Origin of the sequence: Kineococcus mangrovi, from assembly GCF_041320705.1 — a bacterium.
GTDB classification, from domain to species: domain Bacteria; phylum Actinomycetota; class Actinomycetes; order Actinomycetales; family Kineococcaceae; genus Kineococcus; species Kineococcus mangrovi.
Genome location: NZ_JBGGTQ010000004.1, coordinates 342,133 through 456,291 on the forward strand (window position 1 = coordinate 342,133; position 114,159 = coordinate 456,291).

At 74.1% G+C, this 114,159-nt stretch carries 109 protein-coding genes and 2 riboswitches (2 of these 111 cut by a window edge); of the genes, 61 read left to right on the forward strand and 48 right to left on the reverse strand.

Annotation, left to right across the window (positions count from 1 at the left end):
- The 4 genes from AB2L28_RS10540 to AB2L28_RS10555 form a co-directional block, all read right to left on the reverse strand.
- Positions 1-568, reverse strand: the start of a protein-coding gene (locus AB2L28_RS10540) for a KGGVGR-motif variant AAA ATPase (RefSeq protein ID WP_370718688.1). The gene continues 2,147 nt to the left of window position 1, outside the view; only the first 568 of its 2,715 coding nucleotides appear in the window; its start codon is at positions 566-568; the stop codon falls past the left edge of the window.
- Positions 565-987 carry a hypothetical protein gene (locus AB2L28_RS10545; RefSeq protein ID WP_370718689.1) on the reverse strand — a complete coding sequence of 141 codons (423 nt, stop codon included), beginning with the start codon at positions 985-987 and terminating at the stop codon, positions 565-567. The genes AB2L28_RS10540 and AB2L28_RS10545 overlap by 4 nt, the downstream gene beginning before the upstream one ends.
- A gap of 92 nt (positions 988-1,079) precedes the next feature.
- Positions 1,080-2,846: an ABC transporter ATP-binding protein gene (locus AB2L28_RS10550; protein ID WP_370718690.1), complete on the reverse strand. Its 1,767-nt coding sequence runs from the start codon at positions 2,844-2,846 to the stop codon at positions 1,080-1,082.
- A gap of 10 nt (positions 2,847-2,856) precedes the next feature.
- Positions 2,857-4,635, reverse strand: a complete 1,779-nt coding sequence (locus AB2L28_RS10555; RefSeq protein WP_370718691.1) for an ABC transporter transmembrane domain-containing protein — start codon at positions 4,633-4,635, stop codon at positions 2,857-2,859.
- Between the two features lie 137 nt (positions 4,636-4,772).
- Here AB2L28_RS10555 and guaA point away from each other — a divergent pair, with 137 nt between their 5' ends.
- Complete coding sequence (gene guaA, locus AB2L28_RS10560) at positions 4,773-6,353, forward strand: glutamine-hydrolyzing GMP synthase (protein ID WP_370718845.1); 1,581 nt, start codon at positions 4,773-4,775, stop codon at positions 6,351-6,353.
- A gap of 32 nt (positions 6,354-6,385) precedes the next feature.
- Here guaA and AB2L28_RS10565 read toward each other — a convergent pair whose 3' ends face one another.
- Positions 6,386-6,844 carry an Lrp/AsnC family transcriptional regulator gene (locus AB2L28_RS10565; RefSeq protein WP_370718692.1) on the reverse strand — a complete coding sequence of 153 codons (459 nt, stop codon included), beginning with the start codon at positions 6,842-6,844 and terminating at the stop codon, positions 6,386-6,388.
- 93 nt (positions 6,845-6,937) lie between these two features.
- Here AB2L28_RS10565 and AB2L28_RS10570 point away from each other — a divergent pair, with 93 nt between their 5' ends.
- Entirely contained in the window at positions 6,938-7,363 is a 426-nt protein-coding gene (locus tag AB2L28_RS10570) for a rhodanese-like domain-containing protein (RefSeq protein WP_370718693.1), read from the forward strand.
- Positions 7,364-7,456: 93 nt separating this feature from the next.
- Here AB2L28_RS10570 and AB2L28_RS10575 read toward each other — a convergent pair whose 3' ends face one another.
- A complete protein-coding gene (locus AB2L28_RS10575) occupies positions 7,457-7,942 on the reverse strand; it encodes a DUF1801 domain-containing protein (protein WP_370718847.1) in 486 nt (161 codons plus the stop codon).
- Positions 7,943-8,067: 125 nt separating this feature from the next.
- Between AB2L28_RS10575 and AB2L28_RS10580 the strand changes: the two genes are divergently transcribed.
- A complete protein-coding gene (locus AB2L28_RS10580; protein ID WP_370718694.1) occupies positions 8,068-9,300 on the forward strand; it encodes an ATP-binding protein in 1,233 nt (410 codons plus the stop codon).
- A gap of 338 nt (positions 9,301-9,638) precedes the next feature.
- Here the strand turns inward: AB2L28_RS10580 and AB2L28_RS10585 are convergent, their stop codons facing one another.
- Positions 9,639-11,012: an aminotransferase-like domain-containing protein gene (locus AB2L28_RS10585; protein WP_370718695.1), complete on the reverse strand. Its 1,374-nt coding sequence runs from the start codon at positions 11,010-11,012 to the stop codon at positions 9,639-9,641.
- A gap of 66 nt (positions 11,013-11,078) precedes the next feature.
- Here AB2L28_RS10585 and AB2L28_RS10590 point away from each other — a divergent pair, with 66 nt between their 5' ends.
- The 6 genes from AB2L28_RS10590 to AB2L28_RS10615 all read left to right on the forward strand — a co-directional run bounded on the left by AB2L28_RS10590 (position 11,079) and on the right by AB2L28_RS10615 (position 16,792).
- Entirely contained in the window at positions 11,079-11,276 is a 198-nt protein-coding gene (locus AB2L28_RS10590) for a hypothetical protein (protein WP_370718696.1), read from the forward strand.
- A 34-nt stretch (positions 11,277-11,310) separates the two neighbouring features.
- The gene (locus AB2L28_RS10595) at positions 11,311-12,126 is read left to right on the forward strand and encodes an SURF1 family protein (RefSeq protein WP_370718697.1); all 816 of its coding nucleotides are present in this window, start codon (positions 11,311-11,313) and stop codon (positions 12,124-12,126) included.
- Positions 12,123-12,500, forward strand: coding sequence for a DUF3817 domain-containing protein (locus tag AB2L28_RS10600; RefSeq protein WP_370718698.1), 378 nt, complete (start codon positions 12,123-12,125; stop codon positions 12,498-12,500). The genes AB2L28_RS10595 and AB2L28_RS10600 overlap by 4 nt, the downstream gene beginning before the upstream one ends.
- Positions 12,497-13,327 (forward strand): NUDIX domain-containing protein, encoded by an 831-nt coding sequence (locus tag AB2L28_RS10605; RefSeq protein WP_370718699.1) that lies wholly within the window; start codon positions 12,497-12,499, stop codon positions 13,325-13,327. Before AB2L28_RS10600 ends, AB2L28_RS10605 begins: the two co-directional genes overlap by 4 nt.
- A 66-nt stretch (positions 13,328-13,393) precedes the next feature.
- Entirely contained in the window at positions 13,394-15,400 is a 2,007-nt protein-coding gene (locus AB2L28_RS10610; RefSeq protein ID WP_370718700.1) for a 5'-nucleotidase C-terminal domain-containing protein, read from the forward strand.
- 516 nt (positions 15,401-15,916) lie between these two features.
- A complete protein-coding gene (locus AB2L28_RS10615) occupies positions 15,917-16,792 on the forward strand; it encodes a hypothetical protein (RefSeq protein ID WP_370718701.1) in 876 nt (291 codons plus the stop codon).
- A gap of 25 nt (positions 16,793-16,817) precedes the next feature.
- Here the strand turns inward: AB2L28_RS10615 and AB2L28_RS10620 are convergent, their stop codons facing one another.
- The 3 genes from AB2L28_RS10620 to AB2L28_RS10630 form a co-directional block, all read right to left on the reverse strand.
- Positions 16,818-19,025: an MMPL family transporter gene (locus tag AB2L28_RS10620; RefSeq protein ID WP_370718702.1), complete on the reverse strand. Its 2,208-nt coding sequence runs from the start codon at positions 19,023-19,025 to the stop codon at positions 16,818-16,820.
- A gap of 2 nt (positions 19,026-19,027) precedes the next feature.
- The gene (locus AB2L28_RS10625; protein ID WP_370718703.1) at positions 19,028-19,636 is read right to left on the reverse strand and encodes a TetR/AcrR family transcriptional regulator; all 609 of its coding nucleotides are present in this window, start codon (positions 19,634-19,636) and stop codon (positions 19,028-19,030) included.
- A 407-nt stretch (positions 19,637-20,043) separates the two neighbouring features.
- Positions 20,044-21,180: a sensor histidine kinase gene (locus AB2L28_RS10630; RefSeq protein ID WP_370718704.1), complete on the reverse strand. Its 1,137-nt coding sequence runs from the start codon at positions 21,178-21,180 to the stop codon at positions 20,044-20,046.
- Positions 21,181-21,573: 393 nt separating this feature from the next.
- Here AB2L28_RS10630 and AB2L28_RS10635 point away from each other — a divergent pair, with 393 nt between their 5' ends.
- The 5 genes from AB2L28_RS10635 to AB2L28_RS10655 all read left to right on the forward strand — a co-directional run bounded on the left by AB2L28_RS10635 (position 21,574) and on the right by AB2L28_RS10655 (position 23,936).
- A complete protein-coding gene (locus AB2L28_RS10635) occupies positions 21,574-21,810 on the forward strand; it encodes a helix-turn-helix domain-containing protein (protein WP_370718705.1) in 237 nt (78 codons plus the stop codon).
- Positions 21,797-22,402: a Clp protease N-terminal domain-containing protein gene (locus AB2L28_RS10640; protein ID WP_370718706.1), complete on the forward strand. Its 606-nt coding sequence runs from the start codon at positions 21,797-21,799 to the stop codon at positions 22,400-22,402. Before AB2L28_RS10635 ends, AB2L28_RS10640 begins: the two co-directional genes overlap by 14 nt.
- Positions 22,399-22,563 (forward strand): hypothetical protein, encoded by a 165-nt coding sequence (locus tag AB2L28_RS10645; protein WP_370718707.1) that lies wholly within the window; start codon positions 22,399-22,401, stop codon positions 22,561-22,563. Before AB2L28_RS10640 ends, AB2L28_RS10645 begins: the two co-directional genes overlap by 4 nt.
- A 137-nt stretch (positions 22,564-22,700) precedes the next feature.
- A complete protein-coding gene (locus tag AB2L28_RS10650; RefSeq protein WP_370718708.1) occupies positions 22,701-23,090 on the forward strand; it encodes a helix-turn-helix domain-containing protein in 390 nt (129 codons plus the stop codon).
- Between the two features lie 6 nt (positions 23,091-23,096).
- Entirely contained in the window at positions 23,097-23,936 is an 840-nt protein-coding gene (locus AB2L28_RS10655; RefSeq protein ID WP_370718848.1) for a transposase, read from the forward strand.
- Between the two features lie 441 nt (positions 23,937-24,377).
- Here the strand turns inward: AB2L28_RS10655 and AB2L28_RS10660 are convergent, their stop codons facing one another.
- Positions 24,378-25,742 (reverse strand): purine-cytosine permease family protein, encoded by a 1,365-nt coding sequence (locus AB2L28_RS10660; protein ID WP_370718709.1) that lies wholly within the window; start codon positions 25,740-25,742, stop codon positions 24,378-24,380.
- Positions 25,739-26,203, reverse strand: a complete 465-nt coding sequence (locus tag AB2L28_RS10665) for a nucleoside deaminase (protein ID WP_370718850.1) — start codon at positions 26,201-26,203, stop codon at positions 25,739-25,741. Before AB2L28_RS10665 ends, AB2L28_RS10660 begins: the two co-directional genes overlap by 4 nt.
- A gap of 102 nt (positions 26,204-26,305) precedes the next feature.
- Here AB2L28_RS10665 and AB2L28_RS10670 point away from each other — a divergent pair, with 102 nt between their 5' ends.
- Positions 26,306-27,850, forward strand: a complete 1,545-nt coding sequence (locus AB2L28_RS10670; protein WP_370718710.1) for a PucR family transcriptional regulator — start codon at positions 26,306-26,308, stop codon at positions 27,848-27,850.
- A 24-nt stretch (positions 27,851-27,874) separates the two neighbouring features.
- Here the strand turns inward: AB2L28_RS10670 and AB2L28_RS10675 are convergent, their stop codons facing one another.
- Positions 27,875-28,450: a helix-turn-helix domain-containing protein gene (locus AB2L28_RS10675; protein WP_370718711.1), complete on the reverse strand. Its 576-nt coding sequence runs from the start codon at positions 28,448-28,450 to the stop codon at positions 27,875-27,877.
- 64 nt (positions 28,451-28,514) lie between these two features.
- Between AB2L28_RS10675 and AB2L28_RS10680 the strand changes: the two genes are divergently transcribed.
- Both AB2L28_RS10680 and pcrA read left to right on the forward strand, forming a co-directional pair.
- The gene (locus AB2L28_RS10680; RefSeq protein WP_370718712.1) at positions 28,515-29,882 is read left to right on the forward strand and encodes an NtaA/DmoA family FMN-dependent monooxygenase; all 1,368 of its coding nucleotides are present in this window, start codon (positions 28,515-28,517) and stop codon (positions 29,880-29,882) included.
- 111 nt (positions 29,883-29,993) lie between these two features.
- Positions 29,994-32,351 (forward strand): DNA helicase PcrA, encoded by a 2,358-nt coding sequence (pcrA, locus tag AB2L28_RS10685; protein WP_370718713.1) that lies wholly within the window; start codon positions 29,994-29,996, stop codon positions 32,349-32,351.
- On the opposite strand, the gene AB2L28_RS10690 is transcribed toward pcrA, so the two are convergent.
- Positions 32,327-33,067 (reverse strand): alpha/beta fold hydrolase, encoded by a 741-nt coding sequence (locus tag AB2L28_RS10690; RefSeq protein ID WP_370718714.1) that lies wholly within the window; start codon positions 33,065-33,067, stop codon positions 32,327-32,329. The genes pcrA and AB2L28_RS10690 overlap by 25 nt on opposite strands.
- Positions 33,068-33,181: 114 nt before the next feature.
- Here AB2L28_RS10690 and AB2L28_RS10695 point away from each other — a divergent pair, with 114 nt between their 5' ends.
- The gene (locus AB2L28_RS10695) at positions 33,182-34,036 is read left to right on the forward strand and encodes a nitrilase-related carbon-nitrogen hydrolase (RefSeq protein WP_370718715.1); all 855 of its coding nucleotides are present in this window, start codon (positions 33,182-33,184) and stop codon (positions 34,034-34,036) included.
- Here AB2L28_RS10695 and AB2L28_RS10700 read toward each other — a convergent pair.
- Positions 34,026-35,447 carry an alpha-L-fucosidase gene (locus AB2L28_RS10700; RefSeq protein WP_370718716.1) on the reverse strand — a complete coding sequence of 474 codons (1,422 nt, stop codon included), beginning with the start codon at positions 35,445-35,447 and terminating at the stop codon, positions 34,026-34,028. The genes AB2L28_RS10695 and AB2L28_RS10700 overlap by 11 nt on opposite strands.
- On the reverse strand, positions 35,444-36,358 hold the full coding sequence (locus tag AB2L28_RS10705; RefSeq protein ID WP_370718717.1) for a MurR/RpiR family transcriptional regulator: 915 nt from the start codon (positions 36,356-36,358) through the stop codon (positions 35,444-35,446). Before AB2L28_RS10705 ends, AB2L28_RS10700 begins: the two co-directional genes overlap by 4 nt.
- Positions 36,359-36,582: 224 nt before the next feature.
- Between AB2L28_RS10705 and AB2L28_RS10710 the strand changes: the two genes are divergently transcribed.
- Genes AB2L28_RS10710 through AB2L28_RS10730 form a run of 5 tightly spaced genes read left to right on the forward strand, consistent with a single transcriptional unit; the run spans position 36,583 to position 41,695 of the window.
- Positions 36,583-37,362 (forward strand): sugar isomerase domain-containing protein, encoded by a 780-nt coding sequence (locus tag AB2L28_RS10710; protein WP_370718718.1) that lies wholly within the window; start codon positions 36,583-36,585, stop codon positions 37,360-37,362.
- A gap of 55 nt (positions 37,363-37,417) precedes the next feature.
- A complete protein-coding gene (ngcE, locus tag AB2L28_RS10715) occupies positions 37,418-38,824 on the forward strand; it encodes an N-acetylglucosamine/diacetylchitobiose ABC transporter substrate-binding protein (RefSeq protein WP_370718719.1) in 1,407 nt (468 codons plus the stop codon).
- A complete protein-coding gene (locus tag AB2L28_RS10720) occupies positions 38,821-39,828 on the forward strand; it encodes a carbohydrate ABC transporter permease (RefSeq protein WP_370718720.1) in 1,008 nt (335 codons plus the stop codon). Before ngcE ends, AB2L28_RS10720 begins: the two co-directional genes overlap by 4 nt.
- Positions 39,825-40,715 carry a carbohydrate ABC transporter permease gene (locus AB2L28_RS10725; protein ID WP_370718721.1) on the forward strand — a complete coding sequence of 297 codons (891 nt, stop codon included), beginning with the start codon at positions 39,825-39,827 and terminating at the stop codon, positions 40,713-40,715. Before AB2L28_RS10720 ends, AB2L28_RS10725 begins: the two co-directional genes overlap by 4 nt.
- Positions 40,712-41,695 carry an N-acetylglucosamine kinase gene (locus AB2L28_RS10730; RefSeq protein ID WP_370718722.1) on the forward strand — a complete coding sequence of 328 codons (984 nt, stop codon included), beginning with the start codon at positions 40,712-40,714 and terminating at the stop codon, positions 41,693-41,695. Before AB2L28_RS10725 ends, AB2L28_RS10730 begins: the two co-directional genes overlap by 4 nt.
- Here AB2L28_RS10730 and AB2L28_RS10735 read toward each other — a convergent pair whose 3' ends face one another.
- Positions 41,696-42,298 carry a LysE/ArgO family amino acid transporter gene (locus AB2L28_RS10735; protein ID WP_370718723.1) on the reverse strand — a complete coding sequence of 201 codons (603 nt, stop codon included), beginning with the start codon at positions 42,296-42,298 and terminating at the stop codon, positions 41,696-41,698. It abuts the gene before it with no gap.
- Positions 42,299-42,368: 70 nt separating this feature from the next.
- Between AB2L28_RS10735 and AB2L28_RS10740 the strand changes: the two genes are divergently transcribed.
- Together AB2L28_RS10740 and AB2L28_RS10745 are read left to right on the forward strand one after the other, a co-directional pair.
- Complete coding sequence (locus AB2L28_RS10740; RefSeq protein ID WP_370718724.1) at positions 42,369-43,292, forward strand: LysR family transcriptional regulator ArgP; 924 nt, start codon at positions 42,369-42,371, stop codon at positions 43,290-43,292.
- A 5-nt stretch (positions 43,293-43,297) separates the two neighbouring features.
- Positions 43,298-43,786, forward strand: coding sequence for a DUF427 domain-containing protein (locus AB2L28_RS10745; protein ID WP_370718725.1), 489 nt, complete (start codon positions 43,298-43,300; stop codon positions 43,784-43,786).
- 54 nt (positions 43,787-43,840) lie between these two features.
- On the opposite strand, the gene AB2L28_RS10750 is transcribed toward AB2L28_RS10745, so the two are convergent.
- The 5 genes from AB2L28_RS10750 to AB2L28_RS10770 form a co-directional block, all read right to left on the reverse strand.
- Positions 43,841-44,110: a GlsB/YeaQ/YmgE family stress response membrane protein gene (locus AB2L28_RS10750; protein WP_370718726.1), complete on the reverse strand. Its 270-nt coding sequence runs from the start codon at positions 44,108-44,110 to the stop codon at positions 43,841-43,843.
- Positions 44,111-44,312: 202 nt separating this feature from the next.
- Positions 44,313-45,635: an extracellular solute-binding protein gene (locus AB2L28_RS10755; protein WP_370718727.1), complete on the reverse strand. Its 1,323-nt coding sequence runs from the start codon at positions 45,633-45,635 to the stop codon at positions 44,313-44,315.
- A gap of 114 nt (positions 45,636-45,749) precedes the next feature.
- A complete protein-coding gene (locus AB2L28_RS10760; RefSeq protein WP_370718851.1) occupies positions 45,750-46,757 on the reverse strand; it encodes a LacI family DNA-binding transcriptional regulator in 1,008 nt (335 codons plus the stop codon).
- Positions 46,758-46,906: 149 nt separating this feature from the next.
- A complete protein-coding gene (locus tag AB2L28_RS10765; RefSeq protein WP_370718728.1) occupies positions 46,907-47,746 on the reverse strand; it encodes an SDR family oxidoreductase in 840 nt (279 codons plus the stop codon).
- Positions 47,747-47,814: 68 nt separating this feature from the next.
- On the reverse strand, positions 47,815-48,435 hold the full coding sequence (locus tag AB2L28_RS10770; protein ID WP_370718729.1) for an L-threonylcarbamoyladenylate synthase: 621 nt from the start codon (positions 48,433-48,435) through the stop codon (positions 47,815-47,817).
- Between the two features lie 178 nt (positions 48,436-48,613).
- On the opposite strand from AB2L28_RS10770, the gene AB2L28_RS10775 reads away from it, so the two are divergent.
- Positions 48,614-49,180 carry a manganese efflux pump MntP gene (locus AB2L28_RS10775; RefSeq protein ID WP_370718730.1) on the forward strand — a complete coding sequence of 189 codons (567 nt, stop codon included), beginning with the start codon at positions 48,614-48,616 and terminating at the stop codon, positions 49,178-49,180.
- 138 nt (positions 49,181-49,318) lie between these two features.
- Here AB2L28_RS10775 and AB2L28_RS10780 read toward each other — a convergent pair whose 3' ends face one another.
- Positions 49,319-50,035, reverse strand: coding sequence for a GNAT family N-acetyltransferase (locus tag AB2L28_RS10780; RefSeq protein ID WP_370718731.1), 717 nt, complete (start codon positions 50,033-50,035; stop codon positions 49,319-49,321).
- A gap of 141 nt (positions 50,036-50,176) precedes the next feature.
- Between AB2L28_RS10780 and AB2L28_RS10785 the strand changes: the two genes are divergently transcribed.
- Positions 50,177-51,760, forward strand: a complete 1,584-nt coding sequence (locus AB2L28_RS10785; protein ID WP_370718732.1) for a methyl-accepting chemotaxis protein — start codon at positions 50,177-50,179, stop codon at positions 51,758-51,760.
- A 24-nt stretch (positions 51,761-51,784) separates the two neighbouring features.
- Here the strand turns inward: AB2L28_RS10785 and AB2L28_RS10790 are convergent, their stop codons facing one another.
- Together AB2L28_RS10790 and AB2L28_RS10795 are read right to left on the reverse strand one after the other, a co-directional pair.
- Positions 51,785-52,744 carry an NAD-dependent epimerase/dehydratase family protein gene (locus tag AB2L28_RS10790; RefSeq protein WP_370718733.1) on the reverse strand — a complete coding sequence of 320 codons (960 nt, stop codon included), beginning with the start codon at positions 52,742-52,744 and terminating at the stop codon, positions 51,785-51,787.
- Positions 52,741-54,186: an aldehyde dehydrogenase (NADP(+)) gene (locus AB2L28_RS10795; protein WP_370718734.1), complete on the reverse strand. Its 1,446-nt coding sequence runs from the start codon at positions 54,184-54,186 to the stop codon at positions 52,741-52,743. Before AB2L28_RS10795 ends, AB2L28_RS10790 begins: the two co-directional genes overlap by 4 nt.
- 179 nt (positions 54,187-54,365) lie before the next feature.
- On the opposite strand from AB2L28_RS10795, the gene sucC reads away from it, so the two are divergent.
- The 3 genes from sucC (at position 54,366) to AB2L28_RS10810 (ending at position 57,830) form a co-directional block, all read left to right on the forward strand.
- Positions 54,366-55,544 (forward strand): ADP-forming succinate--CoA ligase subunit beta, encoded by a 1,179-nt coding sequence (sucC, locus tag AB2L28_RS10800; RefSeq protein WP_370718735.1) that lies wholly within the window; start codon positions 54,366-54,368, stop codon positions 55,542-55,544.
- Between the two features lie 3 nt (positions 55,545-55,547).
- On the forward strand, positions 55,548-56,447 hold the full coding sequence (gene sucD, locus AB2L28_RS10805; protein ID WP_370718736.1) for a succinate--CoA ligase subunit alpha: 900 nt from the start codon (positions 55,548-55,550) through the stop codon (positions 56,445-56,447).
- 138 nt (positions 56,448-56,585) lie between these two features.
- The gene (locus AB2L28_RS10810) at positions 56,586-57,830 is read left to right on the forward strand and encodes a cell division protein PerM (RefSeq protein ID WP_370718737.1); all 1,245 of its coding nucleotides are present in this window, start codon (positions 56,586-56,588) and stop codon (positions 57,828-57,830) included.
- Between the two features lie 24 nt (positions 57,831-57,854).
- On the opposite strand, the gene AB2L28_RS10815 is transcribed toward AB2L28_RS10810, so the two are convergent.
- Together AB2L28_RS10815 and AB2L28_RS10820 are read right to left on the reverse strand one after the other, a co-directional pair.
- Positions 57,855-58,283 (reverse strand): hypothetical protein, encoded by a 429-nt coding sequence (locus AB2L28_RS10815; protein ID WP_370718738.1) that lies wholly within the window; start codon positions 58,281-58,283, stop codon positions 57,855-57,857.
- Between the two features lie 38 nt (positions 58,284-58,321).
- Positions 58,322-58,846, reverse strand: coding sequence for a VanZ family protein (locus AB2L28_RS10820; protein WP_370718739.1), 525 nt, complete (start codon positions 58,844-58,846; stop codon positions 58,322-58,324).
- A gap of 227 nt (positions 58,847-59,073) precedes the next feature.
- Here AB2L28_RS10820 and purN point away from each other — a divergent pair, with 227 nt between their 5' ends.
- Genes purN through AB2L28_RS10835 form a run of 3 tightly spaced genes read left to right on the forward strand, consistent with a single transcriptional unit; the run spans position 59,074 to position 61,599 of the window.
- Positions 59,074-59,733, forward strand: a complete 660-nt coding sequence (gene purN, locus AB2L28_RS10825) for a phosphoribosylglycinamide formyltransferase (protein ID WP_370718740.1) — start codon at positions 59,074-59,076, stop codon at positions 59,731-59,733.
- The gene (purH, locus tag AB2L28_RS10830; protein WP_370718741.1) at positions 59,733-61,304 is read left to right on the forward strand and encodes a bifunctional phosphoribosylaminoimidazolecarboxamide formyltransferase/IMP cyclohydrolase; all 1,572 of its coding nucleotides are present in this window, start codon (positions 59,733-59,735) and stop codon (positions 61,302-61,304) included. Before purN ends, purH begins: the two co-directional genes overlap by 1 nt.
- A gap of 13 nt (positions 61,305-61,317) precedes the next feature.
- Complete coding sequence (locus AB2L28_RS10835) at positions 61,318-61,599, forward strand: DUF3017 domain-containing protein (protein WP_370718742.1); 282 nt, start codon at positions 61,318-61,320, stop codon at positions 61,597-61,599.
- Between the two features lie 58 nt (positions 61,600-61,657).
- Here the strand turns inward: AB2L28_RS10835 and AB2L28_RS10840 are convergent, their stop codons facing one another.
- The 3 genes from AB2L28_RS10840 to AB2L28_RS10850 are packed head-to-tail and all read right to left on the reverse strand — an operon-like array spanning position 61,658 to position 64,288.
- Positions 61,658-62,566: a MetQ/NlpA family ABC transporter substrate-binding protein gene (locus tag AB2L28_RS10840; protein WP_370718743.1), complete on the reverse strand. Its 909-nt coding sequence runs from the start codon at positions 62,564-62,566 to the stop codon at positions 61,658-61,660.
- A complete protein-coding gene (locus AB2L28_RS10845) occupies positions 62,556-63,287 on the reverse strand; it encodes a methionine ABC transporter permease (protein ID WP_370718744.1) in 732 nt (243 codons plus the stop codon). The genes AB2L28_RS10840 and AB2L28_RS10845 overlap by 11 nt, the downstream gene beginning before the upstream one ends.
- Positions 63,284-64,288, reverse strand: coding sequence for a methionine ABC transporter ATP-binding protein (locus tag AB2L28_RS10850; RefSeq protein WP_370718745.1), 1,005 nt, complete (start codon positions 64,286-64,288; stop codon positions 63,284-63,286). Before AB2L28_RS10850 ends, AB2L28_RS10845 begins: the two co-directional genes overlap by 4 nt.
- Positions 64,289-64,415: 127 nt before the next feature.
- Positions 64,416-64,525, reverse strand: a riboswitch (SAM riboswitch).
- Between the two features lie 156 nt (positions 64,526-64,681).
- Positions 64,682-64,763, forward strand: a riboswitch (SAM riboswitch).
- A 10-nt stretch (positions 64,764-64,773) separates the two neighbouring features.
- Between AB2L28_RS10850 and sfnG the strand changes: the two genes are divergently transcribed.
- Positions 64,774-65,919, forward strand: a complete 1,146-nt coding sequence (sfnG, locus tag AB2L28_RS10855) for a dimethylsulfone monooxygenase SfnG (protein WP_370718746.1) — start codon at positions 64,774-64,776, stop codon at positions 65,917-65,919.
- A gap of 180 nt (positions 65,920-66,099) precedes the next feature.
- A complete protein-coding gene (gene idi, locus AB2L28_RS10860) occupies positions 66,100-66,630 on the forward strand; it encodes an isopentenyl-diphosphate Delta-isomerase (protein ID WP_370718747.1) in 531 nt (176 codons plus the stop codon).
- 27 nt (positions 66,631-66,657) lie between these two features.
- On the opposite strand, the gene AB2L28_RS10865 is transcribed toward idi, so the two are convergent.
- The 4 genes from AB2L28_RS10865 to AB2L28_RS10880 form a co-directional block, all read right to left on the reverse strand.
- Positions 66,658-70,362, reverse strand: coding sequence for an AAA family ATPase (locus tag AB2L28_RS10865; RefSeq protein ID WP_370718748.1), 3,705 nt, complete (start codon positions 70,360-70,362; stop codon positions 66,658-66,660).
- 11 nt (positions 70,363-70,373) lie between these two features.
- Positions 70,374-71,630, reverse strand: coding sequence for a metallophosphoesterase family protein (locus AB2L28_RS10870; protein WP_370718749.1), 1,257 nt, complete (start codon positions 71,628-71,630; stop codon positions 70,374-70,376).
- A gap of 85 nt (positions 71,631-71,715) precedes the next feature.
- Positions 71,716-71,961 (reverse strand): acyl-CoA carboxylase subunit epsilon, encoded by a 246-nt coding sequence (locus AB2L28_RS10875; RefSeq protein WP_370718750.1) that lies wholly within the window; start codon positions 71,959-71,961, stop codon positions 71,716-71,718.
- Positions 71,958-73,580, reverse strand: coding sequence for an acyl-CoA carboxylase subunit beta (locus tag AB2L28_RS10880; RefSeq protein WP_370718751.1), 1,623 nt, complete (start codon positions 73,578-73,580; stop codon positions 71,958-71,960). Before AB2L28_RS10880 ends, AB2L28_RS10875 begins: the two co-directional genes overlap by 4 nt.
- Before the next feature lie 111 nt (positions 73,581-73,691).
- Here AB2L28_RS10880 and AB2L28_RS10885 point away from each other — a divergent pair, with 111 nt between their 5' ends.
- Positions 73,692-74,906, forward strand: coding sequence for an NADP-dependent isocitrate dehydrogenase (locus AB2L28_RS10885; protein WP_370718752.1), 1,215 nt, complete (start codon positions 73,692-73,694; stop codon positions 74,904-74,906).
- Between the two features lie 90 nt (positions 74,907-74,996).
- Here AB2L28_RS10885 and ypfJ read toward each other — a convergent pair whose 3' ends face one another.
- Positions 74,997-75,899, reverse strand: coding sequence for a KPN_02809 family neutral zinc metallopeptidase (gene ypfJ / locus AB2L28_RS10890; protein ID WP_370718753.1), 903 nt, complete (start codon positions 75,897-75,899; stop codon positions 74,997-74,999).
- A gap of 61 nt (positions 75,900-75,960) precedes the next feature.
- Between ypfJ and AB2L28_RS10895 the strand changes: the two genes are divergently transcribed.
- Positions 75,961-76,950 carry a nucleoside hydrolase gene (locus tag AB2L28_RS10895; RefSeq protein WP_370718754.1) on the forward strand — a complete coding sequence of 330 codons (990 nt, stop codon included), beginning with the start codon at positions 75,961-75,963 and terminating at the stop codon, positions 76,948-76,950.
- On the forward strand, positions 76,947-77,651 hold the full coding sequence (locus AB2L28_RS10900; protein ID WP_370718755.1) for a tyrosine-protein phosphatase: 705 nt from the start codon (positions 76,947-76,949) through the stop codon (positions 77,649-77,651). Before AB2L28_RS10895 ends, AB2L28_RS10900 begins: the two co-directional genes overlap by 4 nt.
- 3 nt (positions 77,652-77,654) lie before the next feature.
- Here the strand turns inward: AB2L28_RS10900 and AB2L28_RS10905 are convergent, their stop codons facing one another.
- Positions 77,655-78,674, reverse strand: a complete 1,020-nt coding sequence (locus AB2L28_RS10905) for an ABC transporter substrate-binding protein (protein ID WP_370718756.1) — start codon at positions 78,672-78,674, stop codon at positions 77,655-77,657.
- Positions 78,675-78,838: 164 nt separating this feature from the next.
- On the opposite strand from AB2L28_RS10905, the gene corA reads away from it, so the two are divergent.
- Positions 78,839-79,921 carry a magnesium/cobalt transporter CorA gene (gene corA / locus AB2L28_RS10910; RefSeq protein WP_370718853.1) on the forward strand — a complete coding sequence of 361 codons (1,083 nt, stop codon included), beginning with the start codon at positions 78,839-78,841 and terminating at the stop codon, positions 79,919-79,921.
- Positions 79,922-79,947: 26 nt separating this feature from the next.
- Complete coding sequence (yidD, locus tag AB2L28_RS10915; protein WP_370718757.1) at positions 79,948-80,244, forward strand: membrane protein insertion efficiency factor YidD; 297 nt, start codon at positions 79,948-79,950, stop codon at positions 80,242-80,244.
- 53 nt (positions 80,245-80,297) lie between these two features.
- On the opposite strand, the gene purU is transcribed toward yidD, so the two are convergent.
- A complete protein-coding gene (gene purU, locus AB2L28_RS10920) occupies positions 80,298-81,155 on the reverse strand; it encodes a formyltetrahydrofolate deformylase (RefSeq protein WP_370718758.1) in 858 nt (285 codons plus the stop codon).
- Between the two features lie 23 nt (positions 81,156-81,178).
- Between purU and AB2L28_RS10925 the strand changes: the two genes are divergently transcribed.
- The 4 genes from AB2L28_RS10925 (at position 81,179) to AB2L28_RS10940 (ending at position 85,557) form a co-directional block, all read left to right on the forward strand.
- Positions 81,179-82,312: an isochorismate synthase gene (locus tag AB2L28_RS10925; RefSeq protein ID WP_370718759.1), complete on the forward strand. Its 1,134-nt coding sequence runs from the start codon at positions 81,179-81,181 to the stop codon at positions 82,310-82,312.
- Between the two features lie 182 nt (positions 82,313-82,494).
- A complete protein-coding gene (gene glyA, locus AB2L28_RS10930; protein ID WP_370718760.1) occupies positions 82,495-83,802 on the forward strand; it encodes a serine hydroxymethyltransferase in 1,308 nt (435 codons plus the stop codon).
- A complete protein-coding gene (locus AB2L28_RS10935; RefSeq protein WP_370718761.1) occupies positions 83,799-84,686 on the forward strand; it encodes a bifunctional methylenetetrahydrofolate dehydrogenase/methenyltetrahydrofolate cyclohydrolase in 888 nt (295 codons plus the stop codon). Before glyA ends, AB2L28_RS10935 begins: the two co-directional genes overlap by 4 nt.
- A 46-nt stretch (positions 84,687-84,732) precedes the next feature.
- Complete coding sequence (locus AB2L28_RS10940) at positions 84,733-85,557, forward strand: exodeoxyribonuclease III (RefSeq protein ID WP_370718762.1); 825 nt, start codon at positions 84,733-84,735, stop codon at positions 85,555-85,557.
- A 90-nt stretch (positions 85,558-85,647) separates the two neighbouring features.
- Here the strand turns inward: AB2L28_RS10940 and AB2L28_RS10945 are convergent, their stop codons facing one another.
- Positions 85,648-86,979 carry a dihydrolipoyl dehydrogenase family protein gene (locus tag AB2L28_RS10945; RefSeq protein ID WP_370718763.1) on the reverse strand — a complete coding sequence of 444 codons (1,332 nt, stop codon included), beginning with the start codon at positions 86,977-86,979 and terminating at the stop codon, positions 85,648-85,650.
- A gap of 82 nt (positions 86,980-87,061) precedes the next feature.
- Here AB2L28_RS10945 and AB2L28_RS10950 point away from each other — a divergent pair, with 82 nt between their 5' ends.
- From AB2L28_RS10950 to AB2L28_RS10965, 4 genes are read left to right on the forward strand one after another with little or no spacing between them, the layout of a single operon-like run.
- On the forward strand, positions 87,062-88,015 hold the full coding sequence (locus AB2L28_RS10950) for an ABC transporter ATP-binding protein (protein WP_370718764.1): 954 nt from the start codon (positions 87,062-87,064) through the stop codon (positions 88,013-88,015).
- Complete coding sequence (locus AB2L28_RS10955) at positions 88,012-88,881, forward strand: hypothetical protein (RefSeq protein ID WP_370718765.1); 870 nt, start codon at positions 88,012-88,014, stop codon at positions 88,879-88,881. The genes AB2L28_RS10950 and AB2L28_RS10955 overlap by 4 nt, the downstream gene beginning before the upstream one ends.
- Positions 88,878-89,816 (forward strand): ABC transporter ATP-binding protein, encoded by a 939-nt coding sequence (locus AB2L28_RS10960; RefSeq protein ID WP_370718766.1) that lies wholly within the window; start codon positions 88,878-88,880, stop codon positions 89,814-89,816. Before AB2L28_RS10955 ends, AB2L28_RS10960 begins: the two co-directional genes overlap by 4 nt.
- A complete protein-coding gene (locus AB2L28_RS10965) occupies positions 89,813-90,541 on the forward strand; it encodes an ABC transporter permease subunit (protein ID WP_370718767.1) in 729 nt (242 codons plus the stop codon). The genes AB2L28_RS10960 and AB2L28_RS10965 overlap by 4 nt, the downstream gene beginning before the upstream one ends.
- 3 nt (positions 90,542-90,544) lie before the next feature.
- On the opposite strand, the gene AB2L28_RS10970 is transcribed toward AB2L28_RS10965, so the two are convergent.
- Entirely contained in the window at positions 90,545-91,003 is a 459-nt protein-coding gene (locus tag AB2L28_RS10970; protein WP_370718768.1) for a hypothetical protein, read from the reverse strand.
- Between the two features lie 132 nt (positions 91,004-91,135).
- On the opposite strand from AB2L28_RS10970, the gene AB2L28_RS10975 reads away from it, so the two are divergent.
- The gene (locus tag AB2L28_RS10975) at positions 91,136-92,314 is read left to right on the forward strand and encodes a sensor histidine kinase (RefSeq protein WP_370718769.1); all 1,179 of its coding nucleotides are present in this window, start codon (positions 91,136-91,138) and stop codon (positions 92,312-92,314) included.
- A 26-nt stretch (positions 92,315-92,340) separates the two neighbouring features.
- Positions 92,341-93,006, forward strand: coding sequence for a response regulator (locus AB2L28_RS10980; protein WP_370718770.1), 666 nt, complete (start codon positions 92,341-92,343; stop codon positions 93,004-93,006).
- A 302-nt stretch (positions 93,007-93,308) separates the two neighbouring features.
- On the opposite strand, the gene galK is transcribed toward AB2L28_RS10980, so the two are convergent.
- From galK to AB2L28_RS10995, 3 genes are read right to left on the reverse strand one after another with little or no spacing between them, the layout of a single operon-like run.
- On the reverse strand, positions 93,309-94,538 hold the full coding sequence (galK, locus tag AB2L28_RS10985; RefSeq protein ID WP_370718771.1) for a galactokinase: 1,230 nt from the start codon (positions 94,536-94,538) through the stop codon (positions 93,309-93,311).
- Positions 94,535-95,635, reverse strand: a complete 1,101-nt coding sequence (gene galT / locus AB2L28_RS10990; RefSeq protein WP_370718854.1) for a galactose-1-phosphate uridylyltransferase — start codon at positions 95,633-95,635, stop codon at positions 94,535-94,537. Before galT ends, galK begins: the two co-directional genes overlap by 4 nt.
- Before the next feature lie 41 nt (positions 95,636-95,676).
- Positions 95,677-96,474 carry a DeoR/GlpR family DNA-binding transcription regulator gene (locus AB2L28_RS10995; RefSeq protein ID WP_370718772.1) on the reverse strand — a complete coding sequence of 266 codons (798 nt, stop codon included), beginning with the start codon at positions 96,472-96,474 and terminating at the stop codon, positions 95,677-95,679.
- Between the two features lie 104 nt (positions 96,475-96,578).
- Here AB2L28_RS10995 and trpS point away from each other — a divergent pair, with 104 nt between their 5' ends.
- The 6 genes from trpS to AB2L28_RS11025 all read left to right on the forward strand — a co-directional run bounded on the left by trpS (position 96,579) and on the right by AB2L28_RS11025 (position 102,111).
- Entirely contained in the window at positions 96,579-97,628 is a 1,050-nt protein-coding gene (trpS, locus tag AB2L28_RS11000) for a tryptophan--tRNA ligase (protein WP_370718773.1), read from the forward strand.
- A complete protein-coding gene (locus AB2L28_RS11005; protein ID WP_370718774.1) occupies positions 97,625-98,161 on the forward strand; it encodes a 2'-5' RNA ligase family protein in 537 nt (178 codons plus the stop codon). The genes trpS and AB2L28_RS11005 overlap by 4 nt, the downstream gene beginning before the upstream one ends.
- Positions 98,162-98,177: 16 nt before the next feature.
- Positions 98,178-99,263 carry a YihY/virulence factor BrkB family protein gene (locus AB2L28_RS11010; protein ID WP_370718775.1) on the forward strand — a complete coding sequence of 362 codons (1,086 nt, stop codon included), beginning with the start codon at positions 98,178-98,180 and terminating at the stop codon, positions 99,261-99,263.
- Positions 99,264-99,310: 47 nt separating this feature from the next.
- Positions 99,311-99,538: an SCO4848 family membrane protein gene (locus tag AB2L28_RS11015; RefSeq protein ID WP_370718776.1), complete on the forward strand. Its 228-nt coding sequence runs from the start codon at positions 99,311-99,313 to the stop codon at positions 99,536-99,538.
- Positions 99,539-99,783: 245 nt separating this feature from the next.
- Complete coding sequence (gene fdhA, locus AB2L28_RS11020) at positions 99,784-101,019, forward strand: formaldehyde dehydrogenase, glutathione-independent (protein WP_370718777.1); 1,236 nt, start codon at positions 99,784-99,786, stop codon at positions 101,017-101,019.
- A 72-nt stretch (positions 101,020-101,091) separates the two neighbouring features.
- The gene (locus AB2L28_RS11025; RefSeq protein ID WP_370718778.1) at positions 101,092-102,111 is read left to right on the forward strand and encodes a TauD/TfdA family dioxygenase; all 1,020 of its coding nucleotides are present in this window, start codon (positions 101,092-101,094) and stop codon (positions 102,109-102,111) included.
- Positions 102,112-102,262: 151 nt separating this feature from the next.
- Here the strand turns inward: AB2L28_RS11025 and AB2L28_RS11030 are convergent, their stop codons facing one another.
- Both AB2L28_RS11030 and AB2L28_RS11035 read right to left on the reverse strand, forming a co-directional pair.
- Complete coding sequence (locus AB2L28_RS11030; protein WP_370718779.1) at positions 102,263-103,918, reverse strand: ABC1 kinase family protein; 1,656 nt, start codon at positions 103,916-103,918, stop codon at positions 102,263-102,265.
- Positions 103,919-103,976: 58 nt separating this feature from the next.
- Positions 103,977-104,591 (reverse strand): class I SAM-dependent methyltransferase, encoded by a 615-nt coding sequence (locus AB2L28_RS11035; RefSeq protein WP_370718780.1) that lies wholly within the window; start codon positions 104,589-104,591, stop codon positions 103,977-103,979.
- 66 nt (positions 104,592-104,657) lie between these two features.
- On the opposite strand from AB2L28_RS11035, the gene AB2L28_RS11040 reads away from it, so the two are divergent.
- Positions 104,658-105,224 (forward strand): Uma2 family endonuclease, encoded by a 567-nt coding sequence (locus AB2L28_RS11040; protein WP_370718781.1) that lies wholly within the window; start codon positions 104,658-104,660, stop codon positions 105,222-105,224.
- A 25-nt stretch (positions 105,225-105,249) separates the two neighbouring features.
- Here the strand turns inward: AB2L28_RS11040 and AB2L28_RS11045 are convergent, their stop codons facing one another.
- From AB2L28_RS11045 to sdhC, 4 genes are read right to left on the reverse strand one after another with little or no spacing between them, the layout of a single operon-like run.
- The gene (locus AB2L28_RS11045; RefSeq protein WP_370718782.1) at positions 105,250-106,095 is read right to left on the reverse strand and encodes a succinate dehydrogenase iron-sulfur subunit; all 846 of its coding nucleotides are present in this window, start codon (positions 106,093-106,095) and stop codon (positions 105,250-105,252) included.
- Complete coding sequence (locus AB2L28_RS11050) at positions 106,095-107,927, reverse strand: FAD-binding protein (RefSeq protein WP_370718783.1); 1,833 nt, start codon at positions 107,925-107,927, stop codon at positions 106,095-106,097. Before AB2L28_RS11050 ends, AB2L28_RS11045 begins: the two co-directional genes overlap by 1 nt.
- A 28-nt stretch (positions 107,928-107,955) precedes the next feature.
- On the reverse strand, positions 107,956-108,453 hold the full coding sequence (locus AB2L28_RS11055; protein ID WP_370718784.1) for a succinate dehydrogenase hydrophobic membrane anchor subunit: 498 nt from the start codon (positions 108,451-108,453) through the stop codon (positions 107,956-107,958).
- A gap of 13 nt (positions 108,454-108,466) precedes the next feature.
- Positions 108,467-108,883 carry a succinate dehydrogenase, cytochrome b556 subunit gene (gene sdhC, locus AB2L28_RS11060; protein WP_370718856.1) on the reverse strand — a complete coding sequence of 139 codons (417 nt, stop codon included), beginning with the start codon at positions 108,881-108,883 and terminating at the stop codon, positions 108,467-108,469.
- Positions 108,884-109,237: 354 nt separating this feature from the next.
- Between sdhC and AB2L28_RS11065 the strand changes: the two genes are divergently transcribed.
- The 4 genes from AB2L28_RS11065 to AB2L28_RS11080 form a co-directional block, all read left to right on the forward strand.
- Positions 109,238-110,434 (forward strand): mannose-1-phosphate guanylyltransferase, encoded by a 1,197-nt coding sequence (locus tag AB2L28_RS11065; protein ID WP_370718785.1) that lies wholly within the window; start codon positions 109,238-109,240, stop codon positions 110,432-110,434.
- Between the two features lie 85 nt (positions 110,435-110,519).
- Entirely contained in the window at positions 110,520-111,755 is a 1,236-nt protein-coding gene (locus tag AB2L28_RS11070) for an amidohydrolase (RefSeq protein WP_370718786.1), read from the forward strand.
- Positions 111,756-111,960: 205 nt separating this feature from the next.
- On the forward strand, positions 111,961-113,058 hold the full coding sequence (locus AB2L28_RS11075; RefSeq protein WP_370718787.1) for a BMP family lipoprotein: 1,098 nt from the start codon (positions 111,961-111,963) through the stop codon (positions 113,056-113,058).
- Between the two features lie 59 nt (positions 113,059-113,117).
- Positions 113,118-114,159, forward strand: the 5' portion of a protein-coding gene (locus AB2L28_RS11080; RefSeq protein ID WP_370718788.1) for an ABC transporter ATP-binding protein. The gene runs 473 nt beyond the window's last position; 1,042 of the gene's 1,515 nt are visible here — the first part of the coding sequence; the start codon lies at positions 113,118-113,120; its stop codon lies beyond the right edge, outside the window.

The window sequence follows — 114,159 nt, forward strand, 5'->3', positions numbered from 1 at the left end:
CGATCTCTCGTCCGGATTGTTGGTACATCCAGCTGACTCCGGGCGCCTCCAGATCAGCATCCACAATTAGCACCTTTAGGTTTAGGCGCTTCAAGGCGTGAGCTAGAGCCACGGCGTGGAGAGTTCTGCCAACACCGCCCTTGAAAGAGTGAAAAGCAACAATGCTGACTTGCTCCCCAATCGGGTGCTCGGGGGAGGGTAAGGGCGTCCCTATCGCCCCAGTGATGCGGTTCTCGCGCCATCGAGGACGGCGCTCCTGGTCCGTCATATCTTCGCCGGACCGTTCGATCTCGATCGGCAGATGACGCGTGGAGACCCGTCCCGGAAGATCGTCTAAGACTAGAATTGAGTCTTCGTCGTCTTTGAGGATCGACCCAGGCCCGAAAATCTCTTCGAGCCATCCGAGGACTATGTCTTCGTCATCGGTTGTAACTTCAAGGGTCAGTCCCCCCCAGAATGCGCTGGCTTCGCGCAGCCAGGTGGGCCAGTTGTCCGAATGGGCTGCGGTTTCAAATGCGGCGTCTACGTCTACCCAAGTGAAAAATCGCCCTGCGCTACCAAAGTTCATAGTGCCCCGCCCCTCTCGCGCTTGTACCAATCGATAATCTGACGGAAGCAGTGGATCGCGGCCACATGATCCTCATCTCTGAGTGTCTCCCCGTAACGCCATGCTTGATGTGCATCTTTCATGGCAATACTCGAGCTGGTTCTGTTGTGGCGTGTGCGTAGAGCGCGAGGTATTGATATCTCGTTCGAGAGATTTAATTCTTTAGCGAGCCGGGCGAGATCATGGCCGTATTCATCTGCAAGTGAGCTGGTGTCGGCGAGGCTCATTCTCGACATCAAAGCAGCCTTCAAGGCGCATTCTGTCGCATAGAAGAGCAAGAGAGCGGATGTGGGGCTGTCGCCAGCTGTAAGTTGACCCACCGCTTCGTGGTGTTGTCGAACGGCTGTACGCAGTGCGCGCTGACCGACCGTGATCGCCATGGATTGACCATAGCGAGTGGACGCCGTCTCCTGTTCAGAGCGACTCGGGGGGCGTCTCAGGCCGGTAGAAGGGTGCCGACCGCCTGGGCGAGCTACCCCTCCCCGTGCCAGCTCCGCCACAGGTCCGCGTACGGACCCCCCGCGTGGACGAGTTCGGCGTGCGTCCCGAGTTCGGTGATGCGCCCGCCCTCGACGACGGCGATCCGGTCGGCGTCGTGGGCGGTGTGCAGGCGGTGCGCGATCGCGACGGTCGTGCGGCCCTCCAGCACCGCGGCCAGGGACCGTTCGAGGTGCCGCGCCGCGTTCGGGTCCAGCAGCGACGTCGCCTCGTCCAGGACGAGGGTGTGCGGGTCGGCCAGCACGAGCCGGGCGAGCGCGACCTGCTGGGCCTGCGCCGCCGACAGCGTCAGCCCGTTCTCTCCGACGGCCGTGTCCAGCCCGTCGGGCAGCGCGAGCACCCACCCCCGCGCGTCGACGGCCGCCAGCGCCGCCAGGACGTCCTCGTCGCCGGACCCGGGTGCGGCGAGGGCGACGTTGTCGCGCAGCGAGGCGGCGAAGACGTGCCGCTCCTGCGTCACGAGCGCGATCCGCGAGCGCAGCTCGTCCAGCGGCAGCCCGGTGACCTCGGCGCCGCCGACCTGCACGGTGCCGTCGGTGGGGGCGTTGATCCCGGCGATCAACCGTCCCAGCGTCGACTTGCCCGCCCCCGTCGGCCCGACGACGGCGAGCCGTTCCCCGGGTGCGAGTTCGAGTGAGACCCCTTGCAGCACAGGGCGTCCGGGGGTGTAGGCGAAACCGACCCCGTCGGCGTGGACGACGTCGGAGACCGGCTGCGCCGGGGACGTCGTCCGGTCCGGTTCGACCGCGGACAACCCCACGACGCGGGCGAAGGAGGCCTGGCCGACCTGCAGCTCGTCCCACCACGCGAGCAGCTCGTTGACGGGGCCGACGAGCTGGCGCAGGTACAGCACGACGGTCGTCACCTGCCCGACGGTCTGCAGGTCGTGCCGCACGAGGAAACCGCCCCACAGCAGCGCGACGACGACGGGCACGAGGTAGGACATCTCGATGCTCGGGAACCACACGGTGCGCAGGGACAACGTGTAGCGCTCGCGGCGCACGGTCGAACCGATGACGTCGTCGACGAGCCGCACCCGGTGCTCGGCCAGGCCGAGGGCCTCGACGGTGCGGACGTTCTCGACGTTCTCGCCCAGCGTGGTGGAGATCCGGCCCCACTCGGCGCGTTCGGCGGCGTACCCCTGCGGTGCGCGGCGCAGGTACCAGCGGGTCGCGAGGAACAACCCGGGGAACCCGGCGAGGATCGCGAGCGCCACCAGGGGCCCGGAGAACACCGCCGCCACGACCGTCAGGACCGAGGTGACGAACGCGACGAGGATCGCCGGCGCCCCGTACCGGACGGTGTAGCTGAGCGCGTCGACGTCGTTCGTGGTGCGCGAGACGAGGTCGCCGGTGCCGGCCTGCTCCACGACCGACAGCGGCAGCGCGGTGGCGCGGCCGAGGAACTCCTCGCGCAGCTGCGCGAACACGCCCTCGGCCAGGACGAGGGAGCGCTTGCGCGCCAGGCGCGCCAGCACGGCCTGCGCGACGACCGCGACCACGAGGACGGCGACGGCGACGTCGATCCGGTGGGCCACGACGTCGAACGCGGTGCCCCCGCGGACGGCGTCGACGACGTCGTCCACCAGCCGGCCCAGCAGGTAGGGGCCCGCCAGCCCGGCGACGGCGGCCAGCGCGTGCAGCGCGAGCATCCGCAGACCCGGGTCGCGGTGCTGGCGCAGCAGCCGCCGCACGTCGCGCAGGACGTGCTCGCGGTCGGCGACGGGGAGGGTGGTCCTCATCGGCGTGTCCTCACGGGTGCTCCTCGAGCGTGCGGCGGGGGTCCCGCGGTGCGGGCACGGTCTCCGGCGCGGGGGCGGCGGCGTCGCGGGTGACGAAGACGCGGTAGCCGGGGTCGGCGGCGAGCAGGTCGGCGTGCCGGCCGGTGGCGACGACGTGCCCGTCGCGCACCCAGCAGACGTGGTCCACCTCGGGCAGGACGAGAGGGCTGGCGGTCGCGACGACGGTCGTGCGGCCGGCCCGCGCCCGACGGAGCCGGCCGGCGATGCGGGCCTCGGTGTGCGCGTCGACGGCGCTCGTCGGCTCGACGAGGACGAGCGCCTCCGGCTCGCGGGCCAGGACCCGGGCCAGGGCCAGGCGCTGGCGCTGGCCGCCGGACAGCGACCGGCCGCGCTCGGTGACGGTGCCGGCCAGGCCGCCGTCGACGAGGTCGAGGACGTCGCGGGCGTCGGCGACGTCCAGGGCCGCGAGGACCTCGCCGTCGTCGTGCACGTGCTCGGGGTCGACCTGCTCGCGGATCGTCCCGCTGAACAGCTGGGCGTCGTCCTCGGCGAGCAGGACCCGCGAGCGGACCTCGGCGACCGGCAGGTCCCGCACCGGGACCCCGCCGAAGGTGGCGCGGGTGTCGTCGTCGAAGCGGGCGAGCCGGCGGGCCAGCACCGCGGCGTCCTCGGGCGGGTCGCAGACGAGGGCCGTCATCCGTCCCGCGGCGGCGCGGATCCCGGAGTCGGGGTCGGCCAGCTCGCCCCCGCGCGTCGCGGGCGGTGCGCCCGCGCGGTCGGTGACCGCGGGGGGCACCTCGAGCAGCGTGATGAGGCGCCGCGCGGCGACGAGGGCGCGGACGTACTTGTCGGCCGCCTCCACGAGCATCCGCAGCGGGGAGGTGAGGAACGCGGCGTAGCCGTAGAGCGCGACGAGCTCGCCGGCGGTGACGTCGCCGCGGGCGGTGGCCCGGGCGCCGGCCCACACGAGGGAGGCGACGAGCAGACCGGGCACGAGGATCTGCAGCGCCTCCAGCGCCGACTCCCACGTCGCCACCCGCACCCCGGCCGCCCGCACCTGCTGGCTCTTGGCGCGGTACCGGTCGAGGAACACCTCCTCGCCGCCGATGCCGCGCAGGATGCGCAGCCCGCGGACGGTGTCGGTGCCGATCGAGGTCAGCTCCCCGGACAGCGTGCGGTGCCGGCGCTGCCGTTCCTGCAGGGGGCGCAGGACGAGCAGCAGCAGCGCCATGACGACGGGGACGCCGACGAGGATGACGAGCCCGATGGGCACCGACGTGCGCAGCACGAGCACGGCGACGACGACCACCGCGGCGACCGAGGCGACGGCGCGCTGGGTGACGTCGAAGGCGTCGGCCAGGCGCGGGCCGTCGGAGGCGATGGAGGCCAGCACCTCGCCCTGCGGCAGTTCCCGGGTCACCGCCGTGCCGGCGTGGGCCGTGTGCCGGCCGACCTGCTGCAGCGTCCGGAAGCAGGCGGTCAGCCAGTTCGTCACGCCGTAGCGGTGCCGCGTGATCGCCGCGGCCGCGGTGACGACCGCCAGCCCCAGGACGACGAGCGCCCACCGCGTCAGGGCGTTCGCGTCGCCCCGGCCGTCCGGTCCGACGAGACCGGCGTCGACGGCCCTGCCGATCGCGGCGGGCAGGACGGCCTGGGACAGCAACCACACGGTGCCGACCGCCGAACCGGCCACCATCGGCCGCCACTGCTGCGCCGCCGTGCGCAGCAGGAACCGGGTGGGGGAGGAGACGTCGGGGGTGCCGGGGTCGCTCAAGGGGAGAGAGCGCACGTCGACCGACGGTAATCGCTTCCCGGTCCCGCTTCCACGTGGTTTTCGGGCGGTCCCGCGCCGACGGCTACCCTTGGGCCGTGACGCCGGACGCGCCCGAAGGCCAGAACCCTCCCCCCGCCGATGCCCCCGCCGAGGTGGACGCCGAGCGCGCCCACCGCCCGGTCCTCGTCGTCGACTACGGGGCCCAGTACGCGCAGCTCATCGCGCGCCGGGTCCGCGAGGCCGACGTCTTCTCCGAGATCGTGCCGAGCTCGACGAGCGTGGCCGACATGCTCGCCAAGGACCCCGCCGCGGTGATCCTGTCCGGCGGTCCCTCGAGCGTCTACGCCGACGGCGCCCCGCAGGTCGACCCGGCCCTGTTCGCGGCCGGCGTGCCCGTCCTCGGCATCTGCTACGGGTTCCAGGCCATGGCCAAGGCCCTCGGCGGGGAGGTCGCCCGGACCGGCCGGCGCGAGTACGGCGGCACGGCCGCGGCCCTGCCCGACCCGGCCGCCTCCACGCTCCTGCGCGACCAGCCCACCGAGCAGTCGGTGTGGATGTCCCACGGGGACAGCGTGTCCCAGGCGCCGGCGGGGTTCCGCGTCACGGCCTCCACGCCCGACACCCCGGTCGCCGCCTTCGAGGACGACGAGCGCCGCCTCTACGGCGTGCAGTGGCACCCCGAGGTCAAGCACTCCGCGCACGGCCAGGACGTCCTCGAGAACTTCCTGCGCTCCGGCGCCCGCATCGCCCCGGACTGGACGACGGGCAACGTCATCGAGGAGCAGGTCGCCCGCGTGCGCGCCCAGGTCGGCGACGGCAAGGTCATCTGCGCCCTGTCCGGCGGTGTGGACTCCGCGGTCGCGGGGGCGCTCGTGCAGCGCGCGGTGGGCGACCAGCTCACGTGCGTGTTCGTCGACCACGGCCTGCTGCGCGCCGGTGAGGCCGAGCAGGTCGAGAAGGACTTCGTCGCGGCCACGGGCGTGAAGCTGCACGTCGTCGACGCGGTGCAGCGGTTCGCCGACGCCCTCGACGGCGTCAGCGACCCCGAGCAGAAGCGCAAGATCATCGGCCGGGAGTTCATCCGCGTCTTCGAGCAGGCCGCGCGCGACGTCGTGGCCAAGGAGGGCTCCGACGGCGGGGAGGTGAAGTTCCTCGTCCAGGGGACGCTGTACCCCGACGTCGTGGAGTCCGGCGGCGGCACCGGTGCGGCGACGATCAAGAGCCACCACAACGTCGGCGGCCTGCCCGACGACCTCGCCTTCGAGCTCGTCGAGCCGCTGCGCGCCCTGTTCAAGGACGAGGTCCGCGCCGTGGGCGTGCAGCTCGGCCTGCCCGAGGCGATGGTCTACCGCCAGCCCTTCCCCGGGCCGGGTCTGGCCATCCGCATCGTCGGGGCCGTGACGCCGCAGCGCCTGGAGGTGCTGCGCGCGGCGGACGCCATCGCCCGTGCGGAACTGACCGCGGCCGGTCTGGACCGCGACATCTGGCAGTGCCCGGTCGTCCTGCTCGCCGACGTGCGCAGCGTGGGCGTCCAGGGCGACGGCCGCACCTACGGCCACCCGGTCGTGCTGCGGCCCGTCTCCTCCGAGGACGCCATGACGGCCGACTGGACGCGCCTGCCCTACGACGTCCTGGCCCGCATCTCCACGCGCATCACGAACGAGGTGCCCGAGGTGAACCGGGTCGTGCTCGACGTCACGAGCAAGCCGCCGGGGACGATCGAGTGGGAGTGACCTCCCGCTGAGGTTCCGGGACCCCCGGCCGGTCAGGCCGGCCGGAGGTGCCGGCCCGGCAGCGGGCTGGAGTACACGACGCTCGTGGTGATCGCCCCGAGCGTCGCGAGCCGTCCCGTGACGCGTTCGAGGTCGCGCATCGACCGGGCGAGCACCTTGAGGACGAAGCAGTCGTCGCCGGTGACGTGGTGCGCCTCCACGACCTCCGGGGTCGTGCCCAGCAGGTCGTGGAACGGCTTGTAGTTCCCCGTGGGGTAGGCGAGGCGGACGAACGCCGTGACGGTGTAGCCCAGCGCCTCCGGGTCGACGACGGCGGTGAACCCGGTGACGACGCCGGTGTCGGTCAGGCGGCGCAGGCGGTCCGCGGTGGCGCTCGCGGACAGGTTCACCGCCCGGCCCAGGTCGGCCACGCTCGTGCGGCCGTCGCGTTGCAGGTGCTCCAGGAGGGCCCGGTCGGTCGCGTCGAGGGCGGGCCGTGGATTCGTCGTCACGGCCGGGAAAATACCGCCGCATCCCCGGTCGGCGGGTCATCTCGCCGTGGAGCACGCCTGGTCGGCCGGGGCTGCGCCCGGTTGCCTGGAGGGGTGTCGAACCCCCTGTCCGCCGTCGACTTCTTCGCGGCCCACCTCACCTTCCAGACCGACCCCGCCGACCTCGCGGCGGACCGGGCCGCGGGGCGGTCCCCGCTCGTCCTCGACGTCCGCTCGGACGCGGCGTGGGCGCAGGGCCACCTCCCCGGTGCGGTCCACCTGCCCGGACCGCAGGTGCGCGAGCGCATCGCGCAGGTCTGCCCGGACCGGGACGCGCCCGTCGTCGTGCACTGCTGGGGTCCGGGCTGCAACGGCGCGACGCGCGCGGCGCTCGTCCTGGCGACGCTGGGGTACTCCCACGTCCGGGAACTCATCGGCGGGTACGAGTACTGGGTGCGGGAGGGGTTCGCCGTCGTCACCGCCGCCGGCCGCACGCGTCGCGCCCCGGACCCGCTCACCGTGCCCGTCCCCGACTGCTGAGGGAGAGCGGGGCCGACCGGTACGTCCCGACCCACCCCGCGCTCGCGGACGGGTCGGGACGTACCGGTCGAGCGTTCGTCGAGGGTGCCGGCGTCAGGACGACGCGTCGGACCCGTCCGGGGCGGCGCGGGCGACGAGGGCGGCGACCTGCCCCCACGCCTCATCGGTCGCGTCCTGCGTCAGCGCGTAGGACGTCGGCCACAGCCCCGCGTCGTCGTCGAGGGTGGCCTGCGGGCTGAACCCGAAGGTGCAGTACCGCAGCTTGTCCTGCTGCCCGCTGCGGAAGAAGCACACGACCTTCCCGTCGGCCCCGGCCCAGCCCGGCTGGCCGTAGTACAGCTTCGGCGTCAGGTGCGGGGCCGCGTCCGCGACGACCCGGTGGGCGCGGTCGGCCAGCTCGCGGTCGCCGTCGGGCATCGACGCGATCTTCGCGAGGACGTCCGCGGTGTCGGCGGCGACCTTTCCGTCCTTCGCGGCGCGGCGGGACTCGGCGCGCACCTCCGCGGCCCGGGCCTTCACCGCCGCCCGCTCCACCGCGGACAGCCGGTGGTCGTCCTCGGTTCCCTCTCGTCCCGCCACCGTGGCCTCCGCGTCGCCGCGCCGGCCGCCACCGCGGCGACCGGTCACCACCGAGGCTAGGGCCGACCGCGTGGGGTGCGCTTCTCCCGTCCTGACGGGAACCTGGTCATGATAAATTTATCAGCATGCGTTCTGCGGTGAACAACCCCTTCAACCCCGGGTCCGACATCGTCCCTGCGGTGTGGGCCGGACGCACGGCGCAACTCAGTGACTGGCGCGACGTCCTGCGACCTCGCCTCGCCCGCGGCTTGCCGGAGCGCGGACGCACCATCCTCGGTGAACCAGGGCTCGGGAAGTCCGCCCTCGTACGCAAGATCGCGACGGAAGCCGCTGCAGATGGCGACTGGGTGACCTCCCAGGTCCGGGTCCCCCTCGGATCCGACCCCTTGAAGCTCGTCGCCGATGCACTCCTGAAACTCGCTCACGTCGCTGGTCTGCCCGCTCGTCGGGAGAAGCACCTCAAGGACCTGCTCGGTCGTGTCGAGTCGATCGCCGCCAGCGGTGTCTCCCTGGCCCTCCGTGAAGGCGATGGGCCGGATCCTCACGTCATGCTGACCGACCTGCTCATCGAGATCGGTCGAGCGGCCGTGAAGGAGGAAGCCGTTTGCTTGATCCACATCGACGAGGTGCAGAACATCACGGACGAGCGAGCTCTGTCACAGCTCCTCATCGCCCTCGGAGACGCAATCACCCATCGACTCATCATCGCTGCTCCGGGTGACGTGCGGATCGAAGCGTCCCTCCCGATCGCGGTCTACCTCACCGGGCTGCCGGAGTTCGAAGATCGCGCCGGAGCGCACAAGGGAGCCACCTTCGCTCGTCGGTTCGCGACGACCGTCTTGGCTGCCATCGACGACGACGACCTCACGCTCGCTCTGCAGGAGTTCGTCACCCCCGGCTGGGTGGTCGCTGACGACCGAGGGGGTGTCGCGAGCATCCGCATGACCCAAGAGGCCGTCGCCGCGCTCGTCGACCTCTGTCGGGGAGAACCGTTCCTCTTCCAGGTCGCCGGACAACAGGCTTGGTACGCCGCCGACGACGCTCTCATCACCGCCGATCAGGTCACGGCGGGTTGGAGGGTCGCCCAGCGGGAAGCGGCTGCCCACGTCGAACGAATCCTCGGACGACTGCCGCAACGTGAGCGCGACTTCCTCGAGGCGATGGCACAGCTGCCTCCCACCGACCGGACGCTCACGCGCATCGCCGACCTGGCCGGCTTTCCGGCAGCCGCGGGCGCCGGCCCCACCTCCCAGCGCCTCGACACCGTGCGCGGGATCATCGGCCGTGGCAAGCCCTACTCCTTCCGGCGCCGCGCAGTAGAGGCGTACCTCACCAGTGACTGGCCGACGGTCACCTGACGTCTGGCGATGCCAGGCAGTCGCTCCGTCGCTCCCTCCGTTCCCCGGGAGTCGTGAACAGCCGGGCGCGACGGCCCAGGACCGACCTCGCCGCCTGCCGGCGGAGACCCGGGATCCTCGCGATCAGACGACCGGGATTCGGCTTCCCGACAGGTGCGCCCCTTCTCCTGCGGCGCGCTGACGCACCGGGAGAAGTGCTGCCCGGGGTGCAGACGGTGTGGTTGACGCATCGACGGGACTGCGTGCCGGGACGCGCCGGTGGTCGAGTTGACGGTGCGGCCGGGGTCCACCGTCGTTCCACCCCTGCGGCGGCATCCTCGTCCTGGTCTCCCGTCGATTCACAGGGACGCGGCGAGCACCTTCACCGCGGCGGGGATCTGCTGCTCGGTGATCGCGGCGTAGCACAGCCGCAGGTGCGCGGCGTCCTCCTCGGCGACGACGTAGTGCCGCCCCGGCCCGACGGCGAGCCCGCGTTCGCGGGTGCGGCGGGCGACCTCGAGGTCGTCGACGCCGCGCGGCAGGCGCAGCCACAGCGAGAAACCCCCGCGGGGTCGCGGCCAGCTGCACTCGGGCAGTTCCCGGGCCAGTGCCGTGGACAACGCGTCGAGCCGGGCGCCGAGGGCGGCGGACAGCCCGCGCAGGTGAGCGTTCCAGCCGGCGCCGGTGACGAGTTCCACGGCGGCCTCCTGCAGCGGCCTCGCCACGATGAGGTGGTCGACGAAACTCAGTCCCGCGATGCGTCGCGCCACCGGGCCCCGGGCGACGACGCACCCCACCCGCAGGCTCGGCCCGGACACCTTGCTGAGGGAGTTCACGGTGATGACCCGGCCGTCGGTGTCGTCGCGCAGCAGGGACGGCGAGGTCGTCGGGCCGTGGCCGAGCCAGCGGGCGAAGTCGTCCTCGACGATGAACGCGCCGGCGCGCGCGGCGATCTCCAGCACGGGACGGCGGCGGTCGGTCGAGAGCACGGAACCGTCGGGGTTGGCGTAGGTGGGTTGCAGGTACAGCAGCCGCGCGCCGGACTGCTCGAAGGCGCGTTCGAGGAGTTCTGGGCGGACCCCGTCGGCGTCCGTGGGGACCGGCACCGGCACGAGCCCGGCGCTGCGCAGCAACGAGATGACCCCGGGGTAGCTGGGCACCGCGACGAGCACGGGGCTTCCCGCCGGCACGATCGAGCGCAGCACGGTGGACAGCGCCCCCTGGCCACCGGGGGTGATGAACACGTCGTCGCGGTCGGCCCCGAGCTGCTGGGCGAACCACGTCCGCAGCTCCGGGACGCCCGCGGGCGGCGGCACCGTCCACGCCTCCGGGCGGCGGGCCGCCCGGGCCATGGCCGAGGCCAGCCGCGAGGACGGTTGCAGGGACAGGTCGAGGTAACCGCGCGCCATGTCGAGGACGTCGTGCGAGGGGACGGTCAGGGCGGCCAGGACGCCCTCGGTCCGGACGGGGGAGGCGCCGAGGGCGACGCGCTGCCAGTCGGTGTCCACGGTCACGGTCCGGTGCGAGCGCGCGACGAAGGTGCCGGCGCCGGGACGGGTGACGACGGTGCCGTCCGCGACGAGGGCGTCGATGGCCCGCTGGACGGTGACGGGACCGACGCCGAGGTCCGCCACGAGACGGCGGCTGCTCGGCAGCTTCGCGCCGGCCGGCAGCGTGCCGGCCACCTCTCGCAGGCTGGCGGTCACGCGCTGCACGCTGCTACCGTTGTCCATGAAGAACAACAATAGCGCTATTGAAGCGCTGACCGGTAGCGGCCAGCACGTCGGGCGGAGCGGGCGGTGAGCGGCCTCGTCGTCCTCGTCGTCCTCGGCCTGCTCGTCGCGCTCGCCCTCGCGGCCCCGTTCGCCGGCGTGGACACCCGCTGGCCCGGAGCGGGAACCCGGGCCGACCGACCGTCACGCGAGAAGCGCTACCGTCTCACCCCGGATTTCGCTACCGCCGAGGTGCGGCGGGACGAGTTCGGCCGCACGAGCTGACGGGACGCCCGGCCCCGGCACGTAGCCTGGTGCCGTGGACTCCGACCGCCCGGGCGCGCCGAGGGGCCGCGTCGCCGTCCTGACCGTCGTGGCCCTCGTCGTCGTGCTCGTCTGCAGCGGACTCGGCGTGTGGCAGTGGCAACGCGGCAACGTCGTCGTCACCGAACCCCCTGCGCGGCAACCGGTCGCACCCGTCAGCCGGATCGTCGACGCCGGCGCCTCGGGCGCCGCGGCGGTCCTGTCCGCGGACGAGGTCGGCCACCGGGTCGAGGTGAGCGGCACCTTCGACCCCTCCGTCGACCTCCTCGTGCCCGGGCGCAGCCTCGACGGGGTCGTGGGGTCCTGGGTCCTCGGCGTCGTCGTGCTGCCCGACGGCTCCGGCGTGCCCCTCGTGCGGGGCTGGGTGCCCGAGGGCGCCGCCGCGCCCGCGCCGCCGGTCGGGCAGGTCGACCTCGTCGGTGTCGTCCAGCCCCCCGAGGCCTCCGACGTCGCGCCCTCGACGGCCGTACTGCCCGCCGGGCAGACGTGGGTCGTCAGCGCCGCGGACCTCGTGAACCGCGTCGAGTACCCGGTCGCCAACGCCTACGTCACCGACAGCGCCCCGGCGGCCGGGCTCGAGGCCGTCCCGCCCGCCGACCCGGGCCAGGCGACCCGGCGCCTGGACTGGCGCAACCTCGCCTACGCGGGGCAGTGGTGGGTCTTCGCGCTGTTCGCCGCCGTCATCTGGTTCCGGGCCCTGCGCGATGAGCGGCGCGGGACGGGGGAGGATGACCCCGGACCGCCGCCGGAGGGATCGGCTGACGGTGTGGACGACGGCGCAGGAGGACGAGACATGAGTGGTGCCCGGTGAGCGCGGGGACGGCCGGCGGGGTCGGGTCGGACGCGAAGGTCCGGTCGGCGCTGACGCGCTACCGGGTCTTCGCCTGGTTGACCGGGGTCGGGCTGATCGTCCTGACCTACTCGCTGCTGAGGTACCCGGTCGACGCGCTCGACCTCGGGCACCTGCCCGGCGCCGAGCGGATCAGCGAGGTCCTCGGCCCCATCCACGGCACCCTCTACATCGTGCTGCTGATCACCACCTTCGACCTCGGCACCCGCGTCCGCTGGCCGTGGAGGCGGATGCTGCTCACCGCGCTCGCCGGCACCGTCCCCTTCCTCTCCTTCTACGCCGAGCGCAAGAACACCCACGCCGTCCAGGCCCAGCTCGGAGCGCGCGCCGCGTGAGCGACCTGCAACGGGTCGCCGTCCACGTCGCCGCCGTCGCGGCCGGCCGGCTGCTCGTCGTCGACGGGGTGCTGCCGTGGGCGCTGCTCGCGCACGGCGAGACCCCCCTGGCCGCGGCCCGGCGCGTGCTGGGCCCGGACGTCGTCCTCGGGGAGCTGCTGGCCGTGCACGACGGCCGACGCGCCCACGACGGCCTGGACCTGCACACCGTCCACCTCGTCCTGGCCGGCACCGTGGCCGACGAGGCCGACGAGGCCGTCACCGGGGGGCGGTGGGTCCCGGCTCCCGACGACTGGCCGCTGGCCGCCGACGACCTCGTCGCGCTCGAGGACGCCGAACGCGTCCGGGTGTCCCCGGTCACCGACGGCAGCGTCCCCGTCGTGCGGCAGCGGCTCGCCTGCTACGCCGTCGTCGTCGCCGACGGTTCCCTCCTGCTGACCCGGCTCAGCACGACGACGCCCAGCCCCGGCCGCTGGACCCTGCCCGGTGGTGGTGTCGACCACGGCGAGCACCCGCTGACCGCGGTCGTGCGGGAGGTCCACGAGGAGACCGGCATGGCCGTCCGCGTCACCGGCCTCGCCGAGATCGGCGCCGAGCACTTCACGGGCCGGTCCCCGCGCGGGGTCCTCGAGGACTTCCACGCCGTGCGGATCCTCGTGCGCGCCGAACCGCTCGAGGTGCTCGACCCCGTCGTCCTCGACGTCGGCGGCAGCACCGACCTCGCGCGCTGGGTCCCGATCGGTGAGGCCGAGGGCGTCGGTCTCGTGGGGGTCGCGCAGCGGGGGTTGCAGATCGCCCTGCACGACGGGGACCGGGGTCGAGGCTGAGGGGTTCCCCTGCGTCGGCTGTGGTGGCAGGATCCGGCTCGCCCCCACCCCCTCGAGAGTGAGCCCATGCGCCCTGGTCGTCCCCTCGTCCGGTTCCTCAGCGCCGGCGCCGTCACGGCGGCGCTCGCGGCCCTGCTGCCGGCGGTCCCCGCGACGGCGGCGACCACCCCGGCCACCCCGGCCGCGACACCCGCGGCCACCCCCGACCAGGTGCCGGACGTGCTGCCCGCCCCGGCCGCCGGGACGACCCGGATCCAGATCGGGGCGTTCAACGACTTCCACGGCCGCCTCGAGGCTCCCGACGAGACCGACGACGGGGACCCGGTCGGCGGTGCGGCGCAGCTGGCCGGGGTCTTCGACGCCATGCGCGCGAAGAACCCCCACACCGTCGTCGTCTCCGCCGGCGACAACATCGGCGCCTCCACGTTCACCTCGTTCATCCAGCAGGACGCCCCGACGATCGCCGCCCTGAACGCGATGGGGGTGGCGGTCTCGGCCGTCGGGAACCACGAGTTCGACCGCGGCTACGCCGACCTCGTCGACCGCATCGGGGTGCAGGGCCGCCCCGGCGCGAACGGGGCGGAACCCCTGGCGGCGTTCCCCTACCTCGGGGCGAACGTCCTGAAGGCCGACGGAACGCCGGCGCTGCCCTCGTTCGCGACGACCGACGTCGGCGGGATCCGGGTGGGCTTCATCGGGGTCGTGACCCAGCAGACGTCGAGCCTCGTCGCCCCGGCCGGCATCCAGGGCCTGCGGTTCACCGACCCCGTCGCGGCGGCGAACTCGGTGGCGGCCCAGCTGTCCGACGGCGACCCCGCCAACGACGAGGCCGACGTCATCGTGCTGCTCGCCCACGAGGGTTCGGCCGGGACCGACTGCGCCACCGTGCAGACCGAGGGCGCGTTCGGGCGCATCGTGCAGGACACCAGCCCGCAGGTCGACGCCATCCTGTCCGGGCACACCCACCTGCGCTACGACTGCCAGTTCCCCGTCGCCGGCCGCTCCACGCCGCGACCGGTGCTGTCGGCCGAGAGCTACTCCACGGCCGTCGACGACCTCGTCCTCGACGTCGACACCACGACCCGCGAGGTGGTCGCCACCGGCCACCAGGTCCTGGCGGTGGAGGGTTTCACCCCGAACGCGCGGGTCCAGCGCATCGTCGAGGACGCCGTCGCGTTCGCCGAGGACCGCGGCCGGCAGCCGGTGGGTTCCATCACCGCCGACATCACCCGCGCGTTCTCCGGCGGCGACGACGACCGCGGGAAGCAGTCGCCGCTGGGGAACCTCATCGCCGACGCCCAGTTGCAGCAGACCGAGGGCGCCGGTGCCCAGATCGCCCTGGAGAACCCCGGCGGGATCCGCGACGACCTGCTCTACGCCCAGTCCGGTTCCGAGGGCGACGGGGTCGTGACGTACGCCGAGGCCGCCGCCGTGCAGCCGTTCGCGAACTCCGTCGTGACGACGACCCTGACCGGTGCGCAGGTCCGGCAGGTGCTCGAGGAGCAGTGGCAGCCGGCGGGTTCGTCCCGCCCGTTCCTCGCCCTGGGGTTGTCGGAGGGGTTGTTCTTCACCTACGACGAGGCGGCCCCCGCGGGCCGGCGGGTCCGCTCGGTCACCCTCGACGGCGCCGAACTGGACCCGGCCGCGCAGTACCGCGTCACGGTGAACAGCTTCCTGGCCTCCGGCGGGGACAACTTCACGACGCTGGCGGAGGGGACCGACCGCACCGAACTCGGCAAGACCGACCTCGAGGCGTTCACCGCCTACCTCGGACTGCCGGAGAACCAGGGGCTCGCGCCGGACACCGACCTGCGGTACGCGCCCGCCGCGGCCACGACGCCGACGCCGGTCCCGCCGACGGTCGCCCCGACCACGCCGGTGGCGACGCCGACGCAGACGGCCACCGCCGCCGTCCCGCCGTCGCAGCGTCCGTCGCGGACGCCCGTGGCGGCCGCTCCGTCGGGCTCGCTCGCGAACACCGGGACGAACGTCGCGCCGTGGCTGGCGGCCGGTGGCGCGCTGGTGCTCGCCGGTGGGGCGCTGCTCACGGCCGCGCGGCGTCGCGCGTCCTGAGCGGAGGGGGAGAGGCTGGTCGCCCCGAGCGTCGCCTCTCGGCGAGTGGCCGCTCGCAGCGGCTGGAGTTGAGGCCCGGGGACACGTACCGGGGCGACCAGTCCCCACAACCATCGGCACCGGGGTGGCATTCCTGCAGTCCTCCACCGACCGGGTGCAGGCCGTGGAACCGGTCGGTCGCGGATCGCGTCCACGTCGGGTGACGAGGCGACGCTCGATGCGGGCGGCGGTGCTGGTGTCCGTCCTGGTCACCGGTCTCGTGAGCTGCCGGAGCACCGGGCAGGCGTAGGGGCCCCCCGAGCCGGCGCGGGACGTCCCCGTCGTGAGCGGGACGTGGACGCCGATGGCCCCGGCGCCCCTCGCGGCCCGGGGTGGCGCCGCGAGCACGGTCCGCGAGGGGCGGTTCGTCATCGCCGGTGGCTACGTGTTCCCCCGCGTGAGGGGTGCCTGCGGCGACGGTGGGAGCTGCGGCGGACCGGCTCCGGTCCCCGTCCTGACGCCGCGGCCTGGTCCGCGGTGACCGGGACGTGGACGCCCCTCCCGGCCCTGGCGGGCATCGTGGACACCTGCGCGACGGGTCCCGCCCTGGAGCCCTTCCTCGGGCCGGTGGGGCTGGACCCGGTCGGTGCCCGGGCGAGGGTGCCGTTGACGACCGGGGACGACGGGCGCTGGGTCGGCCGCACCTTCGTGGTCGCCGGGTGGCTGGGCGGCACCGCCGCGCAGCAGGAGCGCAAGGCGGTGGCCGTGGCGTCCTTCGACGCCGACACCGGTGCGTGGACCGTCGACCCGTGGCTCTTCCCCGACGCCTACCAGCAGGAGCTCGTGAGCGTGTGGGCCGACGACCGGCTCGTCGCCGTCGTCAAGGCCATCGGGCCGGGGTGCTCGGACCGGCAGGCCTGCCGGCGGGTGGTGACCTGGTCACCCGGGAACGGCTGGCACCAGGTCGCCGAGTGGGCGATCGGCCCCGCCGGTGCGCAGACGCCGGAGCACGTCCCGGACCTCTCGCCGGGTCACTGGACGGGGTTCGGCGAGCTGCTGTGGGACGGCCGCCGCGTCCTCGGGGTGACCTTGGGCTCCGGCGGGCTGGTGGTGGCGACGCTGTCCGAGATCGACGGCCGGGTCGAGGAGGTCGGGTCCTTGCCCGGGACGATCTCGACCCCCGACGCGGTCGCGCTGCACGGGCAGGACGTCGTCGTCGACGACGACCGGGCGGTGCTCCTCGGTCCCCGCCGGCGGTGGGCCCGGCTGCCCGCCGTGCCCGGGGCGGAGGTGGCGGACCGGGCCGTCGGCGTCGTGGGTGACCGCCTCGTCGTGTGGGGCGGGAGAGCGGTCCCCGGGGTAGCGGGCAGCACCGACTCCGCCGACGGCTGGACCTTCCCCCTCCCCGCCTGAAGACCCCTCCACGAGAGGACGGGGGTCAGCGCACCGGGGCCGGCGTGCCGGGGACCGCCCCCTCCCGCCGCTCCAGCGCCGCGCCCTCGACGTCCAGCACCGGCAGCCAGCGCAGCCACCGGGGCAGCCACCAGGCCCGGGCGCCCAGCAGCGAGAGGGCCGCGGGGACCGCGACCATCCGGACGACGACGGCGTCGGCGAGGACCCCGATGGCCAGGGCGAACGCGATCGGCTTGATCGTGGCGTCGCCCTCGGGGACGAACCCCGCGAACACGGAGAACATGATCGCCGCGGCCGCGACGACGACGGGCGCCGCCTGCTGGAACCCGGTGCGCACCGCCGTCAGCGGCTCGGTGCCGCGGGCGTGCGCCTCGTGCATCCGCGAGACGAGGAACACCTGGTAGTCCATCGCGAGGCCGAAGAGGATCCCGACCACGATGATCGGTGCCAGGCTCAGCAGCGGTCCCGTCGTGTCGGCGTGCACGAGCGCCGTGAGCCAGCCCCACTGGAACACCGCGGTCGTGGCGCCCAGCGAAGCCCCGATCGTCAGCAGGAACCCCACGACCCCCACGACGGGGACGAGGATCGAGCGGAACACCAGCACGAGCAGCACGAACGCCAACCCGACGACGAGGACGAGGTAGACCGGCAGCGCCTCGGCCAGCGTCGCGTTGACGTCGACGCTCACGGCCGTCTGGCCCGTCACGTACGCGGGGGTGCTCGAGCCGTCCGCGCGGATCAGGTCCCGCATGCGGTGCACGAGGTCGGTGGTGGCCTCGGCGTCCGGCGCGGTCGTGGGGACGACGGTGACCAGCGCGGCCTGCGCGTCGGCGCTGGGGACGGCCGGGGTCACCAGCGCCACCCCGTCGAGGCCGCCCAGTTCGGTGCTCAGCTGCCGGCCGCGCTCGACGGCGTCGGCACCCCGGGTCAGGACGAGCAGCGGACCGCTCACCCCGGCGCCGAAGCGGTCGGCGAGGATCGTCTGCGCCTCCTCCTGGGTGCTGCCGTCCGGCCAGGAGGTGGCCAGGCTGGTCTGCAGCGAGGCCACGGGCAGGGACACCGCGCCCAGGGCGACGACCGCGGTGAGCAGGCTCAGCCAGCGCCGGCCCGTGACGAGCCGGCTCCAGGCGCTGAAGAACCCCCGGCCGGCGGGGTCGGGGTCGGCGGGCGGGACCGCCGCGTGCTTGCCGCTCTCGTGGGCCAGGGCCCGTCGGGCCGAGCGGGGCAGGGCGCGCAGGCCCACGACGCCGAGGGCGGCGGGGACGAGGGTGAGGGCCACCAGGACGGCGACCACGACGGTCGCGGCGGCCGCGACCCCCATCTCGGTGAGGAAGGGGATGCCCGCGACGGCGAGGCCGGCGAGGGCGATGACGACCGTGGTGCCGGCCGTCAGGACGGCCGACCCGGCGGTCCCGACGGCCAGCGGGACCGCGTCGGCGACCGTCCGGCCGGCGAGCAGTTCGTGCCGGAACCGCGTGACGATGAACAACGCGTAGTCGATGCCGACGGCCAGACCGAGCATGACGGCCAGGATCGGTGTCGTGGACTGCAGGTCGACGAACCCGGTGAGGGTGGTGATGCCCAGGGCGCCGATGCCGACGCCGACGACGGCCGTGAGCAGGTTCATCCCGGCCGCGACGAGGGAGCCGTAGGTGAGGGCGAGCACGACGAGCGCGACGACGACGCCGAGGGCCTCGGCGGCCCCGCCGATCTGGGCGACGCCCTGGGTGGCGGTACCGGTGACCTCGGCCGTCAGCCCGGTGCCGCGGGCGTCGTCGACGGCGCGCAGGAGCGCCTGCCGCTGCTCGTCGGTGACCTCCGGCGGCGCGACGCCGTAGGAGACGGTGCTGTAGGCGGCCCGCAGGTCGGGGGAGACGACCGGGTTCTGCGGGTCCAGCGGGTTCGTCGCTCCCTGCGCCCCGGGCAGGGCGTTCAGGGCCTGGACCACGCCGGCGACCTTCGCGGCGTTCTCCGGTGAGGTGATCTGCTGCCCGGCCGGCACCTGGAGCACGACCTGCGCGGTGGCGCCGTCGGCGGTGTCCCCGAACTCCTCCCCGATCAGGTGCAGGGCGGTCGTGGACTCCTGGCCGGGGATCTCGAACGTGCTGACGGTCTTGCCCGACAGCGTGGCCGCGCCGAGGCCCCCCAGGGCCAGCAGCAGGACCCAGACCGCGATGACGAGGCCGCGGAACCGGAACGATCCCCGGCCGAGGCGGTGCAGGAAGGTGGCCACGGTCAGTCCTCCGTCTCGTGGGGGGTGGCGTCGCGGCGGTGGCCGAGCGCGCCGAGCGCGGCCGCCAGGAGGTCGCCGGACAGGGCGCGCAGGTCGGTGTCGGGTGCCTCGCAGAACGCGAGGGAGGCGACGGCGAGGCCGCCCACGGCGCTGGTGATGCGGACGGCCCGCGTGACCTCCTCGCTCGTGGGCGTCGTGCCGGGCGCGGGGAGCACGGCCCCGAAGGCGCGGAACAGGACCTCACCGATGACGTCGAGGCGCTCGCCGGCCAGGACGCCCCGGCTGATCGAGGTGAGCATGAAGGACACGAGCCCGGGCCGGTCGGCGGCCAGCGTCGCCAGTGCCGTCAGGACCCGCCGGTCCCGGTCCGCGCCGGGCGGGGTGCCCGCGACGGTGCCCGCGACGGCCTCGAAGTGCTCGACGGTGTGGGTGATGGTCGCCTCGGCGATCGCCTCCTTCGTCGGGAAGCGGTGCAGCAGACCGGTCTTGGAGTAGCCGACGGCGTCCGCGATCCGCTGGACGGACGTCTGCTCCAGGCCGTGCCGCGCGAACAGCGCGGCCGCCGCGTCGAGGATCTCCTCGTCGATCTGTTCCTTCGTCGGTCGGGGCACGGGACCACTGTAGACCGGGGTGGACCGGAGTGGTCCGTCACCGACCGGACCGGACCAGCCGCCGGGACGAGGTCCTGTCCCGGGGCGTCGCCGGGACCGGTGATGTCGAGGAGGTCCTGCAGTGGGTGCACCGTCGTGCGCAGGGCCGCGTCGTCGTGGTCGACGTCGAGGTCGGCGACCGTGGTGAACGCCATCAGCGGGCCGCTGCGTCTGTACGGCGAGGACCTCTCCACGAGTGGCGACGCGCCGTCCGGCGTGCCGGGGACGGCCACCGGCTGGTGTGTCGGGATGCACCAACCTCGTGGGACGACCGTGCGCGGCTCGCACCGCAGGATGAGATCCCTCGAGTGAGCCGGGACGCCGCGTTCTTGTCCGGTCGGTCTGCCCGTCCCTCGTGGCGGAAGGGTTCAGGACCACCCAGGCGACGGTGCGAGCGCCCGACCGGTGCGGTGAGCGCGGCGAGGCCGCCCCGACGAGTGCGTCCGGGAGGCCGGGCTGCCGTCTCGGTCGGCGACCGTCCAGCAAGCCGCCCGGGCGCAGACCCGCCACCGGCTGCAGCAGGACCGGGGCGTCGGACTGCGCTGCAGCAGTTCTTCCACCGCCGCCTGCAGACCGCGGTCGACCAGCAGCGGCGGGGCGATGCCGCGGCTCAGGGCTCGCAGTTCCTCGGTGGTGCCGCGGGCACGGATCAGCGCGTCGTCGAGGATGAGCCCGGCCTGCCCGGGGTCGGTGTCGAGCTGGCGGCGGGCGCGGCCGATGTCCATCGTCAGGCGGACCATGCTCTGCTGCGGGCCGTCGTGCAGGTCGCGTTCAAGGCGGCGCAAGGACTGCGTCTCGGCCTGCCGAGACGCCGACCGGCTGTGGGTGACCCGTCGGACCTGCGACTGCCATCGCGCCCGGCTGCACAGGAGGACGTCGGCCAGGTTGCCGTGCAGGAGCGCACACCCCCGCACCACCCAGGGCAGCAGCACCAGCGCCACCACGCCGACCACCAGGTTCAGGAGGCTGTCGGCGCGTTTCCCGCCCCACCCGAGCAGCTCCGCCAGACCGACGTTGTCGTCCGGGAGCCAGCGTTGCCAGAACCAGTACGTCAGAGCACCGGCCGTGACCGCCCACCAGGTCACGCTCACCACGAGCGCCACGGTCCCGGTGACGAGGGCGAGCACGGCCCAGGCTGCGTCCAACCAGGACTGCGGGTCGCGCAACGGAACGAGAGCCCGTCGCAGCCAGCCCGCGTCCGCACCGGCCCGCAGGTACTGCGGGTCCGGGGCCGCTCGGCGGCATCGGCGGCGCAGTTGCGCGCGTTGCAGGTGAGCCAGACATCGAGCGCCGAGCAAGGTCCCGGCCGCGACCAGTACGCCGACCCACACCACGATCAGCCCTGCGGCCGCAGACAACCCGGTGACGACCAGGACGAAACCGGCCACACCCAGGAGCCAGCCGGAGGCGATGAAGATGCTGTCGTCGCAGAGCCGGAGCCGGAGCCGGAGCCGGAGCCGGAGCCAGGCCGTCGCGGCGTCGCGGGGTGGAGGTGTCGGAGTCATGTCACCAGCGTTGCGACGGTCGTGCCCACGCCGGAATCCTGCCAGCCCGACACCTGGTGTCGGGCTGACCCGACAGTCGTGTCGGCATCGTGTACGCACCCAGTGCGAGCGCCGTCATCGAGTGCAGTCGTCGATCGTGACGAAGCGCCCACACATCTGCTCGCGGACAACGCAGGTCCGCACTCTTTGGCGGGTCTTCGGATCTGTAGGTGGGGAGGCTGACCTCACCTGACTGGAACCGGGATGCCGTCCTGACGTCTCCCTTTCGTCCACCCGGCGCCAGTCAAGGATCGCTCGGCGATGCCGCGTCGGCCCTCGCGGATGAGGGATCGACTTGACTCGTCAGACCAGGTTGACAACCACGGCGTGTCAGACGAAGCTGACACTGTGGACATGCGGAGCGTGGAGGTTGAAGCGGCGGCGGTGGACCCCCGCGACGGCCTGCGCACCGTACTGGCGCTGCGCCGGCTGACCGCCCGCCTCGAAACCCTCCACGTCGCCCGCGCCCGCGAGCAGGGCATGTCGTGGGCCGAGATCGCCTCTGAACTTGAAGTCACCCGGCAGACCGTCCACAAGAAGCACGGCCGCACCGCCGGACCACCCAGATGGGACATCGATGTTGATCTATGACCAGTCCTTCGGCGCCGCGATGGCCGCCAGTCAGCGCGAGGCGACCCGGCTGCGCGCCGGGGAGTACGGGTCCGAGCACGTCCTGCTGGGTCTGCTGTCGCTGGACGATCCCATCGCGCGCGACGCCGTCGCGGCCCAGCCGACGTTCACCCTGACCACCGTGCGCACCGCGGTGGAAACCGATCTCGACGACCTCCCCCATCTGGAACGCATCGGCATTTCCGCCGCCGACGTCTCCTCCGCCCCTGCTGCAGCCAGGACGCTGACTCCCGCCAACCGCCATACCGCGGAGTGGCAGAACGCGCTGAACTCAGCGTCGGTCAAGCTGAACCAGCTGCAGAAATCCGGCCTGCTCCCCCGGGAACGGAGGATGAGCGCAACCGTTCTCTGGCTGGCGATCCTCGAACCGGCAGCGCGGTCCGCGAAACTGCTGCGCGCCGCAGGGATTGACCCCGACCACATCCGAACCGCCGTCCTGCAGCACCTGACTCCCGCCGGCGCCGTACCGCCCCGGTGGCCTGCGCACGCCCGTCCCGGCCTGGCCACGCGTCTGATGCAGCACGCGTTCACCCGACTGAACGTCAGCACATGACCCTGCTGCTGGAGTTCGTCGTCTGGTTAGCGGTCGAAGTCGTGCAGGTCATCACCGGCCGCGGGCCCCGCAGCGAGGCCCCCAGCGCAGACGACGACCAAGCGCGGGAAAGACAACCTGTGACCGGCACTGAGGAGACGACAGAGATCAGCATCAACTGACTGCAGACGAGCACCCTGCGGCGGTTCGAGGTGCACCCACCAGCCAGCGACACCGACTTCGGCCACCACCTTGCCTCTGCTCCCCGACCTCGCTGCGCGCCGCATGCCCGGCCGATGACTTCCTCGGCTTGAAAAGCATGCACCTGGTCGCCCTCGAACGTGTCGAAGCCGACGCGGAATGCATCCGCGGACTCCTGCGCCTGACCGTCGACACCAAACCGCCCACGGTGGTTGCACTGCCGCCAGTGCGGGGTTCTCGCTGCTGCGAACCCCGCTGCCCCATGGGCGTCTGGTCCGAGCAGCACCAGGCGCTGCCGACGCGAGCCAAGCTCACCACCCGGGCCGTCGAGTGGGCGATCCAGACCCTGCGCTGGGACTATTCCACCGTCTCGGCCCTGGCCCGCCAGCTCGGCGTGGACTGGCACACCCTGATGAACGCCATCCGCGCCCGCGCTACAGACCACCTCGATGACGAACCCACCCGGACGGCGCGGCTTGGCCGGGGTCGACACCCTCGGCGTCGATGAGCACACATCTGGCGGCCCTCCGCCCGCCACCGCGACCGGGCCGTCACCTCCATCGTCGACCTCACCCGCGACGAGCACGGCCACGTCCACGCCCGTCTGCTCGACGTCACCCTCGGCCGCTCCGGTCCGGTCTACGCCACCTGGATCCGCGCTCAGACCCGCGAGTTCGTCGACGACATCACCCACGCCGCCCTCGACCCGTTCCGCGGCTACGCCAACGCCATCCGCACCGAACTGCCCGACGACACGGTGACGGTGCTGGTCCCCCACGAGCGGGAGGTGCCCCCAGCCTTCCACGTGGTCAAGCTCGCCTCCACCGCGATGGACGAGGTCCGCCGCCGTGTCCAGCAGGCGACGCTGGGCCGGCGCGGACACCGCGACGACCCGCTCTACCGGATCCGGCGGCTGTTGACCACGGCCCGGGAGAACCTCACCGACCGCGGCCGCCTGGAAGCCGCGCTGCAGGCCGGTGACCCTGGGCTGGAGGTCACCGTGGCCTGGTACGCCTGCCAGAACCTGCGCTCGATGTTCCACGCCCCGACTCCGGCCGCGGGCCGGGTCGTCGCGCAGCGGGTGCTCGAGAGCTTCCACCGCTGCCCGATCCCGGAGATCGCCCGGCTCGGGCGGACGCTGCGTTCGTGGCGGCGCGAGGTGCTGGCCTATTTCGACGATGACCCTGCCCGGTACGGCATCAGCAACGGCGGGACCGAGGCCATCAACCTCATCATCGAGAAGACCCGGCGCCTGGAGTACGGGTTCCGCAACTTCGGCAACTACCGCATCCGCATCCTGCTCGCCGCGGACGGAACCCGTCCCTGGGGACGACGCGGGCGCAGGTCAGGGTGAGCTACCCACCCGCAGATCCGAAGAGCCTCTTTGGCGACATCGACGTCGATGCGGCCGTAGGACGTGGAGTGAGCTGTGGGTGAGACGAACCGGGTGCCGGGACGCCCGGCTCATCTCACCCGCGATTCACTCCACCGTGGGGACACCGGTGCGTGCGACGGAGGCGCGGTGATACGTGGCCGTGGCCGTCGACCGGGGTGGCCCGGCGAGCTGCTGACCGGTCGAGTGCGGCACGGGTCGAGGACCGAGGACTGTCGCTACCGAGAGCACACAGGGCTTCGCCGGTGCCTGGAGACGTGGACGCCCAGCCGTCGGGGCGGGACCCCGGGGTTCACGGGGACGGGCGGGCGGATGCGGGCTTCCGCGCCTCACCGTCCCGGTCGAGCACCGCCTGCACCGGGAGGCGACGCGGCGGCGCTCACCGGGGTCCGGCGGCCCCGGTCACGACGCCGGCAGCGGCCGGCGCGGCAGGACCGCGTAGGTGGCGGCGGCCAGCAGGAAACCGACCACGACGGTCAGGTCGCCGAGGCCCGGCACGGCCCGGGCGACGAACCCGACGAACACCTCCTGGTTGGCGAACAGCAGGATCGACACGACGACCCCGGCGAGCATCGCGACCGGCCCCGAGGGGTTCCGGAACGTCGGTGCGTGCACCGCGGCCTGGACGTCCTGCCCGCGGCGGGCCCACTGGTCCACCAGGACGACCCCGAGCCAGGGGGCGATCCAGTAACCGATGACGAGCAGGAACTGCTCGTAGGCGTGGCCGGCGTCGCCCAGCCCGGCCCAGGCCAGGGCGAAACCGACGACCCCGAAGGCCAGCGGGACCACGGCCCGGCGGCGGACGACGCGTTCGAAGCCCATGGCCAGGAACGACATCGAGCCGGAGTAGACGTTGAGGATGTTCGCGCAGACCGCCCCCAGGGCGATGCACAGCAAGGTCACGTCGCCCAGGGCCGTGGGCAGGTGGCCCGTGAACGCGGCCGTCGGGTTGTCGTCGACCGTGCCCGGCACCAGGACGGACGCGGCCCCGGCGAGCATCAGGAGGGTCGTGGCGGTGAACAACCCGAGCGCGGCGGCCCAGCCGGCCGCCCGGCCCGTGCCCGGGGGGAGGTAGCGGGTGTAGTCGGTGGCGTAGGGGTTCCAGGCGGCGGAGTAGCCGTAGGCCGTCGCGGCCGCCAGCAGGAAACCCCCCGTGCCGCCGGGTTCGGCCGGCGCCAGGGAGGTGTCGGCCCGGGTGAAGGTGATGACCGACACCACGACGAACACCACGGCCAGGAGCACCGCGGAGTACCGCTCGAACAGGTGGACCAGGTCGTGCCCGAGCGCGGCGACGGCGATCTGCACGCCCACGACGACGACCAGGCAGACCAGGGTGGGGACGCCGGTGAGGGCGCTCAGCGCGAACGCGCCGCTGACGCTGTTGACGGCGAACCAGCCGAACCCGGCCATGAGCGAGTTCAAGGCGGCGGGCAGCAGGTTCCCGCGGTAGCCGAAGGCCGTGCGGCCCAGGACCATCTGCGGCACCCCGACGGCGGGGCCGCGGGCCGACAGGATCCCGTGGGTCACCGAGGCCAGCAGGTTGCCCAGGACGATCGCGGCCACGGCCTGACCGAACGTGAGACCGAAGACGGCCGTCGTGAGGACCCCGACGTAGACGGTCGCGAACTCCAGGTTCGGGGCGGCCCACGTCCAGGCGAGGTTCGCGGGCCGGCCGCGGCGTTCGGACAGCGGGATCGTCTCGGTGCTGCGCTTCTCCAGCGTCTCCGTCGTCCCCGGGGTGGCCCGCGGCGTCCGCGTGCTGGTCACGGCACGTCCTCCCCGATGTCCTCGAACCACACGTCGGGGCGGCGCGCGACGAACTCGCCCATGAGCCCGCGGCAGCGCTCGTCGTCCAGGACGGTGACGCGCACGCCGTGCTCGGCGAGCCAGTCGTGGCCGCCGTGGAAGGTGGTGGCCTCCCCGACGACGAGGTGGCCGATGCGGAACTGCCGGACCAGTCCGCTGCAGTACCAGCAGGGCGACAGCGTGGTCACCATGACGGTGTCGGTGTAGCCGGGACGACGCCCGGCGGCGCGGAACGCCGCCGTCTCGGCGTGCACGGAGGGGTCGTCGTCCTGGACGCGCCGGTTGTGGCCGGCGCCGAGCAGGGTGCCGTCGAGGTCGAACAGGGCGGCGCCGATGGGCACCCCGCCCTGCGCGCCGCCGAGGACGGCCTGGTCGAGGGCGGTGCCGAGCAGGACGAGGGGATCGAGGCCGGTACTGGGCAGAGCGGTCACGGGACCAGTGGACCGTGCCCCCGGGGGTGCCGTCACGTGACACCGCGTCAGTTCTGGGTTTCCCGATCGCTGACGCCGCGTACGTTCGGGGGCGTGTTGACCGTGCGCGAGGCCCTGGCCCACCCCGTGGTCGTCGCGGCGCAGCCCCGGGTGCTGGCCGGGACGGACGGGGCGGCCGGGCTGGACGCCCCCGTCCGCTGGGTCCACTCCAGCGAGATCTACGAGATCGGGCCGCTGCTGGCCGGCGGGGAGCTCCTGCTGACCACAGGGCTCGGGGTCGCGACCGTCGACGCCGGCGCGCGGCGCCACTACGTGCGGGACCTGGCCCAGCGCGGGCTCGCGGCCCTGGCGCTGGAGACGGGCCGCTCGCTGCCGGAGGTCCCCGCGGAGATGGCGGACGAGGCGGCGCGGTGCGGGCTGGTGCTGGTCGAGCTGCGGGAGGTCGTCCCCTTCCTGCGCATCGCCGAGGCCCTGAACACGCTGGTCCTGGGGTCGGCGACGCTGGCCCTGCGGTTCGCCGAGCAGGTCACCGCCGCGATCGAGGCCGCCCAGGCCGACGAGCGGGGCCTGTCGGGCGTGCTCGCGGCGGTGGGGGACCTGCTGGACCGGCCCCTCGTCCTGGTCTCGGCCTCGGGGGCGCTCATCGCGGCGGCGGGCAGCGCCGACGACCGGCAGGCGTGGTCGGTGCTGGACGCCGGTGGCCCCCGGGTGGACGTCGTGGTGCGCAACCGGCGGTGGGGGTTCGTCGCCGCCGGGTCCGGGCCGGGGACCGTCGACGTCGCCACGGCCCTGCGCCGGCTGGCTCCCGCCCTCGGGCTGGAGGTGCTGCGTTCGCACCGGCTGCCCGGCCGCACCGGTGAACTCGCCGAGCGGCTGCTCGCCGACCTCACCGCGGCGGCCGCCCCGGCGGCGACCGACCTGCTCGTCCGGGCCGGGTCCGCGGGGTTCCACCCTGGTGCCGGGGACGTCGTGCTCGCGGTGGCGGTCGACGCGCCGGAGAGCCGGGCCGGGACGTCGGTGCTGGCGGCCGCGGCGCGCACGACGGGACCGTCCCTGCGGGGACGGGTCGGCCCCGAGGTGCTGGCGCTGTTCGCGCTGCCCGACCGCGGGGACGCCGTCGGCACGCTCACCGAGGTCCTGGACCGGGCGTGGACGCGGGCGGGACGCCCGCCCCTGCGGATCTGCGTCGGCGAGCCGGTCCGTTCCCCGGCGGGGTGGCGCTGGACCCTGGACCGGGCCCGCCGGGCGCTGGCGGTGCGCTCGCAGGCCCCCGCGCCCGTCACGACGGTGCGCTCGCACGCCCTCGAGCTGCTGCTCGGGCAGGACCGTTCCCAGCTCGAGGCGCTGGCCGAGGCGACGCTGGGTGCGTTGCGCCGCTGGGACTCCCGGCACGGCAGCGACCTGGTCGGCACCGTGGAGACGCACCTGCGGCTGGGCTGCTCGCCGGGCCGGACGGCGGCCGAGCTGCGCATCGGCCGGCAGGCGACCTACCAGCGGCTGCGACGGGCGGAGGAGCTGCTGGGTCACCGCCTGGACGACCCGGACGCGCACGCCGCGGTCCTCGTGGCCGCGGCGGCCCTGCGCCTGCTCACCCCGCCGCGGGCCACCGGGGACGGCCGCGGACCGTCGAGCCGGTGACCCCGGACGGCCCCGCCGGCCTCCTCACCCCCCGGTGGACGTCCCGCCGGGAACGTGGCCGGTGTCGCGGTCGTCGTCGTGGCAGACGAGCAGGACCCGGACCGGCGTCGACCCCGCGTTCTCCCACCGGTGGGGCCGGCGCGGGTCGATGGTCAGCGACTCCCCGGCGGCGGCCGGTCGTGCCCGGCCCCCCTGCCGGCAGTGCACGACCCCCTCCAGCACGACGGCCACCTCCTCGCCCGGGTGCGTGAACTCCGCGGGGTCCCCGCCGCCGACGGGGATGAGCAGTTCGTAGACGTGCAGGGACCGTCCCGGCCCACCGGTCAGCAGCCGCGTCGCGTACCCGCCCGGCGGTGTCGGCAGGGCCAACCCCGGACCGGTGTCGGGCATCGTGGGCAGCAGGGCCGAGGGCGTGGTCCCCAGCGCCCCGGCGAGGTCGTAGAGGGTGGGGATGCTGGGCAGCAGGTTCCCGCCCTCGAGCTTGCTGATGAACGGCTGGGACACGCCCGCCCGTCCCGCGAGCTCGCGCATCGACCAGCCCCGGGCGGTGCGGTGCGCCCGCACCGCCGCCCCCACCTGACGGGCCGGTCCCTCGACCACGCGTTCCTCCTGAGCCGTCTCCGCGTGCAACACGTTTGTAATAACCCCTGGTTATCTTAACTCCATGACGAAGCAGATCCTCCTCGGCGGGTTCGAGGAGTTCACCCCGAACTTCATCAGCAACGCTTGGGCCCACGAGCTGAGCGACACGCGGGACTTCGCGACCCTGGCGCACTGGCAGCGCACGGCCCGCGAACTGGACGCGGGGGGTTTCGACTTCCTGTTCCTGGCCGAGGCCATCGGGTACCCCATGCGCGAGGACGGCACCGTGCCCGAGGCTGTCGTGCGCGAGGCCGTGCAGATTCCCGTGCACGACCCGATGCTGCTGATCAGCGGGCTGGCCGCCACCGTCGAACGCCTGGGGTTCATCGTCACCACGTCGACGACGGCCCACCACCCCAACCTCAACGCCCGGGCGTTCACGACCCTGGACCACCTGACGAACGGGCGCATCGGGTGGAACATCGTCACCTCGGACAACCAGATGGCGTTGACCCGGTTGCTCGGGCAGCGCGGCATCACCCCGCACGACGAGCGCTACCGCCGCGCGACCGAGTTCGTCGAGCTGTCCCTGAAGCTGTGGGAGGGGGGCTGGGAGGACGACGCCGTCGTCTACGACAAGGCCACCCACACGTTCGCGGACCCGGACAAGGTCCACCGCATCACCCACCACGGCGAGCACTTCGACCTCGACGGGTACTTCACGGCGACCCCCTCGCCCCAGCGCACGCCGTTCCTGCTGCAGGCGGGAACGTCCCCGGCGGGCCGGGCCTTCGCGGGGCGCTTCGCCGAGTGCGTGTTCATCCAGGACCGCGACGTGGCCGGGGCCGCCCGCAACGTCGCCGACCTGCGCGCCCGGGCCCGGGCCAACGGCCGCGACGGGAACGACCTCAAGGTCCTCGTCTCCGCCTCCGTCGTCGTCGGGTCGACCGAGGAGGAGGCCGCGCGCCGGCGCGCCGACGTCGACGCCTCGGTCACCCGCGCCTCGGCCGCCGCGCTGTTCCTGGGCTGGAGCGGCGTCGACCTCACGGCGTTCCCGCTGGAGGCGACGTTGCGCGACGTGCAGACCGAGGTCGGTCAGTCCATGCTCGGCGTCTTCCAGAAGGGCGACCGGAGCCCGACGGTCGCCGAGATCCTCGACGACCTCACCACCTCCATCCCCGGTCCGCGGATCACCGGGACGCCGGAGTCGTGCGCCGACCAGATCGAGCGGATCGTCGCCGAGACCGACCTCGACGGGTTCCTCGTCGAGCACACCCACGGCGGCCCCCTGGCCCACCGCCCGTTCATCGAGCACGTCGTGCCGCTGCTGCGCCGCCGGGGCCTGGTGCCGGCCGAACCCCGCACGGGGTCGATGCGCCGGCGCGTGCTGGGGCACGACAGCGACCGGCTCCCCGCCACCCACCCCGGCCAGGCGTTCCGGACCTGGTGAGCGCCGCGACCGCCGCGGTGGGCGGGCTCCCGGCCCGCGGACGCGGACACCGCGGCGGGTGAGGCTCCGCGGCCCGGTCCTGTCCGAGGTCGGGCCTACCCTTGTCCCACGATGAGCACTCTCTTCGACGACCTCCCCTTCGGCGGCTCCTCCGGCTCCGGCGGCGGGCGGGGTGACACGGGCCCCGCGGTGCTGGCCGACGGCCCCGGGCGCCCGCACCGCGCGGGCCTCGATCCGGCGGCGCTCGTCGCGGGGCTCAACCCCCAGCAGCGCCAGGCCGTCGTGCACGCCGGGTCCCCGTTGCTCATCGTCGCCGGTGCCGGCTCCGGCAAGACGCGCGTCCTGACGCACCGCATCGCCCACCTGCTGGCGGAGGGGCGCGCCACGGCGGGCCAGGTCCTGGCCATCACGTTCACCAACAAGGCCGCCGCCGAGATGCGCGAGCGCGTCGCCGCCCTCGTCGGTGACGTCGTCGGCCCGGGCGCGCGCAGCATGTGGGTCTCGACGTTCCACTCCGCGTGCGTGCGGATCCTGCGGCGCGAGGCGCAGCACCTGGGCATGCGCACGTCGTTCTCGATCTACGACTCCGCCGACTCCCAGCGGCTCATGGCGATGGTCGGTCGCGAGCTGGAGCTGGACCCCAAGAAGCACGCCCCGCGCGCGATGTCGGCGATGGTCTCCAACCTCAAGAACGAGCTCATCGACGAGGACGCCTTCTTCGACCGCGCCCACTCCGGGGACGGTACCGAGACCGAGCGGGTCCTGGCCCGCGCCTACCGCACGTACCAGCAGCGGCTGCGCCAGGCCAACGCGATGGACTTCGACGACCTCATCGGCTCGACCGTCCACCTCCTGCAGGCGTTCCCCGACGTGGCCGAGCACTACCGCCGCCGGTTCCGGCACGTCCTGGTCGACGAGTACCAGGACACCAACCACGCCCAGTACGTCCTCGTGAAGGAGCTCGTCGGCACGGGGGAGGGGAACGTCCCGCGGGGCGAGCTGACGGTCGTCGGTGACGCCGACCAGTCGATCTACGCCTTCCGCGGCGCGACGATCCGCAACATCGTGGAGTTCGAGCAGGACTACCCCGACGCCACGACGATCCTGCTGGAGCAGAACTACCGCTCGACGCAGAACATCCTCACCGCCGCCAACGAGGTCATCAAGGTCAACGAGGACCGCCGGCCGAAGAACCTGTGGACGGCCTCGGGGGCGGGGGAGCAGATCGTCGGCTACGTCGCCGACGACGAGCACGACGAGGCCGCGTTCGTCGCCGAGGAGGTCGACCGCCTCCACGACCACGAGGACGTCACGTACAAGGACGTCGCGGTGTTCTACCGGACGAACGCGCAGTCCCGGTCGCTGGAGGAGGTGTTCATCCGCACCGGCCTGCCGTACAAGGTGGTGGGCGGTACGCGCTTCTACGAGCGCCGGGAGGTCAAGGACGCCGTCGCCTACCTGCGCGTCCTGGACAACCCCGACGACACCGTCAACCTGCGCCGGGTGCTCAACACCCCCAAGCGCGGCATCGGTGAGCGGGCCGAGGCGAGCATCGTCGTCCTCGCCGAGCGCGAGCGCATCGGGTTCGGCGCGGCCCTCGAGCGCGCCGACGAGGCGATCGGGCTGGTCTCCCGCTCGCTCAACGCCATCAAGGGTTTCGCCCAGCTCATCGCGGACCTGCGCACGCTGGCCGAGTCGGGGGCGTCGCCGGCCGTGGTCCTGGAGGCCGTCCTGGAGCAGACGGGGTACCTCGCCGAACTGCGCGCCAGCGCCGACCCGCAGGACGAGTCCCGCGTGGAGAACCTCTCCGAGCTCGTCGCCGTCGCCGAGGAGTTCACCGAGGACAACCCCGAGGGCACGCTGTCGGACTTCCTCGAACGCGTCTCCCTCGTCGCCGACGCCGACCAGATCCCGGCCGGGGCCGAGGACGACGGCGTGGTGACGCTCATGACGCTGCACACGGCCAAGGGCCTGGAGTTCCCCGTCGTGTTCCTCACGGGGATGGAGGACGGGACGTTCCCGCACCAGCGCTCCCTGGGCGACCCCGACCAGCTCGCCGAGGAACGCCGGCTGGCCTACGTCGGGCTCACCCGGGCGCGCGAACGGCTCTACCTGTCCCGCTCCGCGGTGCGCAGCGCGTGGGGTGCACCGCAGCAGTACCCGCCGTCGCGGTTCCTCGACGAGGTGCCGCCGGCGCTGCTGGACTGGAAGCGCGGGGAGTCGACGTACCAGGGCACCGCCTCGCCGTCGGCCGCCTCCCGCGTCGCCGCGCGGCCGGGGGTGCGCTCGGCGGGCAACCGGCCCGTCATCGCCCTGAACCCGGGGGACCGGGTGACCCACGACTCCTTCGGCCTCGGCACCGTCGTGCGGGTCGAGGGCGAGGGGGACAAGACCGTCGCCCACATCGACTTCCGCACCGAGGGCACCAAGCGGCTGCTGCTGCGCTACGCGCCCGTCGAGAAGCTCTGACGGATCTCGGCCGCCACCTCGGCGGGGCGTTCCAGCGGCAGCAGGTGGCCCGCCCCGTCGAGCGTGACGAACCGCGCGGCGGGGTAGACGGCGCCGTTGAGCTCGCGCTGCGCCTGCGGGCCCAGGTCCCCGTCGGCGCCCCCGGCCAGCACCAGCGCGGGAACGTCGAGCCTACCCACGCGGTCCGAGAGGTCCTCGCGGCTGCCGTGCTCCAGCCAGGCCCGCCACGCGGCCGGGTCGGTGCGGCGCAGATCCTCCCGGGCCGCGGCGTCGAGGGCGGGGTCGAGGGGGGCGCCGGTGTTCGCGTCGAGGAACTCCCCGGCGGCCGTCTCGTCGAGCGGGCCGTCCGCGACCCAGCCGAGCATCGTGCGCCGGCGCTCCTCGGCCATCGGTTCCGGTGACGGCGGCGAGGCCGCCAGCAGCACCACGCCCGCGGGGCGGTCGGCCGGGTCCAGCCCGGCGACCAGGGCGGTCGCGACCTTCCCGCCCATGCTGTGCCCGAGCAGGAGCCAGCGCCCCCGCACCCGGTCGCCCACCTGGCCGCGCACCCACGTCGCCATCGCCGCCACCGACGTGCCCGGGTCCACCGGGGCCCTGCCGAACCCCGGCAGGTCGAGCGCCAGGAGCTCGAGGTCGGGGGCGAGCTCACGAGCCAGCGGCCCGAAGGACCGTGAGCTCATCCCCAGGGCGTGCAGGCAGACGATCGTGGTGCTCACCGAGGTCGTCGCAGGGGTCGTCGCAGGGGTCGTCGCAGGGGTCGTCGCAGGGGTCACGGGGAGCATCGTCGCCGTTCCCGCCCGCCGCCGCCCGCGCTGCTGCATCCTGGGCCGGTGAGCACCCCGGGCACCCCGCCGCCGGAGGTCGGTGTCGCCGTCGCCCAGGTCGCCCTCGCCGTCGGCGACACCGACGGCAACCTCGCCCGCGCCGTCGCGGCCGTGCAGGAGGCGGCCCGGCGGGGCGCCCGGGTCGTCGTCCTGCCCGAGCTCCTGCGCAGCGGCTACGTCTTCGCCTCCGCCCGGGAGGCGCGCGGCCTGGCCGAACCCGCCGACGGCCCCACCGCGGCCGCCCTCACCGAGGTCGCGCGACGGCACGACCTCGTCGTCGCGGTCGGCGTGGCCGAGCGCGTCGCCGACGGGTCCCTGCGCAACTCCGCCCTCCTGCTGGACCGCAGCGGGATCCGGACCGTCTACCGCAAGGTGCACCTGTGGGACGCCGAGGCGGACGTGTTCGTCCCCGGCGACGAGCTGCCCGAGGTCGTCACCACGCCGTGGGGGCGGCTGGCGCTCGCCGTCTGCTACGACCTGGGGTTCGTGGAGTGGGTGCGGCTCATCGCCCTGGCCGGCGCCGACCTCGTGTGCGCGCCGACGAACTGGCCGGGTGCGCCCCGGACCACCGCCGAACGGCCGATGGAGGTCGTGCACGTGCAGGCGGCCGCGGCGGCGAACCGGGTGTTCGTCGCGGCCTGCGACCGGACCGGCCCCGAGCGCGGGGTCACCTGGGTGGGCGGGTCGGCGGTCGTCGGCCCCGACGGGCGGCCGCTCGCGGAGACGCCCGACGGGGCCGGGGAGCACGTCCTCGTGGCCCGCTGCCGCCTCGGGGACGCGCGGCGCAAGGCGACCTCGGCGCGCAACGGCGTCCACGCCGACCGGCGCCCGGAGCTGTACGCCGGGCTGCTCACGCGCTGACGACGCGGACCCCGAGCAGGGCCGGGCGCGCGCGGAACTCCTCGAGCACGACCTCGACGTGGTCGGCGACCACGTCCGGCACGTCGAGGATCCGCAGGTGCCCCACGACGCCCGCGCCCCCGCGCCAGACGACCCGCCCGTCCAGGGACAGCGCGACGGAGAACGCCTCGATGCGCTGACCGCGGGCGATGTCCTCCCACAGGTCCACCGAGCGGACGGCGAGGGGTGAGCCGAACCGCAGGTCCAGGCGCGGGCGTCCGGCAGCGGGGGACCACGGCGCCCGGCCGGCGACGGGCGCGCCGGCCACGTCGACCGGCCCGTCCGCGTCCGTGACGTCCGCCTCGGCGGCGCGGTCGCCCTCGACGTGCCGGCGCACCAGGTCGCCCAGCCCCGCGAGCGCGGCGACGTCGGGGGCGGCGATCCGGCCGGTGGCGGCCGGTGGCACGTTGAGCAGGAAGCAGGAGTTCCCGCCGACGGCCGCGCGCCACAGGTCGAACAGCTCGGCCGCCGACCGCACCCGGTCGTCCTCGGCGGGGTGGTGGAACCAGCCCGGCCGCACCGAGGTGTTCACCTCCGCGGGGTACCAGACGCACTCCCCGGCGTACCCGGCCAGGGCCGTGCGGCTGCCGAGGTCCTCCTGGTCGGAGGTCACCTTGCGGGAGAACTCCCCGTCGTCGGACTGCTGGGAACGGCTGGCCGTCCCCTCGGCGTCCCGCAGCTCGTGCGGGACGACGCTCCACTCGTCGCGGCGGGTGTGGCCGGCCTCGTTCCCGCACCAGCGGACGTCCGGACCGCAGACGCTGACGACCGCGTCCGGTTGCAGCGCGCGGACGACGCGCAGGTAGCGGTCCCAGTCGTACAGCTGGCGGCGGCCGTCCGGGCCCTCGCCGTTCGCCCCGTCGAGCCAGACGCAGAACACCTCGCCGTAACCGGTGAGCAGTTCGGTGAGCTGGGCGACGAAGTAGTCGTCGTAGGCGCGGCCGGTGCCGTAGCGGTGGTCGGTGCGGTCCCAGGGGGACAGGTAGACGCCGAACGCCAGACCGGCGTCGGCGCAGGCCCGCGACACCTCCGCGACCAGGTCGCCGTTCCCGCCGCGCCAGGGGCTCGCGGCCACGGAGTGGCCGGTGTGCGCGCTGGGCCACAGGCAGAACCCGTCGTGGTGCTTGGCGGTGAGGACCACCCCGCGCATCCCGGCGGAGGCCATCGCCGCGACCCACTGCGCCGCGTCGACGTCCGGCGGGTCGAACGTGGCCGGATCCTCGTGGCCGGTGCCCCACTCCCGGTCGGTGACGGTGTTCACGCCGAAGTGGGCGAACCCGTAGAACTCCAGCGCCTGCCACCGCAGCTGCCGCGCCGACGGGCGCACGTTCGACAGGTACCGCAGGTCGGGTCCTGCGCTCTCGACGGTCACCGGGTCCGCCGCCGGGCCGGGCGGACGGCGTGCTGGGCGGGGATGTGGGCGGTCAGCGCGCGGGAGGCGCTGGCGCGGGCGAACGTCAGCTGCGCGACCCGCACGTAGAGGCAGTCGACGACGAGCAGCTGCGCGTGCCGGGCCGCGAACGGTCCCTCCCGGTACGTCGTACCGCCGGGGGCCACCGTGAGGACGACGTCGGCGAGCTGGGCCAGCGCCGACACCGGGTCGCCCGTCACGGCGACCGTCGTGGCGCCGCGCCGGGCGGCGAGCTCGGTGGGTTCGACGACCTCCCGGGTGGCGCCGGAGAACGAGATCGCGATCGCGACGTCGGCGGGGGTGAGCAGCGCCGCGGACGTGCTCGCGTCGTGGACCTCCGTCCAGTTCCGCACCGGGACGCCGATGCCGAACAGGCGCGAGTCGGTCTCGGCGGCCATGACCGCGCTGCCGCCGACCCCGTAGACGTCCACGCGGTGCGCGCGCGCGACCGCCTGGGCGGCCCGTTCCAGGGCGTCCAGGTCGAGGCGCCGGGCGGTGTCCTGCAGGCTGCGGGCGTCCGCGGCGGCCACGACCGCGGCCACCCGGTCGAGGGCGTCGTCCGGGGTGATCTCGGGGCCGATCCCGGCCGTCTCCCAGGCCGAACCCCAGGCGGACCCGCCGCCGGCCTTGCGGCCCTGCTCGCGCGCCATCCAGCGCACCAGCCCCTGGTAGCCGTCGAGCCCGATGGTCTGGCAGAACCGCGTGACCGCGGCCTGCGACGTGCCGGCGCGACGGGCGAGCTCGGAGGCCGAGCACTCCTCGACGCTCTCGGGCGAGGCGAGGACGAAGTCGGCCACCTTGCGCAGGGAGGGAGGCAGGTCCGCCCGGACCGCCTCGATGTGCTGCGCCGGGTCGAGGGTTTCGACGCCCATCCGGACTCCTCCGTCAGAGTGGATGACTGATCCAGCGGACGAAGGTTAGCACTGTGACCGTGCGGTGGGAGGTTGTCCGCCCGGGGGGGCGAGTCGCCTCGCCAGAGCAACGAGAACGCAACACGAACGCAACACGGCGGGCCCTTGACAGGCTGAGGCGACCGAGTGAACCATCCATGCAACCAGCAGTGACGCGGTGAATCGACGACTCAAGGAGAGATGCTGTGCCCCCGTTCGCCGACCGGTTCGCCGGCCACGTCGCCCAGTTCGGCACCGAGGTGCGGGACCGCCTCGACCGGCTCTCGACCCTCGCCACCTCCGGCGGCCTCGACGAGGCCGTCGGGCTGCTCGCGGACTGCGTCGCCGCCGGCGGGGTCGTCCAGGCGTTCGGCACCGGGCACTCGGAGGCCTTCGCCATGGAGGTCGCCGGCCGCGCCGGTGGGCTCATCCCCACGAACAAGGTCGCCCTGCGCGACGCCGCCCTCCTCGGCGAGCACCGGATCGCCGAGCTCACCGGCGAACCCCCGCTGGAGCGGGACCCGAACATCGCCCGCGACGTCTTCGGCACCGTCGTGCGCGACCCCCGGGACGTGTTCGTCATCGCCTCGAACTCCGGCGTCAACGGGTCCGTCGTCGGCCTCGCCCTGCTGGCCAAGGAGCACGGCCACAAGGTGGTGGCGGTGACGAGCCTGGAGCACACGCGGGCGGTGGAACCGAAGCACCCCAGCGGCAAGCGGCTCTCCGAGATCGCCGACGTCGTCATCGACAACCTCGCCCCCTACGGCGACGCCACGCTGACCGACGTCTCCGACGTCGCGGTCGGCTCCGTCTCGTCCCTGACGGCGGCCTACGTCGCCCAGCTGCTGACCATCGGCACCGTCACGGCCCTCGCCGAACGGGGTGAGGAGGCGCCGCTGTACGTGTCGGCCAACGTCCCCGGCGGCCACGACCGGAACAAGAGCATCGAAGCCCGCTACGGCGACCGCCTGCGCCGCAGCGCCTGACCGCTCGAAGCACCGCGAAACCCCTGACAGTCCGCACTCCCCGGGAGGAACCACCGTGAGCGAGCCCACCACCCTGCAGCGTCGACGTTTCCTGGGACTGGCCCTGGCCGGCGCCCTCGTCCCCGCCGCCACCGCGGCCTGCGCCGCCTCCGGCGGGAACGAGGACTCCGGCGACTCCGGTCCCACCGGGGAGGTCAGCGAGCAGAACCCCTTCGGCGTCGCCGAGGGTGCCGCCGTCGACGCCGTCATCTTCGACGGCGGCTACGGCACCGACTACGTCTCCTTCGTGGCGGCCAAGTACGCCGACCTGCACGGCGGCGGGACGCTGACGGTGTCGCCCTCCACGCAGATCGCCCAGGAGCTGCAGCCGCGCTTCGTCGGTGGCAACCCGCCGGACCTGGTGGACAACTCCGGCGCCAACGCCATCGGCCTGGCGACGATCGCCGCGCAGCTGGAGGACCTCACCCCGCTGACCGAGGCGAGGAACACCGACGGCGACGTCATCAAGGACACCCTCTACCCGGGGATGCTCGACGACGGCACCTACGACGGCCGCCTCGTGCAGTTGAACTACGTCCTCACCGTCTACGGCCTCTGGTACTCCAAGACCCTGTTCGACGCCAACGGCTGGACGGCGCCCGCGACCTGGGACGACGCGCTGGCCCTGGGGGCGTCGGCGCAGCAGCAGGGCAAGTACCTCTTCTGCTGGGGCAAGGAGGCCGCCTCCTACTACCTGACGCTGGCGGTCGACTCGGCCATCAAGGAAGGTGGCGACGAGGTGCGCATCGCGCTCGGCAACCTCGAGGCCGACGCCTGGAGCCACCCCGCCGTGCAGGCCGTGTTCGGCAAGATGGCGCAGGCCGTCGAGGCCGGCTACTTCCGGCCCGGCGGCGCCGGCACCCAGTTCACCGCGGCGCAGGCGCAGTGGAGCCAGGCCCAGGAGGCGATCCTCTACCCGTCGGGGTCCTGGATCGAGAACGAGATGAAGTCCCAGACGGCTCCCGACTTCCAGATGACGGGCGCCCCGCCGCCCTCGGTCACCGCGAACGCGGCCATGCCCGCCGCGGCCTTCCACGCCAGCGCGGGGGAGCCGTTCATCGTGCCGAGCAGGGGCGCGAACAAGGCCGGCGGCATGGAGGTGCTGCGCCTCATGCTCTCCAAGGAGGCCGCGACGAACTTCGCCAAGACCAAGCTCTCCTCCACGGTCGTCAGGGACACGGTGCCCGCCGACGCGTTCGGGTCCACCGCCCTGGCCTCCCAGATCGCCATGCTCGACGCGGCCGGTGAGGACACCTACACGTTCAACTTCAACGACGTCTACGGCTTCACCAGCCAGAACAACGTGCTCTGGAACGGGTTCCTGTCCGGTCAGCTCGACGTCGCCGGTCTCACCAGCGGCCTGCAGCAGCAGTTCGACCAGACCCGCGAGGACAGCAGCATCACCAAGGTCACGGTGTCGTGAGCGCCTTGCCCGGCGCCCCCGACCGCACCGCCGTCCGGGGTGGCCCCCGCCCCCCGGCGGCGAGGCGGAAGCGGTGGACCTTCGACCGGGTCAGCCTCGTGGTCGTCTTCCTCGGGGTCCCGCTCGCGCTCTACCTGGTGTTCGTGCTCTACCCCTTCACCCAGGCGGCCTGGTACTCGCTGACCTCCTGGTCGGGGTTCACCGCCACGCAGGAGTTCATCGGGCTGGAGAACTACCGGCGGCTGCTGAGCGACGGGTTGTTCCTCAAGGCCGTCGGCAACAGCCTCAGCCTGCTCGTGGTCGTCCCCGCCGTGACGCTGGTGCTGAGCTTCGCGCTGGCCTGCCTGCTGACGTTCGGCGGCTCCTCGACCGGGGCCGTGCGCGGCCTGGCCGGGTCGTCCTTCTACCGCGTCGTGTCGTTCTTCCCGTACGTGGTGCCGGCCATCGTCGTCGGCATCATCTTCGGTCGCGTCTACGACCCCAGCGCCGGTCTGTTCAACGGTGTCCTCACCGGGGTCGGCCTGGACCGCTTCCGGGACTTCGCCTGGCTGGGGGAACCCTCGACGGCGATGTGGGCGGTCATCGTCGTCATCGTCTGGGCCTTCGTCGGCTTCTACATGGTCCTGTTCGTCGCCTCGATCCGGGCGATCCCGGCGGAGATCTTCGAGGCGGCCCGCATCGACGGGGCCGGCCGCTTCCGGACGGCGGTGTTCATCGCCGCCCCCGGGATCGCCGGGTCGCTGCGCACGGCCTACGTCTACCTGGGCATCTTCGCCCTCGACGCGTTCGTCTTCCTGGCGGCGATGAACCCCGACGGCGGCCCGGGCAACTCCACGCTCGTCATCACCCAGCAGATCTTCTCCACCGCGTTCACGCAGGGGCGGTTCGGGCTGGCCTGCGCGATGGGCGTCGTGCTCGCCCTGCTGACGTTCGTCTTCACGGGGCTGGTGCTCGGCATCGGTCAGGCGCTGGCCCGCCGCGACGCGAAGGGGGCGCGGGCATGAGCGCCGTGACGCGTGACCCGGAGGCCGCCGTCGCCGCCCGTCCCGGACGGCGGGGCCCGTCGGGGGAGCGCACGGTCGCGATCGGTTCGCACACCGTCCTGGTGGTCTGGTCGCTGATCGTCCTGCTGCCGTTCGCCTGGACGGTCGTCTCGAGCTTCAAGACGAACCAGGAGATCTTCGCCTCGCCCTTCTCCCTGCCGCGGGAGTGGCGGTTCCAGAACTACGTCGACGCCTGGGAGACCGCCGGGATCGGGTCGTACTTCTTCAACTCGGTGATCGTCGTCGCCTGCGCGCTGGTGCTGACGATGCTCATGGGGGCGATGTCGGCCTACGTCCTGGCCCGGTTCGACTTCCGCGGCCGCACCGTGCTGCGCTACCTCATCGTGGCCGGGCTCACGTTCCCGGTGTTCCTCGCCGTCGTGCCGCTGTTCTTCATCCTGCAGCAGCTCGGCGTCCTGAACTCCCTGCCCGGGCTGATCCTCAGCTACGCCGCCTACGCCTACCCGTTCACCGTCTTCTTCCTCCTCAGCTTCTTCGAGCAGCTGCCGGGGGAGATCGCCGAGGCCGCCTCGATCGACGGCGCGAGCGAGTGGCGGACCTTCTTCCAGGTCATGCTGCCCATGGCCGGCCCGGGCATGGCGGCCGTCGCCATCCTCAACTTCGTCGGGTTGTGGAACCAGTTCCTGCTGCCGGTGGTCCTGAACTCCGACCGCAGCAACTACGTCCTGACCCAGGGGTTGGCCGCCTTCGCCTCCCAGGCGGGGTACGACGTCAACTTCGGGGCGCTGTTCGCCGGTGCGGTGATGACGGTCGTGCCGGTGCTCGTCGTGTACCTGGTGTTCCAGCGGCGGCTGCAGGGTGCGGTCTCGGCCGGCGGGCTGAAGTGACACCAGCGGCCTCCGGGGTGGTGCTGGCCCTCGACGCGGGCGGCAGCACCACCCGGGCGCTCGTGCTGGACCCGGCCGGGCGGCCGCTGGCCCGGGCCGCGGCCGGTCCGGGGAACCCATCGGCCGTGGGCGTCCAGACCGCGCTGGGGTCGTTGCGCGCCGCCGTGTCGCAGGCCCTCGCCGGCGCCGGTCGCGGCGGGCGGGAGGTGCGGTCCACCGTGCTGGCGACCGCCGGGTCGGACCGGCTGGTCTCGCCCGAGACCCTGGTCGAGCACCTCGGGCTCGACCCCGGGGTCCCGTTCCGCCGGGTCTCCGACCTCCTGGCCATGTTCCACTCGGCGGCCGAGGAGGACACCGGTGCCGCGCTCGTGGCGGGCACCGGCTCCGTCGCCGCCCGGGTGCGCGACGGCGCCCTGGAGCGCGTGGTCGGCGGGAACGGCTGGCTGCTCGGGGACGCCGGGGCGGGGTTCTGGATCGGGCGCGAGGTCGCGCGCGCCGTCACGTCCGACCTCGACGGCACCGGCCCGGCCACCGCCCTGACCCCGGCGCTGCTGGCCGAGTTCGGTCTCGTCGACGACCGCCGTCCCCGGGAGGGCCGGGCGTTCGTGCTGGGGGAGATCGTCGACCTCGTCCACGCCGCCGCTCCCGTCCGGCTGGCCCGGCTGGCTCCGGCCTGCTTCGCCGTCGCGGACGCGGGCGACGCGGTCGCGACCGGGATCGTGGCGGCGGCCCAGGAGGAGCTGGCCACCCTCGTGCGCGCCGTCGCCGGGCCGGGGCCGCTCGTCGTCGGCGGCGGGGTGTGGCGGCGCGGGGCGGCCGGTGCCCTCGCCCCCGGGCTGCGGGAGGCCCTGGCGGGCCGGGACGTGCTGCCCGCCGCCGACGGCCTGCTCGGCGCCGCGTCCCTGGCCCTGCGCGCCCTCGGCCTGCCGACCACGCCCCTGCGCGCCCTGCGCGGGGCCGGGGCCGACCCGCCGTCCTGATCAGGGGCCCGCGACGAGCTGCACCGCGAGCACGACCATCACGACGGCGACGCCGACGTCGAGGACCCGCCACGCCGCGGGCCGGGCGAACACGGGCCGCAGCAGGCGTGCCCCGTGCCCCAGGGCCGTGAACCACGCGACGCTGCCGAGGGCGGCGCCGAGCCCGAACCACCAGCGCTCGTCGCCGTGGGCCGCGGCGACCGACCCGAGCAGGACGACGGTGTCGAGGTAGACGTGCGGGTTGAGCCACGTCAGCGCGGCCGTGGTCGCCACGACTGACGCCAGCGGGACCGCGGCACCCGAGGGGTCGGCCCGCAGCGCACCCGGCCGCCACGCGCGCCGCAGCGCGAGCGCGCCGTACCCGAGCAGGAACGCCGCCCCCGCCAGGCGCAGCACCGTCACCAGACCCGGTGCCGCCGCGACCAGCGCGCCCGCCCCCGCCACCCCGACGCCGATGAGCAGGACGTCGCTGGCGATGCAGACCGCGACGACGGCACCCACGTGCTCGCCGCGGACCCCCTGCTGGATGACGAAGGTGTTCTGGGCGCCGATGGCGACGATGAGGGACAGGCCGAAGGCCAGCCCGGCGAGGACGGTGAGCACGCCGACGACGGTAGGCAGCGGCCCGCCCCGGCTCCAGCTCAGGAAACTGATCCACCTTTAGCATCGCTTCATGGGCGGGAGCGTCGACTGGGACCTGGCGCAGTTGCGCGCCCTCGCCGCCGTCGTCGCCGAGGGCTCGTTCGAGGCGGCCGCCCGGACGTTGCACGTCACGCCGTCGGCGGTCAGCCAGCGGTTGCGCGCCCTCGAGACCGCCGCCGGACGGCCCCTGCTCGTCCGCAGCCGTCCGCCGCGTCCGACCCGGGCCGGCCGGTCCGTGCTCCGGTTCGCGCGTGAGGTGGAGCTCCTCGCGGCCGAGGCGGAACGGGCGGTCCGCCCCGCCGACGCGCTGCCCGTCCTGCCGGTCGCCGTCAACGCCGACTCCCTCGCGACGTGGTTCCTGCCCGCGCTCGCGCCGCTGGCGGCCGAGTTCTGCTTCGACCTGCGCCGCGAGGACCAGGAGCGGACCCACGAACTGCTGCGCTCCGGCAGCGTCGTCGCGGCGGTGACGACCGAGGCCGACCCGGTGCCCGGGTGCCGGGCGACGCGCCTCGGTGCCGTGCACTACCAGCCGTTCGCCACCGCGGCGTTCGTCCGGCGGTGGTTCCCCGACGGCGTCGGCCCGGACGCCCTCGCCCGGGCGCCCCTCGTGGTCTTCGACCGCGACGACGACCTGCAGGACAGCTGGCTGCGCCGGCACGGCGGCGGGGGACCAGGGGCACCAGGGGGGCCAGGGGGGCCGCGGCACCACGTCCCCGCGACGGCCGACCACGGCGAGGCCGTCCGGCTGGGGTTCGGGTGGGGACTGCTGCTGCCGGAGCAGGTGGCGGGCGGGCGGGGGGACGGGCTCGTCGACCTCGACCCCGGCGGTGGGCTCGACGTCGACCTGCACTGGCAGCGGTGGAAGGTCGCCTCACCGGCCGTGGACCGGCTCAGCGGGGCCGTCCTGGCCGCGTGGCGCCCCGGTGGCGGGGACGGGACCGCGGGACGACCCTGACCTGCGTGAGCGAATCCTGCTGGGACTACCCGCGGCCGCCGCGGCTCGAACCCGCGCGCCGGCGGGTGCGGATCCACGACCCCGAGGGCCGGCTGGTCGTCGACGTCCTCCCGGACGAACGGGTCCCGCGGGCCTGGCGCGTGCTGGAGACGTCGCACCCGCCGACGTACTACGTGGCGGCCGAGGCGGTGCTGCCCGGCGCGGTTCGGCCGGTCGAGGGGCGCAGTTGGTGCGAGTGGAAGGGGCAGGCGTCCTACGTCGACCTCGTGGCCGAGGACGGTCGGGTGCTGCGCCCGCGGGCCGCCTGGTTCTACCGCGACCCGACGCCGGCGTACGCGGCGCTCACCGGGGCCCTGGCCTTCTACCCCTCGGGGGTGCGCTGCCTGCTCGACGAGGAGGAGGTCCAGGCGCAGGAGGGGGACTTCTACGGCGGGTGGATCAGTGCGGAGGTGACCGGGCCGTTCAAGGGAGCGCCGGGCACCCTGGGGTGGTGAGGGCCGCCGGTGCGAGGGCCGGAGACGGCGGTGCCGTCCCCGGCCGGGCCGCGCTCAGCGAGCGCGACCACCGCGCAGGGCTCCGACGATCGAGACGCCGATCGCGGCGATGACGACCTGGATGACCAGTTCGATCCAGTCGATGCCGGGGGTGTCGGAGACGCCGACGGCGGCGGCGATGGCCGTACCGATGAGGGCCGCGACGATGCCGACGAGGATCGTGAGCAGGATCGAGATGTTCTGCTTGCCGGGCAGCACCAGGCGCGCGAGGGCGCCGATGATGAGCCCGACGATGATGGCGGTGATGATGCCGGTGACGGTCACGAGTTCCTCCAGTTATCCGGGACCCGGGGATCTGTGCGGGCCGCACCGGGTCCCTGCCGGTTCCCGGTGCGCCCGAAGGTTTCCACGGTTCGAATCACCGCGCGCGCTGGAAATCGGCCGGTCGCCTGGACGGCGGGCGGGGTGACCACACGCCGTCCGTGGCGCTCGACGCTGCGTGTCCTGGGGGACGTGCGGCGGCCGGTCAGGAACCGTTCGTGGCGTTCATGGCCTGGGCGAACTCCTCCGGCGTGATGGTCAGCCCGAACAGCTTCTCGATGTTCTCCAGCAGCGCCTCGGCCGCGGTGGGGGAGAGCGCCTGGTCCCAGGACTGCTGGAACGCGGGTGCCTCCGACGCCAGGTCGTAGACGAACGTCAGCCAGTCGGCGTCCTCGCTGCCGCCGAACTGCTCGTCGGCGCCCACGACCACCGGGACCGACCCGGCCTCGATCCAGGCCGTGGTCGTGGCCTCGGTCACCAGCCCGTCGGCGAAGAAGTCCATCGCCACCTGCTTGGCCTCGTCCGTGGCCTTGGCGGACATGGCGTAGTACCCCGCCGGGTTGCCGACGGCGTCGGCCATGTCGCCCTTCCCGCCGTCCACCGCCGGGAACCTGCTCCAGCCGAGGTTGCCGCCGGTCACGAAGTCGCCACCGTCGGTCTTCATGGAGCCGTAGACCCACGACCCGTGCAGCATCATGGCGGCCCTGCCGCTGTAGAGCAGCGCCTGGTCGGCGTTGGAGTCGGCCGTGATGGAGGCGAAGCCGTTGACGAACCCGCCGGCGCGCACGAGGTCCTGCACCTTGGTCAGGGCTTCGATCGACCCCGGCTGGGACCACCCGTCCGGCTGCCCCTCGTAGATGGACGTGAACAGCTCCGGGCCGCCGATGCGGTCGTACAAGTACTCCAGCCACATCATGTTCGTCCACCGGGACTGCCCGCCGAGGGAGATCGGGGCCACCCCGGCGTCGTTGAAGACGGGGACCAGAGCCATCAGCTCGTCCCACGTCGTCGGCGGCTGCGCCCCGACCTGGTCGAACAACGCCTTGTTGTAGTACATGACGATGGGCGAGACGACCTCGCACGGCATCGCGTAGATCCTGCCGTCGACCGTCGCCGCCCCGAACGCGCTGGCGAACAGCTCGTCCCGGAGGTCGGCGTGCTCGTCGAAGAACGGGGTGAGGTCCTCCACCTGGGAGCTCTTGACGTAGTCGCGCAACCCGCCGCCGCCCCAGGTCGGGATGATCGTCGGGGCCTGGTTCGCGCCGATGGCCGTGCGGATCTTGGCCTTGTAGGCGTCGTTCTGGAACGCGGACAGCGCGATCCGGCCGTCCTCGTGGCTGTCGTTGAAGGTCTCGACGGCGTCGGTGCGGATCCCCTCCGCGGGCTGGCCGGTGAGGATCCACATGGTGGCGCCGTCGCCGGCGGCCGCGCCGGGCCCGGAGTCGCCGCACCCGGCCAGCGTCGCGGCCAGGGGAGCGGCGCAGACCAGGGACAGGAAGGTGCGGCGGGCGGCGGTGGGGGACGTCATCGTTCTCTCCCGTTCGGACTGGTCCGGTGGGCGGCGGGGTGGTCCACCGGCGGGGCGGGACGCGGCGGTGCAGTCCCGTATATCGATATCATCGCCCCCGTCCGGCGGAGCCTGTCAAGGGCGGGCGGTCGATTCCCGTTCGACCACCCGGAAGGACACGGTGACGTCCCGGGGCAGCTCCCCCGGGTTCGCGATCCGCCGCCCGAGCAGGTGGACCGTCTGGTCGACGAGGCCGTCGAGGTCGGGGGCCACCGACGTCAGCGAGGGGATGCGGAACCCGGAGTCCTCGACGTCGTCGAAGCCGACCACGAGGACGTCGTCCGGGACGCGGACGCCGTGGTCGGCCAGCGCGCGCACGACGCCGAAGGCCAGGGTGTCGGTGACGCAGAAGATCCCGTCGGGGACCTCCCCCCGGGCGAGCAGGTCGCGGGCGCAGGCGGCGCCGGCGGCCTGCGTGACCCCTGCGTACGCCGCCGAGGCCCGCACCCCGCGTTCGCGGACCACCCGGGCGAACCCCTCGGCGCGCAGGACGAACGCCGCCCCCTCGGGCAGGGTCACGTCCTGCAGGTCGGTCAGGGTCGGGAACCCCACGAGCGCGAGGTGGCGGCAGCCGCGGTCGAGCAGCAGGCGCGTGGCCGCCTCCGCGCCGGCGACGTTGGGCATGCTCACGTGGTCGACGGTCTGGTGCAGCTCCTGCTCCCCGAGCACGACGACGGGGACCTCGCGGCTGAGGGCGTTGAGCTCGCGCTCGGTGAGCCCGAGCGCGGCGATGACCAGGCCGTCGTAGGCGTTGAGCCGGGAGTCGCGGAACGCCGCGAGCTCGCCCTCGCGGCTGGCGTGCGTCTCCTCGACCACCGTCGCTCGCCCGGCCTGGGAGAAACCGAGGACTAGGCGGTGGGCGAGGCGGCTGTAGTAGTGGCTGTCGAGGGTGGGGACGGCGATGCCGACGACGCCCGTCCGTCCCTGCCGCAGGCTGCGGGCCGCGACGTTGACCTGGTACCCGAGCCGGTCGACCGCCTCGAGGACGACGCGACGGGTCTCCTCGCTCACCGGGCGCCGGCCTGTCAGGGCGTTGGAGACGGTCATCGCCGAGACCCCGGCCTCCGCCGCGACGTCGCGCATCGTCACCACCGCCGTGTCCTCCTGTCCCGCCGGGCCGTTCCGGGGCAGAAACTACCGCCGTCGGTCCTCCCCGGACGGCGCGACGACCCGGGGACGCCCGCGACCCGGGCGTCGGGCCGTTCGCCCCCACCCCGCAAACCCCGGGTGGTTCAGAGGATCGGGTTGCCACCCGTCACCGCGACGCGCGCCCCGGAGACGTAGCTGCCGTCGTCGGAGGCGAGCAGCACGTAGACGGGGGCGAGCTCGCCCGGCTGACCCGGCCGGCCCAGCGGGACCTGCTGCCCGAAGCTCTCGACCTGCTCCGGCGGCATCGTGGAGGGGATGAGCGGTGTCCACACCGGCCCCGGAGCGACGCTGTTCACGCGGATGCCGCGGTCGCCGACCAGTTGCGCCATCGAGGCGCACATGTTGGCGATGCCGGCCTTGGTCATCGAGTAGGGGATGAGCGTCGGCTTGGGGTTGTCCGAGTTCACCGAGCTGCTCCCGATGATGGACGAGCCCGGCCCCATGTGCGGCAGGGCGGCCTTCGACAACCAGAAGAACGCGCTGAGGTTGGTGTTCAGCGTGAACATCCACTCCTCGTCGGAGATCTCCTCCAGGGTCTCGTGACTCATCTGGTACGCGGCGTTGCTGACGAGCACGTCCACCTTCCCGAACTCCCGCACGCACGCGTCGACCACGGCGCGGCACTGCCCGGCCGTCGAGATGTCACCGGCGACGAGCACCGCCCGCCGTCCGGCCTCCTCGACCCACCGCGCCGTCTCCTGCGCGTCCTCGTGCTCGGACAGGTAGCTGATGACGACGTCCGCCCCCTCGCGGGCGTACGCGATCGCGACCGCGCGGCCGATCCCGGAGTCGCCGCCGGTGACGATGGCCGCCTTGCCGGTGAGCTTGTCGTGGCCGACGTAGGACGTCTCGCCGTGGTCGGGCGTCGGCCGCATCGCGCCGGTGGTGCCGGGGGGTTCCTGCTGCTGGCTGGGCTGGGACACGGGGGCTCCTGCTCCGGGTGGGGTGGACGAATCGTGGTGGTCCTACCCGCCCACCCCGGCGCCAACCGTCACTCGAAGCGCGAGGGGTCCCCGGCGCCGACGCGGACGACCTCGGGGTAGCCCTGCGACCAGTCGACGACCGTCGTCGGTTCCGTGCCGCACTCCCCGGCGTCCACGACGGCGTCGACGACGTGGTCGAGCTCCTCCTTCACCGACCAGCCGTCGGTGAGGGGTTCGTCGTGGTCGGGCAGCAGCAGCGTGCTCGACAGCAGCGGTTCGCCGAGCTCGGACAGCAGCGCCCGCACGAACGGGTGGTCGGGGATGCGGACCCCCACGGTCTTCTTCTTCGGGTGCGCGAACCGGCGGGGCACCTCCTTCGTGGCCGGGAGGATGAACGTGTACGGGTTGGGCGTCGCGGCCTTCACCGCCCGGAACTGCACGTTGTCGAGGTGCACGAACTGCCCGAGCTGGGCGAAGTCCGAGCACACGAGGGTGAAGTGGTGCCGGGCGTCGAGGTGGCGGATGCGACGGATCCGGTCGGCGCCGGTGTGGCTGTCGAGGCGGCAGCCGAGGGCGTAGCAGGAGTCCGTCGGGTAGGCGATCAGCGCGTCCTCGCGCAGCACCGCCGCGAGCTGGGCGACCGACCGCGGTTGCGGGTCCTGCGGGTGCACCTCGACGAAGCGGGCCATGGGGTCACTGTAGGACCGGGGTCCGCGCGGCGCCGCCGGTGCGCCGAAGACTTGTCCACGCTGGTTCGGAAACGTGGATCGGGTTGTCGTGCAGTCGATCCGCTGGAGCACCGCGAGTTCCCCCCGGTGGCTGCCCGTGGTTCCCTGGGCGCTGCTCCCAACGGAAGGCCGTCCCGCCGTGTCCCTGTGGACCCTGTTCGTCATCGCCGTCGGCGTCTCCGCCGACGCCTTCGCCGTCGCGCTCGGCAAGGGCCTGCACCTGCGGCGCCTCACCGTCCGCAGCACCGCCGCCCTCGCCCTCGCGTTCGGCCTCGCCCAGGCCCTCATGCCCGTCCTGGGCTGGGCGCTGGGCCGGCAGTTCCGCGGCTACGTCACCGCGGTCGACCACTGGGTCGCGTTCGGGCTGCTCACCCTCATCGGCGGCAAGATGCTGTGGGAGGCGTTCACGGGCGGGGCCGACGACGAGGAGGACAGCGACGGGATCCCGCTGCGGCAGCTGCTGCTCCTCGCCGTGGCGACGAGCATCGACGCCCTGGCGGTGGGCATCAGCTTCGCGTTCCTCGACGTCGCCATCGTCCCCGCCGCGGTGGCCATCGGGGTGACGACGGCCGCCCTCACCGCCGTGGGCGCGGTGGTGGGGCACCGGGCGGGCAGCCGGTTCGGCAAGCCCGCCGAAGTGCTCGGCGGGCTGATCCTCATCGCGATCGGCGTGAACATCGTGCTGGAGCACACCGGGGTCCTCTGACGTCACGGCCGATCCGGGCGGTGTCGCAGGGACGTGCGCTCGCCCCGGGAGCACCCGGACCCGGTGATGACCCCGGCAACCGATCTCCCCCGGCCCCTCCGGTCGTCGTCGCCGCAGCGAGTCCGTCGCGGTTCCCGGTCAGGCCCGCGGCGTCTGGACGGCCGCGAAGTCCAGCGTGCGGCGCAGCCGGAACCCCAGGTGCTCGTAGAGCCCGATCGCGCCCGTGTTGTGCGCCGCCGCGTGCAGGAACGGCAGCTCGCCGCGCTCGCGGATGCCGTGCGCCACCGCCCGGAGCAGCGTCGTCGCCAGACCGCGCCCGCGGGCGGCGGGGTCGGTGCAGACCGCGCTGATCTCCGTCGCCCCGCCCAGGCGCAGGCGTTCCCCGGCCATCGCGAGCAGGCGGCCGTCCTCGCGGATCCCGAGGTAGCGGCCCAGCAGGCGCGTGCGGCGGCCGAACGGGCCCGGTCGGGTGCGCTCGACGAGGTCGAGCGCGTCGTCGACGTCGTCCTCCCCGAGCTCGAGAACCCCGGGGACCCCGGGGACACCTCCGTCCGGGTGGGAGGCGAAGGCGTCGGTCGCCACGAGCTGCACACCCGGCAGCGCCCAGAGCAGCTCGAACCCGGCGGGGGGAGCGGTGGCCAGGGCCGGGACGACGACCGTCGCCCCGGGGCCGGCGGCCGCCGCGAGGTCCGCCCACGCGGCCGGGTCCGCCTGGTCGGCCAGACCGCCGAAGGGGGAGACGTCCCCGGGGTAGCGGCGGGCCGCTCCCGCGCCGAGGGCCAGGTGCGCGTGGACCCCCGTCAGCGCGGTCCACACGGGGTTGTCCAGGCGGCTCTCGAGGAGGGGGTCGGGCACGGGGGCATCGTGGCAGACCCCGCGGTGGGGGCGGCGCCGGCCGTGATCCAGGACCCGGGTCTCAGGTGCGTGAGGCGCGGGTCGATGGACGACTGCGGGCGCCGTGCCCGTAGTCGTCCAACCAGAGGCGAGGGTGTCGTCGTGTCCTTCTTGCGGAACCTGCGGGTCGCGTCGAAGCTGATCGTCGGGTTCGGGCTGGTGACGCTGCTGCTCGTGGCCTCGATCCTCGTCGGGGTGGTGCGGCTCCACCAGGCGCAGGGCAACCTGACGAACCTCGCCCGGTCGGGGATGGTCTCGGTGCAGACCGTGGAGGAGACCAAGACCGCGCTCCTGAAGGTGCGCTCGGACGTCCTCGCCATCGCGGTCTCCTCGACGGAGGACGAGAAAGCGTCCTCCCAGCAGGAGCTGGCGGCCGACGACGAGGCCCTCGACGACTCCTTCACCGCCTACCTGGCCTCGAGCCCGAGCAGCACGGCCGCCCAGCGCGACGCCTACGCGACCGCCCTGGCGAGCTACCGCACGGTCCGCCAGGAACTCGTCGGCTACGCCGTCGCCGGTGACGTGGACTCCTTCGACACCCTGCGCCAGGGGACGGCCACGCCCGCTGCGAACGAGGTGCTCGACGCCCTCACCGTGCTCGTGACGGCGGAGACGGAGGCGGCCGGGCAGCAGGTCGCCCAGGGCACGTCGGCCTACCGCACCTCGGTCCTGACCCTGGTCCTCGTCGGAGCGCTCAGCATCGCCGTCGCCGTCGTGGCCACCGTCGTCATCACGCGTTCGATCGTCCGTCCCCTCGGCCAGACGCTGCGCCTCGTGGAGGGGCTGGCCGACGGCCGCCTCGACCAGCGCGTCGAGTACACCGCCCGCGACGAGATGGGTCAGCTCGCCACCGCGCTCAACACCTCGACCGGCAAGCTCGCCGGTGTCGTCCGCGAGGTCACCCGCCACGCCGGGGACCTGTCGGCGTCCTCGCGGCAGCTGACCTCGGTCGCCGGAACCCTGTCCGCCGGTGCGGCGCAGTCCGCCTCGCAGTCGCAGGTGGTCTCGGTCGCGACCGGGGAGATCAGCGCGAACATCGGGACCGTCGCGGCGGCCGGGGAGGAGATGACCTCGGCGATCCGGGAGATCGCGTCCTCGACCGCGGCGGCCTCGCAGACGGCGGCCACGGCGGTGGCTGCGGCGGCCGACGCCGAGGCGACCATCTCCCGGTTGGGGGCTTCGAGCCGGGAGATCGGTGAGGTGGTCAAGCTGATCACCTCGATCGCGGAGCAGACGAACCTGCTGGCGTTGAACGCCACGATCGAGGCGGCGCGGGCCGGGGATGCGGGCAAGGGGTTCGCGGTGGTGGCCGGTGAGGTGAAGGAGCTGGCGCAGCAGACGGCGCGGGCGACGGAGGAGATCGTGGCGAGGGTGAACGCCACGCAGGCCGATGCGGGGGCTGCGACGGGGGTGATCGGGCAGATCGCGGAGGTGATCGGGCAGATCGACGGGTTGCAGGCCACGATCGCGGCGGCGGTGGAGGAGCAGTCGGCGACGACGAGTGAGATGGTGCGCAACGTGACGGAGGTCTCGGGCGGGTCGCAGGAGATCGCGGCGAGCATCACCGGTATCGCGCAGGCGGCGGGTCAGACGACCGAGAGCGCGTCGGTGACCGCGGCCACGGCTGAGGAGGTCTCCCGCGCGGCGCACCGGCTGGGCGAACTGGTCGCGGGTTTCCGCGTCTGACGCCTCGCGTCCGGGGACCGTGGTTCAGGGGCGGGGGAGCAGTCCCATCGCCTCCACGGCCGCCCGCACGGCGTCCAGCGACGTCCCCGGCGCGTAGCCGAGGAGTTCCCGCGCTTTCCGGGTGCTCGCGGAGTGGCTGCGGGACAGGTGCTCCCAGCTCGCCTCGGCGTGCTCCCCGGCGGCGGCGCGGAACTCCTCCCACGTGACCGACCGCAGGTTCGCCTCCTTCCCCCACCAGGCCGCGGCCGCCCGGGCGAAACCCCGCACGGTGAGGGCGCGGTCGGAGACGGCGTGGAAGCTCTCGCCCGCCGACACGTCCGGCCGGGCGAGCGCGAGCTCGAAGAGCTGCGCGACGTCGTCGGCGTGGACGTGGTGCATCGTCTCCAGCCCCAGCCCCGGCACCAGCAGTTCACCGCCGCTGGACAGCGCCTCCCAGACGCCGGGGTCGAGGTTCCCCAGGGGGGTGATGACGGGCCAGCCGGGACCGCTGATGTGCCCGGGGTGCACGACCGTGCTGCGCAGTCCACCGGACCGCGTCTCGGCGTGCAGGAACTCCTCGATCTCGGCCTTCTGCGTGCCGTACGGCCCGAACGGCTCCCGCGGGTCGTCCTCGCGCAACGGGGACGCGGCCGCGGGCCCGTGCACCCAGATCGTCCCGCAGTGCGCGTGGAACGCACCGGTCGGTCGCAGCGCCTCGACGAGTTCCCGCGCCTGGTCGAGCGTGAAGCAGACGAGGTCGACGACGGCGTCCGGGCGCAGTTCGGCGATGCGCGTCCCGAAGGTGCCGGCGGCGGCCTCGGCCTCCCGGTCGGCGACGACCCGCTCGGCCCGGTCCCAGGCCGGGTCGGCGTGGTACGGCTCCCGGGTGCCGCGGCTCACGGCGCTCACGCGGTGGCCCGCGCGCACCAGCCGCGGGACGAGGAAGCTGCCGACGTGGCCCGTCGCGCCGACGACGACGACGTGCTGCTGCTGCGTTTCGCTCACGGGGTCCGGTCCTTCAGCTCGTCGGGCAGGGCGGTGGCGGGGAAACCCTGGAACGCCACCGGACGCTGCCACCGGGTGATCGCGGCCGTGCCCACGGAGGTCGTCGTGGGCGTCGTCGTGGCGGGCCAGGGGCCGCCGTGCTGCTGGGCCGCCGAGACGGTGACCCCCGTCGGCCAGTCGTTCCAGACCACGCGGCCGACGTGCTCGGCCAGCAGGGCCGCGACCTCCGCGGCCAGCGGGTCGTCCGCCCCCGCCTGCACGGTCCCGGTCAACTGCCCGGGCAGGACGTCGAGGACGTCGCGCAGCTCGTCCTCGCCGGAGTAGCCGACGACGAGCCCGGCCGGCCCGAACGCCTCCAGCTCCAGCAGGTGCGGGTTCGCCACGACGTCGGCGGCGGACACCGCGAACACCTGGGCGGCGACCCCGTCGGGACCGGCCGCGCCCTCGACGGCGGTCCGCACACCGGGCTGGGACCCCAGGTCCGACGTCGCGGCCCCGAACCCCTCGACGATGCCCGGGTGCAGCATCGGCCCGGGGACGGGCAGCTCGACGGCCGAGGTGAACGCGTCCACGTCGGGGACGAGGACGACGCCGGGGTTCGTGCAGAACTGCCCCGCACCCAGCGTCAGCGACCCCACCCAGCCGGTCGCGACGTCCGCGCCGCGCTCGGCCCAAGCGGCGGGCGTCACGACGACGGGGTTCACGCTGCCGAGCTCGCCGTGGAAGGGGATGGGGTCCGGGCGGGAGACGGCCAGGTCGAACAGCGCCCGGCCGCCGTGCACCGAACCCGTGAACCCGGCCGCGCGGACCCGCCGGTCGGTCAGCGCGGTCTTCGACGCCTCCACGCCCTCGATGAGGGCGAACGCCCCCTCGGGCAGCCCGACCGCGGCCAGCGCGGCCGTCACCTGCCGGGCCGTCGCCAGGGACAGCCGCGGGTGGCCCGGGTGGGCCTTGACCACGACGGGGCAGCCGGCGGCCAGGGCCGAGACGGAGTCGCCGCCGAAGACGCTGAAGGCGAAGGGGAAGTTGCTGGCCGCGAACACCAGCACCGGCCCGATCGGGACGACGGTGCGCCGCAGGTCCGGGCGCGGGCCCATGCCCCAGTCGGGGTCGGCGTGGTCGACGCGCGTCGGCAGCAGCGACCCGTCCCGCAGCCCCGCCGCGAACAACCGGGCCTGGAAGACCGTCCGCGTCAACTCGCCCTCGAGCCGGGCCTGCGGCAGGTGGGTCTCCTCGGCGGCCAGGGCCACGAGGTCGGCGCGCGCCCCCTCCAGGGCCCGGGCCACCGCCTCCAGGGCGTCGGCCCGTTCGCCGGGCGCGGTGCGGGCCAGCGGCCGGGCCGCGGCGTGCGCGGCGGCGAGGACCGCGTCGAGGTCGGCCCGGGTGGTGTCCTGGTGGGTGTCCTGGTGGGTGTCCTGGGTGGTGTCCTCGGTGGCATCCATGGTCACCCCATCCTGGCCCGCCCGTCCGGACCCCGCGAGCCGGGTGTGACGGGCGTCTCCACACCTGGCCGGACGTCCGCGCGGCAGCGGGACTAGGGTGCTGGACGCCCGTTGGACTGGTGCCGAAGCCGGCACGGACAGTCACTTCCGACCGAGGACGAGGAAGACGAGGAACTCCGGTGGACCTCTTCGAGTACCAGGCGCGCGACCTGTTCGCCGCGCACGGCGTACCCGTGCTGGACGGCAGGGTCGCGACCACCCCCGAGGAGGCCCGGGCGGCCGCCGAGGACATGGGTGGCGGGACGGTCGTCGTCAAGGCGCAGGTCAAGACGGGCGGCCGCGGCAAGGCCGGCGGCGTCAAGGTCGCGCACTCCCCCGAGGAGGTGCAGCAGCGCGCGGGCGAGATCCTGGGCATGGACATCAAGGGCCACACCGTCCACCAGGTGATGATCGCCCAGGGCGCGAAGATCGCCGAGGAGTACTACTTCTCGGTCCTGCTCGACCGCTCCCACCGCACCTACCTGGCCATGGCCAGCGTCGAGGGCGGCGTGGAGATCGAGCAGCTCGCCGTCGAGCGCCCCGAGGCCCTCGCCCGCGTCCCCGTGGACGCCCTCGTCGGCATCGACGCCGCCAAGGGCGCCGAGATCGCGCGGGCCGCCGGGTTCGCCCCCGAGCTGCAGGACGCCGTGGCCGACGTGTTCGTCAAGCTCTGGAGGGTCTTCGCCGCCGAGGACGCGACGCTCGTCGAGGTGAACCCGCTGGTGCGCACCGAGTCCGGTGACGTCGTCGCCCTCGACGGCAAGGTGACGCTGGACGAGAACGCCGACTTCCGGCACCCCGCGCACGCCGACCTCGTCGACGCGGCGGCTGCGGACCCGCTCGAGGCCAAGGCCAAGGAGCTGCACCTCAACTACGTCAAGCTCGACGGCGAGGTCGGCATCATCGGCAACGGTGCGGGCCTGGTGATGTCGACCCTCGACGTCGTCGCGTACGCGGGGGAGAAGCACGGCGGCACCAAGCCGGCCAACTTCCTCGACATCGGTGGTGGCGCCTCCGCGCAGGTCATGGCCAACGGCCTCGACGTCATCCTCGGCGACCCGCAGGTCAAGAGCGTGTTCGTCAACGTCTTCGGCGGCATCACCGCCTGCGACGAGGTCGCCAAGGGCATCGTCTCCGCGCTCGGGATCCTCGGCGACGAGGCGACCAAGCCGCTCGTCGTGCGCCTGGACGGCAACAACGTCGAGGAGGGGCGCCGCATCCTCGCCGAGGCCGCGCACCCGCTCGTGACGGTCGTGGACACCATGGACGGGGCGGCCGACAAGGCCGCCGAGCTCGCCAACACCGCTGGGAAGGCCTGAGCGATGTCGATCTTCATCAACTCCGACAGCAAGGTCCTCGTCCAGGGGATGACGGGCTCGGAGGGACGCAAGCACACCCAGCGCATGCTGGCCTCCGGCACCCGGATCGTCGGCGGGGTGACCCCCGGCAAGGGCGGGCAGTCCGTCGACTTCACCGGCGCCGACGGCTCCCCCCTCGCGGTCCCGGTGTTCTCCTCCGTGGGCGAGGCCCGCGAGGCGACCGGCGCCGACGTCTCGGTGATCTTCGTCCCGGCGAAGTTCACCAGGGGCGCCGTCGTGGAGGCCATCGAGGCCGCCACCCCGCTCGTCGTCGTCATCACCGAGGGCGTCCCGGTCCACGACACCGCCGAGTTCTACGCGATGGCCGCCGCCTCGGGCACCACGCGCCTGGTCGGCCCCAACTGCCCCGGCCTCATCAGCCCCGGCCAGTCCAACGTCGGGATCATCCCCGCCGACATCACCGAGTCCGGCCGCATCGGCCTGGTCTCGAAGTCGGGCACGCTGACCTACCAGATGATGTACGAGCTGCGGGACATCGGGTTCTCCTCCGCCGTCGGCATCGGTGGGGACCCGGTCATCGGGACCACGCACATCGACGCCCTGCAGGCGTTCCAGGACGACCCGGACACCGACGTCATCGTGATGATCGGGGAGATCGGCGGTGACGCCGAGGAGCGCGCGGCGAAGTTCATCGAGGCCAACGTGACCAAGCCGGTCGTCGGCTACGTCGCCGGCTTCACCGCCCCCGAGGGCAAGACGATGGGCCACGCCGGGGCCATCGTCTCCGGCTCGGCGGGCACCGCGCAGGCCAAGAAGGACGCCCTCGAGGCGGCCGGGGTCAAGGTCGGCAAGACGCCGTCCGAGACCGCCAGGCTGGCGCGGGAGATCTTCCAGAGCCTCTGACCCGGGGGGTTCGACCGTCGGCCCTGCGCTCCCGGTCCACCGGGAGCGCAGGGCACCCCGGCGTCCGCGGGCCCGACGCGCGTCCGGGCGGGTGTCGGTGCCGCCCGTTCGGGCCCGGACGGGGCAGCATCGACGGTGATGTCCACACCCACCGACCGCCCCGCCCGCCAGGCCCGCCGCGCCCGCCCCGCCGCGGCCGACCTCGCGCCCCTGTTCCCCGCCGCCGTCCGCGCGGTCCTCACCGTGCTCGTGCCCCTGGTCGTGCTGTGCGTCGTCGGCTGGATCGCCTCGGTCCGCTCCACGTCGTCGCTGGCCGCGGTCGCGCGCGTGGGCGCCGACCTGTGGCTGCTCGCGCACGGCAGCACCGTCGCGATCGTCGGCGGCGACGTCGGTCTCGCCCCGCTCGGGCTGACGCTGCTGGCGGGGTCGTCCGCGCGCCGCGCGGTGCGGATGTGGCACCGCGACCAGGTGGCCGCCGAGCGCGAGGTCCCCTTCGGCCGTGCCCTCGGCGTCTTCACCGCCTGCTACGGCCTCCTCGTCCTGTTCGTGGCGCTGGTCTCGCGCAGCGGCGTCGGCGCGGCCGGGCTGCTGCCCTCGCTCCTGGGGGGCTGCCTCGTCGGGGGTGTCGGCGCGCTGACCGTGCTGTGGCCGCACCGGCCGCGCGTGCCGGAGTTCGCCGCGGCCGCCGCGCGCCCGGCGCTCACCGCGACGCTCGCCCTCACCGGTGCCGGTTCCCTCCTGACCCTCGCCGCCCTCGTCCACGGCCGCGACGACGTGCTGGCCCTGCACCGGGCCCTCGACCCGGGGGTCGTCGGCGGGCTCCTGCTGACCCTCGGGCAGGCGCTGCTGCTGCCGACGTTCGCCGTGTGGGCGCTGGCGTGGGCGAGCGGGACCGGTTTCGCCGTCGGGACGGGGACGTCCGTCGCCCCCGGGGGGACGTCGCTGGAGGTCCTGCCGACGCTGCCCGTCCTCGGTGCGCTGCCCGCGCCCGGACCGACCCCGGCTCTGGCGTGGGCGGCGATCGCGCTGCCCGTCGTCGCGGGGGCCGCCGCCTGGTGGCTGCACACCCGGCGCGGGCCCGAGGTCGCCGGGTTGCTGCACCGGTGCGGGGCCGCGCTGCTGTCCGGTCTGGGCGCCGGGCTCGCGGTGGCCGTGCTCGCGGCCTTCGCCGCCGGCCCGCTCGGCCACGGCCGGATGAGCGAGGTCGGTCCCGACGCCCTGCTGACCGGCGTCGTGGTGGCCGGGGAGGTCGGCGCCGGGGCCGTGCTCGCGGTGCTGCTGGGCCGGGCCTGGCGGGCCCGGCGCGGGACGAAGCTGGTCGTGACGCTGCCCGACACCGGTGCCGGGCAGGGGCGGGAGCCGCGCAAGCTGCTGGGGGAGTGAGGGCCGACGCCTCGGGGGGAGGACTCAACGCTGCGCGCCGGACCCTTCGAGCAGTTCGAGCAGCAGCCGAGGCAGGGGGGCGAAGCAGTCCTGCGCGGGTGACCCGGTCAGAGCTGCGGCCCGCCCGGCGGCCACGGTCAGGCCGAGGCCGGCGAGCACCACGTCCAGGTCGTCGCCCTCCACGCCGACACCGGTCACCCGCCACTCGTCCCCGGCGGCGGCCAGGTCGACGACGACGTCGGTGCACCTGGTCCCCCACCCGTCGAGCGGCTCCCGGCTGCTCGGCAGTCCCGGGAACCGCGCCGCGAGGTCGGCAGCGGCCGCGCACCAGAGGATCTGCCGTCGCCCGTCGCAGACACCAACCCCTCCGGCGGCGAACCCGCGGGGGACCAGGACGGCATCGACGCCTTCCCGCAGCCGGTCGACGGTGCTCGGCTGCTCCGGGTGGGACACGGGGTGAGTGTCCCGCACGTCCCCGGTCCTCGAGGTCCTCAGCGAGCCGGGGGACCTTCCTGCCAGCGGAAGCGGTCCACCACCGCGCGGACGGCTGGGACCCGGTCGAGGAGGGCCAGCAGGCCGAAGCCAAGGAGACCACCGACGGCGTTGGACAACAGGTCGTTAACGTCGGCCACGTGACCTCCGCCCAGGGTGCCGCCGGTGACGAACTGGGTGACCTCGATGGTCGCGCTGACGGCCGCTGAGACGACCAGCACGCGCACCCACGAGGGACGGGTCACCACCAGGGCCACCAGGACCCCCAGCGGGACGAAGACGGCGACGTTCATCGCGAAGTCGGCCGGTTCGTACCCCACCACGGGGACGAGGTTCAGGAGGTCCGACCACGGTCCGGTGCCCGTGGGCTTGTCGAGGTAGATCGGGAAGACGGTGTTGGCGACGATGCCGGCGAGGTAGACGCACAGGGCGGCGGCCACGGCGGCCCGCGGCAGCGACAGGCGGTCACGTCGGCGCAGCGACCAGAGCAGCCCCAGGAAGGCCGCTGCGGCGATCGGGACCACGACGGGGAGGACAGGTACCTGGCGGAACAACGTCTGGGCTCCTGGTGCGGGCACCGCCGTGCCGGCGGTGGGGGGCGGGTGGGGTCGTGATCATCGCAGGGGCCGGGCGGTGCGCCGCGTTCCAGCGGTCCGCGCGGCCCGGGAGGTGCCGGAACGTCACGCACCGCCCCTGCGCGCCCGCCGTGGTGGTTCGGGAGCCGGGGCGCCGGCGGCTAGAGTCCGTGCACGTGCCTGCCGGTGACACCGTTCCCGAGTCCGCAGCCCCCGCGTCCACGGCTCCCGTGCGGGTGGTCGTGCTCGCGTCCGGGTCCGGCTCGACGCTGCAGGCCCTGCTCGACTCCCCGGACCGCGGCGCGCTGTGGGAGGTCGTGGCCGTCGGCTCCGACAAGCCCGGGGTGAGCGCCCTCGACCGCGCCGCCCGCGCCGGGGTCCCGACCTTCACCGTGGCGCCCGCCGACCACGCCGACCGGCCCGCCTGGGACGCCGCCCTCGCCGCCGAGGTCGCCCGCCACGAGCCCGGCCTCGTCGTCCTCGCCGGGTTCATGCGCATCCTCGGGGCCCCCCTCGTGGAGGCGTGCGCCGGGCGGATGGTCAACACGCACCCGGCGCTGCTGCCGTCCTTCCCCGGCGCCCACGGCGTGCGCGACGCCCTCGCCCACGGCGTGAAGGTCACCGGCTGCACCGTCCACCTCGTCGACGCCGGGGTCGACACCGGCCCGATCCTCGACCAGTCCGCCGTGCGGGTCCTGCCCGGCGACGACGAGGCGACCCTGCACGAACGCATCAAGACCGCCGAGCGCGACCTGCTCGCCCACGTCGTGAGCCGGCTGGCCCGCGAGAGCACCCACCCCACGAGCACCCACCCCGAGAGGACGGCACCCCGCTGATGGACCCCCAGGCCACGAAGGTCCCCGTGAAGCGCGCGCTGGTCAGCGTCTACGACAAGACCGGTCTGGAGGAGCTCGCGCAGGGCCTGCACGCCGCGGGCGTCGCGCTCGTGTCCACCGGCTCCACCGCGACCCGCATCGCCGCCGCGGGGGTGCCCGTGACGCCCGTGGAGGAGCTCACCGGGTTCCCCGAGTGCCTCGACGGCCGGGTCAAGACGCTGCACCCGCGCGTGCACGCCGGGATCCTCGCCGACCGCCGGCTGCCCGACCACGTCCGCCAGCTCGCCGAGCTCGACGTCGAGCCGTTCGACCTCGTCGTCGTCAACCTCTACCCGTTCGCCGCCACCGTCGCCTCCGGCGCCGCGTACGACGAGGTCGTCGAGCAGATCGACATCGGGGGCCCCTCCATGGTCCGCGCCGCCGCCAAGAACCACCCGAGCGTGGCCGTCGTCGTCGACCCCGCCCGCTACGACGACGTCCTGGCCGCCGTCGGCGACGGCGGGTTCGACCTGACCTCTCGCCGCCGCCTGGCCGCCGCCGCGTTCGCGCACACCGCGGCCTACGACACCGCGGTCGCGACGTGGTTCGCCGAGCAGACCCTCGACACCGACGACGAGGGCTGGCCCGCCGTGACCGGCCTCGCCCTCGAGCGGACCGCCGTCCTGCGCTACGGCGAGAACCCGCACCAGCGGGCCGCCGTCTACGCCGACCCGACCGCGGCCCCCGGCATCGCCCAGGCCGTCCAGCTGCACGGGAAAGCCATGTCCTACAACAACTACGTCGACGCCGACGCCGCCCTGCGCGCCGCGTACGACCTGTCGGGCCCGGCCGTCGCCGTCATCAAGCACGCCAACCCGTGCGGCATCGCGACCGGCACCGACGTCGCCGCCGCCCACGCGCAGGCGCACGCGTGCGACCCCGTCTCCGCCTACGGCGGGGTCATCGCCGCCAACCGGGTCGTGACCCGGGCCATGGCCGAGCAGGTCGCCCCCGTCTTCACCGAGGTCGTCATCGCCCCCGGGTTCGAGCCGGAGGCGCTGGAGGTGCTGCAGGAGAAGAAGAACATCCGCCTGCTGCAGCTGCCCGAGGGGTACGGGCGCAACGCGCAGGAGTGGCGCCACGTCTCCGGCGGCGTCCTCGTCCAGACCCTCGACGCGGTCGACGCCGACGGGGACGACCCGTCGGCCTGGACCCTCGCGGCGGGGGAGGCGGCCTCCCCGGAGGTGCTGGCCGACCTCGAGTTCGCCTGGCGCGCCGTCCGCTCGGTGCGGTCCAACGCGATCCTGCTGGCCAAGGACGGCGCCTCGGTCGGCGTCGGCATGGGCCAGGTCAACCGCGTCGACTCCTGCCGCCTCGCCGTCGATCGCGCCGGGGCCGAGCGCGCCGCCGGTTCGGTCGCGGCCTCCGACGCGTTCTTCCCCTTCGCCGACGGCGCGCAGATCCTGTTCGACGCCGGGGTGCGGGCCGTCGTCCAGCCGGGCGGGTCGATCCGGGACGCCGAGGTCGTCGAGGCCGCGACGGCGGCGGGCGTGACGATGTACTTCACCGGCGCGCGGCACTTCGCCCACTGACCGGGGCACGGACGTGGCCGGTCCCGAGCGCGTGCCCGCACCGGGCAACGCCGTCCTGCTGACCCTCGTCGGCGGGATCGTCGTGGCCCTGGGGCTGACCCTGCTCGCCGGTCCGGTCGCCGGCGGGCTCCTGCTCGGGGCCGACCTCGCGGTGGCCGCGGTCCTGCGGCTGGTGCTGCCGGTGCGGATCGCGGGGGCGCTCGCCGTCCGCTCCCGCGGGATCGACGTCGCGATGCTGCTGGTGCTGGCCGCGTCCTGCCTCGTGCTGGCCGGGGTCGTCCCCACCCCCGTCTGAGGACGGCCGGACGCCCCCTGCGGGGTGGAGGGGGCGTCCGGCCGTCCTCAGCGGGGGGTCAGCGCGCGTCGAGCGGGAGCAGGACGTCCTTCACCTCGGGGTCGGTGGCCAGGTACTCCTGCACCGCCGGGTCCTGGAACGTCGCGACGAGGGCCTCGATGTTGTCGGTGTCCTTCCAGCGCGAGCCGATCGTGAGCTGGCCGGCGAACTCGTCGGGGGCGGTCGGGGCGAAGATCTGCTGCTCGATCGGGACCTTCGCGGCGAGGTAGTACTCGGTGTACCCGACGGCCGCGTCCAGGTCCGGCAGCGCGCGGGACTGCGCGCCGAAGTCCAGCAGCGTGAACTTCAGGTCCTTGGGGTTCTGGGCGATGTCGTCCACCGTCGCCGATCCGACGTCCGTGCCCTCCTTCAGCGTGATGAGACCGGCCTCCTGCAGCACGAACAACCCCTGCGACTCGTTGGCCGGGTCGGAGTACAACGAGACGGTCCCGCCCTGCGGGATCTGCTCGGGGCTGCCCCACTTCGCCGACCACAGGCCGAAACCCCACCGGAACACCGGGGTCGCGGCCTCCTCCCGGAAGTCGGGGTTGGCCTGCAGGACCTGGCCGAGCCACAACCGGTGCTGGTAGATGGTGCCGGCCACCTCGCCGTCGCTCACGGCCCGGTTGATGGTGTTGGAGTCGGCCAGCGCCTTGAACGCGACGGTGATGCCGTGCTTGGGGGCGACCTCCTTCGCGACGTACTCGATGAGGGCCTGCTCCCGGGCGTTGCCCTCCGCGGTCGCGACGTACAGGGTCGCCCCCGCCTGCGTGTTCGCGGTGCTCTCCCCGCCCAGGCGGGGCACGACGATCGCGGCGGCGACGCCGAGCAGGACGACGGCCCCGCCCGCGACGAACGGCCAGCGCCGTCGCGTCCGGAGTTCGAAACCGTGGTCGTCGGTGGTGTGTTCGCGGGTCTCAGCGGACAAGGGTCGTCTCCTGCGTCGGGGTGGGGGTGGGGCGGTTCCTGGTGCGGGGGCGGCGACGGGTGCGCGGATCGGCCGCGCGGGCCAGGGCGTCACCGGTGAGCTGGACGAGGGCGACCAGCGCGACGAGGACGACGATCGTGGCGATCATCACGGCGTGGTCGAAGCGCTGGTACCCGTAGGTGACCGCGACGTAGCCGATCCCGCCGGCGCCGATGGTCCCGGCGATCGCGGAGTACTCGATCATCGCGATGGTGTTGATGGTGAACCCGCCGATGATCGAGGGGGTGGCCTCGGCCAGTTGCACCGTCGTGATGACCTGCAGCGGTGAGGCTCCCGAGGCCTGGGCGACCGCCACGAGGTTCGGCGGCACCGACCGCAGGGAGTTCTCCACGATGCGGGCGAAGAACGCGGTGCCCGCCAGGACCATCGGCACGACGGCCGCGCGGATGCCGATGTTCGTGCCGGTGACGAACCGGGTGAACGGGACGAGCGCGGCCATGAGGACGAGGAACGGCAGCGAGCGACCGGTGCTGACGACCCAGGACAGGACGGTGTGCGCGGGGCGGTTCTCCAGCAGTCCGCCGGGGGCCAGGTTGTGCACGAGGACGCCGATGGGCACCCCGAGCAGGACGACGATCGTCATGACGATGCCGACCATGAGCAGCGTGTCCAGCAGCGCCGGGGCGATGAGCGCGGGGATCTGCGCGAGCGGGGTGTTCACACGAGGTCCAGTTCCCGCGGGACGGCGGGGACCTGCGCGTGCAGCCCCCGGCGGTCCAGGGCGGTGGTGAGGGCGGTGGGGTCGACGCCGCCGGGGACCCCGAGGGTGGCGTGCCCGACGGTGCGGCCGGCGACGGTCCCGACCGAGGCCCCGAGCAGGGCGAGGTCGTGACCCAGTTCGCGGGACGTCGTGGTCAGCCAGTCGGCGGGCACGTCGTCACCGCGGTAGTGCACCTCCCAGACCGCCAGACCGCCCGCGTCGCCCACGCCGCGGCGGGGCAGCAGGGCCGCCCCGACGGGCGAGGCCGGGTCCCGCAGCACGTCCAGGAGCGGGGCCGCCTCGACGATCCGTCCGTGCTCCAGGCGGGCGACGGCGTCGGCCACGTCGACGACGGTGTCCATCTCGTGGGTGATGAACAGGATGGCCAGCCCGAGGTCGTCGCGCAGTTCCCGCAGCAGGCCGGTGATCGAGGCCGTGGCTTGCGGGTCCAGCCCCGAGGTGGCCTCGTCCGACAGCAGGACGCCGGGGCGCAGGGCCAGGGCGCGGGCGATGCCGACGCGCTGGCGCTGACCACCGGACAGCTCGTGCGGGTAGCGGTCGGCGAGCCCGGTCAGCCCGACCCGTTCGAGCAGTTCGGCCACGCGCCGCTGCCGGTCGCGGGCCACGACGCCGAGGTAGCGCAGCGGGAGCTCGACGTTCTGCGCGGCCGTGCGGCGCGTCTGCAGGCCGTCGGACTGGAAGATCGTCCCGATGCGGCGCCGCGCCTCGCGCAGCCGCCCCGCACCCAGCCGGGTGAGGTCCTGGCCGCCCACGACGACGGACCCCGACGTCGGGCGGGTCAACAGCGTCACGCACTGCGCGAGCGTGCTCTTGCCCGCGCCGCTGGGGCCCACGACGGCGGTGATGCTGCCGTCGGGGACGGTGAGGTCGAGGTGGTCCAGGACCGTCGTGGCGTGCGGGGGGTCCCCGTAGGTCTTGGTGAGGTGGCGCAGTTCGATCACGTCGTCTCCTGGGCGGCGTCCGGGCAGGGGAGGTCGCGGGCCCGGCGCGACGCCGGGTCCGGTGGGGAGGGGGAGCAGAGGGTGCGCTCAGCGGGAGCGGCGACAGTCCTTCGACACGGGAACTCCTGGTTCGTCCTTGCCCGCAACTCCTGCGGACCTGGTCCTCACCCGGAGCACCCCGTGACGAACCAGGGTTGCCGGCCAGCGAGCCGGGGCTTGACGCTGGCGCTCATGACCTGCCTCGACTGTGGCAGCCGCCGCAGACCCCCGTCAAGCGGTTCCGGGACGTCCGGAGTCGGAGAGGGGTCTCCGACATGCGTTGCGGGACAACGTCGTACCGGTCCCGAAAAGAGCCGGGAGCATCGGTCCGCCGGAGGGGGTACGCTGCGGGGGAACCCATCCAGAGCGGCTGAGAGACCTGGCTCGACGACGCCGCAGCAACCCACGGGGGTGCTACCGCCAGGACCGATGGAGGACGTTTCGCGATGCCCCTGCACGAGCCCCTGAAGTTCGCCTACTGGGTCCCCAACGTCTCCGGCGGTCTCGTCGTCTCGACGATCGAGCAGCGCACCAGCCACGACCCGGCCTACAACGTCGAGGTGGCCAAGGCCGCCGAACGCGTCGGTTTCGAGTACGCACTGACCCAGGTGCGCTACCTCGCCTCCTACGGCGCCGACGCCCAGCACGAGTCCACCTCGTTCTCCCTGGCCCTGCTGCTGGCCACCGAGCGGCTCAAGGTGATCGCCGCCGTCCACCCCTTCTTCTGGCACCCCGGTGTGCTCGCCAAGTTCGCCGCGACCGCGCAGGAACTCACCCAGAACCGCCTCGCGCTGAACATCGTGTCCGGCTGGTTCAAGAACGAGGCGACACAGCTCGGGGTCACCTGGCACGAGCACGACGACCGCTACAAGCAGTCCGAGGAGTTCATCGAGCTCCTGCGCGGGGTCTGGGGCGAGGACGGCTACAGCCAGTCCGGGGACTTCTTCAACGCCTCCGACATCACGTTCCGCCCGCAGCCCGCGGTCACCCCGGAGCTCTTCCAGGGCGGCAACTCCTCCGCCGCGCAGGCCATGGCCGGCCGCGTCAGCGACTGGTACTTCATGAACGGCAAGTCGATCGCGGGGGCCGCCCAGGGCGTCCGCGAGGTCTCCGCCCTCGCCGCGGAGAACGGGCGCACCGTCCGGTTCGGGCTCAACGGCTTCGCCCTCGTCCGCGACACCCGCGAGGAGGCCGAGGCCGTCCTGGAGGAGATCATCGCCAAGGCCGACCGCACCAAGGTCGAGGGCTTCGGCGCCGCCGTCCAGGAGGCGGGCAACTCCACCGGGGACGGCAAGGGCATGTGGGCGGACAGCGAGTTCCGCGACCTCGTGCAGTACAACGACGGGTTCCGCACCGGGCTCGTCGGCACCCCCGACGAGGTGGCGCGCCGCGTCCTGGCGTACCGGCTCGTCGGCGTCGACCTGCTGCTCCTCGGGTTCCTGCACGTCAAGGAGGAGGTCGAGGCGTTCGGCGAGCTCGTCATCCCGCGCGTGCGCGAGCTCGAGGCGCGCCTGGCCGCCGGTGAGGACCTGCAGCTCGGCGCCGAGCTCGACGAGGCCGTCGTCGCCGCGACCCAGCCCGTCCCGGCCTGAGCCGGGGCAGGGTGGCCGGGGTGTCCCGGTGGTCCCCGCCCGCGCGGTCCTGACCGCCGGCGGGACGGCGACGGACCACCGGGGGACCACGGGGGACCCTCCTGCCCGGGGTCGCGGCCGCGGCGCGCGTGTCGGCGTCGCGTGCTCGCCGTGCGCCGCCGAACGGCTTACGGTGCGGGGGTGACCCTCGCCCCCGCCGACCCCACCGTCGAACTGGTCGTCCTGCTGACCGACGACGGCACGCCCTGCGGCACGGCGCCGAAGGCCGACGTGCACCACACGAGCACCCCGCTCCACCTCGCGTTCTCCTGCTGGATCGTCGACGGGGCCGGTCGCACGCTGCTGACCCGGCGCGCAGCGGTCAAGCGGACGTGGCCGGGGGCGTGGACGAACTCCTTCTGCGGTCACCCCGGGCCCGGTGAGGACCCCGCCGACGCCGTGGCCCGGCGCTCGGTGCAGGAGCTCGGCGCGCCCGTCGCCGACGTGCAGCCGCTGCTGCCGGCGTTCCGGTACCGCGCGGTCATGGCCGACGGCACGGTCGAGAACGAGATCTGCCCCGTCTTCACGGCCCGCCTCGCCGGTGAGCTGGCCCTGGACCCGGCGGAGGCCGACGCCCACCGCTGGGTGGACCTGACCGACCTGCGCGCCGAGGTCGCGGCCGGGCCCGGCCCGTTCAGCCCGTGGATGCGGCTGCAGCTGCAGGAGTTCTGAGCCCCACCCGTCCCCGCTGGACCGGTGTCACCCGGTGCCCTCGCCGTCGTGGGCGGCGAGGTCGTGAGCCGCGAGGTCGTGAGCGGCCAGGTACTCCTGGACCAGCTGCTCGCTCACCCGCCCCCGGTCGGCGACGGCGCGCCCCTCCTCCCGCGCCCACGCCCGCACCAGTTGCGGGTCGACACCGCTGCGTCCCCGCCGATCGGCGCCCCGGGCGGGTGGGGTCCCGGGGTCCGGGAGCGCCGACGGGTCGGGCAGCCGGGTCACGGTCACCGCCGCCCCCGTCCCGGCCAGCTCCCCGGCCAGTTCCGCCGCCTGCGCGGCCACGTCGGCGTGGTGGGTCAGCAGCACCACCTGCACGTCACGGGCGAGCTCGGCCAGCGCCTCCAGCGCGGCGCGGGTGCGGACCTCGTCGAAGGTCATCAGCACGTCGTCCAGCACCACGGGCAGCGGGCCCTGGCCCGAGGCGACGAGGTCGCGGTGCTGGGCGGCCACCGCCGCCAGTCGCAACGCCAGGAAGACCTGGTCCGCGGTCCCCTCGCTGAGCCCGCCGGCCCCGTCGAGGAGTTCCCCGTCGGCCCGGCGCACCGCCAGGCGCCGGTCCCCGCCGTCGTCGAGGGCCACCAGACCGGTCCAGCGCCCCCCGGTCAGGAGCGTCAGCACCTCACCGGCCTCGGCCAGCAGCGGGTTGGCGCGGGCGGCCGAGAATTCCTCGAGCTGGCGACGCAGGACCGTGCGCTGCACGTCCACCACGACGTAGCGCTCGGTGTCGGCCTGCAACCCGGCCAGCGCCTCCGCGCGCTGGGCGGCCAGCACGTTCGCGTCGACGCCGGAGGTCAGCCGTTCCACCTCCACCTCGGCCCGGGCGAGGTCCTGGTGGGCCCGGGCCCAGACCTCGTGGGCCTCCTCGTCGGCCAGCGCCGCCGCCTCCTCGTCGGTCCGCAGGTCGGCGTCGGAGCGCCCACCGGTCTGCTCCAGCAGCGCCGGCACGTCCCCGGCGAGGCCCACCTCGGCGTCGAGGGCGGCGGTCTCGTCGCGTTCGCGGTCCTGCAGGTCCAGCAGGTCCCGGCTCCGGCGGGCGCGCCCGGCCAGGGCGGTCAGGTCCTCCCCCCCGGTCGCCAGGGCGGTCAGCCTCGCCTCGGCGCGCTCGCCGCGGGCGCGTCCGGCCGCGGCGGCGTCCGCCACCTCCTGCGCCTGCCGGTCCAGGTCGGTCGCGGTCCGCTCGTCGGCGCGGCTGCGGCCCAAGCGGTCCTGCACCGCCGCCAGGGCCACCTCGACCTGGTCGGGACGTCCGGTCCGGCCGGCGTCCCCCAGCCGTGCGGTGAGGTCGGCGACCTCGCGGGCGTGGGCCGCCACCCGGTCCTCCCGCTCCCGGGCGCGGTCCTGCTCGCGGCGGGCGACCGCGGCGGCGTCGGCCGCGGTCCGCAGGACCCGGGCGCGTTCGGCCCACCCGGCGGGCCCGAGGTCGGCGGGCAGACCGGCGGCCGCGACCGCCGCCCGGAAGGCCTCCTCGGCCCGGGCGGCGCCTCGTCGCAGGTCCTCGCAGCGGTGCGCGGCGAGCTGCGCGGCCCGGTCGTGCTCGGCGTCCAGGGCGCGCTGCACGGCGGCGGCCTCGGCGGTGGCGATGAGGGCGCGGGCGGTCTCCAGCCCCACGTCGAGACCGGCCTGCGGGTCGGCCGGGGCGACGGCCTGCGCGTCGGTGCTCCCGGCGCACCGGGACAGCACCACCGTGAGGGCGTCGAGCTGGGCCTGCACCTGCGTGCTCAGCTCGCGGGCCCGCCGGTCGTGGATCCCGACCGCGGCGCGTTCGGCGTCCAGCCGGCCCAGGGCCGCCAGCGCCGGCGCGGGGGCGCCGTCGGGAACCCGCAGGCCGGCCGCGGTGAAGGCCGCGGCGTACGCCTCCTGCACCGCCTCGGCCGCGGTCGCGGTGCTCCGCGCCCGCTCGCCGGCGGTCGCGGCCGCCTCGGCGGCCCGGTCGGCGGCCCGGCGCAGTTCCCGCAGCCGGGCGGTGGCCTCGGCGTGGTCGAGCAGTGCGTCGGCGGCGGCGTCGGCGCGGGCCACCGCGGCCAGCGCAGCGGGGCCGTCGACGTGGACACCGTTCTCGCGCAGCGGTTCCAGCAGCTCGTCCCGGACCGCGCGGGCGGCGCGCAGCGCCTCCTCGTCCGCGCCGCCGGTGCCCTCCTGAGCCTGCCCGAGCTCGTCCGAGCTCGTCCGCGCCGCGTCCGCGCACCGGTCGTGCTCGGCGGCGGCGCGGTCGTGCTCCTCCCGGGCCCGGACCAGGGTCTCGTGGGCGGCCCGGACGGTGGCGGGGTCCAGGGCGGGTGGTTCGTCGGCCGCCGCGTCGGGGTCGAGCGCCCCGGCCGCCACGGCCTCCGCGCGGGCAGCCGCCCACCGCTCGTCGCGCGCGGCCAGGGTGGCGCGCCGCTCCCGGGCCGCGGACCCGTCCCGGCCGGCGGCGGCCACCACCGCCCGCAGGGCCGCGACGTCCTCGTCCGCGATCTCCTGCAGGGGGTCACGACCCGCCGTGGCCTCCCGGGCCCGGTCGAGCTCCGAGGCCGCGCGCGCGGCCTCGGCAGCCACCTCGGTGTGCGCCGCGGCCAGCTCGGACAGGTCGGCGGCCCGGTCGGCGGGGACGTGCCAGCGGGAGAGCAGGTCGGGGACGACCTCGGCGGCCGGTCCCTCGGGCACCGGGCCCAGGGCGGCCAGCGCCTGCCGGGCGGTGTGCCAGGACTCGTCGGCGCTCGCGCGCGCCCGCAGCGCCTCGGCGGCGTCCTGCGCCCGGGCCTGGCGAGCCCCGGTGAGCGCGTCGATCCGCGCCCCGGCCGCCAGGACGTCGGCCTCGACCGTGCAGCGCGCGCGGCTGTCCGCCAGGACCGCGGCGCGCTCGGTCAGCTCGTCGACGGCGCTCGCGGCCGCGGCCAGCTCGGCGGCCGCCGCGTCGTGGTCGGCCACGTCGGCCGGTCCGAGGACCCCGCCGAGCCCGGTGAGGTCCGCGGTGGCGGCCGCGACCTGCTCGCGGGTGCGCAGCAGGGCCCGGGCCCGGGGCGCCAGCCGCAGGCGCAGCGTCGCCTCCTCGTGCCGGGCGCGCACGGTCCGCAGCCGCGCCTGGGCGCGCTCGGCCTCCTCCCGCGCGGTCCCGGCGGCGGCCCGGGCCGCCTCCACCAGCCCGGCGCGGGTCGCGGTGCCCGCCAGCTGCTCGTCGAGCGCCCGGACGTCCGCGACGCCGTCCTTGACCGCCGAGCGCCCCCGCGGGCGCCACAGGCGTTCGGCCTCGGCCTCCAGGGCGGCGAGCAGGTCCTGCGCCCCGCTGCCGTGGTGGGCGCTGAAGACGAGGCCGGCGAGGTCGCCCTCCCCCCGCAGGACCCGGCGCCCACCGGCGCGCAGCTGCTCGTGGTCCAGGCCCAGCCGGCTCGTCCAGGCCGCCCGGTCCCAGCCGTCCTGGGCCCACGGGGCGGGGACCGGCTCGTCGTCGCGCAGCAGGCCCCGGGAGGAGCGGACCAGCTCGTGCCCGCCGGAACCGCCGGGGCCGGGCTGCCACCGGGCCCCCACCCGCAGGCGGGCCCGGGCGTGGACGAAGGCGTAGCGCGGGCTCCTCTCGAAACCCCACAGCAGGTCGCCGACGGCGGCCAGCAGGGTCGACTTGCCCGACTCGTTGGGCCCGAGGACGACGGTCAGGCCCTCCCCGAGCTCGACCGCCGCGCTCTCGAAGGCGCCGTAGGGCGCGAGGGTCACCGCGCGCAGCATCAGCGGCCCCCCAGCCGGGTCGAGAGGTCGTCGGCGGCCCGGCGCGCGAGCGCGCCCACCGTCCGGGGGTCGCCCAGGTCGAGCAGCCCGGCGTCGGACAGCAGCCGCCCGACCTCCCCGCGCACCCCCCGCAGCGCCTGGGTCAGCGCCGGGTCCCGGGCCAGGGCGTCGGCGGCCGCCCGGACCGCCGCGACCAGCTCCGGGTCGTCCTCGCCCCCCGCGCTCGGGAGCCGGGCGTGCGACCGGACCCTCTCGAGGACGACGCCGGCGGCCTCGGCCGCCTGCTCGGCCTCCTGGCGCAGGCGTTCGGCGTCGGCCAGGTCGGCCGCCGCGGCCGTCGGACCGGACAGCACCGCCCGGACCACGAGGGGGCGGTCCCCGGCGTCGCGGCGCGTGCGCAGCATCCGGTCCCGCAGCGCACCCATCACCTCGGCGACGTCGACGGCGCCGGTGACGTCGACGTCCAGGGACTCCCAGCGGGCCACGTCCAGGGCGTGGAAGGTCAGCCGGGCCTGCTCGCCGGGCACGAGGTCGACGACGTAGGCGCCCTTGGCCCCGGTCTCCCGGGGGTGCCGGCCCTGCAGGTTGCCCGAGTAGGCGACCGTCGTCGCGCCGGTGGCCAGGACCTCGCGCGCGTGCACGTGCCCGAGGGCGACGTACTCGTACCCCAGCGCGGTCAGGTCGTCGATCGAGCAGGGCGCGTACCGCTCGTGCTCGCCGCCGCTGCGGCTGCCGTCGACGGTGGCGTGCAGCAGACCGACGTTGACCACGCCCGGTACGCGGCGGGGGTAGCCGGCGGCGAGGTTGGAGGACACCGCCCGGGTCCGGTACCCCTGGCCGTGCACGGCCAGCCCCAGGTCCTCGTCCACCACGGTGCCGGGGGAGTCCACCCCGAACCGGTGCGCGTTCGGCGGGAGGGTGAGGGAGTGGGTGATCTGGCTCTCCGCGTCGTGGTTGCCCGACACGATGAACACCGCGATCCCCGAGTCGGCCAGGCGCTGCACCTGCCGGGTGAAGAACCGGCCGGTGGCGTAGTCGTGCCAGGTGCCGTCGTAGAGGTCCCCGGCCAGCACCAGCGCGTCGGCCCGCTGCGTCTCGCACAGGGCGACCAGGGCCTCCAGCGCCCCGCGGGTGGCGGCGCGCAGGGTGTCGGCGACGGCGTCGTCACCGAGCCGGCGCAGCCCGCGCAACGGGGAGTCCAGGTGCACGTCCGCGGCGTGGACGACGCGGACCGCGTCCGCGGGGCGGTCGGTCACCACGAGGAGCCCCGGCTGCGCGTCACGTCCTCGACCGTAGGCGAGCCCGGCGACACGGTCCCGCCGACGCGCCGCGGGGGGAGCCTCAGCGGGGCAGGGCGCTCGCGCGCCAGGACCCCTGCCCGGGGGCGGGGGGCAGGCCGAGCGCGTGCCGCCGGTCCGCCCACCGCGACCGCGGCGCCGGCACGTCCGCCACCTGCGGGGCGCGCTCGCGCAGCCGGGAGGTCAGGACGACCGTCAGGGCGGCCAGCTCCTCCGGGGCGGGGTTGCCCCGCTCGATGCGCAGCGACCTCAGCAGGTGCCCGACCGCGGCCTCGTCCCCGGTGCTCACAGCGGGATGTTCCCGTGCTTCTTGGCGGGCAGCGTGGCCCGCTTCGTGGCCAGCGCCCGCAGCGCGCGCGCCACCTGCACGCGCGTCTGGCTGGGGGCGATGACGGCGTCCACGAACCCGCGCTCGGCCGCGACGTAGGGGTTCGCGAGCTGCAGCTCGTAGTCGTCGACGAGGTCGCGCCGGGTGGCCTCGACGTCCTCGCCGTTCTCCGCAGCGGCCTTCAAGGCGTTGCGCTGCAAGATGTTCACCGCGCCCTGGGCCCCCATGACGGCGATCTGCGCGCTCGGCCAGGCCAGGCACACGTCGGCACCCATCTCCTTGCTGCCCATGACGATGTAGGCCCCGCCGTAGGCCTTGCGCGTGATGACCGTGACGAGCGGGACGGTGGCCTCGGCGTAGGCGTAGAGCAGTTTCGCCCCGCGCCGGATGATGCCGTTCCACTCCTGGTCGGTGCCGGGCAGGAACCCCGGCACGTCGACGAACGTGAGGACCGGGACGTTGAAGGCGTCGCAGAGGCGGACGAAGCGGGCCGCCTTCTCGGAGGCGTCGATGTCGAGGGTCCCGGCCAGCTGCTGCGGCTGGTTCGCCACGACCCCCACGGGGCGGCCCTCGACGCGGCCGAAACCCGTCAGGACGTTGGGGGCGAACAGCTCGTGGACCTGCAGGAACACCTCGTCGTCCAGGACGGCGCCGATCACGGCGGCCATGTCGTAGGGCTGGTTCGCCGAGTCCGGGACGATGGTGTCGAGCACCAGGTCGTCCTCGTCGACGAGCAGGTCGCGCTCGTCCTCCGGCGGCAGCAGGGGCGCCTCGGACAGGTTGTTCGAGGGCAGGAACGACAGCAGCTCGCGGACGTACTCGATGGCGTCGTCCTCGCTCTCGGCGAGGTGGTGCGCCACGCCGGAACGGGTGGCGTGGGTGCGCCCGCCGCCGAGCTCCTCGAAGCCGACGTCCTCGCCGGTGACGGTCCGGATGACGTCCGGGCCCGTGACGAACATGTGCGAGGTCTCCTCGACCATGACCGTGATGTCGGTCAGGGCGGGGGAGTAGACCGCCCCGCCGGCCGAGGGGCCCAGGATCAGGGAGATCTGCGGGACGACGCCGGAGGCGTGCACGTTGCGGCGGAAGATGCGCGCGTACTGCACCAGGGAGGCGACGCCCTCCTGGATGCGCGCGCCGCCGCCGTCGTTGATGCCGACGACCGGGCAGCCCGTGGTGGCCGCGAAGTCCTGCAGCTCGGCGATCTTGGCGCCGTGCTCCTCGCCGAGGGAACCGCCGAAGGCCGTGAAGTCCTGGGCGTACACGCACACCGGGCGCCCGTCCACCGTGGCGTAGCCGGTGACGACGCCGTCACCGTCGACGTGCTTGGCGGCCATCCCGAAGGCGGTGGCGCGGCTGCGGACCAGGCCGCCGCGCTCGACGAAGGAGTCCTCGTCGACGAGGGCCGCGATGCGCTCGCGGGCCGTCTTCTTCCCGCGCGGGTGCTGCTTGGCGGCGGCGCGCTCGTCGGCGGCCCGGACGGCCCCGTCGGCCCGGGCGTGCAGCCCCGCGAGCTGGCCCGCGGTGGACCGGGGGTCGGGCCGGGGGTCGAGCTGCTGAGACGTCTCGGGACTGCTCACGGGGCCGCAGCGTACGGGACGCCGCGACCCCCGCGGTGACGGCGCGAGGAGGCGGGAGCGGTAGCTTGACGTCGAGAGAGAGCCGTCAGTGGAGTCGGAGGGGACAGCACAGTGGCCAAGATCAAGGTTCAGGGTCCGGTCGTCGAGCTCGACGGCGACGAGATGACCCGGATCATCTGGCAGTTCATCAAGGACCGCCTGATCCACCCGTACCTCGACGTCGACCTGGAGTACTACGACCTGGGCGTCGAGCACCGCGACGCCACCGACGACCAGGTGACGATCGACGCGGCGCACGCCATCCAGAAGGCCGGCGTCGGCGTGAAGTGCGCCACCATCACCCCGGACGAGGCGCGCGTCGAGGAGTTCGGCCTCAAGAAGATGTGGCGGTCCCCGAACGGGACGATCCGCAACATCCTCGGCGGCGTGATCTTCCGCGAGCCGATCATCATCGACAACATCCCGCGCCTGGTGCCGGGCTGGACGAAGCCGATCATCGTCGGCCGCCACGCCTACGGCGACCAGTACCGCGCGACGGACTTCACGTTCCCCGGCGAGGGGACGCTGACCGTCACCTTCACCCCGAAGGACGGCGGCGAGCCGATCGAGCACGAGGTCTTCCAGGCCCCCGGCGCCGGTGTGTCGCTGTCGATGTACAACCTCGACAGCTCCATCGTCGACTTCGCCCGCGCGTCGCTGAACTACGGCCTGGCGCGGAACTACCCGGTGTACCTGTCGACGAAGAACACGATCCTGAAGGCCTACGACGGCCGGTTCAAGGACATCTTCGAAGAGGTGTTCCAGAACGAGTTCAAGGACAAGTTCGCACAGGCCGGGATCACGTACGAGCACCGCCTCATCGACGACATGGTCGCGGCGTCCCTGAAGTGGGAGGGCGGCTACGTCTGGGCCTGCAAGAACTACGACGGCGACGTCCAGTCCGACACCGTCGCCCAGGGCTTCGGCTCGCTCGGGCTCATGACGTCGGTGCTGTCCACCCCGGACGGCTCGGTCGTCGAGGCGGAGGCCGCGCACGGCACCGTGACCCGCCACTACCGCCAGCACCAGCAGGGCAAGCCGACCTCGACGAACCCCATCGCGTCGATCTACGCGTGGACCCGGGGCCTGGCCCACCGCGGCAAGCTGGACTCCACCCCCGAGGTCACCGGTTTCGCCGAGACCCTCGAGGACGTCGTCATCAAGACCGTCGAGAGCGGCAAGATGACGAAGGACCTCGCGCTGCTCGTCGGGCCGGACCAGGCCTGGCAGACCACCGAGGAGTTCCTCGGCACGCTCGACGAGAACCTCGCCGCCCGCCTGGGCTGAGGACTCCCCGGGAGGGGGCCGTTCGCCGCGGGCGACGGCCCCCTCCTCGCGTCCGGGGGTCTCTAGAGGGACTGGGCTAGAGGGACTGGGTTAGAGGGACTGGGTCGCGAACGTGTCGCACTGGCGCGGGTCACCCGTCCGCAAACCCTGCGTGAACCAGCGCTGGCGCTGCTGCGACGTCCCGTGCGAGTAGCTGGCGGGGTCCGCGCTGCCGTCCCCGAGGGTGGTCTGGATGAAGTCGTCGCCGATGCGGGCCGCGTCGTCCAGGGCGCGGTCGACGTCGTCCTGGGTGAGCTCGGCGATGAGCGGGGCTCCGGAGTCGTCCGGCACCGTCGTCGCGTGGTTCGCCCACGCGCCCGCGTAGCAGTCGGCCTGCAGCTCCAGCCGCACGCTGCCGCTCGTCGGGCCCGTCTCGCCGGGCTGGACCCGGTCGGTCGTCCCGAGCAGGTGCTGGACGTGGTGGCCGTACTCGTGGGCGACGACGTAGGCGTCGACGAACGTGCCGCCCTGCGCCCCGAACCGTTCCCGCAGCTCCTCGAAGAACGACAGGTCCAGGTAGACCCGCTCGTCGGCCGGGCAGTAGAACGGTCCGGTCCCCGACGAGGCCGCGCCGCACCCGGTCCGCGTCGCCCCGGAGAAGTAGACCGTCCGCGTGGGGACGTACCCGTCGCCGAGGACGCCGCCCCAGTAGTCCTGGATCGACTCGATGTCGGCGACGACGGCGCACTCGCGCCGGGCGTTCGCGTCGGCCCCCGTGCGGCACTCCTGAGCGAGCTGGCCGTCGTCGATCGTCTGGCCCGCACCGAGCTGGTCGAGGCTCGACCCGGCCTGCTGCGTCGGGTCGCTGCCGCCGAGGACCTGGAACAGCACGAGGACGAGGACCCCCACGAGCCCGAGCCCCCCGCCGCCGATCGCGACGGTCCGCCCGCCCCCGCCGCGCCGGCGGTCCTCCACGCCGCTCGCGTCCAGGCTGGCGTCGTCCCGGTACCTCATGCGGCACAGCCTGTCGGCACGCCCGGCCGGTCGCCACCGGACGGTCCCTAGGGTGGGGCCCGTGACCGACACCCCCCGCCGCCAGGTGGTCGTGGACACCGACACCGGCCTCGACGACGCCCTCGCCCTGCTCCTGCTCGCCGGCTCCCCGCACGCCGACGTCGCCGCCGTCACCACCGTCTACGGCAACTGCGTCGTGGAGGACTCCCTGCGCAACGCCGCGCACGTCCTGCGGCTGGCCGGCCTGGACGACGTGCCCCTGACGCGCGGGGCGGCCGGCCCCCTCGTGGGCCAGGCCCACATCGCCGGCTACGTCCACGGCAGCGACGGGCTCGGTGACCTCGGCCTGGACCGGCCCGACCCGCGGACCACCCCCGACTCCGCGGCCGAACGCCTCGTGGCGCTCGCGGACGCCGAGCCCGGCCGCTACGACGTCCTCGCGCTCGGGCCGCTCACGAACATCGCCCTCGCCCTGCGGCTGGACCCGCGGTTCCTGTTCAAGGTGCGGTCCCTGACGCTCATGGGCGGCTCCGGCCCGTACCAGCCGCTGGGACGTTCGCTCATGGTCGACGCGAACGTCCAGAACGACCCCGACGCCGCGCACGAGGTCTTCGCCGCCGACCGCCCCGCCGACGACACCGTGACCATGGTCGGCGTCGACGTCACCGGGACGGTCGTCCTCGACGAGGCCATGACGTCCTCGCTGCGGCACGCCGGGACCGCCTGGGGCACCTTCGCCGCCGACGTCCTGGACGCCTACCACCGGTTCTACGTCCACGAGTGGGGCCGCGACGTCGCGCCCGTGCACGACCCGCTGGCCGCGGCCGTCGTCGCCGACCCCTCCCTCGTCCTGCGGCGGGTCAGCGCCCCGGCCGCGGTGACGACGAACGGGTTCGCGACGCGCGCCCGGCTGCTGGAACTGCCCGACGGGACACCGGCCGCGCTGCCGCAGGAGATCGCGCTGCGCCCCGCGACAGCGGTCGTGGAGGTGGACCGGGCGCGGTTCCTCGCCGGGTTCGTCCGGACCCTGGCCGAGGGGCGGACCCGGTGAGCGACGAACCCCTGGACCAGGTGGCGAACCTGCGCGACGTCGCCCACACCGATCCGCGGCTGCGGCCCGGCGTCCTGTGGCGCAGCGCCCAGCCCCACGCCGGCGACGGGACGCCGCGGGAGGTCGACGCCTGGCCGCCCGCCACCGTCGTGGACCTGCGCTCGGCGGCCGAGGTGCCCGGGGCCGGCCACCCCTTGCGGCTGCCCGGCACGCAGGTGCACTCCGTCCCGCTGCTGGACCACGCGGGGGACCCGGCAGCCCTGGAGCAGCGGCGCCGGACGCTCGTCGAGGTGTACCTGGCGATGCTGGAACCGGGGACGGGCCTGCTGCGGGCCGTGGAGCTCGTCGCGACCTCGCCCGCCCCGGTCCTCGTGCACTGCGCCGCGGGCAAGGACCGCACCGGTCTCGTCGTCGCCCTCGTCCTGCGCCTCGTGGGGGTCTCCCGCGAGGCCGTGCTCGCGGACTTCGCCCTGACCACCGCCGCGATGCCCGACGTGGTGCGGCGCCTGCTCGCCACCTCGCCGCTGCCCCCGGGGGCGGACCTGTCGACGCTGCCGGCCGAGTACTTCACGGCCCCGGCCGAGACGCTCGCCGCGGTGCTCGACGTGTGGGACGCCCACGACGGGGGCACGCAGGGGTGGGCCCTCGCCCACGGCGGCGCCCCCGACCTCGTCGACCGGCTGCGCGCGCAGCTGCTGTGACCCTCAGCCGAGGGCGCGTTCCAGCTCCTCCAGGACGACCCGCGCGGCCGTCGGCCCGGTGTTGAGGAAGAACGCGTCGTCGTCGACCTGGACGGCCCGGCCCGCCCGGACGGCGCCGAGGTCGTCCCACGTGGGCAGCGACGTGAGCTCGGCGGCGTCGCCGCCCTGCACGCCGAAGAACAACCGGTCGCCGTCGGCGAGGTCGAGCTGCTCGAGGCTGAGGTCGCGGGAGGTGTCGTCGGTGAAGCTCTGGGCCGCCGGCCGGGCCAGGCCGGCGTCCTCGGCGACCGACCCGCTGAACGAGGCGACGCCGAAGACGCGGACGCGGTCGCCGTTGCGGCGCAGGAAGGACACCGTGGGGGAGGGGCTGGGCGCCAGCGCCGCCGCGCGCGCGTGGTGCTCGTCCAGCCACGCCTGCGCGCGCTGCCGCAGCCCGAGGCCGTCGGCCAGCAGCAGCAGGTCCTGCTTCCAGCGCAGACCGGTGCCCTGGGTGACGACGGTCGGCGCGATCGCCTGCAGCGCACCGAGGACGTCACCGTCCTTCGCGGTGGCGTTGACGAGCACGAGGTCCGGGGCGAGGGCCGCGACGGCCTCCAGGTTCGGCTGGGAGCGGGTCCCGAGGTCGGCGACGGCGTCCAGGGCGGCGGCGTCGCCGGGGAACCGCTCGCGCAGGTAGTCCGGGACGCGACCCGCCCCCTCGCCCGCGGTCGCCCCCACCGGGACGACGCCGAGGGTCAGGGCCGCGTCCATCTGCCCCGTCGAGACGACGACCACCCGCGCGGGAGGCGCGGGGACCCTCGTCGAGCCCGCGGCGTGCACCACCGTCCGCGGGAAGACGCCGTCGTCCTGGCCGCTGCCCCAGCCGGCCGGCAGCTCCCGGGGCGTCACCCAGGCGCTCGCGGTCGTCGGGGCGCTGGACGTCGCGGGGGCGGGGGTGCCCCCGGTGGACGTGCCGGAGCACCCGGCGAGCAGGAGACCGGCCCCGGCCCCGAGGAACAGACGACGGTCGAGACGAGCGGTCACGGGGGCGAGGATAGCCTCACCGAACTCGAGGGGGTCGCTGGAGGGAGCGGGGCACGGGGCAGACTGTCCACGCGCCCCGCGCGAGCTGGACGCAGCAGCACCCCCGAGGAGGTTCCCCCGTGCCCCGACGTCGTCTCCCGCTGCCGTCGAGGGGGCGTCGCGGGATGGCCCCCTCCCGCAACCTCGCCCAGGACGGGGCGATCCCCGCGGTGGCGGCCGCCCGGGGCAGCAGCCTCGTCGACAGCGGCGTCTACGCCGGCGGGCACCGGGTCGTCTCGCCCGGCGACCTCGTGAGCACCGTCGCCGCGCTGCGTCAGGAGGAGGGGCGCGTCGCGTGGATGGGCCTCTACCGCCCCGCCGAGGAGGAGCTGAACTCCCTCGCCGCCGAGTTCGGCCTGCACGAGCTGGCCGTCGAGGACGCGGTGCTGGCCCACCAGCGGCCCAAGCTCGAACGCTACGGCTCCACGTTGTTCGTCGTGCTGCGCGCCGCCCGGTACGTCGACGAGACCGAGGAGGTGGAGTTCGGTGAGCTGCACCTGTTCATCGGCGCCGACTTCGTCCTCACCGTGCGGCACGCCGAGTCCCCGAGCCTGGCCGAGGTGCGCAAGCGGCTGGAGGCCGACCCCGACCTGCTGCGGCTGGGCACCGAGGCGATCCTCTACGCCATCCTCGACGCCGTGGTCGACGGGTACGGGCCGGTCCTGAAGGGCCTGGAGAACGACATCGACGAGATCGAGACGCAGGTCTTCACCGGCGACCCGACCGTCTCGCGGCGCATCTACGAGCTGTCCCAGGAGGTCGTGGACTTCCAGCGGGCCGTCACGCCGCTGACGCCGATCCTCGCCGGGCTCACCGGCGGGTTCCAGAAGTACCGCGTCGACGAGGAGCTGCAGCGCTACCTGCGCGACGTCGCCGACCACGTCACCGTGGCCGTCGAGCGCATCGAGAACTACCGCAACCAGCTGCGCGACATCCTCACCGTCAACGCGACCCTCGTGGGGCAGCGGCAGAACGAGGAGATGAAGGCCATGACCGAGGCCAGCTTCGCCCAGAGCGAGGAGGTCAAGAAGATCTCCTCCTGGGCGGCGATCCTCTTCGCGCCCAGCCTCGTCGGCGGCGTCTACGGCATGAACTTCCGGCACGTGCCGGAACTCGCGTGGAGGTTCGGGTACCCGCTGGCGCTGCTGCTCATGCTGGGCCTGAGCCTCACGCTGTACGTCGTCTTCAAGCGCCGCGGGTGGCTGTAGGCCCGGCCCGTGCCTAGCGTGAGGCGATGAGGAGTCCCGCCGCCCGCGTCGTCGAGGCCGCCATCGCCGGGTACCAGCAGCGGCTCTCGCCGCGGAAGGGGTGGTCGTGCGCGCACCGCCTGGCCCACGGCGGGGACTCCTGCTCGGGCGCCGTGCGGGGGGAGGTGCACCGTCGCGGCGTCGTGCGGGCCGTCCTGCCGAGCGCGGCGCGGTTCCTCGCCTGCCACCGGGCGGCGGTGCTGCTGTCCCCGCTGCAGGTGCAGGGGTTCTGCTGCCTCGGGGGCATCCCGATCCCGTTCCGCTTCGGCGGTCGCCGCCCCTGAGGCGGCCCCGGGGACGACGATCCGGACCCCGGGCCCGCGAGCGGCGACGCAGGTCAGCGGAAGACGACGGTCCGGTTCCCGTCGAGCAGCACCCGCTGCTCGGCGTGCCAGCGCACGGCCCGGGCCAGCGTCCGCGCCTCGACGTCCTGCCCCAGGCGCACGAGCTCGGACGCCGTCGCGCGGTGGTCGACGCGCTCGATCTCCTGCTCGATGATCGGCCCCTCGTCGAGGTCACCCGTCACGTAGTGCGCCGTCGCGCCGATGATCTTCACCCCACGCGCGTGCGCCTGGTGGTAGGGGCGAGCGCCCTTGAAGCTCGGCAGGAACGAGTGGTGGATGTTGATGGCGCGCCCGGACAGGCTGCGGCACAGGTCGTCCGAGAGCACCTGCATGTACCGCGCGAGGACGACGAGCTCGGCGCCGTGCTCGTCGACGAGTTCGAGCAGCCGGGCCTCGGCCGCCGCCTTCGACGCCGCGTCGCCCGTCGTGACGGGCACGTGGACGAAGGGGATGCCGTAGAACTGCGCCAGCGGCGCCAGGTCGGTGTGGTTGGACACGACGGCCCGGACGTCGACGGGCAGGTGCCCCGAGCGGTGCCGGAACAGCAGGTCGTTGAGGCAGTGGCCCTGCCGGGAGCACATCACCAGCGTCGGCAGCGGCTCGTCGGCCGCCGACAGCGTCCACACCAGGTCGAAGCGGTGGGCCACGACCTCGAGGTTCGCGCGCAGCGCCTCCTCGCTCGCGGTCGCGTCGAAGGCGACCCGCATGGTGAACAGCCCCGTGTCCGGGTCGCCGTACTGCTGGCTCTCGGTGATGTTCGCGTCGAGCGCGACGAGGGCTCCCGTCACGGCGTGGACGATGCCGGGACGGTCGGGGCAGGACAGGGTCAGGACCCTCGGGCGCGTGCTCACACCGGGAAGCCTAGGGTGGCGCCGTGGCAGAACCCGAAGCGGTAGCGCTGGCCGTGCGCGCGGGCGCCACCGTGTTCTCCGGGGAGAAGGCGACCCTCGTGCAGACCGGTCCGCGCCCCCTCGTGCCCGGCGGGTCCGGTCTGGAGCAGCTGCGGCGCACCACCGCCGCCCTCGACGGCGCCGAGCCCGGCGTCATCGCCGCGGGCGCGGTCCCCTTTGACCTGTCCACCCCGGGGGCCCTGCGGCTCGGGCCCGCCGAGACGATCCCCGGACCCCTGGTGGTGCCGCTGGCCGGCCCGGTCCGCCGCGCCACCGTCGCCCGCAGCCGCCCCGCCCCCGCCCCCGAGGGGTACGCCGCCGCCGTCCGCGCCGCCCTCGCGCGCATCCGCGCCGGTGACGTGCAGAAGGTCGTCCTGGCCCGCACCCTGCAGCTGGAGGCCCTGGACGACTGGTCGGTGCCGGACCTGCTCGCCGAGCTCGTCAGCCGCAACCCGACCGCGACGGCGCTCGCCGTCCCCCTCGACGACCCGGCCGACGCCGGCGCCCGCTGGCTCGTGGGCGCGAGCCCGGAGCTGCTGCTGCGCCGCCGCGGGCCGAGCGTGCTGCTGCGACCGCTGGCCGGCTCCATCCCGCGCTCGCCGGAGCCGGACGAGGACATGCGGCGCGCGGACGCCCTCATGTCCTCCGACAAGGACCGCCGCGAGCACCGCTTCGTCGTCGAGGCCGTCGTCGAGGCGCTGGCCCCGTTCTGCCGCACCGTGAACGCCCCCGAGCCCGAGCTCGTGGCGACCCCCGCGGTCTGGCACCTCGCGACGCGCATCAGCGCGCTGCTCAGCGACACCGACACCACCTCCGTCGACCTCGTCGCGGCGCTGCACCCGACCCCGGCCGTCGGCGGTTCGCCGCGCCGCGCCGCGCTGGAGGTGATCCGCGAGGTCGAGGGCCTGGACCGCGGCTGCTACGCCGGGGCGGTCGGCTGGCAGGACGTGCACGGCGACGGGGAGTGGGTGGTCGCCGTCCGGTGCGCGGAGGTGCAGCGCCGCACGCTGCGGATCTTCGCCGGGGCTGGGATCGTCGACGGTTCCGACCCCGGCGCCGAGGTCGCCGAGACCGGGGCCAAGATGCGCACCGTCCTGGACGCGGCCATCGTCCGGTGACCGAGCCGGTGGCATCGCCCGCCGGCCCTCCTCTGGGCTAGCCTGGGCGCGCCGCGACTGGCGTCGGAGGTGGGTCACCACCGGGGAGCGGCAACGGGTCCCGCGCGTCGGGGTCCGCCGTTCACGGGGTCGTCCGCCTGGGCTCCGCGTCGCCACCACCGCCCGCCGCACGAGGAGCGACCGTGACCGACGTCCAGTCCACCCCCAGCACCGGCACGTCCGGTGTCACCGACCGTCCCCTCTCCGAGGTGGACCCCGAGATCGCCGCCGTCCTCGACGCCGAGCTCGGCCGTCAGCGCGACACCCTCGAGATGATCGCGAGCGAGAACTTCGCGCCGCGCTCGGTCCTGGAGGCCCAGGGGTCGGTCCTGACGAACAAGTACGCCGAGGGCTACCCCGGCAAGCGCTACTACGGCGGCTGCGAGCACGTCGACGTGGCCGAGGAGCTGGCCCGCGACCGGGCCAAGGCCCTGTTCGGCGCCGAGCACGCCAACGTCCAGCCGCACTCGGGCGCCTCCGCCAACGCGGCCGCGATGCACGCCTTCATCCGCGGCGGCGACGGGATCCTGGGCCTGGAGCTGGCCCACGGCGGCCACCTCACGCACGGCATGAAGATCAACTTCTCCGGGCGCATGTACGACGTGTCGTCCTACGGCGTGGACCCGCAGACGTTCCGCGTCGACATGGACGTCGTGCGCGCCACGGCGCTGCAGGCCCGGCCCAAGCTCGTCATCGCCGGCTGGTCGGCCTACCCCCGCCAGCTCGACTTCGCCGCGTTCCGCGAGATCGCCGACGAGGTCGGCGCGCACCTCATGGTCGACATGGCCCACTTCGCCGGCCTCGTCGCCGCGGGCCTGCACCCCTCGCCCGTCCCGCACGCGCACGTCGTGACCTCCACGGTCCACAAGACGCTCGCCGGGCCGCGCTCGGGTCTCATCCTCACCCGCGAGGAGTTCGCCAAGAAGGTCGACTCGGCGGTGTTCCCGGGCCAGCAGGGCGGCCCGCTCATGCACGTCGTCGCCGCCAAGGCCGTCGCGTTCAAGGTGGCCGGCTCGGAGGAGTTCGCCGAGCGCCAGCGCCGCACCCTCGAGGGCGCGCAGATCGTCGCCGAGCGCCTCACCGCACCCGACGTCGCCGAGGCCGGCGTGTCCGTCCTCACCGGCGGCACCGACGTCCACCTCGTCCTGGTCGACCTGCGCGACAGCAAGCTCGACGGGAAGCAGGCCGAGGACCGCCTGCACGAGGTCGGCATCACGGTGAACCGCAACGCCGTCCCGTTCGACCCGCGCCCGCCGATGGTCACCTCCGGTCTGCGCATCGGGACCCCGGCCCTGGCCACCCGCGGTTTCGGCGCGGCCGAGTTCAGCGAGGTCGCCGACGTCATCGCCCAGGCGCTCAAGCCGGAGTTCGACGCGGACGCCCTGCGCGCCCGCGTCGCGAAGCTGACGGCGCAGTTCCCGCTGTACCCCTCGAACGGCGGTGTCCGGTGAGCGCGGTCGTCCTCGACGGCAGGGCCGCCGCCGCGGCGGTGAAGGCCGACCTCACCGAGCGCGTGACCGCGCTGCGCGCGAAGGGCGTCGTCCCCGGCCTCGGCACGGTGCTCGTGGGGGAGGACCCGGGGTCGGCCAGCTACGTGCGCGGCAAGCACCGCGACTGCGCCGAGGTGGGGATCGAGTCGATCCGCGTCGAGCTGCCCGCCACGGCGACGCAGGCCGAGATCGAGTCCGAGATCGACCGGCTCAACGCTGACCCCGCCTGCACCGGGTTCATCGTCCAGCTCCCGCTGCCGTCGGGGATCGACGCGAACCGCGTGCTGGAGGCTGTCGCGCCCGACAAGGACGCCGACGGGCTGCACCCGACGAACCTGGGGCGCCTCGTGCTGCGGGTGCGCGAGGAGATCACCTCCCCGCTGCCGTGCACGCCGCGCGGGGTCATCGACCTGCTGCTGCGGCACGACGTCCCGCTCGACGGGGCCGAGGTCGTCGTCGTCGGGCGCGGGGTGACGGTGGGCCGGCCGATCGGCCTGCTGCTCACCCGGCGCCACCCGAACGCCACGGTCACGTTGTGCCACACGGGGACGAAGGACCTGTCCGAGCACCTGCGGCGGGCCGACGTGATCGTCGCCGCCGCGGGGGTTCCCGGGATCGTGACGCGCCAGGACGTCAAACCGGGTGCCGCGGTGCTCGACGTCGGCGTCTCGCGGGTGTTCGACGAGGCCACGGGCAAGAACGAGCTCACCGGTGACGTCGCCCTCGACGTGGCCGAGGTCGCGGGGTTCATGGCACCCAACCCCGGCGGTGTGGGGCCCATGACGCGCGCGTTGCTGCTGACGAACGTCGTGGAGTCCGCCGAACGCGCCGCGGGCCTGCGCTGACCCGCCCCCCGGCCCCCCGTCCGGGGGGTCGGGTAGCGTCCGGCGCGTGGCCAGGACGCAGGAGAAGCTGACCGTCGCGACCGTGAACGTCAACGGCGTGCGCGCCGCCGTCCGCCGCGGGATGCAACCGTGGCTCGACGGCCGCGACCCCGACGTCCTGCTGCTGCAGGAGGTCCGCGCCCCGGACGCCGAACTGCGCAAGGCGCTGCCGGGGTACGTCCACGTCGCGCACACCGAGGCCGCCGCGAAGGGCCGCGCCGGGGTCGCCGTCGCGGCGAAGGCGGAGTTCTCGGCCGTGCGGATCGGGTTCGCCCACGACCCGCACTTCGAGACCTCCGGCCGCTGGGTGGAGGTCGACGTCGACACGGCCGTGGGCCCGATGACGTTCGTCAGCGCCTACGTGCACTCCGGTGAGGTCGGCACCCCGCAGCAGGACGACAAGTACCGGTTCCTCGACGCGATGGACGTGCGGCTGGCCGAACTCGGCGAGGCCGCGCGGGACACCGGCCGCGAGGCCCTCGTCGCCGGCGACCTGAACATCGGGCACACCCAGCGCGACATCAAGAACTGGAAGGGCAACCGCGGCAAGGCGGGTTTCCTCGAGGACGAACGCGCCCACCTCGACCACTGGTTCGACGAGCTCGGCTGGGTCGACACCCAGCGGACGGTCGCCGGCGACGTCGACGGACCCTTCGCCTGGTGGTCCTGGCGCGGGCAGGCGTTCGACAACGACACCGGCTGGCGCATCGACTACCAGCTCGTGACCCCGGGGCTCGCGCAGCGGGTGCGGACGGTCGAGACCGACCGCGCCCCCAGCTACGCCGAGCGGTTCTCCGACCACGCCCCGGTCGTGGCGGTCTACTCCGCCTGACCGGCGACCGCCGCACAGCCCGACCGGTACGTCCCGACCCGTTCGCGACGTCCGGGAGGGGCGGGACGTACCGGTTCCACGCGACGACGGTCAGGGTGCAGACGCCCCGTGCAACTCCTCCAGCGCGGGGAAGATCGCCTCCGACCACGTGGGGAACGCCCGCACGTGGTGCCACAGGAGGTCCACGTCGAGGCGGGCTCGCACGGCGAGGGCGAGCTCGGCACCCCAGGAGTCGGCGTCCGGGCCCACGCACGCGGCCCCCACGAGAACTCCCGCGTCGTCGACGAACAGTTCCACGGCCCCGGTGACCTCGCGGCGGCGCGACAGCTCGACCAGGTCCGCGCGCTCGACCTGCCGGACCTCGAACCGGGCCGACCGGGCACCGGAGGTGGCGCCGACGCAGAACACGGTCGGGTCGGTGTAGACGGCGCGGGGGATCGCGGAGTAGTCCGCGTCCCGGCCGCGGCCCAGCAGTTCGGCGACGACGGTGCGGGCCTGGTGGTTGGCGGTGTGGGTGTAGTCGGAGACGCCCGTGACGTCGCCCACGGCGAACAGCCCCTCGACCGGGCCATCGTCGCCGACGACGCGGCACCGGGCGTCGGTGCGCAGCGCCCCGGCCTCGGTGAGCCAGTCGTCGGGAAACCCGAACCCGCCGGTGACCGGTGCGCGGCCCGTCGCCAGCAGCAACCGGTCGAAGCCGAGCACGGCCCCGGACTCCAACCGCAACCCCCCGTCCACGACCTCGACCGCCGGATCCCCGGTCCGCACGTCCACGCCGTCCGCGGTCAGCGCGTCGGCCAGCACGCCGCCGACCCACGACGGTTCGCGCGAGAGGAGGTGCGGACCGCGTTGCACGAGGGTGACCTCGCTGCCCAGACCCCGGTACGCCTGCGCGAGCTCCACGGCCACGGGACCGCCGCCGAGGACGACGAGCCGGTCCGGCAGGTCCGCGGCGGACAGCGCCTCCTCCGACGTCCACGTCGCGGCACCGTCGAGACCGGGCAGGGGCGGGCGGACCGAGGCGCTGCCCGTGCCGACGACGACGTGCGCGGCCTCCACCACCCGGTGGCCGCCGGAGTGCAGGTCGACCTCCACCACCCCCGGGGCGACGCGGGTCGCACTGCCGCGGACCACCTCCACCCCGTCCCCGCTGAGCTGCGCGGCGGCCCCGGAGTCGTCGCGGTGGGAGGCGGCCTCGTCCCGGACCGCGCGGGCGGCCACCCAGGACAGCTCGGCGCGCGCCGACAGCAGGAGGGACTTGGCCGGGACGCAGGCCAGGAACGGGCAGAAACCGCCGACGTACCCGCGCTCGACGAGCACGACGCGGCGGCCGGCCCCCGCCAGCTGCTGGGCGACCATCTTCCCGCCGGAACCGGACCCCACGACCACGACGTCGACCGCTGCTCGGGTGGGTGTGGTCACACCGCGATGGTTCCCGAAGGACGGACGCGCCGCGCGTCGAAGGAGGGACGCCCCCGGCAGCCGGGAGTGCTCTGATGGTCGCGTGGATGGAGCTGACGGGTTGAGACCCCCGGTCCTCGAGTGCGTCGACGTCGCCAAGCGCTTCGGCGCGGTGCAGGCGCTCGACGGTCTGACGATGTCGCTCGACGCGCCCGCGACCGGCCTGCTCGGCGCCAACGGCGCGGGGAAGTCGACGCTGCTGCGCACGGCGCTGGGCCTGACCCGGCCCGACCGCGGCAGCGTGCGGATCCTCGGCCTGGACACCGTCCGCGGACGCTCCGAGGTGCGGCGCCGGGTGGGTTTCATGCCCGAGCACCCGTGCCTGCCGAACGACATGTCGGCCCAGGACGTCTGCGTCTCCCTCGCCCGGATGCGCGGGCTCGGCCACCGGGACGCGGTGCGCCGCACCAGCGAGGTGCTGTTCGCGGTGGGGCTGGAGGAGGAACGCCGCCGCCCCGTCGGCAGCTACTCCCTCGGGATGCAGCAGCGCACGAAGCTCGCCCAGGCCCTCGTCCACGGACCCGACGTCGTCCTCCTCGACGAACCCACCTCGGGGCTGGACCCGGCGGGCCGGGAGGAGATGCTCGCGATCGTCCGCCGGCTGTCCACCGAGCTCGGCATCCGCGTCGTCGCCAGTTCCCACGTCCTCGACGACATCGAACGCACCTGCGACGAGGTCGTCGTCCTGCGCTCGGGGACCCTCGCCGCCCAGCGCGCCGTCCTCGTCGGCCACGACCCCTCGGGCCCGGCGGAACTGCGCGTGAACGGTGACGTCGGCGCGTTCGCCGCGGCGCTGGAACCGCGGGTCGCGCCGTTCGGGGTGTCGCTGACCCCCACGGCCGCCGGGGACATCGGCCTGAGCGCCAGCCTGGACGCCGCTCTGGACGCCGTCCGCGACCTCGCCGCCGAACGGGGGGTGGGGGTCGAGCGGCTCGCCCCCGCGGCCCGCGGGCTCGAGGACGTCGTCGTCGACGCGATGGCGGGAGGAACCCGGTGACCGACCAGAACTCCCCGCGCGCCGTCCTGCACGACATCCGCTACTCCCGGTTCGCCGGGCGGTTGCGGCCCCGCCGTGCGGCCGTCGGGTCCTTCGTGGCGAGCGGGATCCGTCGCCCGCTCGGTCTGCGCCGCAGCGCCGGTGCCAAGGTCTGGCCGTTCCTGCTGCTGGCCGCGGCCTACCTGCCGGCGCTCGCGGTCGTGGCCGTCCCGCTGCTCGTACCGGCGGTGCAGGTGCAGCCGACGGACCTCATCGGCTACCCGCAACTGCTGACGACGAACTCGGTCGTGCTGCTCGCGTTCGTCGCGACGTCGATCCCGTCGATGCTCACCCGCGACCGGCGCGACCGCGTCCTGTCGCTGTACTTCGCCACGGCGCTGTCGTGGGCCGAGTACGTCGCGGGGGTCGTGCTCGCCGCGGTCGCGCTGCTGGCCCTCATCGTGCTCGGGCCGATGCTCGTGCTGTTCGTCGGGTCCATCGCGACGGCCGACGCCCCCGGCACCTGGTTCACCGACAACGTCGGCGACCTGCCGCGCATCGTGGGGGCCGCCGCGCTCGTGGTGCTGTTCCACGCGGCGCTGGCGCTGGCCATCGGGTCCCTCACCGCGAAACGGGTGTTCGCCGTCGGCGGCTACCTCGCGGTCGTGCTCGTCGGCCCGGCCCTGACCGGGGTCGTCGCGGCCGTCACGGGCGCCGACTGGCCCCTCTCGCTGGACCCCTCCAGCGGTCCCGTCCGGCTCGCCACGACGTTCATCGGCGGCGGGCTCGGGAACCCGGGCGCCCTGGCCTGGCTCGTGTGGGGGGTGGTCGTCGTCGGGGGGTTCGGCGTCCTGGCCGGCCGGTACGCGAAGGGGGGCGACGCGTGAGCACCGTCGAGCTGACCGGGGTCAGCAAGTGGTTCGCCGACACCGTCGCGCTCTCGGACGTGGGTTTCGCCCTCGAAGCGGGGGTGACGGGGCTGCTGGGGCACAACGGGGCCGGGAAGTCCACGGCCCTGCAACTGCTGGCCGGGGCGACGCGTCCCAGCCAGGGCACGGTGCGGGTGCTCGGCCTCGACCCGCACGCCGACCCCGCCGTGCACCGGGGCCTGGGGATCGTGGCCGACGGCGAGGCGACGTGGGCGCACGCCACGGCCCGCACGCAGGTCGAGTTCCTCGCCCGCCAGCGCGGGGTCGCCGACCACCGGCGCGCCGCGGCCGCCGTCCTGGACCGGGTCGGGCTCACCGCCGCCGTGGACCGCCGCGTCGGCGGGTTCTCCAAGGGCATGCGCCAGCGGGTCAAGCTCGCCCAGGCCCTCGTCCACGACCCGCAGGTGCTGCTGCTCGACGAGCCGCTCAACGGGCTCGACCCGGCCCAGCGGCGCGCCGACGTGGACCTGCTCGCCGCGCTGGGCCGGGAGGGGCGGACGGTCCTGGTGAGTTCGCACGTCCTGTCCGAGGTCGAGCGGATGGCCCAGCGGGTCCTCGTCGTCGTCAACGGCCGGCTCGTCGCCGAGGGCGAACCGGCCGGCATCCGCGAACTGCTCGTCGACCGGCCGCGCACCGTGCGGCTGGAGGGTGAGCGCGTGCTGGAACTGGCGGGCACCCTGCTGGCCGAAGGGCTCGTGGAGTCGGTCCGGCGCGAGGGCGGCGGCCGGCCCGGCGTCCTCGTCGAGGCCCCGCGGGCCGTCGCCCTCGCCGAGGCCGTGCCGCGCCTGGCGCGCACCTGCGGGACGACGCTGCGGCGCGTCGAGGGTGTCGGGGAGGACCTGGAGAGCGTGTTCGCCCACCTGGTGCGGGCGGCGAGGGGAGCGGGACGATGAGCACCACCCTCTACGGGTTCTCGTTGCGGGGGATCCTGTTCCGCGGCCGGACGGCGGGTTTCGCGGCGTTGCCGCTGGCCGTGGCGGTCGTCGTCGGCGTCGTCATCGCCATCACGAGCGTGCCCAGCCGGTACGGCGTGCAGAACACGTTCACTGGCAACCTCCTGACCGGGCTCGTCGTGCCGATCGTCGCCCTCGTCCTGGCCATCGGGGCGTTCGGCGACGAGCGCGACGCCCGCACGCTGCCGCTGCTGCGGGCCGTGGCCCGGCCCCGCTGGCACACCGCGCTCGCGCGGTTCGCGGCGGCGTGGACCGCCACGGTGGTCGTGGTGCTGCCCGCCGCGGTGGCGTGCGCGGTGCTGGGCGTCTCGGTGAACCAGCCCGCGGGCCGGGTCGTCGGCGGGGTCGCGCTCGCGACCGTCCTCACGGCGGGGGCGTACTGCGCCGTGTTCGTGCTGCTGTCGCTGCTGACCCGTCGCGGGCTGCTGGCCGGGCTCGCGTACGTCGTGCTGTGGGAGACGTTCCTGGCCGGGCTGGCCCCGGCGCTGCGCGGGCTCTCGATCGGCTCCTACGGCCGCCGGGTCGCCTCGCTCGCGATCCCCGGCGACGTCCCGCTCGGCACGGTGTCCTCCCTCGGAGTGCCCGGAGCGGCCGTGGTCCTGGTCGGGACCACGGTGGTCGCAGTGGCGTTGTCGGCGGTCCGGTTGCAGCGCATGGACGTGTGAGTTTCAGCGGACGGCGAGCGGGCGGCCCGTGCGGACCGCGACGACCGCGGACTCGGCGAGCAGGCTGAACCCGAGGGCCAACAGCACCGACCGCCCGACGGTGTGCGAGGCCACGCCCAGGGACACGGCGCCGGCGTCCAGGCCGAGGCGCGCCGCGACGAGCAGGGCCATGAGCCCGAAGCAGGCCGGGCCCCAGCTCGTCACGAGCCGGCCGCCGGCGTGCCCCACCCGGACCAGGGCCCCGCGGGCGGCGCCCAGTCCGAGGGCGACGCACCCGGTGAGGACGAGGAACGCGGCCGCGGGGGCGTCCAGGACGACGTCGTGCAGCAGGAACAACCCCACGACGACCAGGACCAGTGGCGTGCGGGAGGACTCCTCGGCCACGGGGCGGGGCCGGGCCCGGCGGACCACGAGGAGCGCGACGACGACGAGGGCGGCGAGGACGGGGACGAGGGTGGTCACGGCGACCACCCTGCGCCGGGGGCACCCCCGTCCGGATCGGCCCGCGGGTCGGTCCCGGGTGGAGAGCGGGTGGAGCCGCCCTCGTGCCCGGGGTCGACGACGGGCCGCGGGACGCGGCCTAGGGTTCCGGACGTGCCGGAGCGAGGAGTGGAACGCCTGCGCCACGAGTGGCGACGCACGACCGTGCCGTTGCGCCTCGTCGAGCTGCTCGTCGCGATGGTGCTGCTGCCGCTCCCGTGGGGGCGAGCGGTCCTGCCGTGGTGGCCGGTGCTCCTGGTCGTGGCGGCCGCCTGGGTGGCGTGGACGGTCCTCGACCCGCTGTCGACGCGCCGCCCGGGAGCCCTCCCCGGGCGGCGGCGCGTCGCGGTGGTCACGCTCCTGGCCGTCGTCGCCTGCGGCGCCTCGTTCGTCGCAGCCCGCACCGAGGTCGGCTGGGTGTTCGCGCTCGCCGTGATCGCCGCCGTCGCCGCGGGCCGGGACGCCGGGATCGCGGGCGGCCTCGCCGTGTTCCTCGCCGGGACCGCCGGGGTGCAGCTCGGCCTGCTCGCCGCCGGCGTCACGTCGTGGTCGGCCGTGCTGGGCTACCCGGCGGGCCTGCTGTCCGCCGTCCTCGTCGGGGTGCTGCGCGCCACGCGCCGCGAGCGCGAGGAGCAGTCCCGCCGGCTGCTCACCGAGCAGGCACGGGGCGCGGCGCTGGCCGAGCGGTCGCGCATCGCGCGGGAGGTCCACGACGTCCTGGCCCACTCCCTGGGCGGGCTCGCGATCCAGCTGGAGGTGGCCGACGCCCTGTTGTCGGGCGACGGGGACCTCGACGCCGGCGCGCGGGCGGCCGTGCGGCAGCGCGTCCGGACCGCCCACGACCTCGCCACGGCCGGGCTGGAGGACACCCGCCGCGCCGTGCACGCGCTGCGGGTGGACACCCCGCCGCTGCCGGACTCCCTCGCCGCGCTGGCCGCGGGGGCGGGGGGGAGCGGGACGGAGGTGAGCCTGCGCGTGGCGGGCCGACCGCGGCCGCTGGGAGCGGGGGAGGTGGCCCTGCTCCGGACCGCGCAGGAAGCGGTCGTCAACGCGGGCAAGCACGCTCCCGGCTCACCCGTCGCCGTCGAGCTGAGCTACCGGGACACCGACACCGAGCTCGTCGTCACCGACACCGGGACCCGGTGCACCACCTCCGCGGCCGCCGCGCTGCGCACGGTCGACGGCGGCTACGGTCTGGCCGGGCTGCGCGAACGCCTGGAACTGGCCGGGGGCTCGCTCGCGGCGGGCCCGCACGGGGCGGGCTGGCGCGTCACCGCCCGGGTGCCGGCGTGAACGGGCCGGTGCGGCAGGATCCGTCCGTGACCGCCCCGGACGTGCTGCGCGTGCTCGTGGCCGACGACCAGACGATCGTCCGCGACGGTCTCGTGGCCCTGCTGGACCTCATGCCGGAGTTCGAGGTCGTCGGCACCGCCGGCGACGGGGCGCAGGCCGTCGCGCGCGTGGCCGACCTCGCCCCCGACGTCGTCCTCATGGACCTCGGGATGCCCGGCGTCGACGGCGTCGAGGCCACCCGCCGGGTGAGCGCGGAGCACCCGCAGACGGCCGTGGTCGTCCTCACGACGTACGCCGACGACGCCTCGATCCTCGGTGCGCTGCAGGCGGGTGCGCGCGGCTACCTCACCAAGAGCGCCGGGCGGGCCGACATCGCCCGCGCGCTGCAGGCGGCGGTCTCACGCCAGGTCGTGCTCGACGCCGACGTGCAGGCCCGGCTCCTGCGGGCCGCGGGCACCCCGGTGCCCCCGCCGCCGGTCGAGCTCCCGGACGGTCTCACCGAGCGCGAGGCCGAGGTGCTGCGCCTCATCGCCCGCGGGTCGTCCAACCAGGAGATCGCGCGGGAACTGTTCGTCTCCGTCGCGACCGTCAAGACGCACGTCAACCACCTGTTCGCCAAGACCGGCTCGCGCGACCGGGCGCAGGCCGTCGCGTACGCGCACGCGCACGGTCTGGTGCCACGTCACGGGTGAAGGTCCCGGCGGGCGACAGGTCCGGGGTGAGCACGAGGCGCCACGCGGGCGGGTCGGGCGGCGGCGGGCCGGGGTCGACGGCGTGCGCCAGGAGCCAGCGCCGCGACCGGGCCTGCTCGGCCCGCCACAGCGCGCGGTGCCGACGCCACGTCCCGGCGACCACCCCGACCGACGCGAGGACCCCCAGCACCACGTACCCGAGCACCCGAGCAGGCTCGCGGTCCCGCCCCGCCGTCCGGTGAACCCACCCTGAACGGCGCCCGACCTGCCGCGGAAGACACCGTTCCTCCGTGGAGCCGGTGTCAGAGGTCGCGGGCGGCGCCTTCCGAGGGCAGGGCGGACAGGAACCGGGGGGCGCGCAGGCCCCGCTCGGCGAAGGCGGCGGCGACCGCGACCGCGACCTCCTCGACGCGCTCGGCGGCGACGAGGGCGATCGCCGACCCGCCGAACCCGCCACCCGTCATCCGGGCGCCGAGCGCCCCGTGCGCCCGCGCGGTGTCGACCGTGAGGTCGAGCTCGGTGCAGGAGACCTCGTAGTCCTCGCGCAGGGAGTCGTGCGAGGCGTCGAGCAGCGGCCCGACCTCACCCGCTCGCCCGGCCCGCAGGAGGTCGGCGGTGCGCCGGACCCGGTCGATCTCGGTGACGGCGTGCCGGACCCGGCGGACCAGCACGTCCCCGTCCGGCCCGGCGCCCACGCGCTCGAGCACGGAGTCGAGGTCGGCGGGGTCCACGGCCCGCAGGTTCGGGACCTCGAGCACCTCCGCGGCGCGTTCGACGTCCGCGCGCCGCTTGCCGTACTCCCCGCCGGCGTGGGAGTGCTCGGCGCGGGTGTCCACGACGAGCAGCGCGAGCCCGGCCCCGGCGAGGTCGAGCGCGACCTGCGTCACCGAGTCGTCGTCGGTGTCGAGCAGGATCGCCCCGCCCTCGCGGCAGCGCAGCGACGCGGCCTGGTCCATGCCACCGGTGTTCGCGCCCGCGACGACGTTCTCGGCGCGCTGGCAGGCGCTCGCGAGCCCGGCGCGGCCGGTGTCGTCGAGGGGCAGCTCCACGAGTTCACCCAGCGCGACCGCGACGGCGCACTCCAGCGCCGCCGAGGACGACAGGCCCGATCCGTACGGGACGTGGCCGTCGACGAGGGCGTCGAAACCCCCGGACAGGGCCAGACCCTCGAACCCGTCGTGCTGCATCGCCCACGGCACCCCCGCGACGTAGGCGGCCCAGCCGGCGGGGGACCCGGGACCGACCTCGGCCAGCGGGACCTCCACCTCACCGGAGGGTTCCTGCAGCGAGCGGACGCGGACGACGCCGTCGGTGCGCGGGTGCAGCGCGACGAACGTCCGGTGCGGCAGCGCCAGCGGCAGGCAGAGGCCGCCGGTGTAGTCCACGTGCTCGCCGATGAGGTTGACCCGGCCCGGGGCCGACCACACCCCCTCGGGGTCGGTGCCGTACGCGGTGCGGAACTCCCGGGCCAGCGCCTGCGCGGTCCCCGCGCGGTCGGGGGCGTGGAAGAACTCGGTGCCGGGGGTGCTCATCGGGAAACCTCGCGCAGTCGGGCCGCCACCTTCTCAGGTGTCGTGTCGTTGATCCAGGCCGCCATCGCCGACTCCGAGCCGGCGAGGTACTTCACCTTCCCCGGGCCCCGCAGGACCGAGAACACCTGCAGGTGCAGGCGGAACTCGTCCCGGCCCTCGCGGACGGGGGCCTGGAACCAGCCCGCGATGTAGGGCAGCGGGTGCTCGTCGGGGTAGTAGCGGTCCAGCCGGCCCAGCAGGTCCAGGTAGGCGCCGACGAGGTCGGCGCGCTCGGCCTCCGTCAGGGCGGGCAGGTCCGGGACGTCGCGGTGCGGGGCCAGGTGGACCTCGACGGGCCAGCGCGCGGCGGCCGGGACGTAGGCGGTGAAGTGCTCGGTCTCGAGCACGACGCGGTGCCCGGCGCGGCGTTCGGCGTCCAGCACGTCCCGGAACAGGTTGCGGCCCGTGGCTTCCCGGTGCTCACGGGCACGGCGCAGCATGGTCGCCGTCTTGGGCGTCACGTACGGGTAGCCGTAGATCTGACCGTGCGGGTGCGGCAGCGTGACGCCGATCTCGGCGCCGCGGTTCTCGAACACGAACACCTGCTCGACGCCCTCGGTGGCGCCGATCTCCTCGGTCCGGTCGATCCACGCCTCGAGCACCGTGCGGGCCCGGGTCGGGCTCAGGGTCGCGAAGGACCCGTGCGTGTCGGAGGTGAAGCAGACGACCTCGCAGCGCCCGGCGGCGGGTCTCGTCGGCCACAGCTCCTCACCGTCGACGAACCCGGCCTCGCCGCCGATGCGGTTCGAGAACGACGGGAACCGGTTCTCGAAGGCGACGACGTCGTAGCTGGAGTCGGCGATCTCGGTGGGGAACCCCCCGGGCACGGTGGGGGCCAGCGGGTCCTGGTCCGGTGGTGGCATGAGGGTGCGGTCGTTGCGGTGGGAGGCCATCGCGATCCAGTCGCCCGTCAGCGGGTCGAAGCGGACCTGCGACCCGCCGCGCACGGTCTCCTCCGCCGGTGGCAGGGGCCGGTGGTCGACCGCGTCGCGGACGCGCCCGCCGGACAACCAGGGTTCGGTGTCGTCGAAGTGGACGAGTTCGCGGCCGTCGGCCATCCGGGTCGACGTCTTGCGGAACGCGTGCTGCGAGGGTTCGGTCACGGGTGGTCCTCCGGGTCGTGCGGGGGGCTGGTGGTGGCGACGACGAGTTCGCCGACGTGCTCGGCGAGGGCGGTGCGGTCCTCGGGGGCCAGGGCGTCGTCGGTGACGAGGACGTCGACGTCCCGCAGGGGGGAGAAGGAGGCCAGGCCGATGACCCCGAGCTTGGAGGCGTCGGCCACGACGACGACGCGGGCCGCGCACGCCATGAGCGCCCGGTTCGTCTCGGCCTCCAGCAGGTTCGGCGTCGTCAGCCCCGCGCGCAGGTCCAGGCCGTGGACGCCGAGGAAGAGGACGTCGACGTGCAGGCCGGCCAGCCCGGCGTGGGTGACCGGGCCGACGAGCGCGTCCGACGGGGTCCGCACCCCGCCGGTGAGGACGACCGTGCGGCCCGACCCGGGCTCGTGCAGGAGGTCGGCCACGCGGGGGGAGTTCGTGACGACGGTGAGGTCCGGCACCCCGCGCAGCTGCGTGGCGACCGCGACCGTCGTCGTCCCGGCCGACAGCGCGACGGAGGCCCCGGCGTCGGCGAGGCGGGCGGCCGCGCGGGCCACGGCTTCCTTGGCCGCGGTGCGCAGGGTCGCCTTGGCCGCGAAACCCGGTTCCTCGCTGGACCGGCCGAGCGCGGCGGCGCCGCCGTGGACGCGGGCGACGAGGCCCTGGCGGGACAGCTCGGCGATGTCCCGGCGGACGGTCATCTCCGAGACGCCGAGCCGCTCGACGAGGTCGGTCACGCGCACGCCGCCGTGGGCGCGGACGGCGTCGAGGATCAGCTCCTGCCGCTGGTGGGCCAGCACCGGACGAGCATGGCCGCCTCGTGGCTCAGAGTCAACCAGAACCGGACAGAACCGCACACGGGGCACCGCGACGGAGCGCGCCCGGCTGCTGGCAGGATGGAGACATGGCGGAGAGCAGCACCGAGACGACGGCGACGGGGACGAGCGCGGGGACGCGCCCGCGGCTGCTGTCCGGCATGCAGCCCACGTCCGGTTCGCTGCACCTCGGCAACTACCTCGGCGCCCTGAAGCAGTGGGTGGCGCTGCAGGAGACCCACGACGCGCTCTACTGCGTCGTCGACCTGCACGCCCTCACCGTCTCCCCGGACCCGGCCGAGCTGCGCGAGCGCACCCGCTGGACCGCCGCGCAGTACGTCGCCGCGGGCATCGACCCCGAGCGCTCGGCCCTCTTCGCGCAGAGCCACGTGCCCGCGCACGCGCAGCTCGCGTGGGTGCTGTCGTGCCTGACGGGCTTCGGCGAGGCCGGCCGCATGACGCAGTTCAAGGACAAGTCGGCCAAGCAGGGCTCGGAGTCCACGACCGTCGGGCTGTTCACCTACCCCGTCCTCATGGCCGCCGACATCCTGCTCTACCAGGCCGCCGAGGTCCCGGTCGGGGAGGACCAGCGCCAGCACCTGGAGCTGACCCGCAACCTCGCCCAGCGCTTCAACTCCCGCTTCGGTCAGACCTTCGTCGTGCCCGAGCCGTTCATCCCGAAGGAGACGGCGAAGATCTACGACCTGCAGGACCCGACGGCGAAGATGAGCAAGTCGTCCTCCTCGCCGAACGGCATCGTCGACGTCATGGACGACCCGAAGGTGACCGCGAAGAAGATCCGCTCGGCCGTCACCGACACCGGCCGCGAGGTGCTCTTCGACCCCGTGGAGAAGGCGGGCGTGTCCAACCTGCTGTCCATCCACTCGGCGCTCTCGGGCCGCTCGATCGCCCAGCTCGAGGCCGACTTCGCCGGCCGCGGGTACGGGGACCTCAAGAAGGAGCTCGCCGAGGTCGTCACCGACGCCCTCTCCCCGGTCCGCGCCCGCGCCCAGGAGCTCATGGCCGACCCCGGCGCCCTGGACGAGCTGCTCGCCCGCGGCGCCGCCCGCGCGAACGAGATCGCCGAGCAGACGCTCGCCGAGGTGCACGACCGGGTCGGACTGGTCGCACGCCGGTGAGCGGGGAACCCTCCGCGCAGCCCCGGACCATCGGGGTCTCCATCCCCGTCCCCGACCCGCACGCCGCCGAGCTGACGGCGTGGCGGGAGGAGTTCGGCGACCCCCTCGCCCACGCGATCCCGCCGCACATCACCCTGCTGCCGCCGTTCCCGCTGGCTCCCGGGGCACTCCCGGCGGCCCGCGACCACCTCGAGGCGACGGCGGCCGCCGGCGCGCCCTTCGACGTGCACCTGCGCGGCACCGCGACGTTCCGGCCCGTCTCGCCGGTCGTGTTCGTCCAGCTCGTCCGCGGCATCTCCCAGTGCGAGCTGCTGCAGGCCGCCGTCCGCACCGGGCCGCTGGCCGCGCAGATCACCTTCCCGTACCACCCGCACGTCACGGTGGCCCACGACGTCGACGAGTCCGCGCTGGACCGGGCCGAGCTCGTGTTGCGGGACTGGGAGGCGACCTTCACCGTGAAGGGGTTCAGCCTCTACGAGCACGGCGCCGACGGCGTCTGGCGGCCACGGGAGGACTTCACCTTCCAGCAGTGAGAGGGGAGCCCTCGCAGTGAGCGGCGCCGTGGACCAGGCCAAGAGCGCGGTGAGCACCGTCCAACGGTCGCTGCCGCTGCGGGCGTACCAGCGGTACGGACAGGCGCGGGGGAACGTCCTGGCCGGCGGGATCGCCTACTTCGCCTTCTTCTCCCTCATCCCGGCGGTGACGGTGTCGCTGACGGTGCTGGGCCTGGTGATGAACGGCGTCCCGGAGGTCCGGGACTGGGTGGTGCGCAACCTCGTCGACGGCATCAACCAGTACGCACCCGGGCTGGTGAACCAGGGGCCGCGGCCCGTCGGGCCGGCGGGGGAGGACGCTCAGGGCATCTACGTCGACGAGTTCCTCGGCGGGTCCAAGCTCACCTTCGCCCTCCTCGTCTCCCTGGCCACCGGGTTGTTCACCGGGCTGGGCTGGGTCGACGGTCTGCGTCAGGGCGTGCGGGCGGTGTTCGGTGAGGACACCGGGGCCGGGAACTTCCTCGTCGTCCGGCTGCGCGACCTCCTCGGCATGGTGATCATCGGCTTCGGCATCCTGCTCTCGGCCGTCTCGCTGGTCGCCACGAACGCGGCGGGGGACTTCGTGCTCGACCTGCTCGGCTTCGAACCGTCCACCTGGTCGTCGTGGACCCTGCGGGTCCTGGGGATCGGCGTGTCCCTGGCCATCGACACCGCGACCTTCCTGGCCGTCTTCCGGTTCCTGCCGGGTGCGGACGTGCCGGTGCGCGACCTCATCCAGGGGGCCGTGCTCGGGGGCATCGGCATCGGCCTGCTCAAGCAGTTCGGCACGACGATCGCCAGGCGCAGCGCCGAGGGCAACCCGGTCCTGGGCTCTGCCGTCACTCTCGTCGTGCTGCTGGTGCTCATGAACCTCATCGCCCGCCTCGCGCTGCTGGCCGCGGCGTGGGCTGCGACCCGGGCCGAGGACCGCGGGTCCCTGAACCCCGACCTCATGGCGCAGGCGCGGCTGACGGTGCCGCTGGGTCCGGAGGCGCCCGACGGCTTCACGGCGCCCGGACGCCGTCGGCGCGTGCCGTTCGTCTCGGGGCTGCTGGTGGGGGCGGTCTCGGCCGCGGCGCTGCGGCGGGTCCGGCGCGGCTGACCCACCGCCGCGGGTGGCAGGATCGCACCCGTGGTGATCTCGTGGTGATGTCCAAGCCGGTCAGCTGGTTCCTCGTCCTGTTCGGCGCGTGGAGCTGGTTCATCTGGCCCAATTTCCTGCGCAACATCTGGTCCGACCCTCGCTCGTTCGACGGTGGCCCGCAGCCGTTCTTCCTCGTCCACCTGGTGCTGGTCGTCGTGAGCCTGGCGTTCGGGACGGCCATCGCCGTCATCGGGATCCGGGGGCTGCGCGGCGCCGCGCGACGCCCGCGCTGAGACGTGGCCGGTGGTCGCGGTGGGCCGGGGCCGGGCCCGCTCGCCGGCGGCGGCAGCGCGCCGACCTCGGTACCGGGCGCGTCGCAGGGGTCGTCCGCGCGGTGGTCGTGGGTGAGCCCCACGACCGCGGTCGGCCCCCGCCGCCGGCCCGGGACCCCGTCCCCTTGCGCGGGAAGGCGCGACCAGATTGGGTGGGCATCACCGCGCCGGCACCGGAGCTGGCGCCGCGAGAGGGAGTTGCGTCCGTGACCACGACCGACACGTCCCACGGCAACCGCGCCGTCGCCTACCTCGGCCCCGGCCAGGTCGAGGTGCAGACCATCGACTACCCCACGTTCGAGCTGAAGGACGGACCGGGGGTCAACCCCGCCAACGTCGGCCGCAAGGTCGACCACGGCGTCATCCTCAAGCTGGTCGCCACCAACATCTGCGGCTCGGACCAGCACATGGTCCGCGGCCGCACGACCGCGCCGCCGAACCTCGTGCTGGGGCACGAGATCACCGGTGAGGTCGTCGAGGTCGGCCGGGACGTGGAGTTCCTGTCCGTCGGCGACCTCGTGTCGGTGCCGTTCAACATCGCCTGCGGTCGGTGCCGCAACTGCAAGGAGCGCAAGACCGGCATCTGCCTGAACGTCAACCCCGACCGCCCGGGTTCGGCGTACGGGTACGTCGACATGGGTGGCTGGGTCGGTGGGCAGGCCGAGTACGTCCTCGTGCCGTACGCGGACTTCAACTGCCTGAAGTTCCCCGACAAGGACCAGGCGATGGAGAAGATCCTCGACCTGACGATGCTCTCGGACATCTTCCCGACCGGTTTCCACGGCGCGGTGACCGCGGGCGTGGGCGTGGGGTCCACGGTCTACGTGGCCGGGGCCGGTCCGGTCGGCCTGGCCGCCGCCGTCGGGGCCCAGCTGCTGGGGGCAGCGGTCGTCATCGTCGGCGACCTCAACGCCGAGCGGCTCGAGCGGGCCCGCAGCTTCGGCTGCGAGACCGTCGACGTGTCCAAGGGCGACCCGCGCGACCAGGTCGAGCAGATCCTCGGCGTGCCGGAGGTGGACTGCGGCGTCGACGCGGTCGGCTTCGAGGCGCGCGGGCACGGGTCCGGCTCGGCGACCGAGGCGCCGGCGACCGTCCTGAACTCCCTCATGGAGCTCACCGCGGCCGGTGGCGCGCTCGGCATCCCGGGCCTGTACGTGACGGGTGACCCGGGCGGGGTCGACGAGGCCGCCAAGAAGGGGTCCCTGTCGCTGGACCTCGGCACCGGGTGGGCGAAGTCGCTGTCGTTCACGACGGGCCAGTGCCCGGTCATGAAGTACCACCGCGGCCTGATGATGGCGATCCTGCACGACAAGGTGCAGATCGCCAAGGCCGTCGGGGCGACGCCCATCTCGCTGGACGAGGCCCCCGACGCGTACGCGAAGTTCGACGCCGGCGCCCCGCAGAAGTTCGTCATCGACCCGCACGGCATGATCAAGCGCTGACAATCTGTCCAGAAGTGGGGCCGTGAACTAGGCAGACTGCCCATCGTCGACGCGCTACGGTGTAAATCCATAGTGCGTCGACGATGGGAGCTGCTCGTGTCCTCGGTGTTCCTCGACTCCTCGGCCGCCGTGCCGACCTTCCGCGAGCTGGCCGCCCCCGAGCGCGACGCGCTGGCGGCCCTCGGTGCCCGGCTCACGGCCGACCCCGTCACGGCGCCCGACGCTTTCAGCCGGCAGGCCCGGTTGCTGGCGCGGGAACTGCCCGCCGAGGTGACCGAGACGTTGTGGGCCTTCGAGGAGCGCGGGTCCGACTCCGGCGTCCTGGTCCTGCGCGGCCTCGACGTCGGCGACCTGCCCCCCACCCCGCCGGACAACACCGGCGGCGTCGGCGGCCGCACCCTGCTGGCCCGCCAGCAGGCCATCGTCAGCCACGCGCTCGGCCACGTGGTCGGCTACGCCGCCGAGGGCCACGGGCACCTGCTGCAGGACATGGTCCCCAACGCCAGGCTCGCCGCGACCCAGCAGTCCCAGGGATCGCGCGTCGAGCTGGAGGCGCACACCGAGCAGTGCTTCTCCGGGCTGCGCCCCGACTACGTCGTCCTCGGCTGCCTGCGCGGTGACGCCGACGCCGCCACCTACGCCTTCCGGGCCCTGGACCTGGTGCAGCACGTCGACCCGACCGACGTCCTGGAACTGTTCCGGCCGCTGTGGACGACGCTCGTCGACGAGTCCTTTGCCGACTTCCTCGACACCCGCGAGGTCCGTGGGCCGTTCGCGATCCTGTCCGGCGACGTCGACGACCCGACGATGCTCGTCGACCAGGACCTCATGCACGGGATCACCCAGCACGCCCAGGCCCTGCTGGAGCGCGTGCTGGAGGTCTACCTCGCCCACCGGCACGCCGTCGTGCTGGAACCCGGTGACGTGCTGCTGCTGGACAACCTGCGCGCCATGCACGGCCGTTCGCCGTTCGCCCCCCGCTTCGACGGGACCGACCGGTTCATCAGCCGCGGGTTCGTCGTCCGCGACCTCCGCCGCTCCCGCTTCGCCCGCCCCGGCGGGGGGCGGGTCGTGCAGGCCAGCTTCTCCTGACGCGTCCCTCGCTCCGCTCGGGGTTGCCCTCGTTGCCTCCCCGGGGTCGATGATCGACCTCGCGGAGGCAACGAGGCGTTCCGGTGTCCTCGGGGAGGCAACGAGGCGTTCCGGTGTCCTCGGGGAGGCAACGAGGCGTCCCCGGGGGAGGTCAGCGGCGGCGGCGGTGGCCGCGGGCGGTCCAGCCGAGGTAACCGGTGAGGGCCGCGAGGGCGGCCCCGCCGACGGCGACGACCTTCGTCTCGTGCGGTTTGAGCCGTTCCGGGTCGGTCGAGCCGAGCGTGGCGAGGGCCTCGATGCCGGCGGACACGACGAGGCCGACGACGAGGCGGTTGCCGATCCGTTCCAGCCGGGCCACGAGCGGGTCGAGCTCGTCGGTGCGCAGCGAGACGGAGACCCCGTCGCGGTCCAGGACGTCGAGCAGCCGGCCGAGCTGACCGGGCAGCTCCACCCCGAGCTGGGCCACGTCCACCCCGGCCTGCCGGACGCGCTTGGCCAGCACGAGCGGGTCGAAGTGCCGGGCGACGAGGCGCCGGGCGTAGGGGCCGAGGATGCGCCCGAGCTGGAAGTCGGGGTCCAGGCTCGCCCCGAGCCCTTCCGTCATGACGATCATTTTCACGACGAGAGCGAGGTTGCGGGGCAGCGCCAGGTGGTGCCGACGCAGGATCTCCAGCACGTCCCGGACGATGTCGCCGACCTTGATGCGCCCCAGCGGCAGCCCCTCGTACGTGCGCAGCAGGTGCGCGCAGTCGGTCGTCAGCCGCACCCGGTCGACCCGGTGCTCGGTGACGCCGATCGTCGCGAAGGCCGCCGCGATCCGCGCCGGGTCGCGCCGGTCGAACGCGGCCAGCAGCATCGCCAGGTGCTCGCGGGAACGTTCGTCGACCTCGCCGACCATCCCGTAGTCGAGCAGGCCGATGCGGCCCGAGGGTTCGATGAGGAAGTTCCCCGGGTGCGGGTCGGCGTGGAAGAAGCCGTGCTCGAAGACCATGTCCGCCAGCAGCCGCGTCGCCCGCGCGGCCAGCGCGGACCGGTCGATCCCGTGCTCGGCGAGACCGGCCCCGTCGCTGATCTTCACCCCGTGCAACCGTTCGAGGGTGATGACACGCGACGTCGTGGTGTCCCAGAAGACCCGAGGGATGCGGATGTCGGGGTCGCCGTGGAAGTTGCGGGCGAAGCGCTCGGCGTTGTGACCTTCGGACAGGTAGTCGAGCTCGGCCCGCAGGGTGTCGGCGAAGTCGGTCGCCAGGCCCACGACGTCGTAGTCGGCGGCCACGGACCAGCGGCGCGAGGCCTGCACGGCGAGGGTCCGCAGGATCTCCAGGTCACCCTCGACCTCCTCGACGACGCCGGGGCGGCGGACCTTCACGACGACCCGGGTCCCGTCCTCGCGCACCGCCGTGTGGGCCTGCCCGATCGAGGCGCTGGCCAGCGGTTCGCGGTTGAAGTGGACGAACAGCTCCTCCGGGTCCCCGCCCAGCTCCTCCTCGACGGCGTTGCGGACGACCTCCCACGGCACCGGGCTCGCGCTGTCCTGCAGCCGTTCCAGCTCACGCTGGAAGGCGGGGGAGAGCAGGTCGGGACGGGTGGAGAGGATCTGCCCGATCTTGACGGCCGTCGGGCCGAGCTCCTCCATGACGAGCCGGACGTGCTCGGCGCGGGTGTGCCGCTCCCGCTCCCGGGGGCGGCCGAACAGGTCCCAGTCGGTGCGCACCCACCGTTCGAGCCCGAGGGCGTCGATGAAGTACCCCAGACCGTGCCGGGACAGGATCCGGCTGATCTGCAGGTAACGGTCCTGGTGGCGCACGCTGTCTCCCCGCGGGTTGCCCTGCCCGGCACTCTACGCAGCGCCGCCCGGGCCGACCTCAGGGGCGGGTGAGGCGGTGGACGCTCACGGCCGGCGGCCCGTCGTGCGGCACGGGCTGCACCGTCCACGTGCGGGCGGCGCCCGCGAGGAACTCCGGCGTCGGCAACCGGCCCGGGTCGGCGACCATCGCCCAGCCCCCCGGGGCCAGCAGCGCCGGGAGCGCGGCGAGGATCGGTGCGACGTTGCGGCGTTCGTACAGGACGTCGGCCGCCAGCACGACGTCGAAGGGCGGGGCCAGGGGAGCGGGGTCGTCCGTCCAGCTCCACCGCTGCGCCCGCAGCGTCGCCCCGTTGCGGTCGGCGTTCTCGCGCAACAGGTCCACCGCGTCCGGCGCCCAGTCCGCCGCCGTCACCTCGTGACCGGCCAGGGCCGCGCACAGGGAGGGGACACCCAGCCCGGCGCCGATCTCCAGCACCCGGCAGGGCCCGTCCCCGAGCTGGCCGGGCAGCACGTCGGCCAGGACGAGGGCGCTCGGCCACAGCTCGGCCCAGTAGGGGACGAACTCGTCGTGGGCGAAGGCCTCCTCGGTGAACAGCGCTTCGAGGTCGCGGGGCATCTTGAGCGAGAGGTGGCGGCCCGCCGCCTGCACGTCGCGGTCGACGAGGTCCAGCACCTGTGGATCGTACCGACCGACCCGACGCCGGTCGGCGATACTGGTGCCGACCGAGGAGGGGTGGCCGTGGCAGCCGAGATGAGCGACGACGCCGTGAGCGTCCTGCGCCGCGAGTGGGTGTTCGAGGACCTGCTCGCCCTGCCCGACGACGGGTACCGCTACGAGATCCTGGATGGGCAGCTCACCGTGACTCCGCCGCCCTCGGTCCTGCACCAGGACGTGATCGACAACCTGCGCACCGTGCTCCTCGGCCGGGTGCCCGAGCAGTGGCGGCTGAAGACCGGCGTCGGGGTGCGGGTGCCCCGGCCGGGCCCGGAGCGCTACGTCGTCCCGGACCTGCTGGCCGCGTCCGGACCGCGACCGGAGCGGTACTACGAGCCGGGGGCCGTCCGCCTCGTCGTCGAGGTGGCGTCGGCATCGACGGAGCTGCGGGACGCGGGCTCGAAGAAGGCCCTCTACGAGGCGCACGGCATCCCGACCTGCCTGCTGGTCGATCCGGTGGCCCGGACCCTCACCGCCTTCGAGCTGGCGGGAGGCGCCTACCGGACGGCGTGGCGGATGACCGACGACGCCCCCGGCCGGGACCTGCTGGCGGGCGTCGCGCTCGGGGACCTGACGGCCGAACCCCGCTGACCTCTCGCAGGCCCGGGACGACGCGTCAGAGCTTGCGCGAGATGAGGGCCTGCTTGACCTCGGCGATCGCCTTGGTCACCTGGATGCCGCGCGGGCACGCCTCGGAGCAGTTGAAGGTCGTGCGGCAGCGCCACACGCCCTCCTTGTCGTTGAGGATCTCCAGGCGCAGGTCCGACCCGACGTCGCGGCTGTCGAAGATGAACCGGTGCGCGTTGACGATCGCGGCCGGGCCGAAGTACTGCCCGTCGTTCCAGAACACCGGGCAGCTCGACGTGCACGCCGCGCACAGGATGCACTTGGTGGTGTCGTCGAAGCGCTCGCGGTCGGCCTGGGACTGGATCCGCTCGCGGGTCGGCTCGGAGCCCTTCGTGATGAGGAACGGCATGACCTCGCGGTAGGCCGCGAAGAACGGCTCCATGTCGACGATGAGGTCCTTCTCGACGGGCAGGCCCTTGATGGGTTCCACGACGATCGGCTTCTTGATGTCGAGGTCCTTCAGGAGCGTCTTGCACGCCAGGCGGTTGCGGCCGTTGATGCGCATGGCGTCGGACCCGCAGACCCCGTGGGCGCAGGAACGGCGGAACGACAGCCGCCCGTCCTGCTCCCACTTCACCTTGTGCAGGGCGTCGAGCACGCGGTCGGTGCCGTGCATCGTCAGCTCGTAGGACTCCCAGTGCGGTTCGGAGTCCTGCTCCGGGTCGTACCGGCGCACCTTGAGCGTGATGGTGAACGAGGGGATCTCCCCGCTGCCGGACACGTTCCCGCCCTCGCGGGGGGCGGCGCCCCCGGAGCCCTCACGGGCGCGGTCGGCGGACTTGGCCGAGCCCGCCTCGGCGTTCGTCTCCTGCGGGCTGGTCTCGGGGGTGGACATCAGTACTTGCGCTCCATCGGCTGGTAGCGGGTCTGGACGACGGGCTTGAAGTCCAGGCGCGTCGTGTACGACCCGTCGGCGTCGTGCTCGCGGTACACCATCGTGTGCCGCATGTAGTTCACGTCGTCGCGGTTGGGGTAGTCCTCCCGGAAGTGCCCGCCACGGGACTCCTTGCGCTCCAGCGCCCCGAGGCACATCGCCTCGGCGAGGTCGAGCAGGAACCCGAGCTCGAGACCCTCGAGGAGGTCGAGGTTGAACCGCTTGCCCTTGTCCTGCACCGAGGCGCGGGCGTAGCGCTCCTTGAGCCGGTCGATGTCGGTGAGCGCCTGCTTCAGCGTCGCCTCGGTGCGGAACACCTGGGCGTTGGCGTCCATCGTGTCCTGCAGCTCGCGGCGGATGTCGGAGATGCGCTCACCCTGGGGGCGGTCGCGCAGGTCGGCCATCCAGTTCACGACGTGCAGCTCGGAACCGTCGGGCACCGCGATCCACTCGGCCTTGGTGGCGTACTCGGCGGCGGCGATGCCGGCGCGGCGGCCGAACACGTTGATGTCCAGCAGCGAGTTCGTGCCCAGGCGGTTGGACCCGTGGACCGACACGCAGGCGACCTCGCCGGCCGCGTACAGGCCCGGCACGACCCGGGTGTTGTCCTGCAGGACCTCCGCGTCGACGTTCGTCGGCACGCCGCCCATCGCGTAGTGCGCCGTCGGGTACACCGGGACGGGCTCGGTGTAGGGCTCGACGCCGAGGTAGGTGCGGGCGAACTCGGTGATGTCGGGCAGCTTGGCGTCGATGTGCGCGGGTTCCAGGTGCGTCAGGTCGAGCAGGACGTAGTCCTTGTTCGGCCCGGCGCCGCGGCCCTCGCGCACCTCGTTGGCCATCGAGCGCGCGACGATGTCGCGCGGCGCGAGGTCCTTGATGGTGGGCGCGTAGCGCTCCATGAACCGCTCGCCGTCGGCGTTGCGCAGGATCCCGCCCTCGCCGCGCGCGGCCTCGGACAGCAGGATGCCCAGGCCCGCCAGGCCGGTCGGGTGGAACTGGAAGAACTCCATGTCCTCCAGCGGCAGCCCGCGCCGGTAGGCGATGGCCATGCCGTCCCCGGTGAGGGTGTGGGCGTTGGAGGTTGTCTTGTAGACCTTGCCGGCGCCGCCGGTGGCCAGGACGACGGACTTGGCCTGGAACACGTGGATCTCGCCGGTGGCGAGCTCGTAGGCCACGACACCCGCGATGCGCTGGTCGCCGGGGGTCCCGATCGAGGGAGGGGTCTGCAGACCGGGCTGGTCGGCGGCGCCCTCGATCTCCTGGCCCGTCTTCGCCTCCGCCGTCGGGACGAGGAGCAGGTCGAGGACGTAGAACTCGTTGAAGAACTCCACCTCGTGCTTGACGCACTGCTGGTAGAGCGTCTGCAGGATCATGTGGCCCGTGCGGTCGGCCGCGAAGCAGCTGCGGCGCACCGGGGACTTGCCGTGGTCGCGGGTGTGCCCGCCGAACCGGCGCTGGTCGATCTTGCCCTCGGGGGTGCGGTTGAACGGCAGCCCCATCTTCTCCAGGTCCAGGACCGCGTCGATGGCCTCCTTGCACATCACCTCGGCGGCGTCCTGGTCGACCAGGTAGTCACCGCCCTTGACGGTGTCGAAGGTGTGCCACTCCCAGTTGTCCTCCTCGACGTTCGCCAGGGCGGCGCACATGCCGCCCTGGGCCGCACCGGTGTGCGAACGCGTCGGGTACAGCTTGGTGAGGACGGCGGTCCGGGCGCGCTGCCCGGACTCCAGGGCCGCGCGCATCCCCGCGCCGCCGGCCCCCACGATCACGACGTCGAACTGGTGGGTCTGCATGGTGTGGTCTCCCGCCTCGTCGTTCCGGTCAGTTCGTGATGCTGGGGACGTTCGCGCTGCCGGCGCGGCAGACCTCCAGGGTGGAGTTCGGGTCGGCGCAGGGGTCGAACGTGAAGATGACGAGGGTGCCGACGACGATGACGATGACCGTCGCGACGTAGAGCGCCATCTTGAGCCAGAACCGGGTCGCGTCCCGATCGGCGTAGTCGTTGATGACGGTGCGGACGCCGTTGGTGCCGTGCAGCTGCGCGAGCCACAGCATCAGCAGGTCCCACACCTGCCAGAACGGGCTGGACCACTTGCCGGCGACGAAGCCCCAGTCGACCTGGTGGATCCCGTCGCCCGTCATGAGGTTGACGAACAGGTGGCCGAAGACCAGGACGATGAGGAGCAGGCCGGACATGCGCATGAACAGCCAGCCGTACAGCTCCCAGTTGGTCCGGGTCGGCTTGTTGCGCTTGTACGGCGAACGCGGGGTTTCCAGGGCCGGGGCGTAGCTGCCGCCGGGGGTCTGATCGGTGCTCACGGCGCGTCGCCCCTCAGTGCGTGAAGACGTTGGTCAGGTGACGGACGAGGAAGGGCACCATGAGGACGACCCACAGGCCGACGACGCCCCAGAACAGCTTGCGCTGGTGCCTGGTCCCGCCGGACCAGAAGTCGATCAGGATGATCCGGACCCCGTTGAGGGCGTGGAAGACCACGGCGCCGACGAGACCGGCCTCGCCCAGGCCCATGACCGGGTTCTTGTACTGCCCGATGACGCCGTTGTAGACCTCGGGCGACACGCGCACCGTGGCGGTGTCCAGGACGTGCACGAAGAGGAAGAAGAAGATCAGCACCCCGGAGATGCGGTGCATGACCCACGACCACATGCCCTCGCGACCGCGGTAGAGCGTGCCTGCTGGTCGTCCGGTCTTCGACTTCCCGACGGGCGCGCCCTGTCCGGGTGGGGTCAGGCTCGTGGCCACCGACGTCCTCCTCGAGTGCTCCTCGACGCCGGGTCCACCCGGGCTCCGGCGCTCAGGCGGCGGCGTCGTGACCACTGTAGGCGCGCAGGCGTGCGGGAGCCGACCCACGGCCGTCGCCGTGTGCCTTTTGTGATGAAGGACTCACGGCGGCGTGAAGGGGGCTGAGGCGCAAGTCACGCAGGTCAGCCTCACCTACCTTGGACCAACCTCGGGCCGCCGCGCAAGCCGCCGCACCCGTTCGGACCCGTCCGGACCCGTCCGGTCCACCGCCCTGCTCCGTCCGGGCGAGCGACCTCGGACGAGTCGCCGTCGCGGCACGTGCGCACCGGTAGGTTCCGGGTCATGACCGACGGGGGACAGTCCAGCAGCAGCACCGGACCGGGGTCGTGGGCCTCCACGACGGCCTGGTCGGTCGACGACCTCGAGGACGCGCAGATCGACCTGTCCGACTTCCACGCCGTCGTGCCCGCGGGCGGCGCCGGCACCCGGCTGTGGCCGCTCTCGCGCAGCGACCGCCCCAAGTTCCTGCTCGACCTCACCGGCCGCGGTCGCACGCTGCTGCAGCAGACGTGGGACCGGCTGCTGCCCCTCGCCGACGCCGACCGGCTCCTGGTGGTCACCGGCCGCTCGCACGCCGAGGCGGTCGTCGAGCAGCTGCCCGACCTGCCCGCGGCCAACGTCCTGCGCGAACCGGCGCGCCGGGACTCCGCCGCCGCCATCGGCCTCGCCGCCGCCGTCCTGGTGCGCCGCAACCCCGACGCCGTCCTCGGCTCCTTCGCCGCCGACCACGTCATCTCCGGGCGCGACGACTTCGAGAGCTCGGTGGAGGAGGCCGTCGTCACCGCGCGCCGCGGCTTCGTCGTGACCATCGGCATCGCCCCCTCGCACCCGGCGACCGGCTTCGGCTACATCCGCCTCGGCAAGCGGCTGCGGCTGCAGGGGGCCCCCAACGCGCGCCGCGTCGTGCAGTTCAAGGAGAAGCCCGACGCCCGCACCGCCTCGGCGTACCTGTCCACGGGCGACTACCGCTGGAACGGCGGCATGTTCGTCACCCGCGCCGACGTCCTGCTCGAGCTGCTCGCCACCCACGCCCCCGCCCTGCACGCCGGGCTGCAGCGGATCGCCGACGCCTGGGAGACCCCGCAGCGCGAGGCCGTCCTCGAGGAGCAGTGGAGCGCCCTGCCGGCCATCGCCATCGACCACGCCGTCGCCGAACCGGCCGCCGAGGAGGGCCGCGTCGCCGTCGTGCCCGCCACCTTCGGCTGGGACGACGTCGGGGACTTCTCCTCCCTGGCCGAGCTGCTGCCCGCCGACGTCGACCAGCCCAAGGTGCTCGGCGACCCCGACCTCGTCATCACCGAGGGCGTCGCCGGCGGGCTCGTCGTGCCCGGCAACGAGCGCGTCGTGGCCCTGCTCGGCGTCGACGACCTCGTCGTCGTCGACACCCCCGACGCGCTCATGGTCACGACGCGGGCGCGGGCGCAGGAGGTCAAGAAGCTCGTCGAGCGGGCGCTGGAGGCGGGGCTCGACGTCGTCTGAGGGCCGTCCCCGAGCCCCCCGCCGAGGCGGGCCGGGGTGGGGTGAGGTCGGCGGTCGGCGGGCGGCGCGGGTACCGTCGCACGACGTGACGAGCGACACGAGCAGCCCGCGGACCGCGACCGGCCCGGGCGGGCTCGGCGAGCGCGTCACCGGCCTCGTCGCCACGCACGAGCCCACGGCCAGGGCCCTGCGCCGCGAGCTGCACGCCCACCCCGAGCTCGCCCGCGCCGAGCACCGCGCGACGGCCCGGGTCGCCGACCTGCTCACCGCCGCGGGGGTGGAGGTGCAGCTGCTCCCGGGCACGGGGCTCGTCGCCGACCTCGGGCCCGAGTCCCCGTGCGAGCGCACCATCGCCCTGCGCGCCGACCTGGACGCCCTGCGCACCCCGGAGTCCACGGGCCTGCCCTACGCCTCGACGGTGCCCGGCACCGCGCACGCCTGCGGGCACGACGTCCACACCGCCTCGGTCCTGGGGGCCGGTCTCGTCCTGGCCGACCTGGCCCGCACGGGTGACCTGCCCCACCGGGTGCGGCTGCTGTTCCAGCCGGCCGAGGAGGTCATGCCCGGCGGGGCGCTGGACGTCGTGGGCGCCGGGGCCATCGACGACGTGGCCGCGATCTACGGTCTGCACTGCGACCCCAGCCTCGACGTCGGCACGGTCGGCCTGAAGGCCGGACCCATCACCTCGGCCTCCGACCACGTCACCGTCCGGTTGCGGGGGACCGGCGGGCACACGTCCCGCCCGCACCTGGCCGGCGACCTCGTCTTCGCGCTCGGCCAGGTCATCACGCAGCTGCCCGCGGTCATCGCGCGCCGCGTCGACCCCCGCGCCGGGGTCAACCTCACCTGGGGCGCCGTCCACGCCGGCGACGCCGCCAACGCCGTGCCCGCCGAGGGGTTCGCCGCGGGCACGTTGCGCTGCATGGAGACTGAGGCCTGGCACCACGCCGGCGAGCTCGTCGAGGCCGTCGTGGCCGACCTCGTGCGCCCCTACGCCGTCCGCGCCGAGGTCGACCTCGTGCGCGGGGTGCCGCCGGTGGACAACGACGTCCACGCCACGGCCGCCCTGGACGCCGCGGCCCGCGCGCTGCTCGGCGACGACGGCGTCCTGCCGACGCGGCAGTCCCTGGGCGGGGAGGACTTCGCCTGGTACCTGCACCACGTGCCCGGGGCCATGGTGCGGCTCGGGACGCGGACCCCGGGCGGTCCCACGTACGACCTGCACCGCGGCGACTTCGCCCCCGACGAGGGGGCGCTCGCCGTCGGGATGGGGGTGCTGGCCCTCACCGCCCTGTCGGCGAAGGCGCTGCCCGGCGCCTGAGCGGCCCGCACCGTCCGTGACCTGTTCGTCACCTTCTCCCGGCGCCCGGGTGAGGTGACCGGTGCGAAGATCTCGATCTGGACAACGTGACCGCTCGGCGGCACGGATCGCGGGTTTTCGCGCACTACGATGACCGCGCGTTCGCACCTGCCCGAGGCGGGGCCGACGCCACGATGCGATCCACCCCGACCTGGAGGACCTCACCATGACTTCGATCCACCGCCTCGCCCCGGTGGCAGCTGTCGGCGTCGCCGCCCTGCTGCTCGCCTCGTGCGGCGACCGGCCGACCGACACGCAGGGGTCCTCCGGCGGGTCCGAGGGCGGGTCCGGCGACGCGTTCAAGGCCTGCATGGTGCTGGACACCGGCGGCGTCGACGACCGCTCGTTCAACCAGTCCTCCTACGCCGGATTCGAGGCCGCGAAGGAGGAGAACCCGAACATCACCATCTCCTACGTCGCCTCCAACAGCGACGCCGACTACGTGCCGAACCTCAACGCCGAGGTGGGCAAGGGCTGCGGAACGATCGTCGCCGTCGGCGGGCTCATGTCCGACGCGGTGAAGGAGGTCGCGGAGCAGAACCCCGACCAGGACTTCGCCGAGATCGACTCCGCGCCCGTGGCCGACAACGTCTACGGCTTCGAGTACAACACCGTCGAGGGCGGATTCCTCGGCGGGTACCTCGCCGCGGGCATGACCAAGACGGGCACCGTCGGCACCTGGGGCGGGCTGAACATCCCGCCGGTGACGATCTACATGGACGGCTTCTGGGAAGGCGTCCAGTACTACAACCAGCAGAAGGGCACGGACGTCAGGGTCATCGGCTGGGACGAGAACAACCCCAGCGGCGGCACGTTCTCGAACTCCTTCACCGACCAGGCCGCGGGCCGGTCCATCACCGAGACCCTGGCCTCCCAGGGTGCCGACATCGTCATGCCGGTCGCCGGTCAGTCCGGCCTGGGTGCGGGCGCGGCGGCCGAGGCCGCCGGCGGCAGCCTCAACCTCATCTGGGTCGACACCGACGGCTGCGTCAGCGCCGAGCAGTACTGCCAGTACTTCATCTCCTCGGTGACGAAGAACCTCACCGACGCCGTGAAGGAGTACGTCGTCGACGCCGCCGAGGGGAACGTCCCGACGGGTGCCTACATCGGCACGCTGGAGAACGACGGCACCGGCCTGGCGCCGTTCAACCAGTGGGACGACCGGGTCCCGGCCGAGCTCAAGACCGAGCTGGACACGGTGAAGCAGGGCATCGTCGACGGCTCGATCGCGATCACCTCGCCCAACGCCATCGCGGCCGGCTGAGCGACCGGCAGCACCACCGCAGGACCGACGGACGACGGCGACGAGGGGACGACCCGCAGGTGCAACTGGAACTCAAGGGCATCACGAAGCGCTTCGGGCCCCTCGTCGCCAACGACTCCATCGACCTCGTCGTCCGCGAGGGCGAGATCCACGCCCTCCTGGGTGAGAACGGCGCCGGCAAGAGCACGCTGATGAACGTGCTCTACGGCCTGTACACCCCCGACGAGGGGCAGATCCTCGTCGACGGGGACCCCGTGGAGTTCTCCTCCCCGGGGGACGCGATGGCCGCCGGGATCGGCATGGTGCACCAGCACTTCATGCTGGTCCCGACGTTCACCGCCACCGAGAACATCGTCCTGGGGGCCGAACTCACCTCCGGTGGCGGGTTCCTCGACCGCCGCCGGGCCCGCCAGCGCGTCGAGGAGACGTCGCAGCGGTTCGGTCTGGCGATCCCGGCCGACACCCTCGTCGCCGACCTCGCCGTCGGCGTGCAGCAGCGCGTCGAGATCGTCAAGGCGCTGCTGCGCGACGCCAGGGTCCTCGTCCTGGACGAGCCGACGGCGGTGCTCACCCCCGCCGAGACCGACGACCTCATGCGTGTCATGCGCGAGCTCGCCGACGCCGGGACCTCGATCGTCTTCATCACCCACAAGCTGCGCGAGGTCAAGGCCGTCGCCGACCGCATCACCGTCATCCGCCGCGGCAAGGTCGTGGGGGAGGCCTCCCCGCAGGCCTCGCCGGAGGAACTGGCCGCCCTCATGGTCGGGCGGGACGTCCGGCTGCGGGTGGAGAAGGCGGACGCCGAACCCGGCGACGCCGTCCTGCAGATGGCCGGCGTCCGGGTCGTGGACCCCTCCGGCGCGGTGCTCCTGGACGACGTCGACCTGCAGGTGCGGGCCGGGGAGGTCCTGGCCGTCGCCGGGGTCGACGGCAACGGCCAGACCGAGCTCACCCGCAGCATCGTCGGGCTGCAACCCGTCGACGCCGGCACCGTGACCGTCTCCGGCGCCGACGTCACCGGCCGGCCCATCGCCGAGGTGCTCGCCCTCGGGGTCGGGTACGTCCCCGAGGACCGGCTGCACGACGGCCTCGTCGGGTCGT

Coding starts and splice junctions, on each gene's coding strand:
- AB2L28_RS10545 (WP_370718689.1), bottom strand. CDS start 987: ATGGCGATCACGGTCGGTCAGCGCGCACTGCGTACAGCCGTTCGACAA.
- AB2L28_RS10550 (WP_370718690.1), bottom strand. CDS start 2,846: ATGAGGACCACCCTCCCCGTCGCCGACCGCGAGCACGTCCTGCGCGAC.
- AB2L28_RS10580 (WP_370718694.1), top strand. CDS start 8,068: ATGCGTTCTGCGGTGAACAACCCCTTCAACCCCGGGTCCGACATCGTC.
- AB2L28_RS10585 (WP_370718695.1), bottom strand. CDS start 11,012: ATGGACAACGGTAGCAGCGTGCAGCGCGTGACCGCCAGCCTGCGAGAG.
- AB2L28_RS10610 (WP_370718700.1), top strand. CDS start 13,394: ATGCGCCCTGGTCGTCCCCTCGTCCGGTTCCTCAGCGCCGGCGCCGTC.
- AB2L28_RS10630 (WP_370718704.1), bottom strand. CDS start 21,180: ATGACTCCGACACCTCCACCCCGCGACGCCGCGACGGCCTGGCTCCGG.
- AB2L28_RS10635 (WP_370718705.1), top strand. CDS start 21,574: ATGCGGAGCGTGGAGGTTGAAGCGGCGGCGGTGGACCCCCGCGACGGC.
- AB2L28_RS10640 (WP_370718706.1), top strand. CDS start 21,797: ATGTTGATCTATGACCAGTCCTTCGGCGCCGCGATGGCCGCCAGTCAG.
- AB2L28_RS10645 (WP_370718707.1), top strand. CDS start 22,399: ATGACCCTGCTGCTGGAGTTCGTCGTCTGGTTAGCGGTCGAAGTCGTG.
- AB2L28_RS10650 (WP_370718708.1), top strand. CDS start 22,701: ATGCACCTGGTCGCCCTCGAACGTGTCGAAGCCGACGCGGAATGCATC.
- AB2L28_RS10680 (WP_370718712.1), top strand. CDS start 28,515: ATGACGAAGCAGATCCTCCTCGGCGGGTTCGAGGAGTTCACCCCGAAC.
- pcrA (WP_370718713.1), top strand. CDS start 29,994: ATGAGCACTCTCTTCGACGACCTCCCCTTCGGCGGCTCCTCCGGCTCC.
- AB2L28_RS10705 (WP_370718717.1), bottom strand. CDS start 36,358: ATGGGCGTCGAAACCCTCGACCCGGCGCAGCACATCGAGGCGGTCCGG.
- AB2L28_RS10725 (WP_370718721.1), top strand. CDS start 39,825: ATGAGCGCCGTGACGCGTGACCCGGAGGCCGCCGTCGCCGCCCGTCCC.
- AB2L28_RS10740 (WP_370718724.1), top strand. CDS start 42,369: ATGGGCGGGAGCGTCGACTGGGACCTGGCGCAGTTGCGCGCCCTCGCC.
- AB2L28_RS10755 (WP_370718727.1), bottom strand. CDS start 45,635: ATGACGTCCCCCACCGCCGCCCGCCGCACCTTCCTGTCCCTGGTCTGC.
- AB2L28_RS10760 (WP_370718851.1), bottom strand. CDS start 46,757: ATGCGCGACGTCGCGGCGGAGGCCGGGGTCTCGGCGATGACCGTCTCC.
- AB2L28_RS10770 (WP_370718729.1), bottom strand. CDS start 48,435: ATGGCCCGCTTCGTCGAGGTGCACCCGCAGGACCCGCAACCGCGGTCG.
- AB2L28_RS10795 (WP_370718734.1), bottom strand. CDS start 54,186: ATGGATGCCACCGAGGACACCACCCAGGACACCCACCAGGACACCCAC.
- sucD (WP_370718736.1), top strand. CDS start 55,548: ATGTCGATCTTCATCAACTCCGACAGCAAGGTCCTCGTCCAGGGGATG.
- AB2L28_RS10810 (WP_370718737.1), top strand. CDS start 56,586: ATGTCCACACCCACCGACCGCCCCGCCCGCCAGGCCCGCCGCGCCCGC.
- purH (WP_370718741.1), top strand. CDS start 59,733: ATGGACCCCCAGGCCACGAAGGTCCCCGTGAAGCGCGCGCTGGTCAGC.
- sfnG (WP_370718746.1), top strand. CDS start 64,774: ATGCCCCTGCACGAGCCCCTGAAGTTCGCCTACTGGGTCCCCAACGTC.
- ypfJ (WP_370718753.1), bottom strand. CDS start 75,899: ATGAGGTACCGGGACGACGCCAGCCTGGACGCGAGCGGCGTGGAGGAC.
- corA (WP_370718853.1), top strand. CDS start 78,839: ATGGCCCCCTCCCGCAACCTCGCCCAGGACGGGGCGATCCCCGCGGTG.
- yidD (WP_370718757.1), top strand. CDS start 79,948: ATGAGGAGTCCCGCCGCCCGCGTCGTCGAGGCCGCCATCGCCGGGTAC.
- AB2L28_RS10965 (WP_370718767.1), top strand. CDS start 89,813: ATGAGCACCACCCTCTACGGGTTCTCGTTGCGGGGGATCCTGTTCCGC.
- galK (WP_370718771.1), bottom strand. CDS start 94,538: ATGAGCACCCCCGGCACCGAGTTCTTCCACGCCCCCGACCGCGCGGGG.
- galT (WP_370718854.1), bottom strand. CDS start 95,635: ATGGCCGACGGCCGCGAACTCGTCCACTTCGACGACACCGAACCCTGG.
- trpS (WP_370718773.1), top strand. CDS start 96,579: ATGGCGGAGAGCAGCACCGAGACGACGGCGACGGGGACGAGCGCGGGG.
- AB2L28_RS11015 (WP_370718776.1), top strand. CDS start 99,311: ATGTCCAAGCCGGTCAGCTGGTTCCTCGTCCTGTTCGGCGCGTGGAGC.
- AB2L28_RS11045 (WP_370718782.1), bottom strand. CDS start 106,095: ATGTCCACCCCCGAGACCAGCCCGCAGGAGACGAACGCCGAGGCGGGC.
- AB2L28_RS11050 (WP_370718783.1), bottom strand. CDS start 107,927: ATGCAGACCCACCAGTTCGACGTCGTGATCGTGGGGGCCGGCGGCGCG.
- AB2L28_RS11065 (WP_370718785.1), top strand. CDS start 109,238: ATGACCGACGGGGGACAGTCCAGCAGCAGCACCGGACCGGGGTCGTGG.
- AB2L28_RS11075 (WP_370718787.1), top strand. CDS start 111,961: ATGACTTCGATCCACCGCCTCGCCCCGGTGGCAGCTGTCGGCGTCGCC.